Annotated in this window: 90 protein-coding genes and 6 pseudogenes (2 of these 96 cut by a window edge); 49 read left to right on the plus strand and 47 right to left on the minus strand. The window is 62.5% G+C overall.

Annotated elements, in window-relative coordinates:
* From AAFG16_RS13595 to AAFG16_RS13660, 14 genes are all read right to left on the minus strand, one after another.
* Nucleotides 1-448 carry the 5' end (the start) of a sugar ABC transporter substrate-binding protein gene (locus AAFG16_RS13595; RefSeq protein ID WP_283084894.1) on the minus strand. 1,211 nt of this gene lie to the left of the window's left edge, so only the first 448 of its 1,659 coding nucleotides appear in the window; its start codon is at nt 446-448; its stop codon lies off the left edge, out of view.
* 344 nt (nt 449-792) lie between these two features.
* Nucleotides 793-1,245, minus strand: a complete 453-nt coding sequence (locus AAFG16_RS13600; protein WP_283084895.1) for an RbsD/FucU family protein — start codon at nt 1,243-1,245, stop codon at nt 793-795.
* A gap of 121 nt (nt 1,246-1,366) precedes the next feature.
* The gene (locus AAFG16_RS13605; RefSeq protein WP_342739429.1) at nt 1,367-1,864 is read right to left on the minus strand and encodes an amidase family protein; all 498 of its coding nucleotides are present in this window, start codon (nt 1,862-1,864) and stop codon (nt 1,367-1,369) included.
* A 30-nt stretch (nt 1,865-1,894) separates the two neighbouring features.
* Nucleotides 1,895-3,364 (minus strand): xylulokinase, encoded by a 1,470-nt coding sequence (xylB, locus tag AAFG16_RS13610; RefSeq protein WP_342739430.1) that lies wholly within the window; start codon nt 3,362-3,364, stop codon nt 1,895-1,897.
* Between the two features lie 37 nt (nt 3,365-3,401).
* Nucleotides 3,402-4,490, minus strand: a complete 1,089-nt coding sequence (gene ugpC, locus AAFG16_RS13615; protein WP_342739431.1) for a sn-glycerol-3-phosphate ABC transporter ATP-binding protein UgpC — start codon at nt 4,488-4,490, stop codon at nt 3,402-3,404.
* Nucleotides 4,491-4,495: 5 nt separating this feature from the next.
* Nucleotides 4,496-6,097 (minus strand): FGGY-family carbohydrate kinase, encoded by a 1,602-nt coding sequence (locus tag AAFG16_RS13620; protein WP_342739432.1) that lies wholly within the window; start codon nt 6,095-6,097, stop codon nt 4,496-4,498.
* The gene (locus AAFG16_RS13625; RefSeq protein ID WP_342739433.1) at nt 6,094-7,071 is read right to left on the minus strand and encodes a sugar-binding transcriptional regulator; all 978 of its coding nucleotides are present in this window, start codon (nt 7,069-7,071) and stop codon (nt 6,094-6,096) included. The genes AAFG16_RS13620 and AAFG16_RS13625 overlap by 4 nt, the downstream gene beginning before the upstream one ends.
* A 9-nt stretch (nt 7,072-7,080) precedes the next feature.
* Nucleotides 7,081-7,974, minus strand: a complete 894-nt coding sequence (locus AAFG16_RS13630) for a TIM barrel protein (protein ID WP_283084902.1) — start codon at nt 7,972-7,974, stop codon at nt 7,081-7,083.
* A gap of 18 nt (nt 7,975-7,992) precedes the next feature.
* Nucleotides 7,993-8,820: a carbohydrate ABC transporter permease gene (locus AAFG16_RS13635; RefSeq protein WP_342739434.1), complete on the minus strand. Its 828-nt coding sequence runs from the start codon at nt 8,818-8,820 to the stop codon at nt 7,993-7,995.
* Nucleotides 8,817-9,776, minus strand: coding sequence for a sugar ABC transporter permease (locus AAFG16_RS13640; protein WP_342739435.1), 960 nt, complete (start codon nt 9,774-9,776; stop codon nt 8,817-8,819). Before AAFG16_RS13640 ends, AAFG16_RS13635 begins: the two co-directional genes overlap by 4 nt.
* A 4-nt stretch (nt 9,777-9,780) precedes the next feature.
* Nucleotides 9,781-10,332 (minus strand): SIS domain-containing protein, encoded by a 552-nt coding sequence (locus AAFG16_RS13645; protein WP_342739436.1) that lies wholly within the window; start codon nt 10,330-10,332, stop codon nt 9,781-9,783.
* A gap of 97 nt (nt 10,333-10,429) precedes the next feature.
* Entirely contained in the window at nt 10,430-11,782 is a 1,353-nt protein-coding gene (locus AAFG16_RS13650; protein ID WP_283084906.1) for a sugar ABC transporter substrate-binding protein, read from the minus strand.
* A 50-nt stretch (nt 11,783-11,832) separates the two neighbouring features.
* The gene (locus AAFG16_RS13655) at nt 11,833-12,855 is read right to left on the minus strand and encodes an alcohol dehydrogenase catalytic domain-containing protein (RefSeq protein ID WP_342739437.1); all 1,023 of its coding nucleotides are present in this window, start codon (nt 12,853-12,855) and stop codon (nt 11,833-11,835) included.
* A gap of 684 nt (nt 12,856-13,539) precedes the next feature.
* On the minus strand, nt 13,540-14,508 hold the full coding sequence (locus AAFG16_RS13660; protein WP_283084908.1) for a LysR family transcriptional regulator: 969 nt from the start codon (nt 14,506-14,508) through the stop codon (nt 13,540-13,542).
* A gap of 103 nt (nt 14,509-14,611) precedes the next feature.
* Here AAFG16_RS13660 and AAFG16_RS13665 point away from each other — a divergent pair, with 103 nt between their 5' ends.
* The 12 genes from AAFG16_RS13665 to AAFG16_RS13720 all read left to right on the plus strand — a co-directional run bounded on the left by AAFG16_RS13665 (nt 14,612) and on the right by AAFG16_RS13720 (nt 23,947).
* A complete protein-coding gene (locus AAFG16_RS13665; protein ID WP_283084909.1) occupies nt 14,612-15,556 on the plus strand; it encodes a ketopantoate reductase family protein in 945 nt (314 codons plus the stop codon).
* Nucleotides 15,557-15,560: 4 nt separating this feature from the next.
* Nucleotides 15,561-15,947, plus strand: coding sequence for a VOC family protein (locus AAFG16_RS13670; protein ID WP_172785625.1), 387 nt, complete (start codon nt 15,561-15,563; stop codon nt 15,945-15,947).
* A 12-nt stretch (nt 15,948-15,959) separates the two neighbouring features.
* Nucleotides 15,960-16,430 (plus strand): MaoC/PaaZ C-terminal domain-containing protein, encoded by a 471-nt coding sequence (locus AAFG16_RS13675; RefSeq protein ID WP_342739439.1) that lies wholly within the window; start codon nt 15,960-15,962, stop codon nt 16,428-16,430.
* On the plus strand, nt 16,427-17,668 hold the full coding sequence (locus tag AAFG16_RS13680) for a CoA transferase (RefSeq protein ID WP_342739440.1): 1,242 nt from the start codon (nt 16,427-16,429) through the stop codon (nt 17,666-17,668). The genes AAFG16_RS13675 and AAFG16_RS13680 overlap by 4 nt, the downstream gene beginning before the upstream one ends.
* 3 nt (nt 17,669-17,671) lie before the next feature.
* On the plus strand, nt 17,672-18,499 hold the full coding sequence (gene aroE / locus AAFG16_RS13685; protein WP_342739441.1) for a shikimate dehydrogenase: 828 nt from the start codon (nt 17,672-17,674) through the stop codon (nt 18,497-18,499).
* Nucleotides 18,500-18,514: 15 nt separating this feature from the next.
* Nucleotides 18,515-19,369 (plus strand): shikimate dehydrogenase, encoded by an 855-nt coding sequence (locus AAFG16_RS13690; protein WP_342739442.1) that lies wholly within the window; start codon nt 18,515-18,517, stop codon nt 19,367-19,369.
* Between the two features lie 51 nt (nt 19,370-19,420).
* A complete protein-coding gene (locus AAFG16_RS13695) occupies nt 19,421-20,089 on the plus strand; it encodes an amino acid ABC transporter permease (protein ID WP_342739443.1) in 669 nt (222 codons plus the stop codon).
* 9 nt (nt 20,090-20,098) lie between these two features.
* The gene (locus AAFG16_RS13700) at nt 20,099-20,755 is read left to right on the plus strand and encodes an amino acid ABC transporter permease (protein ID WP_135178268.1); all 657 of its coding nucleotides are present in this window, start codon (nt 20,099-20,101) and stop codon (nt 20,753-20,755) included.
* 51 nt (nt 20,756-20,806) lie between these two features.
* Nucleotides 20,807-21,634: a transporter substrate-binding domain-containing protein gene (locus tag AAFG16_RS13705; protein ID WP_342739444.1), complete on the plus strand. Its 828-nt coding sequence runs from the start codon at nt 20,807-20,809 to the stop codon at nt 21,632-21,634.
* A gap of 62 nt (nt 21,635-21,696) precedes the next feature.
* Nucleotides 21,697-22,443 (plus strand): amino acid ABC transporter ATP-binding protein, encoded by a 747-nt coding sequence (locus AAFG16_RS13710; protein WP_342739445.1) that lies wholly within the window; start codon nt 21,697-21,699, stop codon nt 22,441-22,443.
* 13 nt (nt 22,444-22,456) lie between these two features.
* A complete protein-coding gene (gene aroQ, locus AAFG16_RS13715; protein WP_342739446.1) occupies nt 22,457-22,906 on the plus strand; it encodes a type II 3-dehydroquinate dehydratase in 450 nt (149 codons plus the stop codon).
* 6 nt (nt 22,907-22,912) lie between these two features.
* A complete protein-coding gene (locus AAFG16_RS13720) occupies nt 22,913-23,947 on the plus strand; it encodes a Gfo/Idh/MocA family oxidoreductase (RefSeq protein WP_342739447.1) in 1,035 nt (344 codons plus the stop codon).
* Between the two features lie 752 nt (nt 23,948-24,699).
* Here the strand turns inward: AAFG16_RS13720 and fetB are convergent.
* From fetB to AAFG16_RS13735, 3 genes are read right to left on the minus strand one after another with little or no spacing between them, the layout of a single operon-like run.
* Nucleotides 24,700-25,494 carry an iron export ABC transporter permease subunit FetB gene (fetB, locus tag AAFG16_RS13725; RefSeq protein ID WP_342739448.1) on the minus strand — a complete coding sequence of 265 codons (795 nt, stop codon included), beginning with the start codon at nt 25,492-25,494 and terminating at the stop codon, nt 24,700-24,702.
* Entirely contained in the window at nt 25,491-26,087 is a 597-nt protein-coding gene (locus AAFG16_RS13730; RefSeq protein WP_283084920.1) for an ATP-binding cassette domain-containing protein, read from the minus strand. The genes fetB and AAFG16_RS13730 overlap by 4 nt, the downstream gene beginning before the upstream one ends.
* Nucleotides 26,088-26,090: 3 nt before the next feature.
* Nucleotides 26,091-27,125 (minus strand): Cj0069 family protein, encoded by a 1,035-nt coding sequence (locus AAFG16_RS13735; RefSeq protein WP_342739449.1) that lies wholly within the window; start codon nt 27,123-27,125, stop codon nt 26,091-26,093.
* Between the two features lie 332 nt (nt 27,126-27,457).
* Between AAFG16_RS13735 and AAFG16_RS13740 the strand changes: the two are divergent.
* The 5 genes and pseudogenes from AAFG16_RS13740 to AAFG16_RS13760 all read left to right on the plus strand — a co-directional run bounded on the left by AAFG16_RS13740 (nt 27,458) and on the right by AAFG16_RS13760 (nt 30,084).
* A pseudogene (locus AAFG16_RS13740) lies at nt 27,458-28,268 on the plus strand (sulfurtransferase/chromate resistance protein).
* A 67-nt stretch (nt 28,269-28,335) separates the two neighbouring features.
* Nucleotides 28,336-28,569, plus strand: coding sequence for a PepSY domain-containing protein (locus AAFG16_RS13745; RefSeq protein WP_342739451.1), 234 nt, complete (start codon nt 28,336-28,338; stop codon nt 28,567-28,569).
* A 17-nt stretch (nt 28,570-28,586) separates the two neighbouring features.
* A complete protein-coding gene (locus AAFG16_RS13750; RefSeq protein WP_342739452.1) occupies nt 28,587-29,498 on the plus strand; it encodes a DUF1259 domain-containing protein in 912 nt (303 codons plus the stop codon).
* Between the two features lie 20 nt (nt 29,499-29,518).
* A complete protein-coding gene (locus AAFG16_RS13755) occupies nt 29,519-29,698 on the plus strand; it encodes a hypothetical protein (RefSeq protein WP_342739454.1) in 180 nt (59 codons plus the stop codon).
* Nucleotides 29,674-30,084 (plus strand): hypothetical protein, encoded by a 411-nt coding sequence (locus AAFG16_RS13760; protein WP_342739455.1) that lies wholly within the window; start codon nt 29,674-29,676, stop codon nt 30,082-30,084. Before AAFG16_RS13755 ends, AAFG16_RS13760 begins: the two co-directional genes overlap by 25 nt.
* A gap of 77 nt (nt 30,085-30,161) precedes the next feature.
* Here AAFG16_RS13760 and AAFG16_RS13765 read toward each other — a convergent pair whose 3' ends face one another.
* Both AAFG16_RS13765 and AAFG16_RS13770 read right to left on the minus strand, forming a co-directional pair.
* Entirely contained in the window at nt 30,162-30,851 is a 690-nt protein-coding gene (locus AAFG16_RS13765; protein WP_342739456.1) for a glutathione S-transferase family protein, read from the minus strand.
* Between the two features lie 24 nt (nt 30,852-30,875).
* Nucleotides 30,876-31,124 (minus strand): hypothetical protein, encoded by a 249-nt coding sequence (locus AAFG16_RS13770; RefSeq protein WP_342739457.1) that lies wholly within the window; start codon nt 31,122-31,124, stop codon nt 30,876-30,878.
* Nucleotides 31,125-31,243: 119 nt separating this feature from the next.
* Here AAFG16_RS13770 and AAFG16_RS13775 point away from each other — a divergent pair, with 119 nt between their 5' ends.
* From AAFG16_RS13775 to AAFG16_RS13810, 8 genes are all read left to right on the plus strand, one after another.
* Nucleotides 31,244-32,179: a transcriptional regulator GcvA gene (locus AAFG16_RS13775; RefSeq protein WP_342739458.1), complete on the plus strand. Its 936-nt coding sequence runs from the start codon at nt 31,244-31,246 to the stop codon at nt 32,177-32,179.
* 160 nt (nt 32,180-32,339) lie between these two features.
* Complete coding sequence (locus AAFG16_RS13780; RefSeq protein WP_283084928.1) at nt 32,340-32,759, plus strand: hypothetical protein; 420 nt, start codon at nt 32,340-32,342, stop codon at nt 32,757-32,759.
* A 1,404-nt stretch (nt 32,760-34,163) separates the two neighbouring features.
* On the plus strand, nt 34,164-34,910 hold the full coding sequence (locus AAFG16_RS13785; RefSeq protein WP_342739459.1) for an ABC transporter ATP-binding protein: 747 nt from the start codon (nt 34,164-34,166) through the stop codon (nt 34,908-34,910).
* A gap of 85 nt (nt 34,911-34,995) precedes the next feature.
* Complete coding sequence (locus tag AAFG16_RS13790) at nt 34,996-36,279, plus strand: ABC transporter permease subunit (RefSeq protein WP_342739460.1); 1,284 nt, start codon at nt 34,996-34,998, stop codon at nt 36,277-36,279.
* Nucleotides 36,266-36,985 (plus strand): hypothetical protein, encoded by a 720-nt coding sequence (locus AAFG16_RS13795; protein WP_342739461.1) that lies wholly within the window; start codon nt 36,266-36,268, stop codon nt 36,983-36,985. The genes AAFG16_RS13790 and AAFG16_RS13795 overlap by 14 nt, the downstream gene beginning before the upstream one ends.
* Nucleotides 36,986-37,143: 158 nt before the next feature.
* Nucleotides 37,144-39,597 (plus strand): family 16 glycoside hydrolase, encoded by a 2,454-nt coding sequence (locus AAFG16_RS13800; RefSeq protein WP_342739462.1) that lies wholly within the window; start codon nt 37,144-37,146, stop codon nt 39,595-39,597.
* Nucleotides 39,598-39,600: 3 nt separating this feature from the next.
* The gene (locus AAFG16_RS13805; protein WP_342739463.1) at nt 39,601-41,475 is read left to right on the plus strand and encodes an alpha-amylase family glycosyl hydrolase; all 1,875 of its coding nucleotides are present in this window, start codon (nt 39,601-39,603) and stop codon (nt 41,473-41,475) included.
* Between the two features lie 570 nt (nt 41,476-42,045).
* On the plus strand, nt 42,046-45,396 hold the full coding sequence (locus AAFG16_RS13810; protein ID WP_342739464.1) for an AAA family ATPase: 3,351 nt from the start codon (nt 42,046-42,048) through the stop codon (nt 45,394-45,396).
* 749 nt (nt 45,397-46,145) lie between these two features.
* Here AAFG16_RS13810 and AAFG16_RS13815 read toward each other — a convergent pair.
* A complete protein-coding gene (locus AAFG16_RS13815) occupies nt 46,146-46,592 on the minus strand; it encodes a hypothetical protein (RefSeq protein ID WP_342739465.1) in 447 nt (148 codons plus the stop codon).
* A 569-nt stretch (nt 46,593-47,161) separates the two neighbouring features.
* Here AAFG16_RS13815 and AAFG16_RS13820 point away from each other — a divergent pair.
* The gene (locus tag AAFG16_RS13820; RefSeq protein WP_283084936.1) at nt 47,162-47,380 is read left to right on the plus strand and encodes a hypothetical protein; all 219 of its coding nucleotides are present in this window, start codon (nt 47,162-47,164) and stop codon (nt 47,378-47,380) included.
* Between the two features lie 492 nt (nt 47,381-47,872).
* On the opposite strand, the gene AAFG16_RS13825 is transcribed toward AAFG16_RS13820, so the two are convergent.
* Nucleotides 47,873-48,430 carry a cytochrome P460 family protein gene (locus AAFG16_RS13825; RefSeq protein WP_342739467.1) on the minus strand — a complete coding sequence of 186 codons (558 nt, stop codon included), beginning with the start codon at nt 48,428-48,430 and terminating at the stop codon, nt 47,873-47,875.
* Nucleotides 48,431-48,614: 184 nt separating this feature from the next.
* Complete coding sequence (locus AAFG16_RS13830) at nt 48,615-49,439, minus strand: alpha/beta hydrolase (protein ID WP_342739468.1); 825 nt, start codon at nt 49,437-49,439, stop codon at nt 48,615-48,617.
* 212 nt (nt 49,440-49,651) lie between these two features.
* Here AAFG16_RS13830 and AAFG16_RS13835 point away from each other — a divergent pair, with 212 nt between their 5' ends.
* Together AAFG16_RS13835 and AAFG16_RS13840 are read left to right on the plus strand one after the other, a co-directional pair.
* Nucleotides 49,652-52,165: a winged helix-turn-helix domain-containing protein gene (locus tag AAFG16_RS13835; protein WP_342739469.1), complete on the plus strand. Its 2,514-nt coding sequence runs from the start codon at nt 49,652-49,654 to the stop codon at nt 52,163-52,165.
* Nucleotides 52,166-52,182: 17 nt separating this feature from the next.
* Entirely contained in the window at nt 52,183-52,461 is a 279-nt protein-coding gene (locus AAFG16_RS13840; RefSeq protein ID WP_342739470.1) for a hypothetical protein, read from the plus strand.
* A gap of 36 nt (nt 52,462-52,497) precedes the next feature.
* Here AAFG16_RS13840 and AAFG16_RS13845 read toward each other — a convergent pair whose 3' ends face one another.
* The 4 genes from AAFG16_RS13845 to fumC form a co-directional block, all read right to left on the minus strand.
* The gene (locus AAFG16_RS13845; protein WP_342739471.1) at nt 52,498-53,541 is read right to left on the minus strand and encodes an alpha/beta hydrolase; all 1,044 of its coding nucleotides are present in this window, start codon (nt 53,539-53,541) and stop codon (nt 52,498-52,500) included.
* A 201-nt stretch (nt 53,542-53,742) separates the two neighbouring features.
* Nucleotides 53,743-54,474 (minus strand): DUF1275 family protein, encoded by a 732-nt coding sequence (locus AAFG16_RS13850; RefSeq protein ID WP_342739472.1) that lies wholly within the window; start codon nt 54,472-54,474, stop codon nt 53,743-53,745.
* Nucleotides 54,475-54,476: 2 nt separating this feature from the next.
* Nucleotides 54,477-55,730: a threonine/serine exporter family protein gene (locus AAFG16_RS13855; protein ID WP_342739473.1), complete on the minus strand. Its 1,254-nt coding sequence runs from the start codon at nt 55,728-55,730 to the stop codon at nt 54,477-54,479.
* A gap of 78 nt (nt 55,731-55,808) precedes the next feature.
* A complete protein-coding gene (fumC, locus tag AAFG16_RS13860; protein ID WP_283085032.1) occupies nt 55,809-57,233 on the minus strand; it encodes a class II fumarate hydratase in 1,425 nt (474 codons plus the stop codon).
* A 317-nt stretch (nt 57,234-57,550) separates the two neighbouring features.
* Here fumC and AAFG16_RS13865 point away from each other — a divergent pair, with 317 nt between their 5' ends.
* On the plus strand, nt 57,551-59,284 hold the full coding sequence (locus AAFG16_RS13865; RefSeq protein ID WP_342739474.1) for an adenylate/guanylate cyclase domain-containing protein: 1,734 nt from the start codon (nt 57,551-57,553) through the stop codon (nt 59,282-59,284).
* A 157-nt stretch (nt 59,285-59,441) separates the two neighbouring features.
* A pseudogene (locus tag AAFG16_RS13870) lies at nt 59,442-60,025 on the plus strand (cytochrome ubiquinol oxidase subunit I); the annotation flags it as partial.
* Nucleotides 60,026-60,755: 730 nt separating this feature from the next.
* On the opposite strand, the gene AAFG16_RS13875 reads toward AAFG16_RS13870, so the two are convergent.
* From AAFG16_RS13875 to AAFG16_RS13915, 9 genes and pseudogenes are all read right to left on the minus strand, one after another.
* Complete coding sequence (locus AAFG16_RS13875; RefSeq protein ID WP_342739475.1) at nt 60,756-61,364, minus strand: hypothetical protein; 609 nt, start codon at nt 61,362-61,364, stop codon at nt 60,756-60,758.
* Between the two features lie 375 nt (nt 61,365-61,739).
* Nucleotides 61,740-62,519: pseudogene (locus tag AAFG16_RS13880) on the minus strand (3-hydroxybutyrate dehydrogenase); the annotation flags it as partial.
* Nucleotides 62,520-62,569: 50 nt separating this feature from the next.
* Nucleotides 62,570-63,361 (minus strand): acetoacetate decarboxylase, encoded by a 792-nt coding sequence (locus AAFG16_RS13885; RefSeq protein WP_342739476.1) that lies wholly within the window; start codon nt 63,359-63,361, stop codon nt 62,570-62,572.
* A gap of 29 nt (nt 63,362-63,390) precedes the next feature.
* Nucleotides 63,391-64,563, minus strand: a complete 1,173-nt coding sequence (locus tag AAFG16_RS13890; protein ID WP_342739477.1) for a DUF3734 domain-containing protein — start codon at nt 64,561-64,563, stop codon at nt 63,391-63,393.
* A gap of 39 nt (nt 64,564-64,602) precedes the next feature.
* On the minus strand, nt 64,603-65,202 hold the full coding sequence (locus AAFG16_RS13895) for a PepSY domain-containing protein (RefSeq protein WP_342739478.1): 600 nt from the start codon (nt 65,200-65,202) through the stop codon (nt 64,603-64,605).
* Between the two features lie 23 nt (nt 65,203-65,225).
* Nucleotides 65,226-65,507 carry a hypothetical protein gene (locus tag AAFG16_RS13900; RefSeq protein WP_342739479.1) on the minus strand — a complete coding sequence of 94 codons (282 nt, stop codon included), beginning with the start codon at nt 65,505-65,507 and terminating at the stop codon, nt 65,226-65,228.
* Between the two features lie 124 nt (nt 65,508-65,631).
* On the minus strand, nt 65,632-65,784 hold the full coding sequence (locus tag AAFG16_RS13905; protein WP_342739481.1) for a hypothetical protein: 153 nt from the start codon (nt 65,782-65,784) through the stop codon (nt 65,632-65,634).
* 17 nt (nt 65,785-65,801) lie between these two features.
* Nucleotides 65,802-65,957, minus strand: coding sequence for a hypothetical protein (locus AAFG16_RS13910; RefSeq protein WP_342739482.1), 156 nt, complete (start codon nt 65,955-65,957; stop codon nt 65,802-65,804).
* The gene (locus tag AAFG16_RS13915) at nt 65,954-66,154 is read right to left on the minus strand and encodes a hypothetical protein (protein WP_283085042.1); all 201 of its coding nucleotides are present in this window, start codon (nt 66,152-66,154) and stop codon (nt 65,954-65,956) included. The genes AAFG16_RS13910 and AAFG16_RS13915 overlap by 4 nt, the downstream gene beginning before the upstream one ends.
* Before the next feature lie 151 nt (nt 66,155-66,305).
* Here AAFG16_RS13915 and AAFG16_RS13920 point away from each other — a divergent pair, with 151 nt between their 5' ends.
* From AAFG16_RS13920 to AAFG16_RS13930, 3 genes and pseudogenes are all read left to right on the plus strand, one after another.
* The gene (locus AAFG16_RS13920; protein WP_342739483.1) at nt 66,306-66,560 is read left to right on the plus strand and encodes a hypothetical protein; all 255 of its coding nucleotides are present in this window, start codon (nt 66,306-66,308) and stop codon (nt 66,558-66,560) included.
* Nucleotides 66,561-66,639: 79 nt separating this feature from the next.
* On the plus strand, nt 66,640-67,077 hold the full coding sequence (locus AAFG16_RS13925; RefSeq protein WP_342739484.1) for a hypothetical protein: 438 nt from the start codon (nt 66,640-66,642) through the stop codon (nt 67,075-67,077).
* 86 nt (nt 67,078-67,163) lie between these two features.
* Nucleotides 67,164-67,208 (plus strand): annotated as a pseudogene (locus AAFG16_RS13930) (hypothetical protein); the annotation flags it as partial.
* Nucleotides 67,209-67,244: 36 nt separating this feature from the next.
* Here the strand turns inward: AAFG16_RS13930 and AAFG16_RS13935 are convergent.
* Nucleotides 67,245-67,586 carry a hypothetical protein gene (locus AAFG16_RS13935; RefSeq protein WP_342741121.1) on the minus strand — a complete coding sequence of 114 codons (342 nt, stop codon included), beginning with the start codon at nt 67,584-67,586 and terminating at the stop codon, nt 67,245-67,247.
* 91 nt (nt 67,587-67,677) lie between these two features.
* The gene (locus tag AAFG16_RS13940) at nt 67,678-68,328 is read right to left on the minus strand and encodes a TetR/AcrR family transcriptional regulator (protein WP_342739485.1); all 651 of its coding nucleotides are present in this window, start codon (nt 68,326-68,328) and stop codon (nt 67,678-67,680) included.
* 208 nt (nt 68,329-68,536) lie between these two features.
* Here AAFG16_RS13940 and AAFG16_RS13945 point away from each other — a divergent pair, with 208 nt between their 5' ends.
* Genes AAFG16_RS13945 through AAFG16_RS13960 form a run of 4 tightly spaced genes read left to right on the plus strand, consistent with a single transcriptional unit; the run spans nt 68,537 to nt 74,650 of the window.
* Entirely contained in the window at nt 68,537-69,316 is a 780-nt protein-coding gene (locus tag AAFG16_RS13945; RefSeq protein WP_342739486.1) for a sensor histidine kinase, read from the plus strand.
* Nucleotides 69,316-70,431, plus strand: a complete 1,116-nt coding sequence (locus tag AAFG16_RS13950; RefSeq protein ID WP_342740904.1) for an efflux RND transporter periplasmic adaptor subunit — start codon at nt 69,316-69,318, stop codon at nt 70,429-70,431. The genes AAFG16_RS13945 and AAFG16_RS13950 overlap by 1 nt, the downstream gene beginning before the upstream one ends.
* Entirely contained in the window at nt 70,428-71,504 is a 1,077-nt protein-coding gene (locus tag AAFG16_RS13955) for an efflux RND transporter periplasmic adaptor subunit (RefSeq protein WP_342739487.1), read from the plus strand. The genes AAFG16_RS13950 and AAFG16_RS13955 overlap by 4 nt, the downstream gene beginning before the upstream one ends.
* Complete coding sequence (locus AAFG16_RS13960; protein ID WP_342739488.1) at nt 71,501-74,650, plus strand: efflux RND transporter permease subunit; 3,150 nt, start codon at nt 71,501-71,503, stop codon at nt 74,648-74,650. Before AAFG16_RS13955 ends, AAFG16_RS13960 begins: the two co-directional genes overlap by 4 nt.
* 431 nt (nt 74,651-75,081) lie before the next feature.
* Here AAFG16_RS13960 and AAFG16_RS13965 read toward each other — a convergent pair whose 3' ends face one another.
* Nucleotides 75,082-75,654, minus strand: coding sequence for a hypothetical protein (locus tag AAFG16_RS13965; RefSeq protein ID WP_342741122.1), 573 nt, complete (start codon nt 75,652-75,654; stop codon nt 75,082-75,084).
* Here AAFG16_RS13965 and AAFG16_RS13970 point away from each other — a divergent pair.
* Nucleotides 75,624-76,015 (plus strand): annotated as a pseudogene (locus tag AAFG16_RS13970) (SOS response-associated peptidase family protein); the annotation flags it as partial. The gene AAFG16_RS13965 and the pseudogene AAFG16_RS13970 overlap by 31 nt on opposite strands.
* Nucleotides 76,016-77,065: 1,050 nt before the next feature.
* Nucleotides 77,066-77,950: a hypothetical protein gene (locus AAFG16_RS13975; RefSeq protein ID WP_342739489.1), complete on the plus strand. Its 885-nt coding sequence runs from the start codon at nt 77,066-77,068 to the stop codon at nt 77,948-77,950.
* Between the two features lie 30 nt (nt 77,951-77,980).
* Here AAFG16_RS13975 and AAFG16_RS13980 read toward each other — a convergent pair whose 3' ends face one another.
* On the minus strand, nt 77,981-78,718 hold the full coding sequence (locus tag AAFG16_RS13980; protein ID WP_342739490.1) for an outer membrane beta-barrel protein: 738 nt from the start codon (nt 78,716-78,718) through the stop codon (nt 77,981-77,983).
* Between the two features lie 439 nt (nt 78,719-79,157).
* Here AAFG16_RS13980 and AAFG16_RS13985 point away from each other — a divergent pair, with 439 nt between their 5' ends.
* The 5 genes from AAFG16_RS13985 (at nt 79,158) to AAFG16_RS14005 (ending at nt 103,024) form a co-directional block, all read left to right on the plus strand.
* On the plus strand, nt 79,158-96,008 hold the full coding sequence (locus tag AAFG16_RS13985) for a hypothetical protein (protein ID WP_342739491.1): 16,851 nt from the start codon (nt 79,158-79,160) through the stop codon (nt 96,006-96,008).
* Nucleotides 96,009-96,039: 31 nt separating this feature from the next.
* A complete protein-coding gene (locus AAFG16_RS13990) occupies nt 96,040-96,429 on the plus strand; it encodes a hypothetical protein (RefSeq protein WP_283085052.1) in 390 nt (129 codons plus the stop codon).
* A gap of 129 nt (nt 96,430-96,558) precedes the next feature.
* Nucleotides 96,559-97,857 carry an NHLP bacteriocin system secretion protein gene (locus tag AAFG16_RS13995; protein WP_342739492.1) on the plus strand — a complete coding sequence of 433 codons (1,299 nt, stop codon included), beginning with the start codon at nt 96,559-96,561 and terminating at the stop codon, nt 97,855-97,857.
* Entirely contained in the window at nt 97,854-100,097 is a 2,244-nt protein-coding gene (locus AAFG16_RS14000) for an NHLP family bacteriocin export ABC transporter peptidase/permease/ATPase subunit (protein ID WP_342739493.1), read from the plus strand. The genes AAFG16_RS13995 and AAFG16_RS14000 overlap by 4 nt, the downstream gene beginning before the upstream one ends.
* Nucleotides 100,094-103,024, plus strand: coding sequence for an NHLP bacteriocin export ABC transporter permease/ATPase subunit (locus tag AAFG16_RS14005; RefSeq protein ID WP_342739494.1), 2,931 nt, complete (start codon nt 100,094-100,096; stop codon nt 103,022-103,024). Before AAFG16_RS14000 ends, AAFG16_RS14005 begins: the two co-directional genes overlap by 4 nt.
* 671 nt (nt 103,025-103,695) lie before the next feature.
* Here the strand turns inward: AAFG16_RS14005 and AAFG16_RS14010 are convergent.
* Complete coding sequence (locus tag AAFG16_RS14010) at nt 103,696-104,031, minus strand: hypothetical protein (protein WP_342739495.1); 336 nt, start codon at nt 104,029-104,031, stop codon at nt 103,696-103,698.
* A 1,187-nt stretch (nt 104,032-105,218) separates the two neighbouring features.
* Here AAFG16_RS14010 and AAFG16_RS14015 point away from each other — a divergent pair.
* Entirely contained in the window at nt 105,219-105,386 is a 168-nt protein-coding gene (locus AAFG16_RS14015) for a hypothetical protein (RefSeq protein WP_342739496.1), read from the plus strand.
* A gap of 1,113 nt (nt 105,387-106,499) precedes the next feature.
* On the opposite strand, the gene AAFG16_RS14020 is transcribed toward AAFG16_RS14015, so the two are convergent.
* From AAFG16_RS14020 to AAFG16_RS14030, 3 genes are all read right to left on the minus strand, one after another.
* Complete coding sequence (locus AAFG16_RS14020) at nt 106,500-106,907, minus strand: hypothetical protein (RefSeq protein WP_342739497.1); 408 nt, start codon at nt 106,905-106,907, stop codon at nt 106,500-106,502.
* A 78-nt stretch (nt 106,908-106,985) separates the two neighbouring features.
* A complete protein-coding gene (locus AAFG16_RS14025; RefSeq protein WP_342739498.1) occupies nt 106,986-107,477 on the minus strand; it encodes an Hsp20/alpha crystallin family protein in 492 nt (163 codons plus the stop codon).
* 83 nt (nt 107,478-107,560) lie between these two features.
* A complete protein-coding gene (locus tag AAFG16_RS14030; protein WP_342739499.1) occupies nt 107,561-108,022 on the minus strand; it encodes an Hsp20 family protein in 462 nt (153 codons plus the stop codon).
* Between the two features lie 336 nt (nt 108,023-108,358).
* Between AAFG16_RS14030 and AAFG16_RS14035 the strand changes: the two genes are divergently transcribed.
* Together AAFG16_RS14035 and AAFG16_RS14040 are read left to right on the plus strand one after the other, a co-directional pair.
* Entirely contained in the window at nt 108,359-108,580 is a 222-nt protein-coding gene (locus AAFG16_RS14035) for a hypothetical protein (RefSeq protein WP_283086875.1), read from the plus strand.
* A complete protein-coding gene (locus AAFG16_RS14040) occupies nt 108,577-108,756 on the plus strand; it encodes a hypothetical protein (RefSeq protein WP_080134694.1) in 180 nt (59 codons plus the stop codon). Before AAFG16_RS14035 ends, AAFG16_RS14040 begins: the two co-directional genes overlap by 4 nt.
* A 713-nt stretch (nt 108,757-109,469) precedes the next feature.
* Here the strand turns inward: AAFG16_RS14040 and AAFG16_RS14045 are convergent.
* Complete coding sequence (locus AAFG16_RS14045; protein WP_136615051.1) at nt 109,470-109,706, minus strand: hypothetical protein; 237 nt, start codon at nt 109,704-109,706, stop codon at nt 109,470-109,472.
* 1,570 nt (nt 109,707-111,276) lie between these two features.
* On the opposite strand from AAFG16_RS14045, the gene AAFG16_RS14050 reads away from it, so the two are divergent.
* A complete protein-coding gene (locus tag AAFG16_RS14050; RefSeq protein ID WP_342739500.1) occupies nt 111,277-111,429 on the plus strand; it encodes a hypothetical protein in 153 nt (50 codons plus the stop codon).
* 1,567 nt (nt 111,430-112,996) lie between these two features.
* On the opposite strand, the gene AAFG16_RS14055 is transcribed toward AAFG16_RS14050, so the two are convergent.
* From AAFG16_RS14055 to AAFG16_RS14065, 3 genes and pseudogenes are all read right to left on the minus strand, one after another.
* Nucleotides 112,997-113,254 carry a hypothetical protein gene (locus AAFG16_RS14055; RefSeq protein ID WP_283085065.1) on the minus strand — a complete coding sequence of 86 codons (258 nt, stop codon included), beginning with the start codon at nt 113,252-113,254 and terminating at the stop codon, nt 112,997-112,999.
* 415 nt (nt 113,255-113,669) lie between these two features.
* Nucleotides 113,670-113,894, minus strand: a pseudogene (locus AAFG16_RS14060) (esterase); the annotation flags it as partial.
* Between the two features lie 719 nt (nt 113,895-114,613).
* The gene (locus AAFG16_RS14065; protein ID WP_342739501.1) at nt 114,614-115,027 is read right to left on the minus strand and encodes a nuclear transport factor 2 family protein; all 414 of its coding nucleotides are present in this window, start codon (nt 115,025-115,027) and stop codon (nt 114,614-114,616) included.
* A 192-nt stretch (nt 115,028-115,219) separates the two neighbouring features.
* Here AAFG16_RS14065 and AAFG16_RS14070 point away from each other — a divergent pair, with 192 nt between their 5' ends.
* Nucleotides 115,220-115,343, plus strand: the 5' end (the start) of a protein-coding gene (locus tag AAFG16_RS14070; RefSeq protein ID WP_342741123.1) for a hypothetical protein. It continues 140 nt past the right edge of the window; the window shows 124 of its 264 coding nt (coding positions 1-124); its start codon is at nt 115,220-115,222; the stop codon falls past the right edge of the window.

The raw sequence follows: 115,343 nt of genomic DNA on the forward strand, positions 1-115,343 counted from the left end.
TGTCGAAGTCGACAGTGCTGGTCGCGATCGCCTGCTGCAAGCGCGGGTTGTAGTCCGCCTGCGCGAGATCGATCCAGGAGATTTTTGCACCCGTATATGCCTCCCATGGCTTGAGGAAGCCGCGGAAGAGGAGATTGTGCAGGTTCTGATTGTTGAGCCCCATGAAGGAGAGTTCGACGCCCTTGAACTCGCCTTCCTTGATGCTCGCCTTGGTCGGGCCGAGGCAGAGCTCGCCGACTTTCTGCCAGTCGGCGTCCGTCGGCGCGCCCTTGCCGATGCCCGGGATTTGGGTGATCTGCGCGCGCAGATTGGCTTGCGCAAGCGCAAGCTCCGAGAACGTGCCGAGCGCGCCACTCGTGCCCAACGCTGCGGCGCTAGCCGCACCTTTCAGCACAGTACGCCGGTTCGGCTGAATTACGGAATGCCGATCATGATCCTGCTGTTTCACCGCGGTACCCTCCCTTTTGACTTTCTTGACGCGAAGTCTGAATCGCCGGAGCACATCGAGGCAGTTGCGCCCGCGGAGTTCGGTGTCGTCGTGATGGGGGCATAGAGGCCGCGTCAAGTATGCAACGGCTCACTCGAAAGTCAACGAAAGCAAGCGAGTCTGAAGCTCTGTACGATGTCGACGTGAACGACGATGACAGCCGTCGATGATGCCGCGCCGCAAGATGGATGATCAGCCGAGACGACGTGCAGCGTCGAAGGCGTTCGCGGCGAGCGCGAATGGGTTGGTTCCGGACGGCACCGGCGTCATATTATGCCGGACGCATGTGCACCGCCAGAACTCGATCAGGCGTCGGGCGGAATGACGCCCTTCTTGAAGATGAAGCAGCCGTAGAAGCGCCTTTCGCCGGTCTGGATCACACAATAGGATTTCTTGGCGAGTTCATAAAAGGCAAATCGCTCGACCGACCCCATAGGAAACGAGCGTCCTTCCGCTGCATCGATCGCGGCCTGCACTTCGCGCTGCACTTCAGGTATTTCGCCGGGCTGGCCGACGATCTCCATGCGAGACGCCGGCTTGTCGACAAAACTGTCGAGGGGCAGCACCGACAGGATCGCGCGCGCGGCGCGTCCGGCGCTGGCATTGTCGATGCGCAACAGGCGGCCCAGGACGGTCTGGCGGGCGACGGAGTCGGCGGGGAAATTGGTGTCGCAGAGGACGAGATCGTCGCCGTGCCCCATTGACCGCAGGGCATAGAGTACGTCTGCATTGAGAAGAGGGTCGATCGATTTCAGCATGTATCCTCCTTTAGCGCGATCACGACTTCTTCGATTGATTTGGACTATCCGACGTCGCGGCACCGTCGTCTATACCGACGTTGGCAAATGCCCAGCTCGGAGCGTCGTCAGCGATCGGCGGTCAATTGCCGCCGGTGCGCTGGCATGCATTGTCATGGCAGTCAGGTCCTGGCCTTCCGCCAATATTGGTAGACCCGGTCCTAAAAAAACGACGTGGTCCGGGTACAGCGAGCCGCTTGTCCGCAATCGCACAGCTGATGCGGCCGGTGGCGATGCTGTGGCAGAGAGGATTGGCCGGCAGGCGATAGTCCGTGCCTGAGCATATGCTGCGAAGTGCTTGATCATCCACCGCCGAGGGGCGGCGAGGGGCTAGCGAGAGGCGCTCTTCAACCTCATGGACCTGAGCTTCCGCCTCGTCGCAGTCTGCTGCGCCAACCACGAGACCGTGATTGCTGAGGATCAAGACATCGATCGGGTTCAGCGCGATGATCGCTGTCGTTGGCATGTTCTCGACGTCGATATTGTCCTCGATGCCGAATGGCACGCCAAGGAGCGGCAGGGCTTCACCTTCCTCCGTTCGCCGCACAAGGGCATCAGCCTCGGCCAGCGCTTCTTCCAATTGACCGGGAATCTACAGATCGAAGTGAGGCTAGGATTTTCGACGATATAGCTCCCGCACGCGTGCTGCGCGTTCGCGGAGCAGGGCATCGTTGGTGCGGTCGGGCGAAAACGTCGTGCGGATCGTCGGTTTGACGCAGGCCTCTTGCTCGGGCACGCCGGCCGCGATCATTCCCAGCCGCGCGGCACCGAAGGCTGCGCCGAGTTCGGCGCCTTGCGGTAGGTCGAGCGTGAGGCCCGTGGCATCTGCAAGGAGCTGGGCCCAGTAGAGACTGCGCGATCCACCGCCGACCATCATGCAGGAGGTCGGTGCGGCGCCGGCTTCGACGAGCACATCCAGGCAATCGCGCAGGGCAAAGGCGACGCCTTCGATGACGGCATAGACCATTGCCTCGGGACCGTGATCGACCGTTAATCCGCCGAACGCCGCAGTCGCATGAGGATCGTTGTGCGGGGTCCGTTCCCCGGTTAGATAGGGCAGAAACACCGGTGCGTGCGCTCGTCGTCTTGAATCGGAGGCGAAGCGCTCGACGCGCGCAAGAAGTCCCTTGGTATCGCCACCGGCGCCGGTGATCGCGGCGATCCATGACAACGCTGATGCCGCGGAGAGCGCAACGACCATTCCGTGCCAGCGATCAGGCAGTGCGTGGCAAAAGGCATGCAACGTCCGCTCCGGCAATGCGGCCGGACGGTCGGTAACTGCGAAGATGACACCCGACGTCCCGAGCGACAGGAAGCCGTCGCCGGCACGAGCCGCGCCGACGCCGACGGCTGAGCAGGCGTTGTCGCCGCCGCCTCCCGCGATCAGAACATTGCAACCGGCAAGTCCCCAGTCGGCCGCGACCTGAGGCGAGAGACAGGCGGAGACCGCCGAGCCCTCGACGAGGTATGGCATCTGTGCTTCTTTCAGGCCGCAGGCGGCAAGCAGCGTCGCATCCCAACGGCGCTGGGCGACGTTGAGCCAGAGAGTGCCGGCGCTGTCCGACATTTCGGAGGCATATTCGCCGGAGAGACGAAAGCGTACGTAATCCTTCGGCAGGAGGATCTTCGCCGTTTTCGCAAAGATGTCGGGTTCGTGCTTCGCTACCCAAAGCAGCTTCGGGGCCGTGAAGCCCGGCATCGTGGTGTTCAGGGAACGCGTCGTGAAGTCCGCAACCGACTCCAGCAGTTCACTGCATTCGAGCCCGGCTCGACCGTCGTTCCACAAGATGCAGGGGCGCAGGGCCTTGCCGGTCGCGTCGAGCAGTGTCGCGCCATGCTGCTGGCCTGACAGGCCGATGGAGGTAAGCGCGCTCCACTCGCGCGGTGCAGCGGTTCGCACGGTGCCGACGGCGGTCTGTGCGGCGCTCCACCAACTCTCCGGATCCTGCTCGGACCACAGCGGCTGAGGTCGGCTCACGTCGAGCGGTGCAGAGCCCTCGGCGATGAAGTTCTGCCGGGAGTCGATCAGGACCGCCTTGACCGAGGAGGTGCCGATGTCGATACCGAGATGGCTGGTCACGTCAGCATCCTGTGCTTGTATGTGTATGCCTGTCCGATCAGATTGCGATGCCGCTCGCCGCGTCGAACAAGTAGATCTGGCCCGAAGCGAGGCCGACCGGGAGCGCGGCGCCCCGTCCGATCGACGGCCGTCCTTGTGCGAGGATGGTGATCTGCGGCGCATCGGGTGCGGTGGCATAGACCTGGGTATGGCCGCCGAGATTTTCCGAGAAATCGGCAGTGAGATTCAGGATGGGATTCGGCCCGCCGATCACGAGATTGTCCGGCCGCAGTCCGACGGTGACAGGCGTACCTGCAGCGAGCGCGCATTTCGGCGCGCGTCCGATGATCAGGGTTCCTCCGGCGAAGGCGGGATGCGAGACCGAGATCGCGTGGTCGCTCACGGCTGCGACCTTCGCTTCGATGAAATTCATCTTGGGCGAGCCGATGAAGCCGGCGACGAAGCGGTTCGCAGGTCTGTCGTAGAGCTCGCTCGGCGAGCCGACCTGTTCGATCTGGCCCGCGCGCAACACGACGATACGGTCGGCGAGCGTCATCGCCTCGACCTGGTCGTGTGTCACGTAGACCATGGCTACGCCGAGCTCGCGATGCAGCTTGGCGATTTCGACCCGCATCTGCGAGCGCAATTCGGCGTCGAGGTTGGACAGTGGCTCGTCGAACAGGAACAGCTTCGGATGGCGCACAATGGCACGGCCGATCGCAACGCGTTGCCGTTGGCCGCCGGAGAGCTGGCGGGGTTTGCGCGACAGCAGGGGACCTATTTGAAGGATGGACGCGGCTTCGTCCACGCGCGCCTTGATCTTGTCGGCGGGCATCTTCGCCATCTTCAGGCCGAACGCGATGTTGTCGAACACCGTCATGTGCGGATAGAGCGCGTAGGACTGGAACACCATCGAGACTTCGCGATCGGCCGGCGCGAGCCCCGTGACGATCCGGCCGTCGATCGAGACATCGCCCGCTGAAATTTCCTCGAGACCCGCGATCATACGTAGCAGCGTCGATTTTCCGCAGCCCGACGGGCCGACGAAGACGACGAACTCGCCATTCTCGGCCTCGAGACTGACCCCGTGGACCACAGTCAAGGAGCCAAAGCGCTTTACGACGTTGTCGAGCTTAAGGAATGACATGGCGTTCAGATGACTCCGGCGGGCGCAGACGAGCGGCCGGCCAGCCGCCGGCTCTCCGCCTCCATTTCGTTGCGGACTGCGAACAGCTTCAGGTAGGTCGCGTAAGCAAACTCGTTGGCCGTGACCCAGCCTGGATCGGCCTTGTGGATCGTCTGCTCAGGCGCCATGGCGTCAAGCGCGGCGAACAGATCCGGATGAAGCCCTGCCGCGACGGAAGCAACCATGGCGGTTCCGAGCAACACCGGTTCAGGCGAATGCGAGATCACCAGATCAGCGGCGAGCGCATCGCGATAAAGCCGTACCATCAGAGGGTTCTTGGTATGCCCTCCCGAGAGACAGATGCGATCGATCGCATAGCCGTGCGTATTCAGGTGCTCGCGGATGTGCCGGCTCTGCAAAGCGAGCGCGCGGGCCGTTGCGTAATAGTGCTCGAGGAAAGAACGGCGGCTCGTCTCAAGTCCGATGCCGCTGATGAGCGCGCGCACCGTTCCATCGCCATATGGTGCACGATTGCCGAGCCAGTCGGGCACGATATGGCGCCGCGCGCCGAAAGCGGGTCCCTCGAGGTCGAGCAATCCGAGAATATCGCGCGCCGTTTGGGCGTGCAGCTCCGGTGAGGCGCCCCCGGGACTCGCAGGATGATGATTGAGGACAGCGTCCAGCGCTGCGCCCGAGATGCTCATTCCGGCTTCGTGCATCCAGTAATCCGGAAAGACTGCGTGCTTGAAGGGTCCCCAGATCCCGGAGATCTGTCGCTCGTCCTTCGCCCAGCACATGTAGCTGCTCGAGGTGCCGCCGATCAGTGCCAGCGTGCGGTTCATCTTGTCGCGAAAACCTCTGCCGACGACACCGAGCGCGCCGGCTTCCGCATCGATCAGTCCGATCGCCACCGGTGCGCCAGGCGCGATGCCGAGCAATTTCGCGGCTGCGCTGGAAACCGTCCCATGCAGCTCGCCGACACGTCCCGGTGGCTCTGCAAGCTTTCCGAGCCGCGGCAGATCGGGCAGGTCGAGCGTTGCGAGCAGCTCGCGACGCCATGGTTCGGGGTCGCCGGGCAGATAGGGAAATTTGCAAGCAAGCCCGCAGACCGAAAGACGATCGACGCTCGTGACGCGGTGGGCGACCTCGTCCGAAAGATCCGATACCGCGGTCACGCGCGCCCAGGCCTGTGGCGTGTGACGCTTCACCCATAGGATCTTGGGCAGATACATTTCCGGCGAGACGGTGCCTCCGACGTAGTCGAGGTAGCGATCGCCGGATACACCGATTTCCTCGGCCTCGCGCTCGCCGCGGTGGTCCATCCAGCAGACGACGTCCGCGTCGCCCTCGAGCGGTCGGGCCCCATCTGCCCTGAAATAAGTGGAGGAGGTCGCGTCGATCGCGACGCCAGCGACCGCCGCAGCCGCACCCGGCGCTTCTGCGATCGCGGCTCGCGTTGCATGGCACACGGCAGCCCAGATATCGTCCATGCGATAGACGGCGTGGTTTTCCGCAGGTCGTAAGAGCTCGAAGGGATGACTGCGCGCCGCGACAAGCCTGCCCGACGTGTCGAACAGGCCTGCGCGGGCGGAAAGCGTTCCGACGTCGATGGCAAGAAGAAGGCTCATTGCAGCAGTGCCTCCGCCGCGGATTCGTCGGTGACAAGACGGCGTACGTAGCGCGCGTTGAGAATGCCGCGGATCACCTGCGCTTTGGGTAGCCCGCCCGAGGCCAGGATCGAGGTGGGATAAGCCTTCAGCTCGCGCGGATCGAGCGCCATCACGCGTGAATTGAGCGGGTGGTCGACCGGCCGGCCATATTCGTCGAGGAACGTTCCGAGCAGATCCCCCACCGCGCCCGCCTTGCGCAACTCGTCCAGGACCTCGCTGACGATATGCGTCGAGGCCAGCAGCGAACGGGGCGTCAGGTCGCCGCAGGAGACGAGTGCGATGTGGCCTTCGCGCGCCCTGCGCATGACCTCAGCGAGGCCGTAATGCGTCAGCAGGGTCGAGCGGCTCTCGACGGAGGGGAAATAGATCGGGGCTGCCACGTAATAGCATTCGGCACCGATCACGCGGGCGAACTCGGTCGCTACCTCGAATGTGTTGGTGCCGGCGCCGCGAGTCATTCCGCCCATCAGCGCCGTCACCCAGCTACGCGAGAATCGCCGCGGCTTCAGCGCGCGAGACGTGGCGCGCAGCGTGCGACCCCAGCCGACGCCGAGACCGATGCCATCCTCCAGCAGGGGATCGAGCATCGCACCGGCTGCCTCCCCGATGATCTGCTGCAGCGTATCGGGATCCGGCAACGTCGGCACGACCGAAACGTCGTCCAGCGCGAAACGCGCCTTCAATTTTTCCTCCAGGGCTATGCAGTTGGCGAGCGGCAGCTTGATCTCAACGCTGACGAGCCCGTCCTGCCGCGCCTGCCCCAAGATCTTGTTGACCCTCAGTCGTGTCAGCCCGAGCCGGTCTGCGATCTCCTGCTGGGTCATCGCGCCAACATAGTAGTACCAGCAGGCGCGCGCCTGAATCTGCGCTTCGCTCAGATCCGACGCGCCGGACTGCAATTTGGTGGTGTCATCGTTGGCTCCATCAACCACTGCCGCACCTCACGCAAATGCCGGCTTGAGCAGCGCGACGGAACGCTTCATGGCGTCAAGCACGGAAGCGTCGTCGCGCTCAAACGGATAGAATACTTCAAGGAAAGTAGGTGTTGCGGCAAGTCCATGCGCGCGTTGCAGCGCGGCCGTCGCGATCGGATCGACACGACCAGGTTCGGTGAAATCCCAGTGACGGTCATGCTGGAAATCGGTCTGTTGCACATGGACCACGCCGATCTCTGCGCCGAGCGCCGCGAACCAGTCGGCCATGCCGGCGCGATAGCGACCGTAGAGGGGCTCGAAGGTACCATGGCCCCAATCGACACAGAATTTCCAGGGAACCGTCGTGGTCCTGAGGTCCTCGGCCATCTTGAGCGCCTGGTCGACGGTCCAGGGCCATTCCCGACGCATCGGCGTCGGTTCGACATAGAGCTCGGCCATTCCTTCCCCCTTGGCGGCGTCGGCCAGCCGATGCATGCGCGCGATCAGGTCATCGTAATCGGCAGGCGACAGGTTCTCCGCTTCGCGTCCATCGCGACGCGAGGCAACCGCACCGAGCGGCCCGCCAACGCGCGGGATTCTGGCGCGTCCCGCGAAGCGGTAGGCGCGTCGCAGCCAAGCCTCGGCGACATCGCGGACGCGCGGATCCGGATGCAGGAGTTGATTGAACGTGTAATGGGCAAGACCAATGAAGGCGCTATGCACATTGATGCCGAAAGCGTCCGCATGCCTGCGGATGTCGTCGGCGAGCGGCTCGATCAGATCGTCAGGCCAGGTCGGATCGACGAGATCGAACGAGAGCTGTATGAGATCGAGCCCGAGATCCTCGCGGACCACCGGTGCCCACAGCGCGGGCGTGACCCAGCGCTTGACGCAGAATGACAGATTGACACCGAACGTCATGGGACCCGATCTCCCTCGCTACTTTGTCGCGCCCATCGTGAGGCCCCGCACCATGTGGCGGCTCACGAGCAGTGCGAAGACGGTCACGGGTAGAACGATCACCGTGCCCGTCGCCATGATCTTCCCCCAGGGCAGCTCGTAGCCGGACATGAAGTTGGTCGCCACCACGGGCGCCGTCTTGAGCCCCTGGCTCGTGATCAGGACGAGCGCATAAAGAAGTTCGTTCCACGAAAAGATGAAGGCGAAAATCGCGGAAACGGCCACGCCGGGAATACCGAGCGGCAGATAGATGCGCCAGAAAATGTCGAACTGCGAGGCGCCCTCCAGCCGGGCCGACTGCTCCAGATCGGCAGGAATCGAACGGAATTGATCGGTGCAGATCCAGACGACGATCGGCAGATTGAAGGTCAGGTAGATCAATATCAGCACAAGGTGTGTGTTGAGCAGGCCGACCTGCCTGGACAACAGGTAAACGGGCAGCGCGAGCACGATCGGGCTGATCATGCGGTTGGAGATGAACCAGAACCAGAGGTCCGCCTTACCGCGAAATTCGAAGCGCGCCAGCGCGTAGGCTGCCGGCGTGCCTAGGACGACGGACAAGGCTGTGGTCGAACCCGCGACGATCAGGGAGTTCAGGACCGCCGTTGTCACCTTCGTGTCGGCGAAAATGTCCATGTAGTTCGCAAGCGTGGGGTGGAAGAACCACACGGGGGGAGAGGCGAGCAGCTCGGTCTGGTCCTTCAGGCTGGACGTCACCATCCAATAGAAGGGAAACAGCGCGAGAGCGAGCACGATGAGCAGGCCGAGTGCGTGCAGCAGTGCGCCGATCCGTGTTGCTACCATCATTCGATCTCCCGATAGAAGATGCGTATATAAAGGCGGCTCAGCACGATGGTGAAGATCAGCAGCAGGATCGCCTGCGCGGACGCAAGCCCAAGATCGAACACCTTGAAGCCGACCCGCTGGACATAGATCGAGACGAGGTCGGTCGCGGCTCCCGGGCCGCCGCGCGTCATCACGAATACTGTGTCGAACAGCTTCAGGACGTCCGCCGAACGCAAGATCAAGACTGCCGTCAGGCCTGGCAACATGTAGGTAAGCTGGACGTGGCGCAGCAGCGCCCAGTGGCTCTTCGTCTCGAGCCGTGCGGCCTCCTCGATCTCAACCGGCACCATCGACAGACCCGCGAGGAAGATCAGTGCGACGAACGGTGTCCATTGCCACAGGTCCATGATGACGATGGCGACGAAGGCTCCGGTCGGGTTGCCGAGCCAGTCCGATGAGGAGATGCCGACCCAGCCCATGAACTGGTTGGCGACGCCGAAATCGCGATTGAAGATGAGACGGCCGATCAGACCGACAACCGCATATGTCGTCGCGAGCGGAACGACCAGCGAGACGCGCGTGAGCGCGCGCAGCAGGCCCCAGCCCGGCTTGTGCAGCATCAGTGCGATGAGGACGCCAAACAGGATCTGCAGGGGAACGACGCTGAGATAGAACTTCCCGGTCAGCAGGAGGCTGTCCCAGAAGCCCTGGTCGTGCAGTACGGCGAGGTAGTTGTCGAATCCGACGAATGGGAAGCCGTCCAGCTGGTCGGCGCGGCGCGTGATGTTGTAGCGCCTGAACGACGTCAGCACGGCGAATATGGTCGGGTAGATGCCGATCGCAAACAGCGCGAGCACCGCCGGCGCGAGGAAGAACAATGGCGTAAAGCGGCCATAGCCCGGATGATGACGTCGCGTACGATCGCGGGCCACGACAACGGCCGACTGCTCGGACAGGCTTTGCGGCGTTGACGTCAAGACGCTATTCCAGGTTGGTGTGGTTGGCGCGCATCGCCTCTGGGGTAATTCCAAGGCGATCTCGCAGCCTCAGGATCATCACCTCGAACAGAATGTACTGCGCGCCTTCGAAAAGCGAGCCCATGGGCAGAACCGACAGCGAGGGGCCGGTATCGTCGGCCATGGTCTGCGCCGGGATCGGCAGCACGATGTCGGCCATGCGCGGGCATTCCGCGTCCGGTTGCGCCGTGACGATCAGCGTCCGGGCACCGTCGCGGCGCGCAACGCCCATCAGGGCGGCTACGGTCGAGAAATCGCCTGGACCTGCCGATACGATCAGCAGATCGCCTGTCCCGAGCGGCGGGGTTGTCATGTCGCCCACCATCGCCGCCTGGCGGCCGAGATGGAATAGGCGCATGCAGAAACCCTTGATCTGCAGTCCCTCGCGGCCGACGCCGTAGAGCGCGATCCGTCGCGCGCCGGCGATCTCCTCGACGGCCCGCGCGACGGCGGATTCGTCGAGGCGCTCGAACACGCATGCGAGATCGTCGAGCGCTGCCTGATATAGCGTCGTCATGGCTGTCTCTGAAAAAAGGGGACGTCCGCGTCACGCGGACGCCCAGGTTTGCGACGCAACGGCGAGCACAGAGGGAGTGCGCCCGCCGTCGGTTACCCTACTGTCGCAGGGCCTTCTTGCCGTCGTAGTATCCTTCCTTCTTGAGGATGTCTTCCATGCGTCCGCCGATCTGCTTGGCTCCCTCCTCAGTCGAGACCTCGCCGAGCATCATCTTCGAGCCGACTTCGGCGACGATTTCGGAGATCGCCGGCCAGGCCGGGAAGCGCGGGCGGAATTCCGGCACACCCTTCTGCCACGAGGCGACCATCGGCTCGACGAACTTGTACTTCGCCTTGATATCGGGCTGCTCGTAGATCGAGCTGCGGCCCGAGACGCCGCCGGCATCGACATAGGCCCGGGCGATGTCTTCCGACGTCGCCCACTGGATGAAGAGCCAGGACGCCTTCTGCAGCGCCGGGCTGGCCTGCGAGGCGACCGCGAGCGAGAAGCCGCCAAGTGCCGGCAACCGGCCGGCGGGGCCGGCGGGCTCCGGCGCGACGCCGAGGCAATCGCCGAGCTTCGAGGTCTTCGGGTCGGTCAGCGTACCGTAGAACGCGGACCATTCCGTGATCATCGCGACCTGGCCCTGGGCCACGGCGTTGACCGCCTCGTTGTGGTCATAGGAGACGACCCCGGGCGGCATGTACTTCATGAGATCCTGACGAAACTTGAGGCCGGTCTGGCTCTCCTTCGACAGCAGATTCGAATGGAACGTCTTGTCGAGCAGCGAGCCGCCGAACGGCCACAGCACGCGCATGAAGCTGTCGGCCGACTGAGTCTCTCCACGCAAAGACTGCAGCGCGAATCCATATTGCTTCTTCTCGGGATTGGTGAGCTTCGGCGCGTAGGTCTTGTAGAGCTCCTCCCAGGTTGCCGGCGGCTTGTCGAAACCTGCGTCCTTCAGCATGCATTTATTGTAGAAGAGCAAGCCCGAGTAGTTGTCGAACGGCAAGCCATAGACTTGGCCTCCCCAGGAGCCGAAGGCGTCGAGCAGGAGCGGAAAGAAGCCCTTGAGGTTGAGACCGGGGTCGGTGATCGAGGCGTCGCTCGTGAACTTGTCGATCGGCACGATCCAGCCGTTTTCCGCGAACTCGCCCATCCACACGAGGTCGACGAGCGCCATCGTCAGATCGCCCTTCGAAGTGAAGTTGAGCACCTGCTTCTCGCGGCTGTTCTCGTAGGGAACGATCTCGTAATTGACCTTGATGCCGGTCTTCTTCTCGAATTCGGGTAGCAGCTTGATGATCGCGCGATAGCCGGGGCGATCGAGGAAGATCACATTGATCTGGCTACCCTTGTAGGGCTCGGCAGCTTTGTCCAGCGCCCATTCGGCTCGGGCAGGTGCGGGGCCGATGACGGCGCCTGCGGTGAGGGCGAGCACGCTGAGCGTCGCCAGAAACCATTTCTTCATGTCCAATTCCTCCCTTTTTGTCATTTTCGAAGGTGCGTTTCGCGGTCGGTTCAGGGTCCCCTCAGGTCGACGAGAACCTTGACGTAGCCGGGCGCGTTCTCGGCGAGGGCCGTGAATACGCCAGGCGCTTCCTCCAGCCCGACGCGATGGGTGACGATCGACCGCACGTCGATCTTGCCAGCTGCGAGGAATTTGATGGCCAGCGGATAGACGTCCCCCATCCGCCGGGCGAATTTAATCTTCAGGCCGCGGCGGCGGGCGTCCGCGGCGGGCAGGGTGTAGATGTCGCCGTCCGGAATGCCGACCAGCACGATGCGCCCGCCGATGCGGGCCGCAGCCACGGCGTCGCGAAAGCCGAACGGCGAGTTGGTCGCTTCCATCACAAGCGGGCAGCCGCCTTTGGAGAATTCGACGATGTCGGCAACGCTCTCGCCGACATGATCCGCGCCGATCTTCGCAGCCATGGCGCGACGATGGGCGAGCGGGTCGCAAGCGAGAACCTCTCCCGCGCCGGTCGCTTTCAACACCTGGATGATGAGCAGGCCAATCGGGCCACATCCCAGCACGGCAACACGCTCGAGCATGCGCTGCTTGGCAAGTCCGACGGCATGGATCGCGACGCCTAGCGGCTCGAGCATGACAGCGTCGAGTGCGTCAAAGGATTCGGGCAGGGCGACGAGCTGCGAGGTCGGCACCCAGATGCGCTGCGTCATCGCTCCGTCGAATGGTGGCGCGCCGATGAATTCGACATTGGGGCAGAGATTGGGGTGACCTTCGTGGCACCAATCGCAACGGCCGCAGGCCTTGTTCGGGTCGACGGCGACGAGTTGGCCGCGCTTGAAACCAAGCTCTTCGACGTCATCACAAAGATAGCCGCCGAATTCGTGTCCGGGGACGAACGGCTCCGCAATGACAGCCGCGCCGATACCTCCATCCTTGAAATAGTGGAGATCGCTGCCGCAGAAGCCGACCGAGGCGACATCCATCAATATCTCGCCTTCGCGTCCCTCGCGCAAATTGAATGGCGCAATCCGCGCATCGTTTGCGCCGTGGATGAATAGAGCTCGGCTCATCAAAATTTGCCCAGACTGGCTTCCCATTGCGCGCTTTCGTCGGTTCAATATCCATTACATACGTATCTACGAGCATGCAACAGATGAAAGATATAGAAAACATATGTATTAGCGCTCGCAATCCTCCGGAGCCCCTGTCCAAACCGATAGGGCCGGCCGGAAGGGATAAGAATGTCAATGCCTTAGCGATCGCTACAGGCGTGGCCGCTTCGGGCTGTTTGTCGAGAGCGTCATCCCCCGGACGATCGAGCGCGACACGGGTCCGACGCTGCGGATGCAGAAGCCCTGATCAGATCGGGGAGCGAATGGAAAGACACGCGAACACAGGACCGACGTCTTCATTCTCGATGTGGAAGCAATCTCTTCACCGGGCGAAAGATGAGCGACGTGATCTTTCGTTGCGGGGAAGGCGCAAGGTGATTTGAAGATTGGCGACAAGCGAGAGATCGACAGAACCGCGCGGCACTTACGCGCCACTCAGCCGCGACGACAATGTCGTCGACAGCTTAGATATCTTGGAGAACCTGAAGGACTGCGAAAATCGCTCGTCGCCTCGAACCCGCGGCTACGCCCAATTCGCCGAGAATCGCCGCGCTCCATTTCGTAGATGGGGCCGGGCCGCAACACCATCTGCCCAATCAGAATTCTCGGAGACCGCCGCCGCTTCGGTGACCATGCCGTCAGTCAAGTCGGCTTGCGTCTCCGCGGTCGGGCTGAGCGATGCAGGCCGCGGACGTCCTGTTGCTGGAAAAGCTCGGCGCAAACGCCGCGCAACCATTGGCTTGCGGGATCATGATGGAAGCGGGCGTGCCAGTATTGTTTGACTGTAAAACTGGGGATTATTAGCGGGCACGCGAGCACGCGCAGCCCGTAGTAGTGTGCCAGGGTTTCGCCGATGTGGCGCGGCAGCGTGGCGATCAGGTCGGTGGTCCCGATGATCGCGGGCAGACCGAGAAAGCCCGGCAACTCCAGCGCGATGTCCGGCGCCATCCCCTGTTCCTGAGAGGCGTCAGCGAGCAGTTGATGCCCCGTGCCGGACCGAATGAGCACGTGAGCCTCACGCCTGAAATCTCTTAGTGTGATGCGGTTCTTGATGCGAGGATGATGAGCGTTCGCCAAACAGACCCAATCCTGCGGAAACAGGGCCTGTTGGAAATGGCCGGCATCAAGATCCGAGATGTAGCCGAGCGCAAGATCGCCTTCGCCGGACTGAAGCATGCGAGGAGTGTCCAAGCCGATCTGTGCCGCTTCGATCCGAATGCCCGGCGCGACGCGGCGAACATGGGCGAGGATGGCTGGAAGCAGCGTAATATGGCTTGCGTCCGTCATGCAGATGCTGAAGCGCCGTTTGGCGGTGGCTGGATCGAAGTCCGTGCGCAGCTCTGCCAGCCGCCGCAGCATTTCCAGTGCCTGCCTCGCGGTGCCGATGAGCGCCTCGGCCCGAGGCGTCGGTAGCATTCCCTCGGGCGAACGAATGAACAGCGGATCGTCGAGTTCCTGCCGCAGGCGCGCAAGCCATATGGAAACCGTCGGCTGGCTTTGACCCAGTCTCTCGGCCGCCTTGGTGACGCTGCCGGTGGTGAACAGCGCGTCGAACAGCCGCAACAGGCGGGGGTCGAGCAGGTTGGTGTGAGGCAGGTCATGACGCGTCATTGTGATTCATAATAGTCAATATAAGTCCCATAGCATATCGAAATGTTCCGTCGGCTGATATCCGAGCTTCCAACGTCAAAGTTGCGCAGGGAGAAGCGTTCGGATGAGGATCTGCTTTGTCGGAGCGGGGGCTTTGGGCTCGACGATCGGCGGCACGCTGGCGCGGGGCGGGGCAGACGTCTGGCTGATCGACCCATTCCGTGCTCACGTCGAAGCGATCAATGCGCATGGCCTCCGCATGCTGGAGGGCGATGTCGAGAGCATTGCAAAGGTCACCGCGTGCACCTCCGCGGCAGAGGTCGATGGGGTGGCCGACCTCGTGATCGTGCTCGTCAAATCCTACCATACGCGCGACGCGATCCGCGCCGCCGCGCCGATCATCGGCCCGCAGACGGTCGTAATGTCGCTGCAGAACGGTCTTGGCCACGAGGAAATTCTATCGGAGGAAGTCGGCCGTGGCCGGGTGCTGGCAGGCAAGACTTATGTCGGTGGCGTGCTGCTGGGCCCTGGTCATGTTCGCTCTGGCGTCATCGGCAAGGAAACGATCATCGGCGAACTTGATGGGCGCTTGACGGAACGCGCACAGCGGATTTCCGAGACGTTCAATCATGCCGGCATTCTCACGCTGCTCAGCGACAACATCATGGGCACGATGTGGGACAAGTTGTTCATCAACGTCGCCGGAGGCGGAATCACCGCCGTGACCGGGCTGACTTACGGCGGTCTCTATTCGCTGCCGATCCTGGAGGATTGCGCGCTGGCCGCAATTTCGGAGGGTATCGCGGTCGCGCAAGCTGCCGGCGTGAAAATCTCGATTGCCGATCCGCGCCGTGCTTGGACGATGGCGTCCGCTGGACTGCCGCCCGAGTTCAAGACGTCGATGTTGCAGAGCTTGCAGTCCGGCAATCTGACCGAGGTCGATTACATCCACGGCTCCGTCGTGCGCTGGGGCGCCAAGCTCAACGTGCCGACCCCCGTCAATTCCACCCTCGTCGCGTTGGTCAAGGGGCTCGAATACGCCCGCAGCGATTATCCAGGAAAGGCCTGAGACGATGTCGCTACCGCGGGCCTATGTCGAACATGTTGCGATCCGCGTGCCGGACGTTGATCGTCACGTCGGCTTCTTTCGTGAGGTGCTTGGTCTCACTATCCGCGACGAGCAACCCGCCGACGGTGCCCGGCCGCGTCAGGTCTGGGTGCTCGGAAGCGTGCAGCTCATCGAAGACCCCAATTTCGTCGGGCCAGAGGGGCGTCTCGCCCATCTTGGCATCATGGTCGACGATTACGAAGGTGTGCTCGCCCGTGCTGCCGCGTGGGGCGCCAAAGCACTGCCCGCCGGGCCGAACTGGCTCGAGCTGCCGGGCGGGCTCAACGTCGAAATCTTGCAAGCCAGTGCGGGTGCCGTGGAAGCGGCGCTGGCGATCAATCCACGGGCCTAAGGAACACGCGACATGACGGATGCGCGCTACTGGGACGATGCCAAGGTCGGCGACGAATGCGTCACTCCCTCAGTGACGGTTACCGAAACGATGGTGAATGCCTACGCCGAGCTGACGGGCGATTTCACGCCGGTCCATGTCGACGAGGAATACGCGAAAACCACACCATTCGGCACGCGCGTCGCGCACGGGCTGTTTGGTCTGTCGCTGGCTGACGGTTTGAAGACCCGTGCCGACTACCGCTTCCTTCCGGGAATGTCGCTGGGCTGGACGTGGGATTTCAAGCTGCCGATCAAGCTCGGCGACACCGTGCATGTGAAGTTCCGTGTCGGCTCGATGCGCGCCACGAAGCGGGAAGGGTGGGGCATCGTGGTGCTGCCCTCGGAGCTGATCAATCAGCGCGGTGAAGTGGTGCAACTCGGCGAGCATCGGCTGATGATTCCGATGCGCCCGAAGGCCAACTCCGCAGGAGAGCAGGCATGACCGCGCAAGATCTGCCGCTCCAGGATCTGCCGCTCAAAGGCATCCGCGTCATCGACTACAGCCATTTCCTGGCAGGCCCGTTCATGGGCCGCTGCCTCGCCGCGATGGGCGCTGAAGTCATCAAGGTGGAGCGTCCGAAGCAAGGCGATGCGGGCCGCGCCCATGGCTATTTCAAGGACGGACAGTCCGGCTACTTCCTGCAGCAGAACATGGGCAAGCAGGGATTGTGCATCGATCTGCGCGACAAGCGCGGTCTCGACATGATGATGAAGCTGGTCGATACGGCCGACGTCTTCATCGAGAACTACCGCCCCGGCGCGCTCGATCGACTCGGGCTCGGCTACAAGGCGCTGTCGGCGCGTAATCCCAAACTGATCTACTGCTCGGTCTCCGCCTATGGCCACACCGGTCCCTATGCCGACCGCCCGGGCTTCGGCCTGATCGCGGAGGCGATGTCGGGCGCCCTGGCGCAACTCGGCACCCCCGGTGAAGCGCCGCCGTTGCTGCGGATGCCGCTGGCCGACATGTATACCGGCATTCACGGTGTGGCGGCCATCAATGCAGCGCTGGTCGGCCGCGCGTCCTCCGGCCGCGGCCAGCATATCGATCTGGCGCTGTACGACTGCATGGTCTCGATGCACGACTATGCGGTTCAGCGTTACTTCCTCTCCGGCGGGACCGACCTACCGAGGCAGACCGGCAGCGGACAGCCGGATTCTACTGTCTATGGGGTGTTTCCGGCCAAGGACGGCAATCTTGTCATCGCGGCGCAAGTCGATGATGCGTGGCGACGATTGGCGATGTTGATCGGCGGCAGCAGCTTGTCAGTCGACCAACGCTTCACCACGCCTGCCGCGCGTAACGCCCATTATGCCGAAGCGATGGAGATTGTGCGCACCTGGACGCAGTCGCAACCATCTCGGGACGCCTGCCTTGCCGCACTCGACGAAGCAGGTGTGCCGTCCGCTCCCGTGCAGACCATCGAAGAGGTCGTGAAAGATCCACAGATCCATGCGCGCGGCATGTTGGTCGAGCAGGAGCATCCTGTCCTCGGCAAGGTGACGTTGCCGAACCTGCCGTTCCGCTTCTCCGACTGCGACACCACGGTGCGGACTCCAGCCCCGCTGCTCGGCCAGGACAATCGCCGCATTGCAGAGTCGCTGGGACTGTCGGCCGAGCTCGTTGAGGCAATGGTGCGCGACGGTGTCCTCTACAACGAAGCCGCAGCGCAGGAGTGAGCCATGAGCGATCGTTACGCGGTGATTGGAAATCCGATCGGCTTCAGCAAATCACCTCTCATCCATGGCACTTTCGCCAAGATGACGGGACAGGACGTTGTCTATGAGGCGATCGAGGCCCCACTCGATGGCTTCAACGCACGAGTTGATCAATTCCGGGCCGAGGGCGCCAAGGGGCTGAACATCACGGCCCCGTTCAAGCTCGATGCTTTCGCTTACGCAAACGAGCTTTCAGAGAGCGCCGACCGAGCTGGCGCCGCAAACTGCCTGAAGTTCCAGGGCGATCGGATCATTGGCGAGAATTTCGACGGGATCGGCCTCGTGCGGGACATCACCATCAATCTCGGCGTCAAGATGGCCGGCCGGCGCGTCCTGATCCTCGGTGCCGGGGGCGCAGCGCGTGGCGCGCTGCTGCCGTTCCTGCGCCAGGAGCCGTCCGAGTTGGTTCTCGTCAATCGTACCTTATCGAAGGCGGTGGCATTGGCCGAAGAGTTTGCCGGTTGTGGTCCCCTGATCGTCAGCGGCTATGCTGAACTGGCCGATCTTGCCGAAGGCTATGACGTCGTGGTCAACGCGACATCGGCCAGCCTGCGGAGTGAGATGCCGCCGCTTCCAGGCAACGTCTTCCGCGGTGCGGAGCTGGCGTACGAACTCGCCTATGGCAAAGGGCTGACGCCCTTTCTGCAAGCGGCCCGCGCCGAAGGCGTGGCCAAGCTGGCGGACGGCGTCGGCATGCTTGTGGAGCAGGCGGCGGAAGCTTTTGCCTGGTGGCGCGGCGTTCGACCGAGCACGGCTCAGGTCATCGCCGAACTGACGGTCCCCTTGAGCTGACGGGCGATGCCGGGCATGCATCCCAAATCCAGCTTTCTCGTCGGTCTGATCGGCAGCGGCATCGCTGCGTCACGCACTCCGCCTATGCATGAAGCGGCCGCCGACGCCGCCGGCATCCGCTATCTCTACAAGAAGATAGATTTGGCAGAGTTGATGCTCGGCGTGGAGGCGTTGCCGGAATTGCTCACGGCGGCAAGGCGGATGGGCTTTGACGGGTTGAACGTGACCCATCCCTGCAAGCAGGCGATTCTTCCGCTCCTGGATGAGCTTTCGCCTGACGCGGAGGCGCTTGGTGCCGTGAACACCGTGGTGATCAGGAACGGTCGAACGACCGGCCACAACACTGACTGGTTCGGCTTCGCCGAGAACTTTCGTCGCAATATGCAGGGTGCCTCGCTCGGCCAAGTCGTCCAATTCGGTGCAGGCGGCGCAGGATCGGCGGTCGCTTTCGCACTCATGAAGCTCGGCGTGCAGGAATTGACCATTATCGACGTGGACGTAGCCAAGGCGCAGAGTGTGGTCGACGGCTTGTCCCCCCGATTTGTAGAAGGGCGCTTGAGGGTGGGCCAGGATGTCGCGGCCGCCGTTGCTGGCGCAGACGGAATTGTCAACGCGACGCCGATCGGCATGGACAAATATCCTGGGACGCCGCTGCCGACGGCTCTGCTGCGTCCCGATCTGTGGGTCGCTGAGATCGTCTATTTCCCGCTGGAAACCGCACTGCTGCGTGCGGCGCGTGCCCTCGGCTGCCGCACCGTCGATGGCGGAGGCATGGCGATCTTCCAGGGCACCGGAGCATTTCGCCTGTTCACGGGCATCTCACCTGATCCCGACGTCTTCTTCGCCACTTTTGCATCCCCGGGAGGGTGACCTCAGGCCGATGGGCGAGCGGCACGCACAACGCCCGAGAGGAAACGCAAGATGGGCTATACGCTCGATTTCTCGGTGGTTTGGCATGCGATGCCCGCGCTGCTGTGGGGGTGCGTGGGTACGTTGGGCCTGGCGCTGGCCGGAATGACACTCGCAATGATGATCGGAGTCGCCGGCGTCGCGGCACGCGATGCGAAGGCGGCCTGGTTACGCGCTCTCGTGATCGGCTTCGTCGAGATCGTGCGCAATACGCCTTTCCTGGTGCAGATTTTCTTTCTGTTCTTCGCCCTGCCGCTCATCGGGTTGAAGCTCAATCCGACAGCCACGGCCATCATCGCGCTCGGCGTCAATGGCGGCGCCTACGCCATCGAGATCATCCGCGGCGGCGTCCAGTCTATTCATAAGGGACAGGTGGAGGCCGGCTACGCGCTCGGCCTGCACAAAGGACAGGTATTCCGCTTCATCGTGCTCAAGCCCGCGCTTCGCGCGATCTACCCCTCGCTGACGGGGCAGTTCATCATGCTGACGCTGACCTCATCGATCTGCTCGGCGGTATCGGCCTACGAATTGACGTCGGTTGCGCAGCGTATCGAAAGCGACACATTCCGTAGTTTCGAGGTCTATTTCTCCGTCACTTTCCTCTATCTCGCGATCTCCTGGCTGTTGATGCTGGGCTTCGCGGTCGTCTCTCACCGCTTCTTCTCATATCCGACACGCTGAGGGAGCGTCATGACACCGCATTTTGGTCTTGCCGAGTTCGGCTTTCTGCTGCGTGGGCTGCAATGGACGGTGCTGCTCACGCTGGTCGCATTCGCAGGCGGCTGCACGGCGGGGCTCGCCGTCGCGCTGCTCCGCACCTGTGGTCATAAGGGCGTGGAATGGATCACTCGTATTTACATCGGGATATTCCAGGGCACGCCGCTGCTGCTGCAGCTTTTCGTCGTGTACTACGGATTGGCGTTAACCGGGCTCAAGCTCGACGCCTTCGTCGCGGTGGCGATCGGCTTCACCGTGAATGCCTCCGCCTTCCTGGGTGAGATCTGGCGCGGCGCAATCCAGGCCGTGCCGCGCGGGCAGACCGAGGCGGCGATGGCGCTTGGACTGCACTATTCCTCCCGCATGCGCGACATCGTGCTGCCACAGGCAATCCGCATCTCGCTTCCCGCGACCATCGGCTATCTCGTGCAGCTCATCAAGGGCACGTCGCTCGCCGCCATCGTCGGTTTCATCGAACTCGCCCGCGCCGGTCAAATCGTTTCGAACCAGACCTTCCAGCCGTTGCTCGTCTTCGGCGTGGTCGGCGCGATGTATTTCATCCTCTGCTGGCCACTCTCGTGGTGGGGCAGCCGGATGGAGGCCAGGCTCGCTCTGGCCAGTCAAAGGTAGGAGCGGCGCACCTACTCAATCACAAACAGCCATCACCAGGAGGAGATACTCATGTTGTTTTCACCCAACCGTCGCCAGCTCGGGGTTGCACTGCTGGCATTGGCGGCTATTGCCGTCGCTGGAAAATCGCAGGCCGGCACTCTGGAAGACGTGAAGAAGAAGGGCGTCGTCGTCATCGGTATTCAGGGCGACAATCCTCCTTGGGGCTATGTCGATAGCTCGGGAAAGCAGGACGGCATCGATGCCGATATGGGGCGCGCCTTCGCTGACTATCTCGGCGTGAAGGCCGAGTTCGTCCCGCTGGCGGTGGCCAATCGTATTCCGGCGCTGACCACAGGTCGCGTGGACATTCTGTTCGCGACCATGGCTATGCTTCCCGAGCGAGCAAAGGCGGTGCAGTATTCCAAGCCGTATGTCGCCAACGAGATCACGCTTGTTGCTGCCCAGGCGACGGCGATCAACAGCAATGCCGATATGGGCAAGTTTGTTATCGGCGTTCCGAGGTCGTCCACGCAAGACACTCAGGTCACCAATAGCGCTCCCGCGGGCACCGAAATCCGCAGATTTGATGATGATGCGGCCACGATCCAGGCGCTTCTCTCGGGGCAGGTCCAGGCCGTCGGCGCAAACAGCTTCTATCCGCAGCGCCTGAACGCCGCAAACCCCGAACTTGGGTTCGAGCCCAAGCTTCACTTCACTGCGCTGTACAACGGGGCCTGCACCCGCCTCGGCGACAAGGAGTGGAACGAGACTGCCAACAAGTTCATCGACCAGATCAAGTCGAACGGCAAGTTGGCCAGCTTCTACGCCAAATGGATGAAGGCGCCCGTGCCGATCTTCCCGGAGGCGGTTCCCGGCGTTCCCTTCACAGTTCAATAGCCACCTGCGAGCGGCCGACGCACGATCCGCGTTGGCCGCCGTCCGATAGCGGAGCCGAAGCCATGCAGGACAATATCCTGATCGAAATGAAGGGCGTGCAGAAGTGGTACGGCGGGTACCAGGCCCTCCGTGACGTCAATCTCAATGTGCGCAAGGGCGAGAAGATCGTGCTCTGCGGTCCGTCCGGGTCGGGCAAATCGACGTTGATCCGCTGTATCAACCGTCTCGAGGCGATCCAGCAGGGCAGCATCGTGGTGAACGGTCATCGGCTTGACGACAGCATCAAGGCGATCGATGTCGTACGTCAGGACGTCGGCATGGTCTTTCAGAGCTTCAATCTCTTTCCGCATATGACGGTCTTGCAGAACTGCATGCTGGCGCCCATCCGCGCGCGCCGCATCGCCAAGACCGAGGCGGAGGCGATTGCGCCAAAATACCTCGAGCGCGTGCGCATCGGTGACCAGGCCGAGAAATATCCGGCTCAGCTTTCGGGCGGTCAGCAACAGCGCGTCGCGATCGCCCGTGCGCTCTGCATGCAGCCCAAGGTCATGCTGTTCGACGAACCGACCTCAGCTCTCGATCCTGAGATGGTCAAGGAGGTGCTCGACACGATGATCGGCCTCGCCAACGACGGCATGACCATGATTTGCGTCACTCACGAGATGGGTTTTGCCCGCCAGGTTGCCGACCGGGTCATCTTCATGGCTGAAGGGCAGATCATCGAAGAAGGCGCGCCCGACGCTTTCTTCCGCAATCCCCAACACGCCCGCACCAGGCAGTTCCTCGGCGAGATCCTCGCCCATCATTGAACGGAGGTCTTCCATGAGTCGCCTTGTCTACGTCCTCAATGGACCAAATCTCAATTTGCTCGGCAAGCGCCAGCCCCACATCTACGGTCACGAGACGCTTGCGGACGTGGAGCGAGACTGCCGGGCGCTGGCCAAGGAGCTTGGCCTGGAGATTCGCTTTCATCAATCCAACAGGGAATATGAGCTGATCGACTGGATCCACGAGGCGCGTGAGACGGCAGCCGGTATCGTGATGAACCCCGCGGCTTTCACCCATACGTCGGTCGCCATCCTGGATGCTCTGAACACGTTCGAGGGGACAGTGATCGAGGTGCATATTTCCAACGTGCACAAGCGCGAGGAATTCCGCCACCACTCGTTTGTCTCCAAACGAGCTGATGGGGTCATCGCAGGCTTCGGCACCCAGGGTTATCTGCTCGGCTTGCGTCGTGTGGCCAAGCTGCTTGATGGGAAGAAGGAATAGCATCGTATGAGTTCACCAGTCCGCCTGTCGGTGATGGGAGCGGGTCTCATCGGCAAGCGACATATCGAGCACATTCTCGCGCGACCGGAGGCGATGCTGTCGTCGATCGTCGATCCGATGCCGGCGGCTAGAGATTTGGCGGCGTCGCTGAAGGTGGACTGGTTTCCGTCCTTTCAGGACATGCTCTCCGGAAATCGGCCAGAAGGGGTGGTTGTCGCCACCCCCAATCAGATGCATGTGGCCAACGGCATGGATTGTATCGCAGCTCACATCCCGGCGCTCATCGAGAAGCCGTTAGCGGATGATGTTGCCGCAGCACAGGCCCTGGTCGAAGCTGCCGAGCGCGCGGGCGTCCCGCTGCTCACCGGCCATCATCGCCGTCACAATCCGATGATCCAACGCGCCAAGGTGGAGGTCGACAGCGGCCGGCTCGGCCAGATCGTGTCGGTGCATGGCATGTTCTGGCTGATCAAGCCGGACGAGTATTTCGACGTGGCCTGGCGCCGCGAAAAAGGAGCGGGGCCTGTTTTCCTGAATCTCATCCACGATGTCGACCTGCTGCGGTACCTGTGTGGGGATATCGTCGCGGTGCAAGCCGCTCAATCCAATCGGCTGCGTGGAAATGCGGTCGAAGAGACAGCGGTAATCATCCTCCACTTCGCCTCCGGCGCGCTGGGAACGGTCAATGTCTCCGACACCGTCCAGGCGCCCTGGAGCTGGGAATTCACCGCCGGTGAGAACCCAGCCTACACTCATACGCAGGAGACCTGTTACCAGATCGGCGGCACGAAGGCATCGCTAGCCGTTCCGCAGCTGGATCTATGGCATCACCCAAGCAAAGCGAGCTGGTGGGCGCCGATCGAGCGCGAGCGGCTGAGCTACGAGACAGCAGACCCGCTCGGCCTGCAAATAGCCAATTTCTGCGGCGTCATCCGCCGTACGACCGAGCCTGTAGTGACCGGGCGTGAAGGGCTGAAAACCCTTCGCGTGATCGATGCGATCAAACGCGCGGCGGAAACCGGAGATCTCGTGTCGGTTTGATACCGGGAAGCACAGGCATCAATGTCGGGGTATCGAGGTCATAGCGTCAAGAACGACAACATTTGGCGGACTATCAAGGCGCCACTAATAGTAAGTACACGAAGCACTATGATCGTGCGACGAATGCCCACTTTCTAAGCCCAGTGGTACGACCAGTAAGTCATTGATTATTCTCAGCCCCTGGCTGACTCTTAATCAGCGGGTCCCAGGTTCGAGCCCTGGTGCGCCCACCAAAGGAAAAATCTTCTTTTCCAGGACCTTCGCGGGATAACGGCCAAGAACAAAAAGGGGATCGTGCGACGTTTCTCTGATCGGATGTCGCACGGCTGGATTTTCGCGCGACTTTTCCTTTGTTTCCGCATCTTCTCCTTGCTTATGTATCTTCAACCCATTCGATACAGCGCCTAGATTTGATGGTACAGTGCGAGTACTTGCTCGTCGTAGAACAGGATATTAGGGCGAACAAAACGGACAATCTGTTCTGCGCGGCGCCGCAAGGTATGCCTACTGCGGAGCCAGAACCGGATTGTCTGGGACGGGTTTCGATTCGCTCCCCCGCTACGCCGGGCCACGATTTTGTAAGCGAAACGACGATTCTTCTACGCTCTCGTTGCTGGTAACGCCCAGGTGCGAGGCGGCGATATACCTTGGCGGGCGCGCGGCCAAGCCTTACTTGCCGGCTACATTGCCGCAGTTTGAGGTGCGCGCTGAGGACGCGGGCGCCGCCAGCAGTGATCGTGACAGGGAACTCTTTAGCGGGAAATTCGATCGAGACGTAGCCGGTGGCGATGATCGGTCAGCAGGTGTGCGCCACCCAGGACAGCGGCCAGCGTTCCGAGCCCGGTCCCGCCGGCAATCAGGAACATGATCAGCAATTGATATTTTGCCGCATCGACCGGCTCGACGCCCGCGAGAATCTGGCCAGTCATCATCCCCGGCAAGGAAACAAGACCGATCGCCGCCATGCTGTTCATGATCGGCATGAAGCCGCTTCTCAACGCATCCCGTATGACTGGTAGCAGGGCCTGATACCGGGTGCCGCCGAGCGCAAGACAAGCTTCTATGGCGGCTCGTTCGCGCACCAGACTATTTGTCAGCACGTCCAAGCCGAGACTTATGCCGGTCATGGTGTTGCCCAGGATCATGCCCAACAAAGGCAGCGCATAGCGCGGATGATACCAGGGATCCGGGCGTAGCTCCGTCAGGAGCGCGAACATCGTGACGGTACCGGCGGCGAGCAGCGTGCAGCCGGCGCCCAAGCCGTAGCTCCAAATGCCGGGTAGGCGTCGCTTCTGCCGCGCGACGATTTCGCGCGAGGCGAACAGAACCATGATGGAGGCGGCGAGCGCGGTCCAGAGTGGCGACACCGCGGCAAACAGGAACGTCAGCACGTATCCCACTAGCACGAGTTGAAGCACCATCCGCACTGTTGCGATGGCCAGTTGTTTTTCAAGCTTGAGGCGGAGAACAAGCGAGAGAACGCCGTCCATGACGACGAGGAGCGCGGGCAGGGCCAGGTCACCGTACGAAAGCTGGATGTAGGTCACGGCCGATTTTCCTCGATGCCACCATCGGGGCCCATCGCGAATATCCTTGACCCGACGCGGCGGGCTTGAGCGTTGTCGTGGGTGCTCCAGATGACGCTGGTTCCATTCGAAATGCGTTCGGCGATCAAGGATTCCACTGCAGCAGCGGATGCAGAGTCGAGCGCCGAGGTTGGCTCGTCGAGCAGAAGCACCCGCGATCGCAGCATGAGCGCCCGCACCAGCCCCAATCGCTGTCTCTCGCCGGTCGAAAGTCTTTGGATCAGCCAAGGTCCGCAGTCGTCCGGCAGTCCCAAACGTTTGACCAGCGGCAGGGCATCATCCCAGCCGCTAAAGTGATCTTGCACGGTGTCCGACCACCAGCCAGGCTCGGCTGCGAGATAGGTCACTCGTTTTCGCCAGGCGGGGGCGGGCATCGCCTCTCTGAGCGTTCCGTCCAGCTTGACCGTGCCTTCGTTGGGATCGAGATCCGCGATGGAGCGGAGCAGCAAGGTCTTTCCTGCTCCGGAAGGCCCTTGCAGGGCGACGCATTCGCCGTCCTGCAAGTCGAACGACACAGAGATGTGCAGGCGCTTGAGCCCGCGGACCGTCAGCATGCGTCAAAGCTTAAGCTGCAGCCGGTCGGCAACCCGCCTGGCGATCTCCGTCGGCGCCTCGTTCGGGTAGGGATGCACCGAGCTGACATTGATCTCGCCGAGCACGTAGCTGTCGCTCCCATCGGCCTGGACGGGGCCGAGCATGACGTCGGCGTCCCAGATCGCGGGGAGGTCATCTCGCGCGATGTCCAGCAGCGAGGTTAACTGTGGCGTCCACTCGTCCTCCATCAACCGACGCAGCCGCTGGAAGCGGGGGTCTGCGTTCGACGTGTAGAGCCGCGGTCCGGCTTCGGAACGCGCGACCGGCGAGTCGACCAAGGCTTTGACTTTGTGATGGCCGAAGCCGGCGCAGCGATCGCCCGCCATGTAGCAGCGGACCACGCCCTCGCTCAGGCGAGGCTGGAACGGTTGGTCGATCACGCTGCCGTTCTCGAAATACTCGGCGCAGCGACGGAGAAATTCATCCAGCGTCAGTTCCTCGGGCGCGTCCTTGGTCGCGTCCAGCACCTTTATCATGGAGGAGGTCGGCAGCTTCTCGACTTTCCATACGCCTTGGCCGCCGTTGCCTCGGTTGCGTTTGATCACGCGCGGGCCGGTGGCGAGCCGCGCCGGCAACTCGGCGCGCATGGCCGCGGCGGTTTGATAGAGCGCCGTGTCTGATCCCCAGCCCATCGAGCGGGTACGATAGAGGACCTCCTTGGTGCCCATCTTGAGGATGACATCGGGATGGGCGCTCACCCATACGCCCTGCGTGGCGACGTCGCGCAGCAGGGCGTCGAGACCGGCGCGGTTTCGGCCGTCTTGAATCGGGTTAACCCAGACGAGCACGCCGTCCACTGCGAGCAGTTGTTCGCGGACGGCGTCGGCGAAGCGTTCGTCGTAGATTGCGGGGCGCCCATCGACGCCGACGGCGGCGAGCGCCTCGAAGACGTCGACGAAGCGGCCCTTTTTCGAGGTCGCGTCTCGACGCGCGACGGCGTCTCCTCGCGAGAGGATGGCGACGGTACGTCGGGAAGAGGGTTGTTTTTCGGTATCCATGCGCAAGCTCCACGTGTTGCGTGCTGCGCAGAACTTGGACCGAAGTCTCGCCGGGAGTCTGCTTGATCCCGCTCAGGCAGTCTACGTGAGGTCGCGGGGCCCCATCAAGTGGTCATTCTCCGGATGCAAAGTCAGGTGCAGCGCCGAGATCAATTTCGTTCCATTCGATAGCCAAAAATCTTCGTGACGTCGGTCCAGAATTGCTTGGAATCCTTCAGCACACGCGGGTTGACAGCCCCGCCATCTGGGCTTTTATTCGCGCCACGGGGAAATGCGATCTCCCCGCGAGGCGTCATGCCCAAGAATCGCGTCCTGATCACCAAGGGCGCAGCATGTCAGCATCGTACACCTCCATTTCACCGGACAAACTGTTTCGATTGATAGGCACGGCGGCCGCGCCGACGCTCATCGATGTACGCATCGACGAGGACTTCTCTGCTGATCCGCGGCTGATTCCCGGCGCGGTGCGGCGCTCGCACCTCGACGTTCAGGACTGGGCCTCTCGCCTGACGGGCCAGTCCGTTGTCGTGGTCTGTCACAAGGGCAAGAAGCTCAGCGAAGGCACCGCGGCCTGGCTCCGCTGCGGCAAGGTTGCGGCCGAGATTCTCGAAGGTGGCCATCTCGGCTGGAAGCAAGCAAACCATCCGACGGTCCCAGCCAACAAGATCCCGAAGCGCGACGGGCGTGGTCGCACGGTGTGGGTCACGCGAGCACGTCCCAAGATCGATCGCATCGCCTGCCCATGGCTAATCCGTCGTTTCGTCGATCCCACTGCCCAATTCCTGTTCGTCACGCCGGCCGAGGTCGAAGCCGTGGCCGAGCGCTTCGAGGCCACGCCGTTCGACGTCGAGAACGTGTTCTGGAGCCACCGCGGTGAACTCTGCACCTTCGACGTGATGGTCAAGGAGTTCGGCCTGTCGTCGCCCGCGCTAGAGCGGCTCGCGACGATGGTCCGCGCCGCCGACACGGGGCGGCTTGATCTGTCTCCGGAGGCACCGGGCCTCGCTCGGCCTGTCGCGCATGTTCGATGACGACCTTGAGCAGTTGAACGCGGGTTTCCTGCTCTACGACGCGTTCTACCGATGGTGCCGCGATGCGGCCAGGGAGACGCACAACTGGCCGACCAACAAGGCCAGTGCCTGACCGGGCTGACTTACGGCAGGCAAGGCTACGAACGACCTGGGGCAGGGACAAAACCAGGAGAACCAACATGCGAACACGGACAGTCCTTCAGGCAACCATCTTGCTCGCGATAGCGAGCGTTTGGTCACCCGCCCACGCCCTGACCCAGGAGGAGCTCGTCGCAAAGATCCAGGCGGCCGGCTACTCGCAGGTGAGCGATATCAAGTCGACGGCGGAAGGCACGACCGCCAAGGCGATGAAGAACGGCAAGCCGGTGACGCTCGTCGTCGACAGCAGCGGCCAGATCAAAGAGCGAAACTGAGTTCGAGGAGCAGTATGATGAAACGGACAATTCACGCGCTGATCGCGCTCGGCGCATGTATCCTGGCACCTGCTTTCGGCTCTTTCGTTTCGCCGGCGCGTGCGCAGAGCGTCGACTGGCAGAAGGTCGACGAGACGCTGGGGCGGAAGGCTGCCGTCTCGGACGACGTCCACCGCTACGGCTTTCCCCGGACCGATCTGTCCGTGACGCTGGATGGGGTCACGATCAAGCCGGCGCTGGCGCTCGGTGGCTGGGTCGCGTTCAAGCCAGGGCACGGCGGCGCCATGGTCATGGGCGACCTTGTGCTGCTCGAGACCGAGATCAATCCCGTGATGGCGAAGATGATCGCGAGCGGTCTCGAAATCACCGCCGTGCACAATCATCTGCTGCGCGCGAGCCCGGCGACCTTCTACATGCACGTCGCCGGCAACGGCGATCCCGTCAAGCTGGCCTCGGCGATCCACGACGCGCTCGCCGAAAGCAAGACCCCGCTGACGGCCGCAGCACCGTCCAGCCCGCCGCCGGCCGTCGATCTCGACACGGCGAAGCTCGACCAGATCATCGGCGTGAAGGGGCAGGCCAACGGCGGCGTCTATCAGTTCAACGTCAAGCGGCGAGACCCGATCATGCAGGACGGCATGCCGTTGACCCCCGTCGGCCCGATGGGCGTCGCGATCGGTATCAATTTCCAGCCGACCGGCGGCGGGAAGGCGGCCATCACGGGTGACTTCGTGCTGACGGGCGACGAGGTGAACCCGGTCATCCTGGCCCTGCGGACGCACGGCATCGAGGTCACGGCGCTTCACAGCCATATGCTGGATGAGCAGCCGCGGCTCTTCTTCATGCATTTCTGGGCGAACGACGACGCCGTCAAGCTGGCCGAGGGCTTGCGTGCGGCGCTCGACAAGACGGCAAGCACGAAAAGCTGACGCAAAGGGAAGACCGAGCGATGCGCGCGTTCATGATGATGTTCATGGTTGCAGCCGGCGTGCTGGCGAGCATAAACGTCGCGATCGGCCAGACCAGTTGCAAGGTCTGCGCCGATCAGCAGAAGGCCTGCATGAAGAACTATGCGGGGCCGACCTGCAAGTCCGAGTACCAGATGTGCATGAAGTCCTGCAAGAAATGACGCGCCGCGCTGGGCGTGTTGGCATAAGGCGGGTGCTGCTCGGTCTTGCGGTGTTGGCTGGCGGTCTGACGTCCGACCGCGTCGCCGCCGCAGATGCACGCAAGCTCTCAGGCGTGCAGATCAGAGCAAGGCTTGCGGGCATGCAGCTCACAGATGAAGTGCACTATCGCTTCGTCTGCGAGCGTGATGGTACGCTGAGGAGTTATGCGATGGGCACGAAGAAGATCGGGAAATGGTCCATCGAAAAGGATGAGCTATGCCTTTGGCTCGGCGAGCATGATGATGGTTGCTACGCGGTGACGGTGAGGGGCGAGCGTTTGGAATTGATACCATCAGGAATCGGGGGCGCGCTCGACGGGATCGTCCAGCCCGCGGAACACAATTAAGGGGCACGACGGCGAGCCGGCCGGCGGGCTTGCCTCGCCCCTCCGGCGGATAGCTTCCGCGGCAAGGATCTTCGTGATCAATACTTCGGCCGGTGCGAAGTGGCCCATTCGCGCGCGTGTTCGATCGGCAGGCGCTGCACTGCCGCGCGCACCTTTTGCGTTGCCGGCAGATTGTCCATGCGCTCCCGCCAGCGGCAGAATGCTGGGAACTTCGGATACATCGATTGCCCCTCGGCTGTCAGGCTGAACGCGAAGGTGCTCGGCAGCAGGTAGAAATCTGCGATCGACAGTTCGTCGCCCAGCAGGAAGTTCTTGCCATGGGCGAGCTGGCCTTCGGCCACCGCAAGTCCGGTCTCGACCTTGGGCAACGCGTGGGCCACGACCTTCTCGTCGGAGGCAATGCCGAGTTCGGGGAAAACCAGGCGCTCGTGCGTCACGTGGTAAATCATGTAGGGGTAGTAGTAGGAATTGACCGCGCTGATCCACTGGTTCATGCGCGCCCGCGCCTTGATGTCCTTGGGCGTAAGCGACGGGCCGCCGAAGGCTTCGTCGACATAAGCGGCTATCGCGCTCGTCTCGTAGATAGTGAGATCGCCATGTTCGAGGATCGGCACGCGGTTGAACGGGTGCAGCCCCAGATGATCGGGCTTGCCCATGACCGGCTCGAGGTCGTGGAAGCGGTAAGCGACGTCCTTGTGTGTCAGGATCAGTCTGACGATGTTGACGAAGGTGCTGCGTGGAAAGCCGTAGACGATCGGATCAGACATCTTGGTTGTCTCCTGTAATTGGTCTCAGCGCCAGAAGAGCTTTGCGGCCTCTCGCAACACCTCGTCGCGCGTCAGGCCAAGGTCGTTGAGCAGATGCGGGTCGTCGGCGATCTCGCGCAAGGCGATGCGTTGAAAAGGCCGGTCGAGCCAGTCCCACCACCTCGGTCGCCCAACGGGCGCTAGTATTTCTGAGCTGGATTGAGGAAGTGGCGTGGCAGCGTCCGCGGCCCGGACCGGCTGGATCGACGAAATGTCGGTTGACAGGATTGACATCGACGGGCTCCAAATCGCTTGAAATGCTTCTCTGGAGCTGTTCAATAGTATTGCGGGATGCTTCCCCGCAAAGCATCGTTTCTCGTGCTTGCCCTAATTTTTCTCATGAAGTCGGTGCGATGCGCCCACGCCTGCCGCCGCTCAATGCCCTGAAGGCCTTCGAAGCCGCCGCGCGCCACGAGAGTTTTACGCGCGCGGCTGAAGAGCTTTGCGTCACCCAGGGCGCGGTGAGCCATCAGGTGAAGGCGCTGGAAACTGAGCTCGCGGTCAAGCTGTTCAATCGTGAACGTCAGCGCCTGATCATCACCGAAGCGGGGCGCGATTATCTTTCGGTCGTGCGCGATGCGCTCGACCGTATCGCCATCGGCACCGAGCGGTTGTTGCAGCGACAGAATGCCGGCGTGCTCACGGTCTCGACGTCTCCGGATTTTGCCGCCAAATGGCTGGTGCACCGGCTCGGCCATTTTGCCGAGGCGCATACCGGCATCGACCTGCGCGTTTCTGCCACCCTTCACCATGTAGACTTTGCGCGTGAGGAGGTGGACCTCGCGGTCCGCCATGGCGATGGCAGTTGGCCAGGCCTAGATGCAATTAGGCTATCGACGGAGCGGCTCTTTGCCGTATGCAGTCCAAAGCTCTTGTCGAATCGCCGTCGCATCGGGGGCGTCGCTGATATCCTCAAATTTCCCTTGATCCATCTCGACAGCCGATCCGACTGGGGGAATTGGTTGCGTGGTGTCGGTATCGAGGACGCCGGTGTCACACACGGGCCTGTGCTCAATCGTGCGAGCATGGTTATCGATGCCGCGATTAATGGGCAGGGCATCGCGCTCGCTCGAACGACGCTGGCTGCGTGGGATTTGATCAACGGTCGGCTGGCACTCGCATTTCCGGAGTCAACGCCGCTCTCCAAGACCTATTGGATCGTATGCCCGAAGGCCTCTGCAGCGCAGCCAAAGATCGCGACCTTTCGCGACTGGCTGCTCGCGGAGGCCTCAAACGACCTTCGTCAACTCAAATCACTCGTCGGGACATCGAAGACGAAGCCGCGGTGATTACCAAACTGTCGTACCCTGTGTGTTGACGCTCGTTGCGATCTTAAAGGTCGGCGAACTCAGATCCTTTGGCGAGCGGTTGCGGCCGCTCTCACAGGACAGGAACAGAAGCCTCCAATCCTTTGTTTAGACATCGAGGGTCCAGCAAAGGAGAAGGACCATGATCACGAGCAAAATTACCATCTTGGGAGCGGTGCTGGCCTTCAGCACCACCTCAGTCTATGCGGGTCCCTGCGATACTGCGAGCCGCGATGCAGGATCAGGAAACGTCCCGGGCTACACCGGGCAAACTACGGGTTCCACAGCAACGGATTCCAAGGAGCATCCGCCGACATCTTCCATGAGCAAGGCCTCGGAGCATACCGCGACGTCATCGCAAGACGCGCAGCGCCAGATGCAGAACCAGCCTACCGCCGCAGAGCAGTCAACGGCGACCAAGCCTGCACCTTCCGCGCAGCAACCGGATAGGACAGCAGGCACCGTCGAGCAGACCCGTCCCGCGCCTACTGAACAGTCAAAGAAGGCGACGGCGGGCGCGGCGGAGCCCGCACCTTCCGAGAAAAAGGCGACGGACTGCTAGAAGTGCGGGGAGAATCGGAGAGTATCGAGGGCTGGCCGAGCACCTTGGCCCTCGATCAGTCCCGCCGCAGATCGCGCATAAATAACTCAACAAATTTCATGTACTTGAGACAAAAAGGTCGCCTGTATTAATTGTCCGGGCCCGATGCTGGTCACTTCCATCTATAAGACGTCAGCAAACGCGTTCTCGTGATCGTACAGTAAGGCTGTCTGACCTTAATTCATTGAACCGAACGGTAGCCCGTCAGTTAACCTGTATCACCGCTCGACAAGAGAGGCGTCGGTGACTGAGAGACCAATCGCGCTCCCGCCAGAGACGACAGGGAGAGCGCCATGATCGACCACCCTGATTTCCATTCATATTCAATCCAAGCACGCATCTGCCTTGGCGTCGCGATCTTCGGCGCCCTCCTCTTCATTGCAGTGGCGATGACCACCATCTAGCCCGCGCAGTAAGGCCGCCAGAAGACCGCTCGAGAGCCTCGAGTTTAGGTTTTTTCTGGCATCGCTTTCGTCCCGGATGCATACTTGTCACATCACCGCACGGCACCGTTGCTTCGATCGGTGATGAGAACGCCGGTTGCGCTCCCGCCCAAACATAGGGGAAGGAGAGTGCCATGAGACGAAGATCATCCCACACATTTGACGACAATCTGAACGCGGAGAGAGCCCGCATCATAGCGGAACTGGAAAACACACAGCCAGGACCCCAGCGCGATCTTTTGGAAAGCAAACTGCGCCAACTCGAAACCGCTTCTCATGTAGACGGGTGGCTGACGTCGCCGGGCCTGCAACCTCCTGAAGAATAGGCCGCCTCTGTGCAAGGGGTCAGCAGATGCATGAATACCGCGCGTATATCATGGGCCTCGACGGGCATATCGAGCTTAGCGTCGTTCTAATGTGCCAGGACGAAACGGAAGCTAAAAAGCGCGCCAGACGCCTGGCTGACGGGTACGACGTAGAGTTGTGGATTCAAGATCGAAAAGTAGCGGAATTTAAGAGTGAGTAGGACCGCCCTCGATTGGCGGCCTCTCTCGTGCCCGTCAGCCTCCTATGTCGCAGTTGGCCCAGTTCGGACTTCTCCGAACGGAAATTGGCCCGGCCGTTAGCCTCCATCGAACGGAGAAGGAGTCATAGTGTTCTTGCAGTAGCAGCAACGGCAATATCGTTGTCCTTTGCCTTGGTCCCTGCATCTGCCGAGGAGGCCCGCTGATTGCCGCTGCAGAGAGCGGTGATCTCGATCAAGCTGAAGTGAATAAGCCGCCAAGCTCGCAAGCCTGTCTTCTTGCCGGTTCCTAATTGACAAGAAATCTCGCCTTGGCAAAGTCCCGGGCTTGGGGACGGCGATCTCCCCATGAGGCGACATGCCCAAGCATCGCGTCCGGATTTCCGAGAAGGACGCAGCATGTCATCCGTCAACGACGGGTTTTCGCCAGATCGTTCAGCGTCCTTGCTGAGCGTAAGAGACCTGACCAAGCGCTATGGAAGAGACCGCGCCGCCATCGACGGCGTGACGTTCTCTGCTGTCGCCGGCGAAATCCTCGGCATCATCGGCCCAAATGGCGCCGGCAAGACGACGCTCCTGGAAGCCGTTGCCGGACTTCTACCGGTGAATTCAGGCGACGTCTTTTGGTGCGGAGAGCCGTTGCATGCAGGCCGTCGGCGCGACGTCCTGTTCTACCTGCCCGATGGCGTCCGCCCATACCAAGACCAATCGGTCCTGCAGGTCGTGTCATTCGTCGGCAACGTGTTTCGACGGTCAGACGCAGACATCGGCTCGATCATCGAAGCGCTTGGGTTGCAGCCAGTGCTTCGAAAGCGCGTGCACGCTCTGTCAAAGGGCTATGCCCGACGCCTGATGCTGATCATCGGGCTGCTCGCGCCGCATGACCTGCTGCTGATGGACGAACCATTTGACGGATTTGACTTGCGGCAGACGCGCGATGTCATGGGCGTATTGCGCCGCCACACGGCACGCGGACGCACGCTGATACTCTCCATCCATCAGTTGGCGGACGCCGAAAGGGTCTGCGACCGCTTCATCCTGCTCTCGGCAGGGCAGGTGCGCGGGTCCGGAGGACTTGCGGAATTGCGTGGGCAGACGGGACTGCCGAACGGCTCACTGGAGGATATCTTCCTTGCACTCACGTGAGGCATACGTGCGGCCCACCGCACCGATCGCTCCGCTGCTCGCAAAAGAGCTCCGCGAGGTCACGGCCGGTCGAGCGCTTTGGACCATGTTACTGCTGGTTTGTCCGCTCGTCGGGTACAGCTTCGTCCAGGCGGTGTCGCTGTACAGCGAGTCAAGTGCAGCGGCCCTGCAGTCGCCAGTTCTGGCGAGGAGCCTGTCACCGCTCGACGGAATCCTGGTCCCGACATTCGGCTCGTTTTATGTCGCGGTGACGTTGTTGTTTCCTTTCGTAGCGATCCGGGTGCTGGGACAGGAGAAGGAAAGTGGCGCATTGTGCCTACTGGTCCAGTTGCCTTACCGGACCTCGACGCTCGTCGCCGCAAAATTCTGCGCCGCACTGGCAGCCTGGCTCATCGTGAGCATTCCTGCGCTTTCCGCGCTGGCTGCCTGGGCCGTGTTGGGCGGCCATCTGGCTGCGCCAGAGACGCTGAACCTTCTGTTCGGCCATCTACTGTACGGTCTGCTCGCCGGCGCCATTGGCTTGTTTGCCGCGGTCGTCTCCAACAGTTCGGCAACCGCCGCCATCATCGCGCTCGCCGTCACCATCGGATCATGGGTGCTGGACTTCGCGCTCGCTGGCGGCTCTGGTCTGTCGGCCTGGCTTGCGCAATTGTCGCTAACCCAGGCGCTGCGTCCGTTCGAGCAGGGGCTTCTGTCGGCTGGCCTGGTGCTCGGCATAACTACCGCAATTGGTGGGCTCGCCGCGCTCACGATCGTCTGGCTTCCGCCCGGCACGCCGGTGCGAACAAAAGTAATCCGTTCTGGCTTGTGCGTGCTGACGATCGTAGCTGGACTCGCCGCCGCGGCCCAAATCAGGGAGTCCGTGGACGTCAGCCAGGATCGCCGCAACTCCTTTTCGTCCGCAGATGAGCGCTTGCTCGCGACGCTTCGGCGTCCGTTGGTCATAAAGGTCGATCTCGCGGCTGAGGACCCCCGCTATATCGATCTCCGGCGGAACGTTCTTGCGAAGCTCGAGCGCGTCATGCCCGACGTCACCGTCATTCTCGCGAGCGGGCGGTCAAACATCGCCAATTCGGACGCCTATGGTCAGGTTGACTATGCGTACGGTGGTCGAACCGACGTAAGCCGCTCTACCAGCCCGCGTGAAATTCTGCCGCTGTTATACGCGCTCGCGGGCGCGAAGCCACCTGCGCCTAGTCTTGGCGAAGAGTACCCTGGGTATCCATTGGTCGTCAGCGCGGACGCGACGCTGCTGTGGTTTGTCGGGGGATTACCGCTCCTGATTGTGCTCGCCTGGCGACACATTCGCCGGCTCCCCAAAACGAGGGCTCAGCCGTTCATCAAGGAGTCAAGCCATGAGTGTCAGTAACAAAGTCGGAACAGCCATCCTCTTGGCAATCGGTTGTGCGGTGCTGCCCAGCTTGGCCGCAGAGCCAATCAAAATTGACCTCTCGAATGAAACCGTCGGCGGGGAGCCAAAATCACTGGTGCCAGTGGTTGGCTTCTGGAGGATCGAGGAGGAGGGGGGCAAGAAGGTGATCACGGTCGATGGTCGCCAGTGGAAGGAGGGACAATCGTCGGCAGGTATCGCCGACAAGGCACGGGCTCTCTACGGGGAACGCTACGCTGAGTTTCTCGATCGCGTGCAGGCGTACGCCTACTATCCCTACGCCGTCGCGCCAAAGATCGACAACTTCAGCGATGGCGAAATTTCGGTGCGCTTTGAAGGCTTGTCCGGACGCATCGACCAGGGCGCCGGCATCCTCTTCAATCTCAAGCCAAATGGAGACTACCTAACAGTCCGCGCGAACTGCCTGGAGAACAATATCGTGCTGTGGAAGTTCGAGAACGGCAAGCGCTCTTCTGTCAAATGGGTGCGCAATACACCGACGGCGACGCGGCAGTGGCACGACCTCAAGGTTCGCGTGAACGGCACGAAGGTAGAAGGCTATCTCGACGGAAAGCTTTATCTGGAGCACACGTTGGCGCAACCGGTGTCCGGCCGGATCGGGCTTTGGTCGAAGGCCGACAGCCACATGTATTTCGCGGATTACATCGTGGCGGCCGGCAATTGAACAGTACCGAGGCGATATGGATGCAACCGACAATATCCCGTCGCACCCTTTGCTGCGCCAGGGAAAAGTGCAATCTATGAACCAGATCATTTGAGGTTGAAGGAGATCGTGCCTCACTGAGGGTAGGCGAGTTCGAGGATTGCACCAGGAGGCGGGCAATGCCGATCACTACGGAGACGACCTCGTTCACCAAAGACGTTCAGGGCCGCTACCTCTGCAACAACCTCGCGGAGGTTGATGCGTGGAAATCTGCAGGCGGGCGTCCGTTCGATTTCATCATTGTGGGAGGTGGAACGTTCGGCTCGGCAATCGCGGAGCATTTGTGGTTCCGACAAAAACAAACCGGCGGCGGATTGCGGACGCTGATCGTCGACGCCGGGAGGTTCACTGTTCCCGAGCACGTCCAGAACACCGGGATCCAGGGGTTCGCCGACCCCACCAATCCATTCTTCCTGAACGAGAACCTGCCGCAGCCGGAGCAGCCACGCAACGAGGTCTGGGGCATCCCCTGGAAATCGACCATCCCCTTCAAGGGGCTGGCATATACGCTGGGTGGCAGATCGCTTTATTGGGGCGGCTGGTCGCCGCGTCTCCTCGATGAAGAAATGGCGACGTGGCCGCCGACCACCGTGACCGATCTGAACACCCGCTATTTCGACGAGAGTTCCCGGCAGATCGGTGTCGACGAGGCGAACGATTTCATCGCCGGCGAACTACAGAACGCCCTGCGACGTCGGCTTTTCGACAATCTCGCCAGCGTCCCCGGGGTGTTTTCCCTCGACGCGCTGCCGCCTTCGCCACTCTTGAAGCCGGGCGCTGACCCTGCACAGCTACTCGGTCTGACGTCTACCGGCGGACTTTCTCAAAACGACCTGTTGAATTTGTTGAAGCTGGAGGCGCCCCTCGCTGTACAGGCGCGGCCGCCCCATGCGGGATTCTTTCCGCTGAACAAATTCAGCGTCGTTCCGCTCCTCATGAAGGCGGCCCGGACGGCGGCAAGTGACTCCAACGGCAATGACTCAGTCAAGGAGTTCATGGTGCTGCCGGACACGCACGTCCTGACGCTGCGTACGGTTCCGACTGCAGGGGGTACCTGGCGCGTTGCCGGCATCGATACAAGCCGCGGCCCGATCGATCTGGCACCGGGTGGTACCGTCATCATGGCGCTTGGTACGATCGAGAACGCTAGGCTTGCGCTGGCTTCGTTTGACGCAACAGGACTTCCGACCTTGCCGCTCATTGGCAAGAATCTGATCGCGCATCTGCGTTCGAACCTCGTCATCCGCGTGCCTCGCGCGGCGATCTCCGGCCTTTCGCCGACCGTCAACGAACTGCAAACCGCGGCATTGTTCGTGAAGGGGCGAGCGACGCGGCCTAACGGCGATCTGATCGGCCGTTTCCATCTTCAGATTTCAGCGAGCGGTGGCGGCAATGCCGTCGGCGGGGAGGATGAGCTCTACCGCAAGGTTCCCGATGTCGACTTTTACGACCAGCTTCGTACCTCCAACGATACGCACGTGGCTATCGCAATAAGAGGGCTCGGAGAGATGGAGCCCATCGATCCGGCTAACCTTGCTGCCCACCCAAGCCGTGTCGACTTGAGTTCGCGCCCTGACGAGTATGGAATTCGTCGCGCGTCGGTAACGCTCACGACGACCCCTCGGGATCAGGACCTCTGGGGCGCAATGGATGCGGCCATGCAGCAGGTAGCCGCCATTTTTGCCAACGGGCAGCCGATGCAGGTACTCCAGAACAATCAAGACGGTCTCGGGACGACCCATCATGAAGCCGGGACGCTTTGGATGGGGACCGACCCGACCGCGAGCGTCACGGATGGCAACGGACGTTTCCATCACACCGAAAACCTCTATGCGGCGGGCCCGGCGTTGTTCCCGAGCATCGGCTCACCCAACCCGATGCTGACCGGCATCGCGTTGTCGCGCCGCACCGGCGACCTCATCATGACGCCGCCGCCGTTCGCGGCCGATGCGGGCTTCGAGACGCTGTTCGATGGCACCTCGCTCGGTGACTGGACGATGTCGACGATCAGCAACCAGCCGGGGCGCGACGATCCCGGCGCGTTTCGGGTCCGGCGGGGCGTGCTCGAGGGACGAACCGGAACGGATCTGGGCCTGCTCTGGCTCAAGAGACCGACACCGGCCCGCTACGTCTTGCGGCTGCAATGGATGATGACCGCGGCGGACGACAATTCAGGCGTCTTCATCGGCTTTCCGGACCCGCGCAACGAGGGCTACGACAACACCGCCTATGTCGGCGTCAACTTCGGATTCGAGATCCAGATCGACCAATTGGCGCGTCCCGACAACGGACCGATCCACAGGACCGGAGCGGTCTACTCCTTCAAGGGCCCGACTGATGGTCCATTGACCGTCCATCCGGTTGGAGAATGGAACGACTATGAGATCACCGTCGATGGCGCCGACATCACCGTCGCCCTGAATGGACAGACGGTCAACCTCTTCCATTTCGCGGGCGATCCTCAGTCTCCGCGCCGCGGGCTTCCATCGACCGCACAGGACCCGCGCTTCATCGGCCTACAGACGCATACGGGGCGCGTGCTCTTTCGCAACATTCAGTGGAAGGCGCTGTGACCGATGAACCTGATGGCGCTGGGATCATTGGGTGCCGTGGAGACGAACGGCACCGTAACGTTCGGACTCTGGCTCCCTTGGGTCTCGGCGGCCGACGGCAATGTCGTCACGGTGAAGATCATCCATGAAGCAGACCAGTTTCTGCAGGCGATATCGGCTAGGGAGTTTCAGCTCGCGCACAGTGTACGTCCTCCTTACGGGGATTTCTGGTCGGTCACGGTCCCCATCGCTGGGACTCCGCCCGCGGTCCAGGGCTCCGCCTGGGGCAATCCGGGTCGTTACGTCTACCGATACACGATCACGAACCCGAACGTCGGCACGGTCGACTGGATCATCGACCCCTTTGCGCGCGAGTTCGGTGTCGGCAAGCAGTCCGCCTTCACCTTGGGCTACCAGCCCTACGTCTGGAGTGCCGGTGAGGCCCAATGGCGAACGCCGGCGCTGGCGGATCTGATCCTGTATGAAGTGAACATCGCGGAGTTCGGCAACGACCTCGATCGCGCCCGCGGCCTCGTCGCCTATCTCGCTGACCTCGGGATCAATGCCATCGAGATCATGCCGCTTTCCAACGTCGGCAACTCGGTCGACTGGGGCTATCTGCCGATCGGCTACTTCGGGGTCGACGAGCGCTTCGGCAAGCGGTCGGATTTCCAGCAGCTAGTCGACATCTGCCACCAGCATGGAATCGCCGTGATCGTGGACGTCGTCTACGGCCATGCTGGCGTGGATTTCCCGTACTACGATGCCTATACGCGGCTGCAGTACCGCGAGAATCCGTTCATGGGGCCGTTTGCGAAAGACTACTTCAGCAATTTCGGCAAGAGCACGGATTTCAATCGGGAGATCACGCGAGACTACTTCTATACGGCCAATCACCATTGGCTCGACGTGTATCACGTCGACGGCTTCCGTTACGACTGCGTGCCGAACTACTGGGACGGGCCGATGGGCGTGGGCTACGCGAGCCTTGTCTATGAAACGCACCAACTGACCAAGGCGAACATTGCAGCGGGTCGTCCATATTGGAGCCGCTTCGACGCGGGAGCCGGCAAGCCGCTGGCGCTAGTGCAGATGGCCGAGCAGCTCGAAGCCCCTGAGGAAGTGTTGCGATCTACCTATTCCAACAGCACGTGGCAGAATGGCACCTTCGGCGCGGCGCGTGCGGTGGCCCAAGGCGACCGCGGCCAGCTTTCCGACCTCGGCTTGAAGCTCGGGCTGTTCGGCTATCCGGACCGGGAAACTGTCAATGGCGACGACATCCCCAAGACCGCGCTCCAGTACATCGAGAACCACGACCACGAACGATTCCTGTGCAACTTCGGCACCTCCAATCCGGATGAAGCAGGCAATCCGCTGTTTGCGGAAGGCGACCGCAGGCGCTGGTACCTGCTGCAGCCCTATTTGATCTGTTTGCTGATGAGCAAAGGCATTCCGATGCTCTGGCAAGGCGAGGAGTTTGCGGAGAACTATTTTCTGCCCGATTTCGGAATGGGCCGGGTATCGCTGCTGCGACCCATGCGTTGGGATTTTTTCTACGATGAGTCAGGCCGTCCGATCGTGAGCCTGGTGCGCAGGCTGCTGCGCATTCGGCGGCAGAGAGACCACATTCGCCAAGGCACGTACTTCTTCTTCAATGATTGGGACCGGTATCAGCAGTTCGGCATCCTGCTGTTCGCGCGTTACGACGGCGCCAGGTACACCTTGGTCGCCGTCAATTTTGGCGACACCGACCGAACCGTCCCGTTCTGGTTTCCTATCGCAGGCGATTACGCCGAAGAGCTACATGGGGGCGCTCTAGATCTGAACAATGTTCCCGCGCTGCAGCAGGTCTGGCTGAACATTCCCTCGCACTACGGCCGAGTTTGGACGCTGACGTAGGAGCAACGCAAATGTTTGGTAGTCGAGAAAGACTGCCCAACGCTTCGGACGAGAGCTTGGTGAGGGCGTGGCGGAGAGAGGCTCAGCTAACGGCACGGGGCCCGGACGTCCTCTGAGATTGCCGCTGTCTCCAGCACGTTGTCGGCTCCGGATTAAGTTTACGTAGAGGGTGTCACACGCTGGCCGCTTCCTCACGAACAAGGTCACAACGTTAGCTGATGTCCGCTTCTGGGCACGATGCGAATCGTCACTTCGCGTTTGGGTCGTGTGAGGCTGTTGTCAGCCTTTTAAGATTGAAAATGGGCTTGAGTCGCAGAGTGTTAGCCAGTTCATAATTCATGTCGAGCCTGCCGCCTTAAGCTTTCTGAGACAACCGCTCGGGAGGCAACGATGACACCCGATTGGCTTATTTTCCCTGCGACTATCGCCTGTGTCTGCATCCTGATTATTGTGAGTTTGATGGTCCTTGGCGCTTGGTAGGCAGCCGAAAGAGGTATCTTCGAAGACCTCTGAATATTTGCCTTATACCGACGTGGACTCGTATAGGTCAGCAGTTCGATCGGGTGCGGCATGGATTGCCCGAGTTGCGGCAGAGTCAACCCAGAGGGAAGAAAGTTCTGCGGCGGTTGCGGCGCGCCGCTATTCTTCCGCTGCCCTGCTTGTGGGGCGGACAACCCGTCGGGCAAGAAATTCTGCGGCGACTGCGGTGCCCAGCTCGTGCCGACGGTAGTGGCCCGCGCATCGACATCCACCGTGCCACCGCTCACGGAGCGCTCAAGCCTGTCACCCGGGCCATCTTCTTCCGCCGAGCGTCGCCAGCTGACAGTAATGTTCTGTGACCTCGTCGGCTCGACGGCGCTTGCGACAAAGCTCGATCCGGAAGACCTAGGGAAGATAATCGCCGAGTATCGCGACAGCGTCGCAGCGGCCGTCCGCAAGTACGGTGGTACCATTAGCCGCTACATCGGCGATGGCATGCTCATCCTGTTCGGCCATCCTTTAGCGCATGAGGATGATGCAGAACGCGCGGTGCGCGCCGCGCTTGAGATCGCCGCCTCCATGCGCGCGCCGCGAGGCCCACCGGCTTTCGAGCTGCGGGTTCGCCTGGGGCTCGCAACTGGTCTCGTGATGGTCGGCGACCTTATCGGCAGCGAAGCTGCGGAGGCACAGGCGGTCCTTGGCGAGACGCCGAACCTGGCCGCTCGGCTGCAAGCGCTCGCCGAGCCAGATGGGGTGGTCATTGCCGAGGACACGCGGCGGCTCATCGGCGGGCTCTTTGACTACGAGGATCTTGGCTTGGTCACGCTAAAGGGCTTCGTCGCGCCAGTGCAGGCCTGGCGGGTGCTGCATGAGGGAACGGCTGAAAGTCGCTTTGAGGCGCTGCACCCCTCAGTGCTCACCCCACTGGTTGGGCGCGACGATGAACTAGCCTGGCTTGAGCGGAGCTGGCGGCGTGCGAGCACGGGTTCCGGTCAAGTGGTGGTGCTCGCCGGTGAGGCGGGGATCGGCAAGTCGCGCCTCGTCGCGGCTATTCAGGAGCGTATCGAACGCGAACCGCACACCTGCTTGCGCTACTTCTGCTCGCCGCATCATCAGGAGAGTGCGCTCTATCCCTTCATTGCACAACTCCAGCGAGCGGCTTGTTTCGATCGTGAGGACACACCGAGGGCCAAGCTTGACAAGCTCCGAGTGCTGCTATCCCCGGCATTGCCGCCTGACGAGGACGCGGCGATCCTGGCCGAGCTGCTGTCGATCCCGAACGGCGATCTGTACCTGCCGTCTCCCTTAACGCCGCAACAAAGGAAGGAGAGAAGCTTCGCCGCTCTGATTAGACAGCTCGAAGCTCTGGCGCGACGACATCCAACCATGATCGTGTTCGAGGACGTGCAATGGATTGATCCGAGCTCGCGCGAGTTGCTAGACAGGACGGTCGATCGTATCTCGGCCCTGCCGGTCTTGGTGCTTGTCACCCACCGTCCCGACTTTCAGATGGTATGGACCGGGAAGCCGCATGTCGCCTTGTTGGTGCTGAACCGGCTTGACCAGAATGCGGGCGCCGCCTTGATCCGGAGCGTGGCCGGCGTCCGCACGCTGCCGACCGAAATCGTCAATGAAATTTCTGAACGAACAGATGGCATTCCGCTGTTCGTTGAGGAGTTGACCAAAGCGGTGCTTGAAGCGAGCCCCGAGGAGATCCCGCGAGCCATTTCCTTCGCGCCGCTGCCCGGAGTTGCTGTGCCAGCCACGCTGCATGCTTCATTGATGGCGCGCCTTGACCGAATCGGTCTGATAGCAAAGGAGGTGGCGCAAGTCGGCGCAGCCATTGGCCGCGAGTTCTCCTACGATTTGCTTACCGCGATCGCGCAGCGGCGTGACAGCGAGTTGCAGGCGGCGCTCGACCGGCTGATCAGCGCCGGGCTCGTATTTGGGCATGGCGAACCGCCCGACGCGAACTTCTTGTTCAAGCACGCACTCGTGCAGGACGCAGCATACGGCACAATGTTGCGCAGCCAACGCCGCAAACTTCATGCGCGGATCGCGGGCGTGCTCGAGGAGAGGCTCGCTAGAGGCATCCAGGAGCAACCGGAGATCCTTGCTCACCACTGCGGACATGCTGGTCTGATTGAGAAGGCGGTTTCCTATTGGCAAGAGGCCGGTGAGCGTTCCAAGGCTCGATCGGCAATGACAGAAGCGATCGGGCAGATGAGAAGGGCGCTCGACCTGCTTCTCCATCTGCCGGATACCCCCGGGCGCCAGCGCGTCGAAACGGAACTTCAACTCGCGCTCGGCGGGGCACTAATCGCTGTGAAGGGCCATGCGGCCGAAGAAACAGGCAAGGCTTATGCTCGGGCCCGCCACCTCTGCGAGCTGCTGAACGACTGCCCGACCCTGCTCAAGGCGCTCTGGGGCGAGTTCGTGCATTTTCACGTACGGGGTGAAACGGACAGGTCGCATCGTATCGCCGAGACCCTGCTCGACTTCGCCAAACGACAGAAGGATACGGCCATTCTGGTCGCAGGTCATCGCGCAGTCGGTGATAGCTGGCTCCATCGCGGCCACTTGACCTTGGCGCGCGCTCATCTTGAGCAGGGGCTCGCTCTTTACGAACCGGCGCAGCAGCGTTCTCTGACGGCTCTGTTCGCCGAAAATGCCCGCGTGGCAATGCTTTCGTTCTTGTCACTGACATGTGGTCTTCTTGGCTTCGCAGATCAGGCGCGCAATCAGAGCAATGATGCTTTGGCAGAGGCGCGCGAGTCGTCTCACCCGATCAGCCTCGCATTTGCACTTAGCGTCGCGTGCCGGCTGCATTTCGTTCTCGATGATGTGGCCATGGTGGGCCGCCGGGCAGAGGAGCTAATCGCGCTTACCAAGGAGCAGCGCTTTGGCTTCTTTCTCGCGATGGGCACCGCATATCGCGGCTGGACGTTGGTCGAGGCTGGCGACACCGAGGCTGGAGTGGAGTTGCTCCGACGCGGTATTGAAGGATTTCAGGCGTCCGGCGCAGCATGGATTCTGCCGTTCTATCTTGCCCAACTTGCGACAGCGGAGGCAAAAGCAGCGCGGTTCGAAAATGCGCTCGGCCAGTTAAGCGAGGCGTTGGTACTAACCGAAAAATCTGGGGTGCGATGGTTTGAGGCGGAGCTGTTGCGGCGGAGAGGTGAGCTGATCCTGACTGCACGACCGGGCGCCGAGGCCGACGTGGAATCCGATTTTCGCCATGCCATCACAATTGCGCGCCAACAGAACGCGAAGCTTTGGGAACTCCGCTCTGCCCTGAGCTTGGCTCGGCTTTGGTGCAAACAAAACAGGCGCGATGAAGGACGCCGTCTATTGGCGCCGGTCTGTGGCTGGTTCAATGAGGGCTTCGACGTGCGCGACTTGAGGGAAGGCAAGACGCTGCTGGAAGAACTAAGCGTGTAGATGCGTGGCAATTTGATCTCAACTTAGGACACCAATTCTGACCGATTAGGACACCTAGGCTGCTTCGAACGTTACAGCTATCGGACGATCCGAGGTGATCTCGCGATGGACAGCGTAGAGCGCTTTTTTGTCGGCGTGGCCGTTGCGGGCGGGATATCTCTTTGCGCAGCAGTGTTGATGCTTGGTTCTTAGCACTACCGCCCACGAGGAATTGATAATTTCACCAGGTGCTTCTCGCGGCACTTTCTTCAATTCGCGGAGTCGATGCCGTGCTTCTCCGCATTTCCATGTGCTCGACGGCACGGTGGAGTTGCAGGACGCGAGCCAGTCGCTCTTACTGTTGGCTACCGAATGAATGAGAAGACCCAATGGGCGCCCTCATTCTTACTTCGGCGATTGCAGGCCCGGCGAAGCCAGCCACCCTCTCAGGTGAGAAGCCGCCTTAGCCCGTCGAGCTTGGCGAACAATTCGCTCTCTGCTGGGCGGAATGCTTTGGGCCTCTTCCCACAGATCCTGTGCCGCCTCCACGAGCAGTTCTTCCAAAGTGGTATTCTTGAACCGAAGTCTTCTCAGCATTGTGTTGCTCCCTCGAATGCAGGCGGGAGCGCGATCGCTCTCTCGGCCACCGGGCACCAACAGAGGTCAGTCTTTGGCCGGTGATGCTAGGCAACTGTCCACACGGACGAAGGTTGCTAAACTGGATCGCCAAGCAGAAAGCCCCGCTGCTTGGGCGCGTGGTCCCCACCGTGTTACCGCATTTCGAGTTCTTTGATCGCGAGAGCCGATATCTCCGTCGGGTCATGCGCACCGCTTTGCGCGACCTTGATGATCTTCTTCGCGACCATTTCCGTAAGGGGATCGTCGCGATCCTTGACGCAGAGGGCATGGAGCGTTTGCGCGTAAGCTTTAGTGATGCAGCTGACCATCTCCGGCTCAATCGCGGCTTCTTGGATCAATTGGTGAATAATACCCATCTCTAAACCGGAGGCAGGCTCAACTGCCTCCAACTCTTTCGGGATACGGTCCCGGTGCGCTCGGTGGCGGACTTGTAGCTGGCAAAGGTAGCTAGCAAATCGACCGCTAAGTCCATGTGGACATCCGCGGGTTAGCTCGTCGATGATCCGGGTCTGCCGAACAACATGGCGCTCACCGGGTGCAATGTGCTGCTCGACTTCAGCTAAGTGCTGGCGCAGCATGCGAGGATCCATGGTTCCATCTTTGCACGATACGGGAACCGGTCCCACTTAATTCGTCTATCCACCGACGAATTTAGACCCCCGGCGGGTGCTCTACTCGTCTCTAAGTGATCTTGGTGTCCAACTAGTTTGAAGGCTACGGATGCGGACGCCCGTCACAAAGAACGGCCACGTCGGGAGCAACGAGCGGCGTCGCGCGTTGTAGAAGAGGGAAGCTGTGCGCATGGAGCAACGGTGGCAGCCATGGTGGACCTCACTCCGAACCGCGCCCATGGTCCGTCTCCGATTTGGAGCCGGAGCACCGCCGGGCGATCTGCAAAGAGATTGGGGGGCGACTTCGCGGTACCCTCGCGGACGATGCGGCGCCGCTACCACCACAACTGGAGGGTTTGGTAGAGCGGCTTACCGAGTCGGACGGCGGAGCGTCGCCAACCGCCTCAGCGCGCCAAGACGACGCCGCATCCCTGCCGCTCTGGAAGCGTGTCATGAGGCTTTGGCGAGACTTCTGAGAGGGCCACTCAGGATCGGGCCGCGCAACCTTGGTGCAGCCCAAGCGGGAGCAACAGATCATGACTGACGATCAGGTCAATCTCGTCGTTCAGCAGCTTTGCGAACAATTGCACTTGGCGCTCCGATTGAAGGGCAGCGAGGCACATCCACCAAACGCCAAGGATATCGGATTCGATCCTGCCTCTGTAAGAACTGTATTGCTGACCGGCTTGCGTTCGGCAGGTGTCACGATCCACCATGAGGCGGTCGGAGCGAGCGAAGAGCCGCCATGGTCCTAAACGCGAAGCGCGTGACCGCCTTCGCAACGCATTAGCGTTCTACTGCGATGTATCCGATCAACAGATGGCGTCTTTGGATCAGGCCAACTGACTCTTAATCAGCGGGTCCCTGGTGGGCCCATCAAATAAAAATCAATTGCTTGCAGCGATTGAGCACCAGAACGGGCTCTTCGGTTGGACGTTTTCGGCACCCAACTGCACTCAGGGCTGCTCGATCTTGCCAAGTACATCGCCGGTCGTGGATGAGCCTTTCGCGCTGACGCAACTCGTCATCACGATCGCGCAGGTTTTCAATTTGCAAACGAAGCCCGACTTCATGCCAGCCGACAAACGGATGAAATCCTCAGCGTCTAGAGCGATCTTCCGATCAACGGCTGCGTGATCTCGCTAGTGCCGCCATAGCGAGATCGGACGAATCCGTGCGGATGATTCTCAGTCGGAGGATGGCGGATGGCGCAGCGCAGTCAGCCGACCGTCCGTCAATCTGATTACTCACCTCTTTCCGTACTCCATGAATACGTAGTCGCGGTTCTGCACCACCGTGTGGCACGCGAACCCGCACTTCGCGTCGTTTTCCTGCGGCGGTTTGGAGGCTGCGGTAGAGGGCTTAAACATATCGGACGCCGCGTCATAGTCGAACGCGCCCCAGCCCCATCCGCCGCTATCCGCGAATCTCTTGCTGTCCTTCACCATGAAATCAACGTCGTGCTGCGTACCTGGCACGGATGGCTGGCCGGGATACGCCTCTTGTTTTTTCGGCGTCCAATGAATTTTCGCCATTTTCGCGCCGTCCGGGAAAGGCTTGCCATTGCCGGGCACGCCTTCCTTGTAGGCGCTGATCATTGCCGGATTCCCCACGATCACAGCAATGAGGCCTTCGTTCTCACTGATCGCGATCACCGGCCAGTCCTCGTATCCCCTGAACTCTGAGAACGCGAGCCCATTCGGGACTTGCACAGTGTACTTGTCCTGCGCAGAAATCGCGACGCCAGCTGCCAAGACGGCGAGCGACACCGAAATACTTAGACGGATCAGCGTGCTCTTTTTCATTGTCGCATCTCCCTCATTCGATCTAGCGGGGGATAACTCTTTGTCGAAATCGCCTTGTCGTATTGCCTTCTCCGAGGCTCAAGACTGCGCCGACCGTTGGTCAGGTGTTTCCGGCGGACTCAACGGGTCTCCGGATGGCAGGAACGAAGCTGCGAAAAGGTGGCACCTCGGCTCGGCCGTAACGTCAGGACTTGATGAAGGCCAGTAGATCGACGTTGATGGTGGGCGCTTCCGTCGTCGGCATTCCATGCGGAAAGCCCCTGTACGTCTTCAGCGTCCCCTTCTTCAGAAGCTCGGCCGAAAGCGGAGCCGAGTCCGCATACGGGACGATCTGATCGTCGTCCCCGTGCATCACCAGGACGGGGATGGTAATCTTCTTGAGGTCATCGGTGAAATCGGTCTGCGAAAATGCGACGATCCCGTCGTAATGTGCCTTGGCGCCGCCCATCATGCCCTGTCGCCACCAATTGTCGACGACGGCCTGCGAGGTCTTGGCGCCGGGTCGATTGTACCCATAGAACGGGCCCGCCGCGAAATCGCGATAGAATTGTGAACGGTTGCCGGCGACCTGGGCCTGAAGTCCGTCGAAAACCTCCTTCGGAAGGCCGCCCGGATTGGCATCGGTCCTCACCATGAGAGGCGGCACCGACGAGATCATGACAGCCTTTGCGGCTCGCGCTTCCCCATGCCTTGCCAGATAGTGCGCCACCTCGCCGCCGCCGGTGGAATGTCCGATGTGAATTGCATCTTTCAAGTCGAGATGCGCAGTCAGAGCTGCGAGATCGTCGGCATAATGATCCATGTCGTGGCCGTCAGCCGTCTGGCTGGAGCGGCCGTGACCGCGGCGGTCGAGGGCGACGACGCGATAGCCCTGATTGAGGAAGAACAGCATCTGCGTGTCCCAGTCGTCGGCCGACAGCGGCCAACCGTGGCTGAAGACGATCGGCTGGCCCGAGCCCCAATCCTTGTAGAATATGTCGACGCCGTCCTTAGTCTTGATGAAAGGCATGATTTCCTCCCGCAGCGCCTATTGGTTACGCAAACCATGCCGCTGACCTTCGCTCATGAGTAGCGAGATTGCTCGTTGATCCTTGTTAGATGCCGTTGGCAGTTGCGAGTGGCCGCCAACGAGGACCGCGCGGAACTCGGTAGGCGCCGCAAAAGGCTGTGGTGACCGACCTGTCTTTGGTCTAAGGTCCGGGCCGTTCAGGCAACGAAGCCATGATCACACCGTCGGCGCAGGACAGCGAGGTTCTTTCGTTCGGGCCTTTCAGGCTGATCGCGAACGAGAGGCGACTGACGAAAGACGGCGAACCCGTTGAACTGAGTGGTCGTGCGCTCGACATTCTGCTGACGCTGACTTCACAACCGCACAAAATCATCAGCAAATGCGAGTTGATGGCTCACGTGTGGCCCGGTATCACGATCGAAGACAGCACCCTCCGTTTCCATGTCGCGAATTTGCGCAAGGCGCTCGGCGATCAGGATCCGGGCGCTAGATACATTGCGACCGAGCCGGGTCGCGGATACTCCTTCGCGGCTTCGGTTTCGCGGGCGGCCGGCCGGTCAACGCAACAGCAAAGCCTCGAAGGAGGTTTCCGCCACACCAACTTGCCTGATCGCGCCACGGAAATGATCGGCCGGGAAGACGATCTTGAGCGCATGCGCGCCCACCTGTACGCGGGACGTTTCGTTACGATTGTGGGCCCCGGTGGGGTCGGTAAGACGACGCTCGCTGTTGCGCTGGGGCACCGGCTGCTGGAGGGCTTCGCCGGTGCGATTCTTTTCGGCGATCTCAGCATGGTGAGCGACCCGGCGTTGGTGCCGACCGTGATCGCGTCGATGCTGGGATTATCCGTCCGTTCCGATAACGTTACGCCAGCCATAGAGGCCTACCTGCGAAACCAACGGGTGCTGTTGATTCTTGACACCTGTGAACACCTGGTCGGGTCGGTCGCCGAGTTTGCTTCGAGGATCTTTAGGTCCGCGCGACAAGTCCACATCCTGGCAACAAGCCGCGAGGCGCTCCAGGTCGGCGGAGAACATGTGCTTCGGCTCGAACCGCTGAAATGTCCGCCTGATGATGCGGTGCCAAGCGCGGCGGTAGCCCGGACGTTTCCGGCAATCCAGCTCTTCGTCGAGCGCGCCGTGGCGGGCGGCGCCAAGCTCGATTTCACGGACGAAGAGGCGGCGACCGTCACGCGCATGTGCCGCAAGCTCGACGGGGTCGCACTCGCAATCGAACTCGCGGCGCGCCAGGTAGGGGCGTACGGGATTGATCAGATCGCCGCCCTTCTCGACGAACGTTTGACTCTCTTGTGGGAGGGGCCGCGCACCGCTCCCCCGCGTCAGAAGACCTTGCAGGCCACGCTCGACTGGAGCTTCAATCTGTTGTCCGAAGTCGAGCGGACGGTGCTTCGGCGGCTGGCCGTGTTCGTCGGCCATTTCACCCTCGACGCCGCCACGGCCGTCGCCACGAGCGCGAATCTCGACCGAACCTGCGTCTTCAATGCCATCGGGAGCTTGGTGGCCAAGTCTATGCTCGCGGCGAGTCCTATGGTCGGCGTCATGCGCTATCGACTTTTGGATACCACGCGTGCCTACGCTCTCCAGATCCCCATCGGCAAAAGCGATGAAGCCGATCTGGCCGCGCGTCACGCCACCTACTTTCTTCGTTGGCTGGAGCAGAGCAACAGGGAGTGGCCGGCACTATCGACCGGCGCCGAGCGGGTCCCGCATTTTGCCAATCTGGACAATGTCCGCGCCGCTCTCGAGTGGTCGTTCGGTAACCGTGGCAATCCGGAGATCGGGATCAAGTTGGCCGCAGCAACGGTCCCGGCTTTCCTTGCGATGTCTCTTCTCTCCGAATGTCATCGCTGGTCCGAGCGAGCGCTTCTCGCTCTCGATGATACCACGCGGGGCAGTCGTGTGGAGATGCATCTTCAAGCGGGCCTCGGAATTTCGTCGATGTTGACGATGGCGAACGGCGAACATGCGCATATGGCGCTCACGAGAGGTTTGGAGCTTGCGGAGAAGTTTCTCGATCCCGAAAACCAGCTTCGCTTCATCGGCCAGCTCCACCTGCTTCACAGGCGCGTAGGCAATTTCAATCGAATGCTCGCATTTGCGCAACGAAGCGAGGCTGTCGCCACTGTGGTGGCCGATCCCACCGCGATGGCGACAGCGGACGTGCTGCTCGGAGTTTCGCATCATTTGATCGGAAACCAGGCCGACGCGCGCGCGTACGTCGAGGCGGCTCTCGCGAGAGAGCCCGCCCGCGACCGGGTCAAGGCACGTCACTACGGTTTCTATTACGAACGTGCCCGCATCGTGCTGGCGCGCACTCTGTGGCTGCTGGGCTATCCGGATCAGGCGGTGCGGATTGCACGACAGACCGTCGGGGAGCTGGCCGATAGCGAGGCGGTCACCGTCTGCATCGCGCTCATATGGGGAGGGTCCGTGTTCCGCTGGGCCGGCGACTTGACGAGCGCAGATGAATGCATCGATCGCCTCATCTGGTACGCGGACCGGCATTCTTTGACGCCATACCGTGCCGTCGGGGACGGCCTCCATGGCGAGGTGTTGATCCGCGCGATGCGTTGGCGACGCTGGACGCGGAAGGTTACCAGCTCTACGCGACAGAGTTCAACAGCTCGCTGGCCCAGGCCCTTGCGATGGTGGATCGCGATGACGAGGCTTTGTCGATCATCGATAGTGCTATCGCTCAGGCAGTGAGGCACGGCGACCTGGTGATGCCTGAGCTGCAGCGCATCCGCGGAGACCTGTTGGCGAAAACTTCCGATGAGTCCGGAGCAGAACAAGCCTTCTGTCGCGCGAAGGAGCTGGCCGACCGGCAATCGTCATTGTCTTGGCGGTTGCGCGCATCGTGCAGCTTGGCTCGACTGCAATTTCGACAGGGCCGACGGGAGGAGGCTCTGATCGGCCTCGCTGAAACCTATACGCGTTTCAGCGAGGGATTTGGCACCGCCGACCTCAAGGCTGCCGATCTTTTGCTGAAAAGCTTCGTTTAGAACGGGCGAGATCGCGGAGGCGAAATCCGGAACTGGTCAGCTCTCGCCGAGGTCCAGAATCGCATCGACAAAGGCTTGCGGAGCCTCCTGTGGCAGATTGTGTCCGATACCTCCCTTGATCGTTCGGTGCTCGTACTTTCCCAAAAACTTCTTTGCGTAGGCAGCCGGCTCCGGGTGTGGCGCGCCGTTGGCATCGCCTTCCATCGTGATGGTCGGAACCGTAATGACGGGTCCCGGGGCGAGTTTCCTTTCGAGATCCTCGTATTTCGGCTCGCCCTTCGCGAGGTCCATGCGCCATCGATAATTGTGGACGACGATCGCGACATGGTCCGGATTGTCGAAGGACTTCGCGGTCCGCTCGAAAGTGGCGTCGCTGAAATCCCATTTGGGCGAGGCTTGCTGCCAAATCAGCTTGGCGAAGTCATGTCGGTTCTTGTCGTAGCCTTCGCGGCCGCGCTCGGTGGCGAAATAGAATTGGTACCACCACTCCAACTCGGCCTGCGGGGGCAGGGGCATCTTGCCGGATTCCTGGCTCCCGATCAGATAGCCGCTCACTGAGACCATCGCCTTGCAGCGCTCCGGCCAAAGCACAGCGATGACGTTGGCGGTTCGAGCGCCCCAGTCGAAGCCGGCGAGTGTCGCTTTCTCGATCTTCAACGCGTCCATCAAGGAAATAACATCGACCGCGACCGCCGCCGGCTCGCCGTTGCGGACTGTCTCGCCGGAGAGAAAGCGAGTAGGGCCGTATCCCCGGAGATAGGGCACGATTACCCGATATCCATTTGACGCAAGCGCCGGAGCCACGTCGACGAAGCTGTAAATGTCGTACGGCCATCCATGCAGCAGAACGACGGCGGGACCGTTTTCCGGGCCCTCTTCGGCGTAGCCGACGTTGAGGATACCGGCATCGATCTGCCTCAAAGCCGCAAAGGACGTGTTGGCGCCCGCTTTGACTGGGCTTGCCGACCTGTTCCGGCCGGTCTCGGCGCCGTTTGAACCGGCGGGAAGGAAGGTTGCGGCGGCACCCGCGGCGGCAACGTACAGGATCCGACGACGATCAACTTCGAGGTGGTTCGACATGTTCAAACCCCCGTCTTTTTGGACATCACTGAGCTTCGCATCGAAGCCGGTAAAATGCCCGTTGTGTGTTGTTGGCGAACGCTAGCTCTTGTAAGTCCGGCCGCAGTGGTTGCGGCACTGACGGCCGAGCCGATCGGCGCCTGTTGCATCGTCATCCCAGATATCCGAAGGCCCCTCGGGAAGCTCGGCCTTTCCTCCGTGTCACCTGAGCGCGACCAAAAGCGCGGCTAGTGCGGTGGGCAACGACCAGGTCCATTCGCCCATGACGGAGATCGCCGCTGCGGCAATCGCGCATCCGAGCAGAAAGCCGAAGAGAAGATAGATCGATCTTTTCAATCGGCCGTCGTCCGCGCTCATCAGCGGGTGGCCGCGTGACACCGCATCCATGATGGAAAGGACGGTGTTGGCAAGGTTGCCGGTCATGACGGCCGTAGAGATCGCTCGAGGCAATGCCAGGCGAAGCAAGGCGTACTGACACGCCATGGCGGAAACCGCGATGAGGGCGGCGGTGGCGGCGAGGACTCCGTGAGGTTGGCTTGAGGGTTTCGCCACCACGCTGAATGCAAGAACAGCGGCAAGGAGGAGGAATTGTACCCCTAGGAGCAGCCGTACGAGTGGAGGGCCTTTTCGGTTGGAATATTCGGCTATCAGCCAGACCAGCGCCATCGCGACCATGAATACGGGAATCGCCAGTAGTTGCGCTGGGTTCACCGGGCCGCCGCGCACCACGACCGCGCTCCCGACGACGAGATTGCCCGTGATGTGTGCGGTGAAGATATTCCCCAGCATGAAAAAGCCCGTAAGGTCGACCATGCCGGCGATGACGCTCAGTACCGGCGGAAGTCGTTCCTGCATGCGGAGCAAGGTGGCTTCTTCGTCCGGTGTGACGACGGGCACCAGATCCGCTGCGGACTTTCGAGCGAATACCAGCATCTTCAACCCCTTTGAGCTTGGGCGCGCTGGTCGGCGAAGTAGTCGATGATCAGCTTCGGCACGATCAGGCCGAAGCTCATCGCCAGCACGACGGCGACGGCAGTCACCGCGTCGGCGATCGTGCCCCCGACCAGCTCCGAAGTGGCATGGGCCGTGTCGGCGATCTGCGTCAGCCCGCTCATCATCCTGAAGACGTAGACACCGGGTATCATCGAAACCACGGACGCGAAGCCGATCGCTGCGAACGGGAGATGCTGGCGCCGGGAGACAGGCGTGAGCAACGATCCGACCACGAGGCATGCTACGAGCGCCCCCGTCGCCACTCCGAAACCGAGCTCGCTGATCGCAGCCCAGCGAAGGGCATGGGCCAGCGTGCCGATCGCGACCGGCCAAGCCAGCATGTTCAACGGGGTGGAGAAGAATACGCTGTAGCAAGCTACTGCGACGCCAGCCGCGATGACGTCGAACCACAGTGGTACCGCCAGCCCGGGCGGGTCGATCGGCAGCGTTTCATTCGTCAGGGTGAGCCCCAGCAGCAGTCCGGTCGAGATGGCTAGTACGACGAGCCCGGCGTACATCAGCCGGGCCGCGCCGAGGTGAATGCGGCCCCTGATGAGGTCGATCGCGCCGTTGAGAATATGCGGCCCCGGAACCAGCACCATGCAAGGGCACACGACGACGAGACGGAGCGCGGTGCTCAACTGATAGCGCGCCGCCAATCCTCCGATGAGGCCGGCGAGCAACGCTGCGCAGAACGGCTGAACGAAGATGTTTGTGCTGACGCCGCCGAGGGCGCGGCGCAGCAGGCCGCCGGCGCCGGCGCTCGCGAAGATGACGAGCGCAGCAGGCATGTGCTGTATGCCGAAAATGATGGCCAGCGAGACCGCGCCGGCTGCCGCAGCCAGGGCAAAGAGCCACGCGGGTGCCGGCGGCGCTTTGGCGATGACCTCGATGCGCTTGCGCGCCGCTTCCGGCGACAGCCGGTCGGCCTCGATATCCGCCACCGCCTGCATCGCGGAAGCGACGCGATCCATGTCGACCCCGACAGGGTCGGCTGCCGCGTAGGAAATCGACCTGGTCCCGCCGCTCTCCTCATTCAATTGCAATTGGCCCCAGCGCGGCAAGAGCTCTGCCTTGACGCCGAGCTTCTTGCCGAGCCGCTGGATCGCGGCGACGATCTGGTCTGTCGCCTGGCCGTTCACGTAGAGGACCGTCGCGAACGCGAGGATCAGGTTGGAACGCTCCTCACTGGTCATGGCCCTTCTCTTGTCGCTATGCGGGAGATCGGGGACCGCCCGCGACCGGGACGGTCCCCGCCCGAGTACGTCCGTTCTTTAACCGGCGGCCGATGCCGTCGGCGCGGCCGCCACGTAGGGTTTTACCATCTTGGCGGGATCGACCACGCGGTTGAACTCTTCCTCGTTGACGAACCCGAGCTTGAGCGCCGCATCCTTGAGGGTGAGGTCGTTGTCCATCGCATAATGGGCGATCTTCGAGGCCTTATCGTAGCCGATCACGGGCGACAGCGCCGTCACCAGCATCAGGGAGCGGTCGACATACTCCTTGATCTTCTTCACGTTCGGCTTGGTCCCTTCCACGAGGAACTTGCGGAAATTCACGCAACCGTCGCTCAGAATCGTGATCGAGTGCGTGATGTTGAAGATCATCAGCGGCTTATAGACGTTCATCTCAAGATAGCCGCCGGCCCCGCCGAAGCCGACCGCGACGTCGTTCGCCATGGTCTGAACTGCGATCATGGCAAGCGCCTCGCACTGGGTAGGATTGACCTTGCCGGGCATAATCGAGGATCCAGGTTCGTTCTCCGGTATCAACAGCTCGGCAAAGCCCGCCCGCGGCCCACAAGACATCAGACGGATGTCGTTAGCGATCTTGTAGAGCGACACCGCAAGCGTGCGGATCGTGCCGGACAATTGCACCAGCGCGTCATGCGCGCCTTGCACGGTGAATTTGTTCGGCGCGGTCTGGAACGGCAGACCGGTAAGCTTGGCGATTTCGGCGGCGGCCGCTTCGGCAAAGCCGGGAGCCGAATTGATGCCGGTGCCGACGGCCGTGCCGCCGAGCGCCAATCGATAGACCCCTTGCAGGGCCGCTTCGATCCGTTCCAGATCGTCCGAAAGCATGCCGGCGTACCCCGACCATTCCTGGCCCAACGTCAGCGGGGTCGCGTCCTGCATGTGGGTGCGACCGATTTTGACGATGTCGTCCCACTCCCTCGACTTGGCGGCGATCGCGTCGCGCAGCGCCGTCACCGACGGAGTCAGGCGTTGTTTAACGTTCACTGCGGCGGCGATATTCATAGTCGAGGGGAAGGAATCGTTCGACGATTGCGCCATATTGACGTGATCGTTGGGATGGACAGGCCTATGGCTGCCTAGCGCCGTGCCCGCAAGCTGGCTGCACCGGTTGGAGATTACCTCGTTGACGTTCATGTTGAATTGAGTGCCGCTGCCTGTCATCCAGACATGAAGCGGGAACATATCGTGGTGCTGACCGGCCAGGATTTCGTCGCAGGTCTGGACGATCAGTTTGTACCTCGTGTCGTCCAGCCGCCCACTGTCACGATTGGCGATGGCGGCGGCCTTTTTCAGGATCGCATAGCCCGTAATCATCTCGCGGGGGATCAGATCGGTGCCGATGCTGAAATGCTCGAGTGACCGCTGGGTTTGCGCTCCCCATAATTTGTCAGCGGGTACCTCGACGACGCCCAAACTGTCGGTCTCTTTTCTGACTTCGGTCATGCGTTGTTCCTTCCCTTCGGTTACCTCGCTGCTCACGATGTTGCGGACACAAAGATCATGCGCTCGCCGCGTTTGACTGCGGCGATGGCGTGCCTGCGTTTCGCCCCGATGATACGCGCCAAATCCGGATGATTGCCCGTTGTGAGTTGTTTGAGAACGTTGACTCTTGCGAGTATTCGCGGACGGCGTGCACTCAGGAGGGTGGACCTTTGCTGCCCAGCTTGCGTGCCGCCGCTTGAAACTATATTTCTGTTGGCCGCAACGAAGGACTGACGTTCTTTCGTAGTGGCAATTGCGGCGACCGCCGGGAACGACGCATGTTCCGGAGATCCATCAGGCAGAAGATCGCTGGCATCGCCGCTGGATTGATCGTGCTTGCCGTGATCGCTTCACTGTTGTCCATGGTGTTGGCAAGCCGGGTCGGCCATCTGCTCGACGAGCTCACCAACCGCTACATCCCCGCCTATGGGCACCTCGCCCGCGTCAACATTCGCTCGCTAGAGCGCTCGCTTGCGCTCCGGCGCATGGTGATGGCGAAGATGCAGGCGCTGCCGGACGAGGTCGCATACTCGGCTGCGCGCAAGGCCTACGAAGATATCGATCCAGTCCTGATCGGAGAAGCGGCCGCCGCGCGAAAGCTGATCGATTCGATCATTCAGGATCCCGACACGCCATCGAACAAAGCCGAACTGGGCCGCATCGACGACCGGATCGACAACGCCATCAGCGACCTGCGCCGGCGCCTCGTCGAGGAGAACGCGACGCTACTGCGACAAATGAACGACGGCGATACAGCCGGCGTGAAGCAAACGATGGCTCGCACAGACCAGCTACGCGACGAGTTCCATGCCAGGATCGAATCCATCCGGACCGACATGCTGGCGCAAGTCGCAGCCGCCGCCAATAACGTGATGACTGCACAAAATCGCGCAATCGTCATCTCCGCAATCGTCACCGCCATCGCCGGCGTGCTCGGCTTCGTGTTCGCGATGCTCGTCGGCAGCGGCATCACGCGCCCGGTCATGCGGCTCCTGGAGGGCGCGCGCGAGGTCGAGGCCGGCCGGCTCGACGGCAGCATCACCATCACGACGCAAGACGAGATCGGCCAGCTCTCGGCCGCATTCAACCGCATGATCGAGACGTTGCGGCATAACCAGAGGATCCGCGAAACCTTCGGTCGCTACATCAATCCGCGGATCGCGGAGGGACTGCTCGAGCAGCCGGCGATCGCCGCGACGGAGGGGCAGCGCCGGCTCATGACGGTGATGTTCTGCGACATGAAGGGATTTACCAGCCTGAGCGAGGGCGTGACGCCGCGCGGCCTCGTCAAGATCATGAACCTCTATCTCGCGACCATGTCCGAGCCGATAAATGCCCAGGGCGGCATCATCGACAAGTATATCGGCGACGCGATCATGGCCTATTGGGGCGCCCCCTTCGTCGAGGAGGCCGAGCAGGCCGATCTCGCCGCGCTTGCCGCGCTCGACATGATCGGATGCGTCGCCGGTTTGCGGAAGGAGCTGCCCGAGCTCTTGGGGGTGCGCACGATCCCGACTGACTGCGACGTCCGCATCGGGATCGCGACAGGGGAGGCGCTGGTCGGCAGCATCGGGTCGCGGCTCATGATGAGCTACACCGTGCTGGGAGACACGGTGAACCTCGCTTCCCGCCTGGAGGGCGCCAACAAATTCTACGGCTGCCGCTGCCTTATCTCGGAGGCCACCGCCTCCGCTTGCGCCCATGCAATCGAGCTGCGCGAGATCGATCGCCTTGTGGCCGTCGGCCAGACGCAGTCTCAAGCGGTCTTCGAGATCATGGCGAGGAAGGGCGAGTTCACCTCGCAGCAGACCCTGCTGCGGCAGCATTACTCGGAAGGACTTGCCGCCTACCGCGAGCGCCGCTGGGATGATGCGACGCGAGCTTTCGCGGCGGCCCTCGATGCCGTGCCTGGTGATGGCCCGTCGATGACATTGATGGAGCGGGTAGACGCATACACGAAGACTCCGCCGGCGGCGGGTTGGGACGGAGCGTGGCAGATGGACCGTAAGTAGCGTCAAAGGGCGACCTGCGGATTCCTTTCGCCGCAACCGGCCCGGTCTATTTTGCACGATTGATGGAAGCGGTGGCCGAGAGTTTCTCTACGTACGGGGTAACATTACCGGGATTGCGCACGCCGGGATCCCGTAGGGTCGAAGATATAGGTGCGTCATGTTCGAAGGATGGGATGTAGTCGCGCTCGCCCGCGCACAATTCGCATTCACGATGTCGTTCCACATCGTTTTTCCCGCGTTCTCGATCGGGCTTGCGAGTTACCTTGCGGTCCTGGAAGCGCGGTGGCTTTTGACCGGACGCGAAGTCTTCCTCAACCTGTTCAACTACTGGCTCAAAATCTTTGCGGTCGCCTTCGGAATGGGCGTCGTGTCGCGTATCGTGATGGCCTACCAGTTCGGGACCAACTGGTCGGCTTTCGCCGACAAGACCGGCCCTGTGATCGGCCCGCTAATGGCCTATGAGGTGCTTACCGCGCTCTTCCTTGAGGCCGGCTTCCTCGGCGTGATGCTGTTCGGCCTCAAGCTCGTCGGCCCACGGCTGCATTTCCTGGCGACGCTGATGGTCGCGATCGGTACGCTGATCTCGGCGTTCTGGATTCTCTCCTCCAATTCCTGGATGCAGACCCCAACTGGCTATGCGGTGAACGCCGACGGCCAGTTCATTCCGGCCGATTGGTTCAAGGTGATTTTCCGTCCTTTCCATATCGCCTTGTGCACATGGTGCTGGCGGCCTACCTCACCAGATGCGCCGACACCCAGCAATGAAGCGCTCTCCTGGTGGGAGATTTCGCTGTAAGCAATTGATCTGTAATGATCGGATTTTGGCTCAGTTGGGACAATTCTTTTGAGAAATCAATGCCAGCAGCGTGTCTCTTCATCAGCGGGTCCCAGGTTCGAGCCCTGGTGCGCCCACCGAATAAAATCAATCACTTATAGCGATTGGGTATCAGAACGGGATTTTCAGTTGGACGATTTCGACGTCCAACCGACTGAGGTCGGCTCGGTTTTGCCAAGCGCATCCGTCGCTTCCTGGCCCGGCAGGGCACGGTGCAAAAAAGACCGCGCAGGCCCAGCGAGCGGGACCGACCGAACGTCGCAAAGCGACGCCAGAAGTGGCTTAACGACCAGCCCCGCTTGATTCCCAAGCGCCTCGTCTTCATCGATGAGACTTGGGCTTCGAGCAATATGGCCCGCTGCGATCACCAGGGTCGGCTGAGGGAAAAGCAGCAACGCTTCCCTGCTACCGCGGGGCCCGACAACTACGATTTCGAGGGCTTAATGGTAGTAGTTTGAGTGGAAGGTTTGTCTCTGAGAGATGGTGCTCTCTGTCCACTTCGACTGAGCTGAATCACACGAGCCGTCAGCTCACGCCGAAAGTGTCGGACCGCAAAGATGTTCAATGACCTTTGAAGCTCAGGGGCGACTGCCGGGCATGTCTCCCCTGAACCGGCGGCTGTTAACACAGCAACCTTCAGCTCTTCGGACCAGCGTCCCTCAGCGCATTCCAAGCAGCCTGGTTGGCCTTATCGAACGCTTTGCGGGATTCCGCTAGTGCAGCGCTCAGCACTGACCAGGAATCGCTTCCGGCCTGCTTCAGCTTCTGCAGGCGAGCTTCTGCCTCGGAGGCGTCGGCTTTCATCTGCTTTAGGGCGGCGTCGACGTCGCCCGTATGCGACGCGGCCACCTTGCCCGCCGCCTCACGGAACTTGTCCGCGGCCTCGCGCCAGGCCTTTGCCTGTGCGGCGGCGATGTCCTTAAACGTCACCTGCTGCTGCTCGATCTGTTTGCCGGCGCTTTCGAAATAGGTCTTCATCTGTGCCTCGAAGCCGTTCCATTGTTTCTCGAGCTCCGTCCTGCTGCGTACCCATGCCGCTTCGCCGACTTCGACTTGCGTCTTGAGCTGCGCCTGAAATTCGTCGCGGCGCTTCTTCAGATCGCCGATAATCTGCTCGGCTTTGACCTTGGATTCGGCCTTGGCCTCGCCGGCCTTGACCTCGAACGAGGCGAGGGCGGCATCCATCTCGTCGATGCGCTCCTTGGCCCAATTCAGGTAAAAATGCATGCTGCTCTGCTCTGACATGATCGTCTCCATTGGCTAAATTGAATGATCTCCGAGCTCGGCTTTGCTCGTATTGACTTGGGTCAACTGCCTCATCGCTTGCTGCCGCGTCCTCAGGCCGCGAGATAGGGAAAAAGCGCTGCCCTGTCGGCCTTGGTCGTTGGCCGAGTGCGCGGCGGCCCGGAAACAATCGGCGCATAGAAGTCGCTCGGAGCGATCAACTCGGCATCGTGGGGCAGTACATCTGAACTAAAGGTCTCCTCGCGCACGCGCAGGGCGTTGGCCAGCTCGTTTTCTCCCGTAGGATCGAGCTGGAAAGCGCGCCTGGTCTCGTCTCGGTTGGCATCTTTGAGAGAAGGCATGATCCAAAGCTCCGTGGATTGAGCGGCTATACACTGTCCAGCCTCCATCCATCGAGAGGTTGGCTCCCGTGATCTGAGCGGCATCGTCGCTGCACAGGAATAGCGCGAGCGAAGCAACCTGCTCGACGGTGACGAATTCCTTGGTCGGCTGCGCGGCGAGTAGGACATCGCCGATGACCTCGTCCCTCCGCATGCGACGAGCCGCCATCGTGTTTGGAATTTGCCTTTCCACGAGCGGCGTCCAGACGTAGCCGGGGCTGATGCAGTTGCAGGTGATCTTCGAGCGGGCGAGTTCCAGCGCGACCGTTTTGGTAAGGCCCGCGATGCCGTGCTTCGCGGCGACATAGGCCGACTTGAAGGGCGAGGCGACTAAGGAATGTGCCGAGGCCGTGGTGATGATGCGGCCCCAGCCGCGCTTCTTCATGCCTGGTGCCGCCGCGCGGATGGCATGGAAGGCGGCGGACAGGTTGATGGCGATGATCGCATCCCACTTCTCGGCGGGAAAGTCCTCGATCGGCGAAACGTGTTGGATGCCGGCGTTGTTGACCAGGATGTCATCGCTGCCGAACGTCGCTTCGCCGAGAGCGATGAGCTCGGCAACCTCGCTCGGCTTCGTCATGTCCGCGGGCGAGTAGATGGCCCTAACCGCGAAAGCGCGCTCGATCGCAGCGCGTTCATTCTCGATATCGGCGGGCGCGCCCATGCCATTCATTACGACATCGGCGCCGGCCCTGGCGAAGGCCTGGGCGCAGGCGAGGCCAATGCCGCTGGTCGAGCCGGTGACGACAGCCGTCTTACCGTTCAGAATTCCCATCTCGTACACTTTCCTTGTAACATACCAATCAGCGCGGCGCGCATTTTGACTTAGAAGACCAGAGCTCTCTCGCCGGTTCGTATCGAGCCGCGAGCCGGCTGGTGCAGATAGTCGTGCACCACCGTCCCGAGACCGAGCGTGAGGTCGGCGCGGATGTGGACGGCTGAGACGATCTCCAGGACCGGCAGTTCGGCGACCGGCGCCAAGGCGTGTGGCGTCAGGGCCAGGGCCGCCGGTCCGGTCCATGCACCTTTCAGCACGATGTCTTCGAGATGATATTGAACTAGCTCGCAGATGCGTGGGCTGCCGTCGACGTGCGGGATGATCTTGAGCAGGAAGTTCGGCTCGTTGAGCCCAGCCTTGACCTTCGCCAGATCGGCCTCGCGGTGCTTGTAGCCCATTGTCCCCGTGGCGACCCGGAGCGGGCCGTAATCCAGTGTGCCGATCAGCGTGTCGATCTCGGTCCGCAACGTCGGCTGCGCGAGCTTCTTCGGAAAGCCCCACAGCTCGCGTCCGCCCGCAATGGGTCCTTCGTCGTTGAGGAACATGCAATGAGTGTAACTGCCCTTGCGCCCGCGGAGCGAGACGGGGATGACCTGTCCGCTTTCCGTATAGTCGCCAAAGCCGTTGGAATCGGGCATCCGGATGAACTCGTATTTGACGAGTGCCTCTCGCTCGTCGACCTCGAGCGGCCCCGGAACCACTGCCCGGAGCTTGGCCGGATCGGTGCGATAGGTGATGATCAGGTACTCGCGATCGACGAACCGATACGGCCCGGGCGGATAGGCCGGGCTGGTCAGCGGCATGGCGAAAGCACGTTGTTTCACATCAGTCTCGCGCATTTGCGTTATCTCCAGGCGAAGAGGTTCGGTTACTCGCGGCCGTCATGTTCGAGATCGAAGGTGAAGACCCCGTCAGGGCTCGAAGGCCGAGCGAGCACCTCGGGATGGCGCAAGGTGCGCAATGCGTCGTGGTAGCCGGCGCGCCAATGATCCTGCATCGACAGCCGCGAGAACTCGTAGTCCTTGGAATGCCCCTCGTGATTGCGCGCGCGATAGATCAGATGGACGATGCAGTAGACGTTCCGCGAGACCGCCGTACTGAGCAGCTTCACGTTCTCATGCTGACTGAGATCGTCGGGCAGCCTCCCCAGTAGATCCGTGAGTGCGCGCCGCAGGCGCTGCACATGCTTGAACTGGTCGGTGCTGGCGCGCGTGCGGCTCGAATACTGAATTTCCTTGTGCCGCGTGACGACCTCAGCCATGTTGCGGGGAAGCTGACCGCGCGCACTCCAGAGGTCGACCTGGAATGCGAGCATGTCCTGCGGGGCATCCGATTCGATCACCCATTGCAGCGGTGTATTGGAGACGAGACCGCCGTCCCAATAGTGCTCGCCCTCGATCTCCACCGCCGGAAAGCCCGGCGGCAGCGCGCCGCTCGCCATGATGTGCTCGGGCCGGATCGTATGGGTCGTGTTGTCGAAATAGACGAAATTTCCGGTTCGGACGTTGACCGCTCCGGCGCTGAAGCGCGTCAGCCCGGCATTGATACGATCGAAGTCAACCAGGCGCTCCAGCGTGGTCTTGAGCGCGCGCGTGTCATAGATGCTGGTCGCATCGCTGGCTCCGCCGGGCTGCAGCCAGGGCAGGACGGGGCGGGCGGAGAAGAATCCTGTGGCGCCACACGTGGCCGCCAGACCGGCGCTCATCTGGTTGATGAGGTTGCGCGTATTGTCGCTCCGCGTCCAATCCAGGAAAGGATTGCCGGACCAATCCCAGGGCGCGGTCGAGGTGACCTGGGTCCAAAAATCGCGCAGGCGGTCAACACGGGACTCGGGTGGATTGCCGGCGATGATGGCGGCATTGATGGCTCCGATCGAGATGCCAGCAACCCAGTCGGGATGAATGCTGGCTTCGGCCAGGGCTTCATAGACGCCGGCCTGATAGGCGCCGAGCGCACCGCCGCCTTGCAACAGCAGCGCGATGCAGTCGAAAGGAAGCTGCCGTTGTGCGGATGAGAGCTGTGATCGAGGCTGGAAGTTCATGGCGTATGTGCTCTTTGAGTGCTGATGAATATGCTCGTGTTAATGCCGACTCGCGTCTTGCTTTCCGGCATTTGGAGGCTCGAGCAGCACCTCTTTCAAATGGTCCCCGGAGGCGACGACGATCACGAAGTTGAGTTTGCCATCCTGTCGGATCAGTCCGCCGGCCAGCGCGCTGCCGGCCGCCGCTTTCTCGGCGACCTCTACGGCATCCGACAATTCCGGCTTGATCCATTTCAAGGCGACGATGTTGGCGAGGTCTTCCCGATCGAGCTCCTTCAGCGACGACGCCGTCTCTTTGCCCGTGATACTTCCGGTATTTGCGTCGATGGCGTTCTCCCACACGTGCTCATTCCGGATCGTGCGAACGCGGTAGACGGGCGGGCCATCGATCTCGAAGCTGATGTTGGCCGTCTTCGAGCCGTCATGCAGGCGCTCCGCGATCGTCATTGCCCGGCTGAGCGGGATGCGGGTGGTGCGGAACTCTGTGAGCACGCGGCGGATAACTGCCTCTTCGGCCTCGCTTTGCGCAGTGGAGGTTCGGGCGCCCGCACCCGCGGGATTCTGGACATCAGCGACGGCGGCGGTCGCGGTGAGCGTGGCGGACCACATCATCAGGGCAAACAAATGCTGCTTCGACATTGAATTAATCTCGGTCTGGTTGGTCAATCGCCTGCGACGGGCGTGTGAGCGACGACGATCTCCTTGTCGGAGAGCGTGGGCAGCGACTGATTGGTTTCGATCACGACGCGATCCGGCCCCTTCACGTCGGAGTGGATGCGGATCGGAGGCCGCGCAGGATCCGGTTCAGTGAAGCGGCTTGGCAGTTGGGCCGGGAGCATCCAACCGGTCGCCCAAAGCAAGCAGAGCAGGGCGCCTCCGACCGACAAAAAATAGCCGCGCAAGGGAAGGGCGGTGTCGGTCGATCGGCTCGCGCGCATGAGCATGGCGGATCGTCGGCTCATGGCGTGCGGCTCCTGAAAACGGAATCTGTCCGTATCATCGTCAGATGCTCCAGGGACGCGGACGCCGGCGCGCACGTTCGGCATCGAGATAGCCGCGCTCGTCGAGTCATTCGGTCGGACAATAGGCTGCGGCGTTGGGATCAATCGTGAATCCGTCACGCTGGAGCGCTGCCCGTGTTCCGGTCATACCAGTCCACACGACCTCGCCGCTGGTCGGCTCCACTTCCATTCCATCAAAGACTTCGATGAAGTTCAGCATCTCGGGTCAGTCGTCCTTCACGCCGTGTGCGTGAGGCGGTCGATTTCGTCGGGCGCAACGCCCCTGCGCGCGAGTTCGGACTCGATCACGTCGAACACGCATTCGACCGGCGCGATCCAGATGTTGACCCAGTAGATGATGCAGTCGCGGGCGATCAGCAGAGCCGGTGTCATGCGACTGTCCTCCGATCCAGTCGAACGATGCTGGTCTGGCGTGTGGCGAGCGTATGAGCCCACGCGATCATCGCGATCGTGATGCCGAGCAGCAGGCTCAGAGCCACGAGGCACACGGCGACAATCACGTTCAGCGATGCGGCGGCGAGGCCGGGCAACGGATTTTCGCGCATCAACGCGAACAGCACGGTTGACATTCTCCGTCTCCTTAATAAAATACACCGTATAGTTCATATAAATCACGCGCCATGGCCGAAGTCAAGACGAGTGCGTCACAAGCGCGTGTGATCAAGGCGGCGAGGCTCCGCCAGGTTCAACCAGAAGCCTCGAGCAGAGAAGGGATCTGACATGACGAAATTGATGCCGGCGTTGTTCGCAGCGGCTGTGGTAGCGTTTGGCAGCGCAGCAGCTTTTGCCCAGGAGAACCGGGGTACACCGGAGCAGCGGGCGGCCTGCATGCCAGACGCCTTTCGCCTCTGCAGTGCCTACATTCCCGACCCGTCGGGAGTCGAAGCCTGTCTGCGGCTCAGGAAGTCGGATCTGAGCGAAGGTTGTAAAGCGGTCTTCGAGCAGGCATCCACCGGATCGGTCAGGGGCAGATAACGCGCGACGTTGCGGCGTGATGTGACCGGGCGCTGCCCTGAACCACATCTGCGCCGCGACAGGAGACAGGAGCGATCTTATGAGCACGGTGTACATACCGGCCCTGGCTGCCTTCGGCGGCTCTGCGGTCGGCGCGGTCTCGACCATCGTCAGTGGATGGTTTAACGGACGCCGAAGGCGGCGCGAGCTTCATCATGCCCGCTCGTTCTCGAAGCGCGAACAATTGTACCATAGCTTCATCGAGGAGGCGTCACGGCTCTATGCCTACGCCCTGGTCAATGATCAGGCCGAAATCCCGCAACTGGTCAGCCTCTATACGCTGGTCGGACGCATGCGGATCTTGTCGAGCAACGAGGTCGTTCAGGCCGCCGAGAGAGCCGGGCACCTGATCATCGAAACCTATCTCTCGCCAAATCGCACATTCGTCGATCTCCCCAAATTCATCGAGGAAATGGATCCCTTGCGCGATTTCGGAGAGGCCTGCCGCCGCGAGCTGATGAACCTTCCGGCGCAGTGAGAGACGTTATGTGCGAGCAGATTGACGACCGAACGAGGAGCGCCCGCCGCAGGATCGTGCAGGCCGCCATCCATCTCTATGGCGAGATGGGCCACAACAAGACCACCGTCGCCGACATCGCGCGGAGCTTGTCGATGTCCTCAGCCAACGTCTATCGATTCTTTCCCTCAAGACAGGCGATCGAGGAGGCTGTGGTGGAGGAGGTGCTCGAGGAGACGGTCAGTGCGGCGGCTGAGGCGGCCCGTGGCAGTGGGCCAGCGCTGCGGCGCCTTGGCGCAATCCTGAAGGCCATCGCCGACTGCAATGAAGGTCGACCGGCGAAGCATCGACGACTGCAAGACCTGATAACTCTGGCCGTCCGTCAGAACTGGACGGTCGTCCTCACCTATGACGACAGGATCCGAGGCTTGGTGTGCCCGGTCATCGGCAATGGGCAAGCATGTGGGGAACTGCAGGGCGGCAGTCCGATGGCGCTCACCTGCTGCCTGCTGGCAGCCATGGATGTCCATCTCAACCCATCCCGGGGCGGGGCTGCGACGCTGCGGCCAAGCTTCGACGAGATGTTGAGATTTTGTACGGGCGTTTTGCGTCGCCCTGCTCCTACGACCAGTCCGTCTCGCAAGCTGCCAGGAAAAAGCCGACACGCTCGCGCACGAAGCCGGGAAGTTCCTTCTTTAGGTCCTTCTGAGTTTCACCGACGAGCGACCGAAACAGCATCGGTAGCAGAATCAGGTCGAGAAAGATCTGCGCGGTAGCACGGCTTCGCTTGGCGCTGAAAGGGCCCTTCGGGGTGCGAGCGAGCTTCTGCGTGGCGTCGTCCAGCAACTGGGACACTGCGGCCAAGGAGCGATCGCGCGCAGCGTCGTGCACGTTACGGCTCAGTTCGGGGAACCGCTGCGATTCCGCGATGGTCGCGCGCACCATGCCGAGCGATTCCTCGACCACCCTTTCGACAATGGCTGTCCCGAGGCTCATCAACTTGTCTTCGATGGTGCGGCCTTCGGGCGAGAAGCCCTCGAAGTCCGTCAACCCGTCGATGGTGCGGGCCACCACCGCCGCGAACAACGCTTCCTTGCCGGGGAAGTGGGCGTAGATCGTCGGCTTGCTCGCGGGAGCGAGCTCGGAGATGTCGTCGATGCTGGCGCTGCGGTAGCCCTTCTCCAAAAACAGCTGCTGAGCCGCATCGAGAATTCGCTCCTGTGCGTCGCCGGCAAGATCCTTGGGCGGTCTGCCTCGCTTCGTCTTCTTCATTCTTGCATCTCCGAAATCACGAGTCTGTGCGCGTCGCTTTCCCACTTGACATGGCTCGCAAAGAAAGGCAACAAAAAGAAAATATACGGTATAGTTTATTATTTCGTCAGGCTGCACGTTCCCGAGCTTGGCGAGCGCCCCCAAACGATCGGGGTCGCAAAGGTGAAGCGTTCTACCCCGATCGTCCGAGCCCAATGAGGAAAATGTCGTGACTGTTTTGAGCCCAGCCCCGTCCGGCTTTCAGGAGGGCGTGCTGCTACGCGAGCTGAATCGCAGGGTCACCAACGGTGTCGCCTTCGCTATCGACCTGGTCTCCGCCGCCGCCATCCGGGTCGACGGGACGGAAGCCAAGAGCGCGCTCAGCGATGTCGTCGAGCTGCTGCATGGCTACGCCGACGTGCATCGTGTGCTGGCCATGCCCGCGGGCGACACGCTGACCCACGCCGCGACCTACATTCGCAAACTGGGCTGTGGCATGCGCCGGGCACTCCTGGACCGGATGAACATTCAGCTGGCATTCGCGACCCGGTCCCTCGCGCTTGAGCCGGAGCGCTGCTGGCATCTGGGGCTGATCGTCCATGAGCTCGTGATGCACGCGGCAAGACACGCTTGTTTCGACGCCCGGGCCGGGCAGATCAGGATCAAGCTGACGCGTACCGGTGCGCTGGTGAACTGCGTGATCCTGGACAACGGCTCGCGTCCCGCACGGGAAGCTTCCGACCGCGAATTGCGAATTGCCAGGGATATCGCGCGGGCGCTCGGCGGCCGGATCGAGCAGGGTTTCGGCGCCGAATTCACCTCGATTGTCCTCTCGTTTCCGCTGACCGAGCGCGAACGGGGCGCAAACTGGTCCATCGCAACGCGCCAGATGAGGGCTCCGCGCCGCACGAGAGTCCCCGCTTCGAACGTGGCCGCGCTCGGTTCCCGCCGACCTGCCGATGCGCTTGGCAGGCTGTTGACGCTCTCCCTTCCGGTGGACGCGCCATGATGAACCAGCGCTCCAATCGCAATCATCGAGCGCCGCGTGCGACGAAGGTCCTCGTTACAGCGGCCGCGCTCGTCAGCGTCGCGCTGAGCGGCTGCAATGATCACGCGGCGCAGACGACCACACGGGCAACGCTAGTCCGGACCACGATCGTGCAGCCGCGCGACCGGCAAGCCTCCCTCACGTTGACGGGAGAGGTCCAGGCGCGCTTCCGTGCCGATCTTTCGTTCCGCGTCAGCGGACGCGTGGTTGCTCGCACCGTGGACGTCGGCGCTCACGTCAACAAGGGCGACGTCCTCGCCCGCCTGGATCCGGCCGAGCAGGCGGCCGACGTGGATGCTGCGACGGCGGCAGTGGCCTCCGCCGAAGCCCAGCTGCGCGTGGCGAGGGCCACGTTCGAGCGGCAGAAGGCTCTCATCGCAAGCGGCTTCACCACCCGCACCGTTTACGACCAGGCCCAGGAGGGCCTGCGAACCGCGGAGGGCGTGCTGGAAGCAGCGCGGGCGCAACTCGGCACCTCGCAGGATGCGCTTGGCTACACCGTCCTGCGCGCCGAAGCCGACGGTGTCGTGACCGCGCGAAATCTCGAGGTCGGCCAGGTCGTGCCGGCGGCGCAACCCGTGTTCTCGCTTGCACAGGACGGGGAGCGTGATGCCGTCTTCGAGGTCTATGAATCCGCCTTCCTTGGCCAGACCGACAGCGGCCGCGTGACGCTGGCGCTGGTCTCCGATCCCAGCGTGACAGCAGCGGGTGAGGTCAGAGAGATTTCACCTGTTATCGATGCGAAGAGCTCCACGATCCGCGTCAAGGTGTCCATCGAGAATCCGCAGGCCGCGATGACGCTGGGCAGTGCCGTCGCCGGAACGGTGAACGCGAAAGCTCAGAACGAGATCACCTTGCCCTGGAGCGCGCTGATGGCCGCGGGCAGCAAGCCTGCCGTCTGGACCGTCGACCCCAAAACGCAGACGGCGTCGCTGAAGCCGGTCACGGTCGGCGCATACGAGGCCGGTCAGGTGCTGATCAAGGGAGGCCTCGAGCCCGGCGAGCGCGTCGTCGTCGACGGCGGCAAGCTTCTGAGCGTCGGCCAGTCTGTCACTGAAGAGGGAGGTCAGTCATGAAGCGACAGGTCATGATGATCGCTGGCACGCTCGCGGCGGCCTCGTTGCTCACCGGATGTCAGCAGGAGACGAACGCGCCGGAGCCCGTGCGCCCCGTGCTCTCAATGGTGGCCAAGCCGAACAGCGGTGACAGCACGGTTGCCGTCGGCGTCGTCGAGCCGCGCTACAAGACCAACCTTGGCTTTCGCGTCCTCGGACGGCTGACGTCGCGTCCGGTCTACGTTGGCGATATCGTCAGCGAAGGACAAATCATCGGGACGATTGATCCCACCGCACTCGATCTCGCCGTTCGCGCGGCCAAAGCCCAGCTTGCGAAGGCCGAGGCGCAGCTTGCGACAGCCCAGGCCACGGAGGAGCGGCAACGCACGCTCATCACCAGCGATGCAACCACCAGGCAGACGCTCGACAATGCCGAGCAGGCCCGCGCCGGCGCCGAAGCAAGCGTCGCGCAGGAGCAGGCGAGCCTGACCAAGGCGATCGAGCAGCTCGGCTATGCCCAGATCAAGGCCGACTTCGGTGGCGTCGTCACCGCTGTCGGCGCGGAAGTCGGCCAGGTGGTTTCGCCCGGTCAAACCGTGGTGACGGTTGCGCGGCCGGACGTTCGCGAGGCAGTCGTCGATATCGGGGAAGACCTGCCTGTGCCGCTCGAAGTCGGTCTCCCGTTTACCGTCGGCCTGCAGCTCCTCCCCACCGTTCAGGTCGAGGGCAGGATCCGCGAAATCGCGCCGCAAGCAGATGCAGTGACGCGGCTGCGACGTGTCCGGATTGCACTCGACAACCCACCCGAAAGCTTCCGCCTCGGCGCGACCGTCACGGCAAAGCTCGGCAAGGACCAGAGCATGGACTTGCGCCTGCCCGCATCAGCGGTGCTCGCCAAGGATGGCGCCGATTTCGTCTGGGTGGTCGATCAGTCCACCGGCACCGTCTCGCTGCAGAAGATCGATGGGGTCGTCGAACGGGCGGGCATCCGCGTCACCGGTGGGCTTGCCGCCGGCACCCGCGTCGTCACCGCCGGAATCCACAGCCTCAAGCCGGGACAGCACGTCCGCATCGAACAGGATCAAGAGCCATGAAGTCGTTCAACCTTTCCGACTGGGCGCTCGGCCATCGCTCGCTCGTCTGGTATTTCATGATCGCCTTCATGGCGGCCGGCCTGTTTGCCTATCTCCAGCTTGGGCGACAGGAGGACCCTGACTTCACCATCAAGACCATGGTGATCCAGGCGCAGTGGCCGGGCGCCTCGCCCGAGGAGATGACGCGGCAGGTCACCGACCGGATCGAGAAGAAGCTGGAGGAGCTGGAATCGCTCGACTACACCAAGAGCGTAACGGTCGCGGGCCAGACCACCGTCTTCGTCTACTTGCGCGATTCGACCAAGGCAGCGGACGTCAAGCCGACCTGGGTGCGTGTCCGCAACATGATCGCAGACATCAGGGGCGATTTTCCACAAGGCGTGATCGGACCCGGTTTCAACGACCGCTTCGGTGACGTCTTCGGCAACGTCTATGCCTTCACCAGCGACGGCTTGAGCCAGCGACGGCTCCGCGACCAGGTCGAGGATATAAGGGCCAAGGTGCTGACGGTGCCCGATGTCGGCAAGGTCGACATTCTCGGCGCGCAGGATGAGGTGATTTATCTCGAATTTTCTACCCGCAAGATCGCAGCGCTCGGCCTCGACGTCCATGCCATCATGAATTCGCTCCAGGGACAGAACGCGGTGGCGCCTTCCGGTGTGTTCCAGGAGGGGCCGGAGCGGATCAGCGTTCGCGTGAATGGTCAGTTCACCTCCTCGGCGAGCCTGAAGGCGGTCAATCTCCGCATCAACGATCGCTTCTTCCCGCTGACCGATGTTGCGACCATCACGCGCGGCTACGCCGATCCGCCATCAACGCTGTTCAGATACAACGGTCAGCCCGCCATTGCGCTCGCGATCGGCATGAAATCCGGCGCCAATTTGCTCCAGTTCGGCGAGGCGCTGAAGGAGGAGATGACGAGGATTATCGCCGACCTGCCGATTGGCGTCGGCGTGCACCTCGTTGCCGACCAGCCCGTCGTGGTCGAACATGCCGTTTCCGGCTTCACCGAAGCGCTGTTCGAGGCCGTGATCATCGTGCTCGGCATCAGCTTCCTGAGCCTGGGCTTCCGCGCGGGGCTCGTGGTCGCCATCGCTATTCCGCTCGTGCTCGCGATCACCTTCGTCGTGATGGCCTATTGCGGCATCTCGCTGCAACGCATTTCGCTGGGGGCCCTGATCATCGCGCTTGGCCTGCTGGTCGACGACGCCATGATCGCGGTCGAGATGATGGTGGCGCGGCTCGAGATCGGCGACCCGATCGAGAAGGCGGCGACCCACGTCTATACCTCGACCGCGTTCCCGATGCTGACAGGAACGCTGGTCACCGTGGCCGGCTTCATCCCGATTGGGCTCAACAGCAGCAACGCCGGCGAGTTCACCTTCACCTTGTTTGTAGTGATCGCGGTGTCGTTGATCGTCTCCTGGATCGTGGCCGTCTTGTTCACGCCGCTGCTCGGCGTCACCATTTTGCCGGCCAGGATGAAGGGACATCACGAGCGGAAGGGCCGCGTGGCGCAGATGTTCGCGCGCCTCCTCCTGTTCTGCATGCATCATCGCTGGAGCACCGTCGCCGTGACGGCCGGCGCCTTTTTTCTTGCCTTGTTCGGCTTGCAGTTCGTGCAGCAGCAGTTCTTCCCCTCGTCCGACCGTGCCGAGCTGGTGATCGACTGGAACCTGCCGCAGAATGCGTCGATCACCGAGACCAACGCGCAGATGGCTCGCTTCGAGCACGAGCAGTTGCAAGGCAACGATTCGGTCGAGCACTGGTCCACCTACGTCGGCACCGGCGCGCCGCGCTTCGTGCTGTCGTTCGACCTGCAGACCGCCAACACCTGGTTCGGCCAGCAGGTGATCGTGACCAAAGGCGGCATCGCCGCGCGCGACAAGCTCAAGTCGCAGTTCGAGGAGTATTTGAGAAAGACGTTCCCGGGCACCGATACCTATGTCAAGCTGCTCGAGGTCGGCCCTCCCGTCGGCCGCCCGGTGCAATACCGCCTGAGCGGCCCCGACATCGCCGAGGTCCGCGACCTCTCGCAGAAGCTTGCAGGCGTCATTCGCAGCAGTCCTGACCTCGGCAACGTGGTGTTCGACTGGATGGAGCCGGCGCGCGTCGTCAAGGTCGATGTGCTCCAGGACAAGGCGCGCCAGCTCGGCGTGACCTCGGAAGACATCGCCACAACCCTGAACTCGGTGCTCCAGGGCTCTCCGATCACGCAGGTGCGCGACAGCATCTATCTCGTCAATGTCACGGGACGTGCGACCGCGCCGGAACGCGCCTCGATAGACACGCTGCGTGACCTGCAGATGACCGGGCTCGGCGGCCAATCGGTGCCGCTCGGGGCCGTCGCCAATCTGCGCTACGAGCTCGAGCAGCCGACGATCTGGCGGCGCGCGCGGATTCCGACGGTCACGCTGAAGGCCGGCGTCGTCAGCGACGTTCAGCCAAAGACGATCGTCGACCAACTCGCGCCGAGGGTGGCGGAATTTGCAAAGCAGCTGCCCGCGGGCTACTCGATCAAGACCGGCGGCTCAGTGGAAGAGAGCGCCAAGAGCCAGGGGCCGATCATCGCGGTCGTGCCGTTGATGCTGTTCGTCATGGCGACCGTGCTGATGGTACAGCTGCAGAGCTTTTCGCGCCTGTTCCTGGTGTTCGCGGTGGCGCCGCTCGCGCTGATCGGCGTCGTCATGGCCATGCTGCCGAGTGGCGCGCCGCTGGGCTTCGTCGCCATCCTCGGCGTGCTCGCCCTGATCGGCATCCTGGTCCGAAACTCAGTCATCCTGATCGTGCAGATCGAGGATCTCAAGAAGGAAGGCAGGCCCGCCTGGGATGCGGTCGTGGAAGCAACCGAACATCGCATGCGGCCGATCCTGCTCACGGCCGCCGCCGCGAGTCTCGCGCTCATTCCGATCGCGCGCGAGATTTTCTGGGGCCCGATGGCCTATGCCATGATGGGTGGCATCATCGTCGGTACGCTCCTGACGCTGCTGTTCCTGCCGGCGCTCTATGTGGCGTGGTTCCGGATCCATCCGGACTATGGGGATGAATCTCCTTCACAAGAACCCGAAGCCGTTGCGAACGAGGCACTGGCCGAACAGAGGCCCGCTCACCACGCCCCGGCGCCTGTGCTCGAGCCCCAGATCTAGAATGGAGTCGACGATGCTCTCGAAGACGTTATCAACCTTTGCCTGCCGGCCCGCCCCCGGTGGCTCAAGCAGGTCCCCCGCAGCCCGGTCCCTCTGTCGCTGGCCCTGGGCCTCGCTTCGGTCCGAGATCTGGGCCGCGCGCTGATCTCGCCGCGCGAGGTGGGACCCGGGTCAACATCGGCAGTGTCGGGGCTTATCGCTATGGTAGTGCGCACGGATATGGCCGGCTGATACACGGCCGGCTCTTACGCCGGCTCTTGTGGTTGGATTTATCGTTGTAAGCCATTGACCTCTAATGATCGGATTTTGGCTCAGTTGGAAAAATTCTCTCGTAAAATCAATGATACTAGCATGTCTCTTAATCATCGGGTCCCAGGTTCGAGCCCTGGTGCGCCCACCATCCTTAAGAGATTGGCCCGCATGGGCTTTTTTCATTCCTTCGACAGAACAAACCGAGTGTCATGCGACGCTTTTGTTGGTCGCACGCCGTGCGACGTCTCAGATATTTTGGGAATTATCCATCGCACCGAGCGCAGGCGGTCGTAGTTTGCGGGTGGCGGGCAGACGTGGATCGCAGCCTGGCCTTCGGAAGGCGGAAATCGTGGGGGACGGTGATTGCGCGCTACACCGCTCCACCGGATTAACGAAACTCTGCCGCCGTCCGTCCAGCCCTTCATCCCTTCCTTTCGAACCTGCAATTCAAGCCTGTCGATGCCGGAATCGGCACGCGCCCCATTGCGGGCGCGGTTGTGCTTCACGATGGTCTGTTCGCTTCGGTATGAATGTCCAGTGATGTCGCAGATCGTCAGCAAGTCGCAGCCAGCTCGATCGAGCAGCATGACGCAAGTATCACGCAGGTCCTCGTCGTGCTTTTGGTCAAGTTCGCCGGCGCCGTTTACAAACATCAGCGCGGGACTAGGCTTCAGGCGCCATGCTGTTTCATCTCCATTGCTGTCGCGTCCGGTCTGCGCAGCTCGGCGTCGAGAACCGCTGCGTGGTGCCATTCAACTCCTTCAGCGAATTCAACAACGCCGAAGGTGGCGACATCTGGTTCGCGCTCGACGAGACCCGGCCCCTCGCCTGCTTCGCCGGTATCTGGGTCAACGGGACGTCATTGCGAAAGGTCCAAGGAAGGAGAGACCGCCAACGACCTCTATGCGTTCCTCACGACTGAGCCGAACGCCGAAGTCGGCGCCATTCACCCTAAGGCGATGCCGGTGATCCTGACGACCGCGGAAGAGTACGACGTTTGGATGCGAGCGCCTTGGGATGAAGGCTCAGACGCTACGGCGTCCTCTTCCAGACGGCACACTCAAGACAGTGGCCCGGCGTGAAGGAAGATCCCGCACCGGCAACCTAGCCTGACGCATCCGTTTCGAAGCTGCGATTTCGCAGCGTGATCCGACGTGGCGGAGCCACTCCGAGGCTCCGCCGTCCTGAGCGAGGTTATCGCTCGGGAAGACGAGGCAAGCGTCGTTTTCCTCAGGCGTAGCCGCGCTCCTGCGCCTTGGTGAGGTAGCGACGGACTTTGTGCTCGAAGGCGCACCACTCGGCCAGGAGCCTCGATCAGCTCGTGTCCCCACCCCAGACTATCCACCAGCCGGCGCCTCGCCTCGTCGAAAATAGCGACCGGCGCCGCGCCGGGCGAGGTAGGAGGAACGGGTCACGCTGGCGTTACCACCTTTCCCCACACTCCAGTTACTTGGTTGGGGCAAGCGTTTCACCGAGCAGGGTACTTAAACCATCGAACTTCCTCCAAAGGGATTCTTGTCGCCAAAGCGCGATCGCGCGCGAAGCCGCATAAGCATCGACATCAATATCATCACGTCACCCACGCCTTGTGTGTGACGACGCGGATCCGTTCGATCCTCCCGCGGCCGCCGCGGCGGCGTTCGCTGGCATGGAGGTCCGGTCTATAGCCTCGATCAACTCCCGCTTGCTCAGCACCCGTCCGGCATGAGTCGCGGGCAGCCAGAGCATGTCGATGGACGTCGGCCTGAGCCTGATCGTGTCGGCATCCGGGCCGAACGGTTCGGCACGTTTCAGATCGCGTCATTGGCTTTCAGGGAGGAATATGCGCTGCCCGCTTTTTTCTTCTGTTGATCCAGACCCTTAAAGGGGGCCGGTAGCTCCCCGCTGCTCCTGGGATTGTCACTCTCCGCCGGACTTCAGAAAAATTTTGGAGACGTCGGCCCGACTCCATGAGATGCATGAGCGAGCACAATGCCGCGCGCGGGGCGGCGATCGACAGGTTCAGGTTTCGGATCGGAGCCGCCGCGCTGCTCGTTTTTCAAAGTGCGATCGAGAAGGCCGTCACGCGCTGTTGGCGGTCCGTGAACCCGGGGGGGGACGCTTGGGATCTTTTGCGATTGACGGTTTCGGACCGTCCGCCGGGTTGTCCCGACGCCGATGGCGATGACTGCCGACGATATCCTGGCGCATCCGGCGTTGGAGAGCTGCGTTCGCGGCCAGGCTCAAGCGTTGCTGGCGATACACGATGCCAGCCCGCGAACTTCGTCGCCGTTCGCGACCCAGCAGCGCTGGCTGATGAGTCAGGCGATGCTGGCGGCTTATTTTCGCAACGAGGCACAGCAGACCGATTCCGGAATTCTGCCCGCACGACTGGTCGATCCGATCGTCGCCCACGGACTCGCAAGCCGCAACACTGCGTCAGCCTTCGTCAACGAGATGCTGAAATACGGCATCGTGCGCCATGTCACGGGGAACGAAGGCCGGCGCTATCGGCCGATCGAGCCGTCGCCAATGGCCCTTGCAGTGTTGTCGCATTGGCTGGGGGCGCATCTGACGGCGCTGGACGGGCTCGATGGCGGCAACAGGTCGGTCGAACTGCGTGAGCGGCCGGCTCTGCTCGGCGCGATTCAGCCACTCATCGCCGATGGCCTGCTGGCGTCGCGCGCGGTTCGGGAGCCGAACGGAACCTTCTCGCTGTTTACCTGGATCGACGATGGCGGCGTCGTGATGGATCGCCTGATCGTCGGGTGTCAGCAGGATTCGATCGCTCTCTCACGCATTCCGACCGATGTGACGTCGGTTTCGTGGTTGGCGCGGGGACTCAATCTGTCGCGGAGCCAACTCGCCCGCAAATTCGCCACCGCCGAGACGATGGGCAGCCTTGGTTGGTCCGGCGTCCGCGGCAAATCCGCGTTGTGGGTGTCGGCCGAATTCTGGCGCGAATATCACGCCGCGCAAGCGGTGAAGCTCGCCATCATCGACGCGGCTTTCGAAGCCTGTCGTCCGTATTGCGAGGGCGATCAGGCGGGCGGCGTAGCGGCAACCTGATGATGCCGGTCATCGCGAAATTCGCGAGGATCAGCCGTGCCAGAACCGATAGTCAAGACCGAAGCGAATCTGGTCGAACCGCTCGCCGCGCGACCAGCTGAAGGTCTGGGTGCTGCCTCTAAATCCGGCCGTCGATACCGAACTGGTGACGTTGCCGAGATCGACATGAAGCCATTCGGCGCGCGCAAACCAGTTGCCGTCGATATTCCATTCGCCGCCGAGGCCAGCCACCCATCCAGACCGCGTCACCGAACTGCTCGACGTTCCCGCGGTCGCTAAGGGCGACACGCCGCAGCCGCCGACAAGACAGCTTTGCGTGGCCGTTGTATCAACGCGTCCCCAAGCGGCGCCGCCGGTGACGTAGATCAGGAACTTGTCCATGGCGATGGTGCCGAAGCGGCCGCGCACCGTCGAAAGCCAAGCGGTCTTGCTGCTCAGCGAATCCGTGCCGAAGCCGGTATCGCCGCAAACACCCGGCACAATGGTCCCACGGCAGAAGCCGTATTTGGCATTGGTGTAATCGCCATCAGCTTCAATGCCGACAAGCCAGCGCTGGGCGAATTGCCAATTGTAGCCTGCTTGCACGCCACCGAGAAATCCGGTCGCGTCATTCCGATTGGCAGCCGGAAATGCGCGATTAGGGAGTGTATCCGTAAAATTCGACGTTCCCGAATTCGAATTGATGACGCCGCCAATGTTGCCACCGATATAAAAGCCGGTCCAGCTGAGCGCCGGCGGTGCGGCGACCACGGGCGCCTTCACGGCCATGTCAGCCGCAAACGCCGGCGTCGCGACGAGAGCCGCAAGGCCAAGAATACTGAGCGCGATTTTGTTCAATGCCCCCTCCAGAAAAACGTTTCGTCGGCACGGACGAATGAAAGCAATTCGTGGTTGACCCTAGCATCCGAAAATAGCGCACACCACTACTATGTGGAAGCCAGTGGCGTTCGCGGCATTTCAGGAAGCCGACTCAGACGATTCATCCACGCCCGATTCATCCACACCGCGCGGATTTTGCACGGCGCCGATTATTGCCGAGCGTCATTGTGAACACGCGTTCAGCGGCGTTGTGAACGTGCATTCACGACAAGGTCATGCATCTGCTCATTTTTGGGGTTCGCCCCGCGCATGAGGGCCGAACTGCCTTGCGCTCGAGACTGGCCTAAACGATACGTGATTCAGCCGATGGTAATCGGGAGAGGTGGCGGTGAAGACGAAGGGTAAACTCACGAGCAAATCGTCGGACGGCACGACAGCCAACTTCCGCCCCCTGAGCGCAGACGACCTCGATGGCATCGTTGGCGGAAATATCACGCCGCCTCCCGGTCAATTCAATTCGATTGCGGGCTTCGACACATCCCACCTCAATCTCGATGCCAACTCGATGCTCGCCGGCGTCTCTTCTCAGGAGATCGCGCAGGCCGTCGTCAATCACCAGACCACCGAAACGCAGGCGATGCATTTGATCGAGGCGGTTGCGGCCTACGATCAGACTCACGTCACTCAGGGGCTTGCTGCCTTTGCCGGCGCGATCACGCAGATTTCGGGCCACAGCAATGATGGCTATGTGGTCGGCGCCGAGATCGGCCACCAGATCGCCGCGGGGCAGGTGAGTGCCACGCAGGCGATATCGGACATCGCCGGATCAGTTACTGCGGGGCAGTCGACCGGCCATGTGGCGGTCACCATGCTCGCGGGCATGAGCGGACCGGTTTCCGCGAGCGTTCAGGCCGCGGCTGGAACGGAAATCGCGGCGCTGGTGACCGCGGGTAGCCTCACCGCAACACAGGCCGTAACCGACATCGTCAACGCAAATGGTGCGGCCGGTGCGCTGACCCTCGATCAAGTTATCAATGTCCTGAACGATGCAGCCGGCACGCCAGCCATGCACGCCGCGGTGGCGAGCGAGTACAACAGCCTGATGGCGGCCGGTCTGACCACGGGCAACCACATCACCGCCGATATCGGTGCCGCAGCGGCGCAGTCCTATTCTGGGATCAGCCACGATACGACCGCCGACATGAACATGATCATGGTCGCGAAAACCCTGACCATGGATGCGGTGATCGCTGGCGATTATGGCGCTCTGGCGGGTTTCCAGCCGTTGTTGGCCACGATGCAGAACGCCGTCGCCAACGGCAACGAGTCCGTTCTCGACGATGCGGTGGCCAATAGCGTGCTGTCGCTGGTGAATGCCGGCGGCCTCACGCTGACGACGGCCGTTGCCGATCTGGTGCAACAGATCAACAGCCACGTCATCAGCGGCAGTCAAGGTTTCGCGCTGCTGAATTCGCTGGTGAACCTCGCGCCGAACTACTCCAATCTTGCGAACAACGTCGGTAGTCCGCTCTCGGTCGATGCCGTACTCAATCAATTGGCGCCGGCGAGCGCGCAGACGGGGAGTCTTGCCGACGTCGTCGCCGAAGTGAATTCCGGTCGATTGGCCGTGGGGCAGGCCATCGCCGCATTTGGCGGCCTTGCCGCCGGCTCCACGGTCGCGCAGATCATGGCAGGTGCCGACATCGCCGGATTCATCCAGTCCGGCTATATCACCACCAACGCGGCCATTGCTGACATCGTCAGCTCCAACTGGTCCACCACGGAGACGTTCAATTTCCTGCTCGGCATGGCGAGCAGCGGCAACACCGCGATCGCGGGCGCCGCGATTGCAGAAATGCCGAGCGTGAGTTCGCCGTCGCAGGCCGTCGCCGCCATCAATTCCGCCATTGGCCTGACCGCGATCACGTCGACGCAGGCGCTTGGTGTCCTGATCGATCTCGCCAGTTCGACCGGTATGCAAGCGGCTGTCGCCGGTGAAATCGATTCCCTGATCTCGAACCACCAACTCACCACGTCTCAGGTCATGACCGCCATCGGCAGCGCGGTGACCTCATCGATTCTTACCGCGACGGAAGCCCTGACCTTGCTGGCGGACATCGCGGCGCCGGCTTCCACTGCCGTGCAGACCGCCGTCACCACGGAAATTGCGTCCCTTGTCACCGCCGGCAATCTGACCGCCGATCAGGTGGTCACGGCGCTGGCCGGTCTTGTCGCAGGCGGCGGGGCTGCGATGCGGTCATTCGTTGCCACGGAGATCAGCGCGCTTGTCGCGGCGAACCAGATCACGACGGTGCAAGCATTCGCCGACATCGCGGCCGCAGGTGCTTCACATGTTCTGAACGCCGGTCAGACCATTGCCTTGCTGGCGTCTTTGGCTTCCAACTCAACGCCTCTGCAATTCACCTTGGGGTCCGACATCGCCACGATGATCGGGTCGGGCGCGATCACGGCAAGTGCGGCGGTGACCGACATCGCCGGCCTCAACCTGTCGGCTTCGGAGGCATTCAACATACTGCTTGGCCTTGCAACCAACGGCGACACAACGACCGTAAGTGCCGCCACCGCGGGAATGGCGAGCCTGCTCTCGCCAACGCAGCTGGTCAGCGACATCGACGCCGCCATTGCCACGTTCACGATTACCACTTCGCAGGGCGTGGGTCTGCTGATCCGCCTCGCCAGCAGTGCGAACATGATATCGGCGGTCGCCGGCGAAATCGATGCACTGATCGCGAGCAATCAGGTCTCGACCGGCACGGCAATGGCGAGCATCGGCAGCGCCGTGACGTCGTCCGTCCTCACGGCGGCGCAGGCGGTGACCTTGCTGGCCTATGTGGCGGCGCCGGCGTCGACGCCCGTGCAAACCGCCGTGACGGCGGAGATCGCCGCGCTGGTGACGGGCACGACCGTCACGGCGAATCAGGCGGTCAACGCGCTGACGGCGCTCTTCTCCGGCGGCACCACGGCGATGAAGGCCTTCGTGGTCGCGGAGATCAACGCGCTCGTGGGCGCGAACCAGATCACGGCCGTTCAGGCCGTCAGTGACATCGCGGCCGCCGTGACCGCGCATGTCCTGACCGCCGACCAGGCCGTCTCCTTGCTGAACATGCTGTCCAGCGCCGGATCGACCGCCATGCAGGCCGCGGCCGGTGCCGAGATCGCGGCGCTGATCGGCTCGGCCTCGATTTCCACCACCAATGCGGTCGCCGCCATCACACACTCGATCAACGCGAGCAGTGTCGCGTCGATCGAACTCGCGATCGTGCAGCTGATGAACGTCGCGGCGAGCGGCAATGCGTCGGTGCGCGCGGAGATCAACGCCGACATCGCCGCGTTGATTTCGGCGACCTTCCCGGCCGGTACCGCGGTGACCTTCCTCGCGAGCCTCGCTGCGAGCAACAACGCCGCGCTCGACAATGCGGTCGCCGGCGCGATTCTGTCTCTGGTCGGAGGCGGCGCGTTGTCGATCACCTCCGCGATCGCTGACGTGACGCAGGCGGTCAGCACCCAGGCCATCAGCGCCGACCAGGCCGTGGCGCTGTTCGCGTCGATGCTTGGCGCCGTCGGGAGCAACGCCACCAATCAGGCCGCGATCATCACGGCGCTCGGACAACTGGTCTCGGGTTCCTTCACCCTGTCGGCGGTCATGGCGGACATCGTCACGGCCGTGGGTGGTGGTCAGTTGACTGCGGCGCAGGCCATCTCGGCGTTTATCAGCCTGATTGCCGGCGGGTCCATCAACGCGCAGGTCGCCGCCGGCACCGAGATTGCCGCGCTGATCCAGACCGGCGCGATCACCGCCAGCGCTGCAATTACGGCGATCGGTGGCCTCGCCTCGGCCGAAACCTTCAACATCCTGATCGGCATGGCGGTCAGCGGCAATGCCGCGACCACGAGTGCGGCCGTCGCGGACATCAGCACGCTGGTGTCGCCGGGGCAGGCGCGCCTCGACATCATCGCGGTGCTGAACGCGTCCGCCATCACGGCGCCGCAGGCGCTGCCCATTCTCGTAGACCTCTCCGTCATCCCGTCGTCACCCGGCGACGGGTTTTCCTGGCAAACGATGATGTCCCAGGAAATCTCGACATTGCTGAGCGCTAGCCAGGTCTCGGCGACGCAGATCACCGCTGCGGTCGACGGCGCCGTTAGGGCCTCAGCTATCACCGCAGCCGCGGCCGTGAACCTGCTGACCAATCTCGGCTCGTTGGGGTCGACGAGCACGCAGACCGCGATGTCGGCAGAGATCGTCGCGCTGGTCACCGGGGGCAAGATCACGGCCGTGCAGGCGATCACGGGGCTGACCAGCGTCTTCACCGGGTCTGGTGGCAGCGAAGGCGGCAGTGTGGCGTCGTTCACGACGAACTTCGTGTCGCATACCATCGGCGCGCTGGTTGCGGCCGGGCAGGTCTCCAACACGGCCGCGATCAACGACATCGTCGGGCTGATCTCGTCGAGATTCACGCCGGCGACGGCGGTGGTCGTGCTGGCCGGATTTGCGTCGAACAACAGCCTGACGCTCGATAATGCGGTGGCAGCTGCCATCGTGTCCTTGCTGAACGCCCAGACATTCAGCATGACTCAGGCCGCCCGTGGCGTCTCCACCGCGGTGAGCAACGGCGCGATTACCGCCGACCAAAGCATCACCTTGCTGGCGGCGATGCTCGGCATCACCGGCAACGTCAATCCGAATTCGCCGCTCGGCCCGACCGGAATCTATCAGGCGCTCGCGGCGCTGGTTCCCTCGCAGATCACCGCGACGGCGGCCGTGGCGGACATCGTCACGGCGGTCGGCAACGGCCAGCTGACGGCGGTGGAAGCGATCAACGCGTTCGCCTATGTGGCGAGCTCCATCACGGCGCAATTCGCCGCGGGCCAGGACATCGCCGCGATGATCCAGTCCGGGGCCATCACCGCCAGCGCCGCCATTGCGCAGGTCGGCGGCCTCGCCCCGGGCACCATCAGTAGCAACGAAGCATTCTATATCCTCGCCGGCATCGCGCTCAATGGCAGCAGCGCGACCGCAAGCGCCGCCGCCGTCGTCATGGCTGGCCTCGGCGTGCCGGGGCAGGCGACCCAATACATTACCACGGCCGTCAACAGCGCGGCGATCACGGTCCCGCAGGCGGTCAGCATCCTGCTCGAGCTCGCAACCGTCACCGGCATGCAAGCGGCGGTCGGCGCCGAACTCGGCACATTCATCTCGAACAACCAGATCACCACGGCGGTGGTGATGACCGATATCGGCAACGCGGTGGCGTCGTCGATTCTGACAGCGACGCAAGCCGTGAACGTGCTGGCTGATCTCGCGGCGCCGGCCTCATTGGCGGTGCAAAACGCTGCCGCAGCGGAAATCACCGCGCTGGTGAGCGGCGGTTACATCACCGGCAATCAGGCGGCCACGGCGCTGATCGGTCTCCTCACCGGCGGCACAGCGGCGATGCAGGTCTTCGCGCTCACCGCCATCAATGCGCTTATCGCCGCGAACCAGGTCGCCACCACACAGGTGGTGGCCGACGTCGTCGCCGCGGGCGCCGCCAATGCGCTGACCACGGACCAGACGATCTCGTTGCTGGCGTATCTGGCCGAGTCTGGGTCCGCAACGGTGCTGGCCACTGTCGGCGCCGATATCGCCGCGATGGTCACGGCCGGCACCGTGACCGCCACCCAGGCGGTCGCGGACATCTTCGGCACCACCGACACCATCACGCCGGCCAGCATCCTGCCCGCCATCCCGGTGATGATGTTCTCGGCCGCAAGCGGCAATGCGAGCTTGCAGAGTGCTGTCATTGCACAATTGTCGTCGCTGGTCGCGCCGATCACCCAACCCCAGATGGCGACAGCGCTCGGAGCGCTCGCCGCCTACAACAACCCGGCGCTCAATGCGCTTGTCGCCAACACCATCTGGTCCATGGTCGGTGGCGGCGAGTTCGTGTCGTTCAATGTCGCGCTGAGCGCTGCCGTCAACAACAACGCCGCGCTCAACGTCACGCAGCAGGCGGCCCTGTTGCTGGTGCTGGCGGCCGACGTACCCAGCGGCGCGAACAGCACCGTCTACCTCAACACCATTGGCAGCGTCTTCGCCACTCTGACAGCCGCCCACGGGCTCCCGCTCACCCAGGTGACAGCCGATATCACTGCCGCGGTCAATTCCCATCAATTGACCGGCGCTCAGGCGGTTCAGCTATTGGTCGGTGCCGGATCCATCAGCATCGGCGCCCAGATCTTGGTCGGCGGCCAGATCGACGCGCTGATCCAGGCCGGCAGTGTCAGCGCGTCCGATGCCGCCGCGCTCGTCGCCGCGGTCGGCGCTGCGTCCGGCGCTGCCAATGCGTCGTTCGGCGTGCTGATCGGCATGCTGGTCAACGGCAACAGCGCGAACATCGGCGTAGTTGCGCAGGAAATGCTGAGCCTCACTCAGATCCAATTCCCCGCCTCGGCCTTCAACGATATCAACACCGCGATCTACGCCGGCGCCATCACGGCGGATCAGGGCCTTGCGGTGCTGGCGGCGTTCGCCGCTGCCGGCAACGCCTCGACCCAGAGTTCAGTCGGTGCGGAGATTGCCGCGCTGATCGGCAACAACACCATCACGTTCACCGGCGCGATCGCCGACATCAACGCGGCCGTCGCGTCGACGGTGCTGAGTGGCGCCCAGGCGGCCAACATCCTGCTCGGTCTCGCGAGCCAGAGCAGCGTAACGACGCAAGTCGCCATCGGCGCCGAATTCGCCGCGCTGGTCTCGTCGGGCGCTCTGACCGCAAATGCGGCGACGGCCGAAATCGCGGCCGCGGTTCCGTCGATCGTCACGGCCAACCAGTCCTTCAACATCCAGATCGGGATGGCGTCGAGTGGCGACCCGGCGCTGCAGACGACCCTGACGCCCGCGCAGGTCATGACCGACATCAACGGCGCGCTGAGCGCGTCGTCGATCACGGTCACTCAGGCGCTCGCCTTGCTGGCGCAGCTCGCGCGCGGCGGCAGCAGCGCCATGCAGTCGGCGGTGGCGGGCGAGATCAATCTGCTGGTCGGCAACGCGACCATCACGGCGGCGACAGCCGATCAGGCGTTCGCCGTGCTGGCGCAGCTCGCACACGTGGGCAACAGCAGCGTCCAATCGGCCGTGATCAGCGACATCAATCTGATGATCGCGGATTCGGTCATCACCACGTCGCAGGCGATGACTGACATCGCGACGGCGGTGCACGGCGCGTCGCTGACCGGCGATCAGGCGGTGGCGCTGCTGGTGGGCATCGCCGCGCAAAGCTCGCTCAGCGTGCAATTCGCAGCCGGCGGATCGATCGTCGCGCTGATCGCGGCCGGCGCGCTTGCCGCCACCAGTGCAGCGACGGACATCGGCAATGCGGTCGCCGCATCGAGCCTCACGTCCGACCAGGCGGTCGCGATCCTGCTCGGCATGGCGATCGGCACCAATGCGGCCGCGGCCTCGGCGGCGGCGCACGAGCTGGAAATCCTCGTCACGCCCGCGCAGCTCATCACCGACATCAACAACGCGGTGACGGCGTCCCAGCTCACCGCGACCCAGGCCTTGAGCGTGCTGGCCACGCTGGCGGCGACCGGGCCGACCGCGATGCAGACCGCGGCCATTAGCGAGATAAACACCCTGATCGGCGGGCTCACCGTCACGCAGGCGATGACCGAATTGCTCGCCATCGCCGCCAACGGCCCGACCGTGCAGGGCGCGGTGGCGAACGAAATCAACACGCTGATTTCAGGCAACCTCCTCACCGCCGCGCAGGCGGCCGCCGATATCGGCGCCGCGGTGCCGTCGGTGCTGACGGCGGACCAGGCCGTCACGCTGCTGATCAATCTCGCCACCTCGGCGCCGACCGCCGTGCAGACCGCCGTCAGCGCGGAAATCTCCACGCTGATCAGCGGCGGCCATATCACCGCCGACCGGGCGGTCGTCGACTTGGTGGGCGTTGCGGCGACGGGCTCTGCGGCATTGCAGGCGGCTGCCGTCGCCGAAATCAACGCGATGATCGCGGCCGGCCAGATCACAGCGACGCGGGCAATCAGCGATTTCGGTGCTGCCGTCAGCGCAGGCGGTCTCACTGCGGACCAGGCGATCACGCTGATTGCATATCTGGTGGCGCCGGCGTCCGAAGCGATGCTGCAGCAGGCTGGCGCCGTCATTGCGGCTTTCGTCAACAGCGGTCTCACCACCGCCGCGCAAGCCGTCAGCGACGTTACGAGTACGATGTCGCAGGGGGTGACTGCCGCTCAAGCCGTCGCGGTGCTGATCAATGCCGCTGCAGGCGGCAATGCAGGCCTGTACAGCGCGGCTCTCGCCGAAATCGGCACTCTCGCGAGGCAGCCAGACGATGCGGTGTGGGATCTGCTCCCGCAGATCGCTTTCCTTCACCAGGCTGGCCTCGGTCAGACCCAGCTGACGCAAGCGCTTGACCAGATCGCGCAGCAGATCGGTCAACTCATCAGCGTCAACAACCCGAGCGTGTCCGCGGCGATGGCCTATGCCGATCTGCATTTGGCAATCAACGCCGGCGTCATTTCCGTCGGCGACTACTTCGCGATGGCGGCTTATCTTGATGCCAATTACGGCAGCGTCTGGGATCCCGTGCTGACGGCGGGAATCGCAACGCCGACCCAGGGCGCTGATGCCGTCGCAACGCTTGCCTCGCTACTGCCCAGCGCCAACAGCGCTGTGGTGACGGCAATCACCAATGCCGTTCTTCTGATCGTCAATAATCATCAGGTCACCTTCCAGAGCGCGGTCGCCAACATCGTTTCGCATCCGTCGGATCAGGCCGTCGTGGCTCTGACGGCGATGGCGGCGGGTGGCCAGTTCGGGCCGACGGCATTTGGTCAACCGGCCACCATCGGTGGCGTCACCACCAGCGGAATCTGGTCGATTATCCAGAGCGGCCACGTTTCCGCGGCTAGTGCCATGTCGGATGTTGTCACCAGCATGGTGGCCGGGCTGATCTCGGCAGATCAAGCCGCCTATGTCATGATCTACGTGGCAAAGCAGGCCGATGCCTCGACGCAGGTGGCCGTCGGCGCCGGATTGGCCGCGCTGATCGGACAGGCATCGCAGGTTCTGTCCGACCTGGAGAACGGCACCGTCCAGACGTTTGCGGAACTGACGCCCGACCAGATTGTCGCGGTGTTCTCAGGCGCGATCAGCGCGCCGGGCACCAGCGCAACCGTTCAGGCTTCGCTGGCGACCGAGATGGCAGACTTGACTCCCTTCACGTTGAGCGGGCAGCGAGTCGTGACCGACATCGACAATCTCGTCGCCGGCGGCGCATTGACGGCGGCGCAGGCCGCGATCGTCTTCTATCAGCTCGGCGCCAATATCAACGGTGCGACAAACGGGCAGATTGCGTCGCTGCAGACGGCGCTCAACGGCGCGCTGTCGTCGCTTGGCCCGGCCGCGGCCGGTGGTATCGCCACACTCATCTCCGAACACATTATCACTGCGGATCAGGGCGTCGTCCTGATGCTGAGCCTTGTCGGCAACGGCACCGGCTCAAACGGCCTGGTCGCCGGCGAAATAGCGACCCTGGTGCACAACAACGCCACGACCGCCGCGCAGGTGATGACGGACATCATGGCTGCCGTCAGCTCCGGCGGCGCCACCGTCGATCAGGCGGTCACGCTGCTGGCGGTCCTGTCGGTCCAGGGTAATGCGGCGCTGCAATCCGCCGCCGATGCCGAGATTCTCTCGCTCATCACCGGCAATCAGATCCCGGCCGCGCAGGCGATGACAGATATCGGCAACACCATCGCGGCCGGCACGCTGACCGGCGACCAGGCGGTGGCGCTGCTGGCGAGCCTTGCCGGAAGCGGCAACGCGGTGGTGCAGGCCGCGATCGGCAGCGAAATCGCAAGCCTCATCGGCGCCGGCAAGCTGACGGCGAGCCAGGTCAACACCGATCTCGCTGCTGCGATCACCGCCAACGCACTGACCGTCGATCAGGCCGTTGTCGTGGTCGGCAGCGAAGCGCTTGCGGGCAGTGCTGCGGTGCGCACCGCGGCCATCGGCGAGCTCTCGGCACTGGTCAGCGGCAACCAGATCGCCGCCGCCCAGGTCGGCACCGACATTGGCAGCGCGATCGGCACCGGCTTCACCGCCGATCAGGCGGTCGCGCTCCTGGCCAGCATCGCGGCTCAGGGCAATGCGGCTCTGCAGGGCGCCGCCGCGACGGAAATTCTCGCCTTGATCTCCGGCCATCAGGTCACCGCCGCGCAGGCGATGACCGATATCGGCAACGCCATCACCGCCGGCACGCTGACCGGCGACCAGGCCATCGGTGTGTTCGCCCTGCTGGCGAATTCCGGCACCGCGGCCGAACAGGCCGTCATCGGGGCCGAGCTGGCGACGCTGATCGCCGCCGCCACGATCACCGCCACGCAGGCCACGGCCGATATCAACACCGCCATCACCACCAACGCGCTGACGGCCGATCATGCGATTGCCGTGCTCGCTAATCTCGCGGCCGCCAGCAGCGCCACGGTGGCCGGCGTCGCCATGACCGAAATCGCCGCGCTGGTCGGCGCCAACAGGATTTCGGCCGCCGCTGTGGCGACCGACATCGTCGGCACTATCGGTGCGTCTCTCACGGTTGACCAGGCGGTCGCGCTGCTGGCCGGCGTCGGCGGCCAAAGCGGGGCGGCGCTGCAAGCCGCCGCCATCGGCAGCATTCTCACGCTGGTCCAGAACAGCCAGATCACCATCGCGCAGGCGCTCACCGACATCGGCGGCACCGTCGCGGCCGGCACCCTCACGGGCGATCAGGTGGTCGGCCTGCTGGCGGCTCTCGCCAATGCCGGCAGCGCGGCGCAACAGCAGGCAGTTGGTGCCGAAATTGCGGCGCTGATCGCGGCGAACCGCATCACCGCCTCGCGGGCGATGACCGATCTCGACACTGCGATCGGGACGGGTGCGCTCACTGCCGATCGCGGCGTCACCGTGCTGGCCGGCGTCTGGCTTGCCGGCGGCACCGGCGTGCCCGCCACCGCGGTCAGCGAAATCCTGGCGCTGGTCACCGAGAGCAGGCTCAGCGCCGCTCAGGCTGCGACCGATATCGGCGGCATGGTGGGCGGCGTGCTCACCGCCAATCAGGACGTGACGCTGCTGGCGAGCCTGTGGCTGCAGGGCGGCGCGGCGGTTCGGGGCGCCGTCGCCCAGGAGCTGGTCACGCTCATCACCAACGGCAACGTCGCGGCCGCGCAGTTCGGCGCTGCGATCACGGCGGGCGCGCTGACGGCGGATCAGGTTATCGCCCTGATGGCCGTGGTCGCCAGCGACGGCACCACGCAGATTCAGACCGCCATTGGCGCCGGCATTGCGGCGCTGATCGCCGGCAACCAGATTACCGTCACGGCGGCGATCAGCGACATCAACACAGCCATCACCAACGGTGTGCTCACGCCGGACCAGGGCGTCGCGGTTCTGTCCGGCATGTCGGCGAACGGCAGCACGGCAGTGCAGACCGCGGTCGCCGACGAGATCAAGGTCCTGACGGGTTCGGTCATTTCGGCCAGCCAGGCGATGGCCGACATCGCCAATGCGGTCGGCAACGGCATTTCGATCGACCAGGCCATCGCGATGCTGGCGGTGCTGTGGACCGAGAACGACGCAACGCTGCAAGGCGCCGTCGTCAGCGAAATTCTCGCACTGATTTCGGGCGGCCAGATCACCGCCGCGCAGGCGATGACCGATATCGGCAACACGCTCGCTGCCGGCACACTGACCAACGCCCAGGTCACGGCGCTGTTCAGCGCGCTGTCGAGCGCGGGATCGTCGACCGTGCAGACCGCGGTGGCCACCGAGATCGCGAACCTGCAGGGCGTCGCCGGCATCGATGCGCAGGTCACCAGTCACGGCATCACCGCTGCAGCCGCTATTCCGGCGCTCCTGAACCTGCTCGCCGGCGATCCGTCGCAGCAGTCGGCGGTCACGACCGAACTTCTCAAGCTCGCCGGAGAGACGCCCAGCGTTATTCCGTCGATCGCGTCGGACATCGGCGCGGCGATCGGACAGAATTTCAGCGCCGATCAGGCAATCAACCTGCTCATCAGCGTCGGCGTGCAGGGCAACGCGGCGCTGCAAGCCAGCTGCGGCGCGGAGATCGCGTCGCTGATCACGGGCAACCAGGCCAGCATCGCTCAGGTGATGACGGATGTGCTGACCGCGGTCGATTCGCAGTGGGCCGCGGGTCTCGACCCGTTGGCGCGCACGGGAGCCGACATTCGGACCATATCGGCGGATCAGGCGATTGCGCTGCTGACCGTGATCTCGTCGCATTCGGGAGCCGCCGTCCAGGTCGCGGCCGGCGACACGATCTTCGTATTCACGCAGTTGAATTGGATTTCGGCCACACAGGCGGTCGGCGACATCACCGCCGCGGTCACGTCGGGTACGCTCGGCGCCGGACCTGCGGTGGTCATGCTGGCCGCGGGCGCCGAATTCGCCGCCAATATCCTGCAATCGGGCTACTATACGATCTTCAGCAGTAGTATCCCGGCGAACTACGTTGCTCCGACCCAGTCGGTTTTCCTGGGCGGAATCACCACGCTGATTGCCAACAATGCGTTGAGTGCGGCTGCCGCCATGGCGGATGTCGCAATCATCGCGGGCGTCCCAACGCTCGGCTTTGTCGATCAGGCGACCCAGTACTGGATTTATCGCGGCTTCACGACCACCCAGTATCAAGGGCCTGGTTATCTTTACACCTACACCGTCGATAATGTCGGGGTGAATACCACCACCGCGCCCGCCAGCGCCAACCACGTGTTGTCGCTGCTGGTCGGCCTGGCGGAAATCGGCACAACGGCCGTGCAGTCCGCGGCCGGCACCGAAATCTCCACACTGATCGGGCAAAATCAGATCACCGCGACGCAGGCGGCGACTGCCATCGGCGGCGCGATCGGCAACGGGATGACCGCCGACCAGGTCATGGCGATGCTGGCGGGCATCGCCGCCACCGGCAGTTCAACCGCGACCGCGGTCGGCAACGAAATTCTCGCGCTGGTGACCGCCGGCAAGATCACCACCACGCAGGCAATGACCGACATCGACCACGCCGTTGCTAATTCGGCCATGCCGGCCGGCGCCGGACTCGCGGTGCTGAATGCCGTCGCGGCCGGCGGCAATGCCAGCGAGCAGATCGCCGTAATCGGCGAGGTTGGTGCATTGCTCGTCGAAAGCAAGATCACGTTCTCGCAGGCGCTTTCGCTGTTGGCGACCGTCGCGGGCGAAGGCTCGACCGCCGTGCAGTCGGCGGCCGTAAGCGAGATCGCAACGCTGATCGCGGGCCACCAGCTCACCGTGGCGCAGGCTGTCAACGGCATCGGCAACGCCGCCGGCGCCAGCCTCAGCGGCACCCAGGCGGTGAACTTGCTGATGTCGCTTGCGGTGCAAGACACTGCGGCCCAGAGCGCAGTCACGGGGGAATTCCTCGTCCTGCTCAACGCCAACCAGACCACGCCCGGCGAGGTGGCGAACACGATCGTCAATTCGGTTCTCGCGGGAACGATCGTGCCCACACAGGCGCTCACGATGCTGATCGGGCTTGTCGAAGGCGGCGATATCGCGCTCGCGCTCGCTGTCGGCGCTGCGATGAACCGGTGGACTGGCAACAATTCCCTCGCCGCGATCACGTCGGCCATCAACACCCATGCCATGAGCGCCAATCAGGCCGTCGCGATGCTCGTCGCCATGGAGGGGGGCGGCTCGGCGGCGGTCACCAACGGTCTCGTCGCCACCAACGTCATCACGGCTCAACAGGCCGCCACGGCGCTGTTGCTGGTCTGGACGCAAAACGATCCGTCTCAGCACCTGCAAGCAATCGTGTCCGTAGAGCTGACCGCGCTGATGGCCGGGATCGGCTCGGGTGCCCTGATCTCGCCGGCGGCGCTGATGGCGGATATCACGGCGGCCGTCACGTCGAATACGCTGTCCAGCTCACAGGCCGTCATCCTGCTCGGCGCGCTGCTGTGGCAAGCGCCTTCGGCTAGTCTGCCTGCTATCATCACCGAGGTCGGATCGCTGGCCAATCAATTCGGCGCTGCCCAGATCATCTCGCAAATCCAGGCAACGCTGACCTCGAATCAGGCTCTGGCCGTCTTCTCGAATCTCGAAACGTACCCCTGGCGTTTGAACGCCGACGTGGCGAAGTACATGAGCCAGTTGTTGTGCGGCGTTGCCACCGGCAGCGCCGCCAACACGATGCTGACCGGCGCAGCGCTCGCCTCGATGATCGTGCAGCAGCAGCTCTCGTTCTACACGTTCAACATCACGCCGTTGGTCACGAGCGGTGCCTTGACCCAGGCCCAGGGCGTCAATGTGCTCGCGGCGACCATCGCCAACCTCCCGTCATCCGCCATCGAGGCCTCGGGCATCGCCGGGCAGCCGGGCGTCAACGCGATCAGCAATCTCGCCAACTACATCGTCTCGCTGGCGGGTGTCGCGGCGATCGGCGAGATCGACGCCTTTATCGGCGCGTCGTCGGCGTCGATGACGGCCTGTGGTGCGCTCGCCGGTGCGTTCGCCGATCTTCTCACGCGGTTGAACAGCCAGGGTCAGCCCCTCGCCACCGTCGCGCAGATCGTGACGCAGGTGCATAACGACGTCAGCAGCAACGTGCTCGGCGCCGACCAGGCGATCTGGTTGCTCTCGAGCCTCGCGTCGCACGTGACCAGTCCGCTGATCGGCGCCGAAATCGCCACGCTGGTGACCAGCGGCCGCGTCACCGCCGCGCAGGCGATCGGCGATCTCGATGCCGCCGTCACGGGCAATCTGTTGTCCGCCAGCCAGGCGATTGCGGTCCTTGGTGGCATTGCGGCAAACGCGCATGGCAACGCCACGCTGCTGACCGGTGTCGCCAACGAAGTCGCGAGCCTCGAAGGCGCCATCATCGGCACCACGCAATTCCAGGCGGCCATCACTTATACGGCGGGTGAGTTCGTCGCGCTGGCCAGCGGCCAGAAGACCGCGGCGCAGGTGATCTCGGATCTCGAAGCCTACACGCCCGCCAATGTGCCGGCGGATGTGCTGTTGAGCGTCGCGCTGATCGAAAGTCAGGGCGCTGGCCTGACGACGGCTGCCAACGCGCTTGCGACCGAGATCTACAGCCGCATCAACAGCGATGCCGCCGAGAGCGGCCTCGCCCAGCTGGTCTCGGGAGGCATTGTCTCCCTGGCGACGGCCCAACAGATCATCACCGAGGCCTTGACCGCCGCGTGGCCGAATATTCCGACGCCGGTCCTCAACCTGTCGAGCGTGCCGTCGAGCGGTCCCTATTCGGCCAGCGTCACCAGCGGCATCACGGCGCCGATGACCTTGCAGCAGGCGCTCGTCCCCGCGATGGATCTGCTGAACCAGGATCTCATCGCCTATACGGACGCCGCCGCCGTCATCGCCGGAACGATGACCGCCGCGACGGCGATCGCCAACGTCGAAGCCTACAGCGGCGCCTTCCCCTATGTGGTCGACGTGGCGCTGATGCATCTGTCGACGCTGGTGAACGCCGGCGTCGGCCCGGCGCCGAACCTGACGCTTCTGCAGCAGCTAGGCGGTTACACTCCGGCAGATCTCCAGGCCGTCCAGAACGCCTACAACGCCCTCACCGCGGCGAACGCCGCAATTCTGGTGGCGCTGGGCCATCGCATCGGTACCGGCACCACCGAAACCGGCCTGGTGGGCGCGATCACCAGCGGATACCTGCCGTACACCCAGGCGATGGCGCTCCTGAACAACGAATTGACGGCCGCGCTGGTGAAGGCCTCGTCGAGCGAAAACAGCACGCTGCACAGCGTGGCGTATGCCTGGGTCGATATCGTCGCCCACAACATCGCCAACGGCACCGCGGGCGGGACCGAGGCCATCCCGTCAGGCAGCGGCGTCCATACCGTCACCGTCCCCGGCATCCTCTCGATCCACAACGCCGCGCTGGCGGTGCAGAGCCAGATCGAAAGCGGCGGCCTTGCGACCATCCAGTCGTTGCTGACCGGCGTTGCGACCATCAACGCTGTCGAGAGGAATGCGGCCAATTACTCGGTCGAGACCGATCTCGGTGTTCACCTCAGCCAGATGTGGACTGTCCTGATATTGCCCGCCAATGCGAGCATCACGGACGTGGCTGAGGCGGCCCACACAGCGACAGCCTGGTACCAGGCCGCGTGGACCGCGGCGTGGACCAACTTCCCGCTGGCGCGCATCATCGGCGGCGAGATCGCCGGCAATCCGACCAGCGCGCAAGGGTACATGGATCTGCTGTCAAATCTGCTAGTGGCCGGACTACCGGTCGGGCAGGGGCCGCTGATGAACGCCCTGGGGCTCGGCAAAAATGTCCAGTCCATGCAGTCGGCGCTGATCAACCAGATCTTCGGCACCACGGGCGAGATTGTCGATCCCGAGGACATGGCCAACGGCTTCGGCGATGTGCTCAAGGACGCGTGGGAAAAGATCAGCTTCGGCTATGGCAAGGGTCTGACCGGAAGCGGCGCCGGCGAGGCGGGAGAATTCGAGGTGACGCTCGACTCCGGCACGCTCGTCGAGTTCAGCCCGGCCATGACATTCACGATGGTTCAGCTGGCCTCGAACGGCATGGTCGCATTGATGACCATGAATACCGTGGCGAGTGCCCTCAGCTCCAATCCGGTCCTTGCGAATATCTCAGGGCCTCTGGTGGGCGCGCTGAAGCTCGTCGCGAACTCTTGCAACCTGGTTACCAACCTGCTGAACACCACGGCGCTCACCTACATCAATCAGGTCTATTCCATCGGCGCCGACATCGTGAGTATTTTCGGCGACGGCAGCAACACCCAGAAGATCGCATCCGATGGGGCGGCGCTGGGCCAGGCGTTGTTCCAATATTCGGTCGGCTTCCAGTTCCCGGCCGTGCAGAACGTCGCGCAGGATGTCGGCGCCGCGTTCCAGGATCTGTTCACCGGGCATCCGCTCAGCCTCGCCAGCGACGTGCTGTCACTCGGCGGCGACACGATCCAGCTGATCCTGAGCAATCCCTACCTGCAGGCCGCCGCCACCGTGCTCAACACCTACGCCACACAGGTGGAAGACGATCTTGGCCTGAACAAGGTTGCCGACGCGTTCAAGAGCCTGGGCGATTGGCTGTCCGAGGCCAGTGCCCTGCCTCCGAACACCACCGTGCAGCCGCTGGGCCTCAACTCGGCGACGTTCTATCATAGCCTTCAGTCGCTCTTCAGTTGGTGAGGCAAGCGTCAGTTTGGGATCAGGAGCTCACATGTCCGATCAAACCGAAGTGCCGGTGTCCGGCAAGGCCGCCGATCCCGCAGACCCAAAGGGGGCGGAGGCTTTGGGCACGGCGCTGGGCCTCTCCCTCCAGCAACTGGCCGTTGCCAACGACGCGCAGCAGATTGCGATCCTGGCGATGACCGCGGTCCTGGCGCTGTCGCCGGGGACCGCCGCCATCGAGACCGACAAGCTCGGGGCCGTGCTGGCGATCCTGACCAAAGGCCAGCCCAATGGCGACGCCTACCGGGCGCGGATCGCCCAGTATGTCGGCCTGATGGTCAATGTCGCCCGCAAGCTGCCTGCGATGGTGGACGAGGCGAAAAAGGCAGCCGCTCAGGCGCCAGCGGGCGCCACCGAGAGCCCGCGAAAGGATAACTAAGGGCGTGGGTCGGGCAGCCGCCGCGGAATTCACCATCCGCGGCAAAAGGCTGAGGCGCCGCAAGGCCATTGGTGTAAATATGGCAGGCCGCCCGGTCAGGACGGGCGCGGCCAGGCGTAGCGAACGGGCATGGCGAACGAGGGCATTTTTCGCGAAGCAGCACTTGAGAGGTTGTCGGCGCCGGAGCGGCTCGACCAGGGGCTCCGTATTGTCGGACGTCCGACCTGGGTCGCGCTGCTGGCGCTGGCGGGTCTCGTCGTCGGCGGCCTGATCTGGAGCATCGTCCTGACGGTGCCGGTCACGGTGCCGGGCCAGGGCATTTTGCTGTCGCCGGGCGGCCTGCTCGACGTCACCGCCGACAATCCGGGGCGCCTGCTGAGCTTCAGCGTGGCGGTCGGCGACAAGATCAAGGCCGGTACGGCGGTGGCCCGGCTCGATCAGCCGGAGATTCGCGAAGATCTGATCAACGCGGAAGCCGAATACCGCGACGCGGTCGGCGAACGCGACCAGATCGTGAAATTCCAGGAGCGCCGCGGACCGCCGCTCGCCGCCTCGATCGCACAGCGCCGGCAGGGCTACAAGGACGATATCGCGTTTCTTGAAAAGCAGCTTGGCTGGCTCGACGAGATCGCCAAGGGCGACGCCGTGCTGATGGACAAGCAGATCCTCACACGCAAGAGCGCGCTCGAGACTCGCGTCGAGATCGGCAAGGCGGAGACGCAGCGCGCGCAGGCCCAGGACGGCATTCGCAACCTCGATTTCGAGGCCACCAAGGCACAGACCGACGACGAGCGCGAGCGCCTCAATGCCGACCTGAAGGTCGCGGCCGCCGAGCGCAAGATCCGCACGTTGCGCGAGAAGCTCGACCGCCAGAGCGTGGTGCTGAGCCCGTACGACGGCACTGTCATCGAACTCAAGGTCAATCCGGGCGAAATCGTCGATCGCAACGCCGCTTTGTTCTCGCTGATTCCCGACAAGGTCGCCGAGACGCTGCCGAAGGATGTCAGAGATCCGATCGGGCCGCTCTATGCGGTTGTCTATGTGCCGTCGAACGACGGCAAGAAGGTCCGCCCCGGCATGAACGTGCGCCTGTCGCCCTCGACGGTGCGGCGGGAAGAGTTCGGCTTCATCGAAGGCCGCGTCCGCGCCGTGGCGGAGGTGCCGGCGACTGCGGAAGGCATGTACCGCACGCTGAAGAACCGGCAGCTCGGCCAGTCGCTCGCCAAGGACGGCGCCCCTTACGAAGTCGTGGTGGATCTGTTCGCCGCCAGGGACACGCCGAGCGGCTATCGCTGGTCGTCGTCGCGCGGCCCCGATCTCAGCATCAATGCCGGCACGACGGTCGGCAGCGACATCGAGACCATGTCGTTGCCGCTCCTGAGCCTGTTGATCCCGCCGCTGCGGCAGGTCCTGGGAAGCGGTTCGTGAGGGTGTTGCTTGCGCTGAAAACCAAAATCGCCGAGGCGACGTCGCGCGCGGCGCTGCTGTTTGCCGGCACGTGGCGGCCAACACTGCGGGCACGCATCGGCGACACTTCGGCGCACAGGACACCTACGATCCTTCAATACGAGGCAGCCGAATGCGGCGTCGCGTGTCTCGCCATCCTGCTCGGTTATTTCGGCCGGTGGGTCCCGATCGAGGAGTTGCGTGAGGTCGCCGGCGTCAACCGGGACGGGACCAATGCAAAAAATCTGCTGCTGACCGCAGAGCGCTACGGACTCGAGGGTGGCGGCTACACGGTCGGTCCAGACGATCTGACCGACGACGTTCTGCCATGCATCGTGTTTTGGGAATTCAATCATTTCGTCGTGGTGGAGCGCCGCACCAGCGAGAAAGTCTGGATCAACGATCCGGCGACCGGTCCCTGTGTTCTCACGACCCAGGATTTCGATCGGGCGTTCACCGGGGTGATACTCGCCCTGAAGCCGGGTCCCGACTTTGCTCCGGGGGGTGAAGCGCCTGACCTGGTGCGCAGCATCCGCCAGACCCTGCCGGGCTTCAAGGCGCCGATCCTGGCCGCCGTGCTCGCCGGCTTCCTGCTGGTGGTGCCGGGTCTGATCATCCCCGGCCTGCAGCGCGCCTTCGTCGACTATTACATGATCGCCGGATTGTCGCGCTGGCTGTGGTGGCTGGTCGGCGGCATCGCCGCGATCGCGCTGGCGAAGGGATTGCTGACCTTCCTGCAACAGCGCACGCTGGCGCGGTTCCAGGTCAAGCTCGGCGTCGATACCAGTGGTCGGGTGTTGTGGCACATCCTTCGCTTGCCGATGGCTTTCTTCGCCCAGCGCAACAGCGGCGAAATCACCAACCGCCTCATGGTCAGCGACCGCCTGACCGGCCTGCTTTCGGGCAATATCGCGGTGACGTTCATCGGCCTGCTGTCGATCGTGATCTACGCGCTCGTCATGCTGGCCTACAACGTGCCGCTGGCGCTGGTGGTGATCGCATTCGCGGTTCTCAACCTGGCGCTGCTGGTCTGGTTGTCGCGCCGGCTGTCGGACGCCAGCCGGCGGATGCTGCAGGATGAAGCCCGCATGCAATCCACCATGATCCACGGCTTCGCCAATCTTGATACTTACCGGGCGAGCGGCGCCGAAAACCTGTTCTTCCGGCGCTGGGCCGGCGAGCACGCCAAAGTCGTCAGCGCCGAGCAGGCCATGGCGTTCTGGCAGCGGCTGCTGGCCGGCCTGCCGATCCTGCTCGGCACGATCGCAGGTGCCTGCATCGTCTTCATCGGCGGCGTGGGCGTGATGCAAGGGACCATCAGCATCGGCATGCTGGTGGCGTTCCAGGCGCTGATGGCCAATTTCAACGCGCCCGTCACCAGCGTGATGGGACTGACCGCGCAATTGCAGCAGGCGCGGGGTCATATCGACCGGCTCGGCGATGTCGGCCGGCAGCGCGTCGATCCAATTCTCGAGGCCCCTGATGAATCGGGCGTAATCCCGGCGCTGCATGGCGCCCTGGATATCCAGGGCCTGACCTTCGGTTACACGACCGTGACGGCGCCGTTCCTGCGCGACATTTCGCTGAAAGTGCCGGCCGGCGGTCGCGTCGCCATCACGGGCGCCACCGGCAGCGGAAAGTCCACGCTCGCCCGGCTGATGGTTGGACTGATGACACCGCGCGACGGTGTGATCCGGATCGATGGCATCGATCTCGCCCGGCTGTCGGCGCCGGTGTTGCGCTCGGCGGTGGCCTATGTGGACCAGACCACCACGCTGTTCGGCGGTACGGTGCGCGAAAATCTGACCATGTGGGATCTGACCATCAGCGAGGATCGCGTGGTGGCGGCGGCCCGGGACGCGATGGTGCACGAAATGATCGCGTCGCGTCCGATGGCCTACGAGACCCGCGTCGATGACAATGGCCGCAATTTCAGTGCGGGCGAACGTCAGCGCCTTGCCATCGCCCGGGCGCTCGCGGTCGATCCGGTGCTTATCGTGTTCGACGAAGCGATGAGTTCGCTGGATTCCATCGCCGAACAGGGAATCATCGACAACATCCGCCGCCGTGGCTGCACTTGCATCCTGATCTCGCACCGCATTTCGACCCTGCGAGATTGCGACGAAATCATCGTTCTGGACGAGGGCCGCATTGTCGAGCGCGGCCGCCACACCGCCCTGATGGCGGCGCATCGCCATTACCAGAAGCAGGTCGAGGTATGATGGCGCCCCGCCCGCCCGTGCTCACCCTGGCGTCGAGTGACGGAATGCTGGCCGCGCCGTTCGCGGCCGCGCCCAGCATCAATCTCGAGCCCGGTGAGGCTCTGGCGCTCAGCGAAACCCAGCAAGGCCACATCATCGCCGCCGGACGGGTCGAGATCTATCTCGTCGTGAAGAGCGGCGACGAGTTGTCGGGACGCATGTTCCTGTGCGAACTCGGCGGCGGCGAGTACATCGCACCGATCGTGGTGGCAGACGATCTATTGGTGACCGCGGTAGCGGTCGAGACCAGCGCGATCGCCGCCATCCGCACCGACACGCTGGCGGTCCAGGCCAAAGGCTCCGAGCAGCAACACAACGCGGTGGCCGCATCCATCGACGGGTGGCTTAGTCATCTCAGCGCCGCCGTGAGCCGTATGGTCGGCCCGGCGCCGCTCGATATCGTCACGTTCGCGCCCGGTGAACAGGCGAAGGCCGCCGGCGAAGCCGCGCTCATGACCCGTGGCGGCGTGGTCTGGTTGACGGCATTGGGCGCCGACCTGTCATGCTGTGGCGGCGTGCCGGTCGCCGGCATAAATCGCCGGCAGGTGGCGGCGGTGGCCGGCGGCATCTGGATCTCGCCGGCGCGGCCCTGCGAGGTTCATGCGGTCGGCACAGCCGATATCCTTCGCCTGTCGGAATGGCAGCGCCTGCTGGAGTTTACCCACGCCACTTTGTTCTCGCTGGTCCGGCGCGCGCACGACACCCGTCAGGACGCGTTGCGCGAGGCGGTCCAAGGCCGGATGGCGCGTACCACGCGCACGGTTAATCGCGCCTTCACGCGGTTCGACGCGGTGCTGGGCAAGGTCGCGCCGCAAGCCGCCGCCGAGCCTGTCGGCGACGAGCCGTTCGTCGCGCCGTTCGTCACCATTGCGAGCAAGCTCGGGCTCGACTTCACCAACCGGCAGCGCGAACAGCTGTCGCGGGCGAGCAATGTCGACGACGCGGCGCGCGCGGTGCGGTTGCGCAACCGCCAGGTGGTGCTGAGCAGCGACTGGTTGCAGCAGGATCTCGGCCCGCTGATCGGTTTCCTCGATGACGCGCGGCACCCGGTGGCGCTGATCCCGACCGACGCGAAGCGCTGGGTGATGATCGAGGCGGAGCACGCCAGGCCGACGCCAGTCGACGCCACGCTGGCGGCCCGGCTGGCGCCGCAGGCGCACATGCTCTATCCGCCGTTCCCGGATCGGCCGATCGGGTTTCGGCAATTCATCGGTTTCGGCTGGCTGCGCAACCGGTGGGATGCGGCGCTCGCTGTCTCCATGGCGCTGGCCTCCGCGCTGCTCGGCCTCGCGACGCCGATGGCGATGCAACTGGCGTTCGATCGCTTCATTCCGGGCCACCAGACGCTGTCGCTGTTAACTCTCGGCATGGGCCTCGTGCTGGCCGCGTTCATCGCCGCCGGCTTTCGTTTCGTGTTCGACATCGCAAGCCTGCGGCTCGACGGGCGCGGGGCGGGCGCCTTGCAGGCCGCCTTCATGGACCGGCTTTTGCGGCTGCCCGACAGCGCGCTGCGCATGAGCCCCGGCAATATCGCGAGTCGCTTCGTCGCGGCGGATCAATTGCGGCGCGGCGCCTATTCGCTGATGCTCGGCTCGATTTCAGCGCTGCTCTTTTTCGTCAGCAACATCGGCCTGATGTTCTACTACTCGCCCGCGGCGGCGGGCGCGGCGATCGGGCTGTTCGCCCTGATCGCCGCGATTGCGGCGTTCTGCGGCTATCATCAGCTCGATGCGCTGCAGCGCGGGGAGGAGATCCTCTCCGATATCTACGGCATCGTGTTCCAGCTCGTGCATGGCATCACGACTCTGCGTGCCACCGGATCCGAGCAGCGCGGCTTTGCGCGCTGGGCCATGGACTTCGCCGAGCTGCGCTCCCGCATGTACCGGGCGCGGACCTTCGGCACCCTGTTCGAAACCGCGCTTGTGGCCTTCGAGCTGCTGGCGCTGGCGGTCATCCTGTTGATCCTGTCGCAGCTGTCGCGCGACGAACTCTCGACCGGCGCGTTCGTGTCCTTCATCGCCGCGTATGGCGCCTACATGGGCGCCTCGCTGCAACTGGCGCGCAGCGTCGTTGCCGCCTGGAATTCGCAACCCTCCTGGGGGCGTGTGGCGCCCTTGCTGCGCGCTGCGCCTGATGTCGCCGGATCGAAGCGCGATCCGGGCGTGCTGGCCGGGAACATCGATGTCACCAACGTCTATTTCCGTTACGGCCCCGATGCGCCGTTCGCGCTCCAGGGCGTCTCGCTGTCGCTGGCACCGGGCGAGCACGTCGCGCTAGTCGGCCCCTCGGGATCCGGCAAGTCGACCCTGATGCGGCTGCTGCTCGGGTTTGAGATGCCGGCGAGCGGCACCGTGCAATATGACCGGCAGGATCTGCGCTATCTCGACATCGAAATGGTGCGGCGGCAGATTGGCGGCGTGTTGCAGAACACCGCGCTGTTTCCCGGCACGCTCTATGAAAACATCATGGGCACCCACGAGGGCACGCTCGACCAGGCGTGGGAGGCTGCGCGACAGGCCAATATCGACCAGGACATCAACGCCATGCCGATGGGCATGCATACGATCGTGACCGAAGCCGCGGCTGCTTTCTCCGGCGGCCAGATCCAGCGTTTAGCGGTCGCCCGCGCACTGGTCGGCAAGCCGCGGATTTTGTTGCTCGACGAGGCCATGAGCGCGGTCGACAACGTGACGCAGGCCCGCCTAACCGAAAGCCTGCACCGGCTGGCGGTGACACGCCTCGTCATCGCGCATCGTCTCACCACCGTGAAGAGCGCCGACCGCATCATCGTTCTCGACCGCGGTAAAGTGGTGCAAACCGGCCGTTACGACGAGCTGATGGCGGTCAAGGGCTTGTTCGCCGATCTGGTCGCGCGGCAGCTTGTTTGAAATTCAACACGGCTTCCTGCCTGCAGGATATTCGGCGGTCGCACATGCAAATGATGAATCGTTGGCCTGGTTGGTGTGGTGACAAAGGAATGGTGGGCCCGGCAGGACTCGAAGCTGCAACCAGACCGTTATGAGCGACGGGATGTCCAGCAGCCTCGTTGGTGTTTTCGCATGCGCGGGTCACGCGATGTCGCGGACCAGTGACCTGAATCCCCGACTGATCGGACGCATCCGGCAACGTGACGCGTTGCCACGCGCCTACCCATACAACGCCGCTCCAGATCTTCGCAGAGGCTTCGGCAGGTTGGCGATCTCGGCCAGCGGGCGGACGCTGCCGATCGGCCAAGGTGAGGGGCCGGCAAGTCGTGCCAGGCTATGGTAGTGCAATATGCACGGCACCACCGAACGTCACGACATCATCCGTCGCCTGTTTGGCGCCACTTTCAAAAGTGCGTGGGAAACCTGCCCAGCAGGCGTGGCATGTTTTCCTGTTATGAATTTCTCGTCGAGCGTGTGGCAAGTGCGGTGACCGCGAGTTCGATTGGAAGCCGGATCGGCAAATTGGCGCGCATGGCTATGCGCGAATCTACTGAGATCAACCTGCCAGCTAGGCGTCACTCCTCAAATTTCTTCAGTAGCTCGATGGCATCCATTCCAAAATTGTAAGCGAGCTAGATCGACAGAAGGCCAATGGCGCCGGTGGTCCCGAGAGCGATTGCGAATTCGAGGATCGGAACCGAGGCAAACGTCGCGGTGAGCGCCGTCAGGGGCACAAAGTATCCGCCGAACATAAAGCCCGCGGCAAGGCTGTTGTAGTAAGAAGCGTGTATCTTGCGAGGCTCGTGTCGTGCCGTCTTGGTCGGCGCAGTTGGGCTCCAGTTCATTTTGCTCATCCTGCCACCCCTTGCTTTCGGATTGGCGGTACCTGCTGTTTTCCAAGCCTTTAGCCTGAGGCGTTCATCGTGCATTGCGCGTTTTAGGCGCAGAGCGATCTCGCTCTTGATCAAGCCCACTCATCCTGCCTTCCTACCGTCGGTCTGTCGATCGTGAGTACCCCGAGTGGCGCCGTGCGACGAACGCCGATTTTAGCCCCTATAAGCGCAGTCGTGCGACGACTAAATAATTGAAACAGCTGACATGACGGCTGACTCTTAATCAGCGGGTCCCAGGTTCGAGCCCTGGTGCGCCCACCATATAAATCAAGACCTTAGCGAGAGAAACCGTTTGAGACGGCCGAACTAAAACGGTTTTTCAAACGGTGTTTTTGGCCGTCTCAAAGGCGAAGTTGATGACGAGCTGCGGGCCGGACTATGCGAACCGGGTAGCTATCTCACGCACTCTTCGGACCTGCAGGCTCACGGCCACAGCACGGTGGTCAGTTCAGCGTGCTGTGGCTCCGGCACCCGCACGTAAGTTCAGCTCAAGCAAACGGCGTGTTGATCTTCTCGATATGGATCCGGCCGTCTTGTACTGGCTCAACCTGGCCGGCGAGCTCGAGAAGCTAGCGCGCGACAGTTTCAGGACGGCGTTTGGGGCGGCCGTCGACTTGTTTCACAAGGAGAACCTTCCGGCACTTGGTTCATTTCCTCGTAGGCAGTTTTGGTCGCGGAGAAAATGCCATGGAAGGCTTTCTAGCTGCGGTTAGCGTCGCCGCCGTTTTTTAATTGCTGTTCCGATTTCTAAAATTTCGATCACAGCAGGAACAACGCGACGGCCGGTGGCACGCGGACAGAAACAAAATGCGCCGATGGTTCAATGGATCGTGGCAGTATCGCGAGATGAACGCCGAAGATCTTAAAGACCAAAATGAGTGGCAAGATCGCGAGAGCATCTGAGCGGAACATCAATAAGGTGAGCCACTCGCATCTCGGATCCAAAGGCACTGGGGTCCAGGCGCGAGAAGGCGCCGGCGAAAGCGCAGGCGGCCCTGTACGCGGCGGGACAGATGGACACGTTTTGGTACGAGGCTGAGAAGCAGCTTCTTGCCGCAGCTTCCGCATTGGTATCCATCGGCGACGTGATGGCGCGGCAGTCCTTGCCCAAAAAATCAGCGCGACACGGTCGTCCTTCTTAGCGACACTCAAGGTCGCGCCAAGCGGCGAGCGAGGCCGGTATGGCAAAGGTTGTCCTGATAAGTCCAAGGGCCTGCCCATGCTGCGATACCGTGCTTGATGGGATCAGGCCGATCGATAGCATGCCTGACCTTGAGACAGTGTCGATAAACTTCACCGACTGCGACTGCTGCGGCCATTTCATGATGGTGGACCGCAATCTCACGCTCCGCGAACTGACGACAGAGGAGTTCCGCGAAGTGACCAATCATCCCACCGTCGTCGCCGAATGGCGGCGATGGGTGAACTGAGCGCGGGCCGCGGAATGTCCACCCCGGTTCGACGAGACCAGTTTAGGATTGCGCCCAAGGGTATTGTCCACCTGCCAACGGGGGCTGCGTATACTCCGCATCCGGGGGCGCCATACGTTGGAACCATAAATCCAAATCAACTTGGAAACGTACTCCCGAATGGTGAGGACTATCGGCCACATGAAGTGAAGGCGATGATGGAGCAGTTGTGGGCAGAATACGTCACCGCGAATTCCCGTCTCTTCGAAGTGGACGATTAGAAGGGGCCGCGCCGCAGCATTGAGGGGCGCTCATCGGTGCGCCAGTTAACAATTACAATGCTTCTTCCCGGCTCATCGCCGCCTCTCCTCTTATTCGAGGGCGTCCAAGAACGCCACAAGCGCTCGCTTCCCGGCGTACTCGGCGGCCATCTATGATTGAAAGCCAGTTGCGCCAAACCTGCCCCCCATCGGAGCGCTGCGCCTGCGCAATTCCCACCGACAAGGGTGCGGGCGCTCTCCTGTGTCGACGACATCAATGTAAAAATCAGGCGTCGTTGCCATCGAGTTAGAATATATCGTAGCGCGTCAAAGGGGAGCTGCCTGCCTCGAAAACGGGCAACCGTGTGGTGTTCGGCGCGGAGGTATTGCGCTAAGAAGCGTTTATCGGCCCGCGCCGGGCGCGACCCCGGGCTGGTCCGAAAACAAAGCGTTGGCCGGTTGTTATTTTCAGGCGCATAAATGGGACATGTCCGAGTCTCATCACCGAACCTGCCAGTGCGGAGCTGTCTACAGCCGCACCGAGGCGATGGCCCCTTCGCGGGAAATCGCGAGCTTCGACTGCTCGGTTTGCGGCGCGACTATGGAATCGTGGAACACCGCTTGGGTACCTACATATCGGTTGATAGCTGGCCCTGTTCGACTGCCTACAAACAGCAACTAGCAACAACGCGTCCGCGTTAGCCAATGATGGCGGAGTCGTTCGGCAATTCGTTCACCATTGTTGAGGTGGCCTCAGACGACGCGCCACCGACGAAGCAGACGTGGCTCGCGTTAGCCAAGCCTCGCCAGGCGCTGACGCTGGTACTCGCCGCCGTCCCCGAAGGCTGGACGGCGCAAGTTGTTCCAGTGGTCCTTACGGAAAGCCAACAAAGGTCATTCGAGGAACTAGACCTCCTTCCGGGCGACATTTACAGGATCGATCCAGAGTAACTCCGTCATCGCTGGCGCCTTCGACATCCAAGGTCAGGCGATCGTTGACGGCGAGGTCGTCGTTATCGCCGAAGCGTGTCCGATCAGAACCACCGTCGACCCGCCGCAGCGCGGCGAGGATGTCGGCGAGCCGGATGGCGCGGCTCATGCCAAGTACCTTGCGCAAGGCGGGACTCGACTGCGAACATATCGGACGCCCAGGACGATAGGATGACCGTTTCTCCGGCGCGGCGAGCCCCGGATCGTTCAGGACATCTTGCGGAGACGCATAGTGCGCCGCCGGATGGAAGAGGGAATTGAGATTGCCTGCGTTCGTGCCGGCTTTGGTCATGGATGCCTCCTTTTACGCTCCTTCCTCGGAGGGTCTTCGGTGAGTTCGGGCGGCGGCGACCGCCGCCCGTGATGGTCTTTACTGCGACTTGATCGCGATGCGCTTGACGCCCGCGCGCGGATTTTCGGATTTTGGTACCGAGATCGTTAGGACGCCGTCCTTAAACGAGGCCTCGGCCTTGTCCTCCTCGACGTCCTCGAGGGCTATCTGCCGCTCGAAGGAGCCGTAGTAACGCTCTGTGAAGTATCTGCCTTCCTCCTTGCGCTCGCTCTTTTTCTCGCCGCGGATGGTCAGCATCCCGTTTGCGATTTCGATCTGAACATCCTTTTCCGTCATGCCCGGGAGCTCGGCCGAGATCGTCAGCCCCTTGTCGGTCTCGCCGAGCTCGATCTTGGGCCAACTGAATTGCCCCTCCATGAGCGGCGAGAGGCTTTCGCCCCCGAAGCCGCGGAAGACGTCGTCGAAGAGCCGGTTCATTTCGCGGTGAAGCGTCATGATCGGATCGCGGGTGCCGCGCGGCGGCGCGACCTCCTGGTTTCTGGACCAGGGAATGAGATCACGAACTGCCATGGTTTTTCTCCTTCGTTGCATGAGCCAGGGAGCGCGGCCGGGGCTTTCGCGCGCCGCGCTCCGCCGTCGAACCTTGGCCGGCGTCAGGCCGCCTTCTTCTGTAAGATCTGCGAGACGGCAGAGGCCCCGCTTCCGATCTGGATCCGCCGTGGCTTCATGGCTTCCGGCACCTCGCGGACCAGATCGATGATCAGTAGTCCATCGCGGAAGCAGGCATCCTTCACCTGGACGTAGTCGGCCAGGTTGAACACGCGCCGGAACGGTCGCGCGGCGATGCCCTGGTACAGGTACTCGCCGGCTGCCTTCTCGGGCTTCCTGCCCTCGATGGTCAGCGCGTTCTGCTCGGCGGTCACGGCGATGTCGTCGGCACCAAACCCGGCGACGGCGAGCGAGAGCCGGTAGTGGTCCTCACTGGTGCGCTCGATGTTGTACGGGGGATAGTGGTCTTCGCTCGGGCGGCTCAGCGTGCTGTCGACGAGGTCGGCCAAGTGGTCGAAGCCGATGGTGGAGCGCCACAGGGGCGCGAAGTCGAAAGTGGTCCTCATGTCCAAGTCCTCCAAAGAGCAAGCTGGATACAAGGAGCGCAAGGCAGGGTCAGAGCGGATCTGGTACCCGGCCGGCGCCCGCGCCGGACCCATAAAGGCGCCCGGCACACCGCTCTCGCGACGAAAAACGACTTAGAAAAACGCAAGGGCGATTCAAGGGGGCCGCCGAATTTTTTTTGAGCTCGCGGATTGGTTAACACGCCACGGCTCAAGTGTGGCGCACTGCACCACTACAATCTTGACAGGGTTTTCGCGCCGAATATTTTTTCGCCGGGAATTCGCTTTCCCATTTCTCGAACCGCAAAAGGGCTTGGAAGACCGTCAGGAGTGGCGATGATGATCGACGAAGATATTGCCCGCATTCGTGCGCACCGCAACAACATCCACCGCTATCGGAGACTTCTGAAGACACGGCTCTCCGACCTCGAGCGCCAGTTCATCGAACGGCGTCTCTCCGAAGAGAGCTCGGCGCTGGAGGCGTTGACGTCCGAAACCTTCCCTATCGCGCTCACCATGCCTAGCCCGGACTTCCCTGCGAACGCGGGGGCGGCGTCATGACCGACGTCAAGGACCTGCTGATCCGCGGCAGCGAGAAGGTCATCGCCCACTATCGGCTGCTGCTTGCCAGCGCGAAAACCGAGAAGGAGCGCGAACTCTACCTGAGCCGAATCGAGCGCGAGCAGCGGCTCTTGGACCAGCTCCAAGGCAGCTTACCGGGACGGATCGCGGCATGAACACTCGAACCGGCGAAGAGAACTATGCGGGATTCGATTTCGTATTGAAGCGGCGCGGACGCGGTAGAAGGAAGTGGGCCGTCTGCACAGCTGGAGGCGACGTCGTGATGTCCGGCTCGGAGTGCAGCCGCGCTGCCGCGAGGTACCAGGCGGAGCGCGCGCTGTTTCTCCTGCTCGGCGCGAGCGCGTCGCGGGTGCTGTCCGTAGGAGAGGCGCGGACCACAGACTTTGCCGCGGCGCTCGTGCTAGGAACCTTCAACGTCGCCGGCCGGTTGTCCGCCTCTCGACCCTTGCCGCGGAGGCTATCTTGGAAAGCACGATTATCGGAGATTTTGCGACCCGCCGTGAAGCCGAACTAGCCGTGGAGCATGTCTTCAGGAATGCGGTGTGGCGCGCGGCGACGTCTTCATTCAGCCAGCGGGCGGCGCGAACTCGGCCGGAGCACGCGCGGCGGGTGCGGACGCCAAGGTCGCCCCAGAACAGGATGGAAGACAGAAGCTGGAGGGCGTGATTGAGGTGTCGGTTGGTTTTTCATGGCGACGATCCGCAGAAAATCGCCGATGCGCTGACAGGAGCCGGAGCCAACACAGTGCGCACCAAGTAGGGCGATACGGCTGCGCCCGTGAAGCTGCATAGCCGCGGGGTCGTTGCCCTACAGCTAACGACCGTAGTGGCGCGAACACCAGGATGGGAGAGGGCGTCAGCGCCTTGCCTCAACTGAACAAAGCATGAGCAAGAATGGCGAAGTAGGCGACGATCAGGAAAAAAGCCATCGTCTGGAGCTCTTTTGCGCGCAGCTCGGCGGCTTGATAACTCAATGGCTTTTGCCGACGCTCAGCAGATACAGTCCGCGACAGGCGTAAGGGCCACACCAGATGCTTATCTCCTTTGCGCACCACCGAGCTCGCCGGAAATCCCTGTCGCGTCATCCTTCCAAGCCAGTCGGCCACGGTTTGAGCACTCGTACACAGAGACCCGGCGACCATCGCGAGAGTCGCGGATAACGGATCTAAGGGCCGTGACGATGTGGCAATCTTCGCAATTGGGAGGCCGATCAAAAAACGTCGCCTCAAAGGTTGCTTGTTGCTCGCGCATGTGATTCGTCTCCGTCCCAGATGGGATCAGATCGCGAGTCCGCTATCAACATCATGGATTATGCCGAGACGGTCGGGTAGCATCTGGTTCGTCAAGATCCCCACTTCAATTTGCGCCGAATCACACCGCAACAGAAGCTGTGGCGCAACGGCAGCGCGCCGGCATATGTTGGGGATGGCTTCTGTCGGCCTCTTTGCGGTCGCGAGCCAGGCGTGCACCGTCAATCGCGTGTCCAACGTTCATAGATGGCGGTAGGGAACAGGCCACGCCCCGGAGCACCAACCGTAACCTGCCGAAGTCCGCGGACCTATTGGTCATTAAAGAAGAGCTGATGAGTGGTCGCAGGATCGTTGTTGCTGCTTCGGCCGGGCCGCGCCTGAGTGGTCGGATCGGTATCGTTGTTGGCCAAGGGGCGACCGCGACTCAGGTCAAGGTGCTCCTCGACGGAACCAAGCGCTTCGTGACATTGCACGCGCGCTACGTTGACTTACTCAAAACGCGTTCTTAGTCAGAGCTGCTAAGCTACGGGCGGGCCGCAATCACTGGGGTGGTGCTCTAGCAGGTGCGAGCCCATGATGAAACAGACGGCAAGGAAAGCGCCGCCGGCCCGATTGCGGTCGCACCGCTGGTGCCAGTGGGCGGTCCAAGCGCATCATTGCAACGTGGTTCTATTAGCCGCGAAGAGCAACGCAGCCTGAAAGACCGGTCCTGACGCTGTTCTGACCTCGATGGCAACATCTGGCCGGAGCGCTTGTCCTGGAGCTTCCTCCGCAAAATCGCGCGCCAATTTCGCCAGGGTGTCTAGAGCCTCTGCCTCAGCATCTGCTTGCGAAGGCAATTCCACGCCTTGCTCATCGGGGCAGAAGTCCCACCCGTTCCTGACGTCGAAGAAATATCGCGCCACCATAGCACTCCAAAAAAGTGAGCGCCGAGAGCCGTCTTCCAGGGCTTGAAGGTATTAACCCCGCAATCTGCCAAAGTAGCGGCGATGACCGCGTCCTGTAAGTGCCTAAAAGAGGTAGAACTGGAATCGATGACGGCCTGTCCGTGTGTGTCAGAACTTGGCTAGCCTTGCGCGGAGCCGACCCCCGTCAACTCGGAGGCGAGACTTTCGCGGCGCCAATATGCATCGGAAAGTGGACGACGGCCCCGACCAGGCAGGGACATGCTGCTGAAGGAGTAGGCCGGGGCGTCGACTGGAGGTGCTTGGTCGGTTGCACCAAGCGGAGGTGAGGCACTATCAGACCGACGGGTGCTCTGTCCGCTTTCGCACTGTTCCCGCCAGGAACATCTGTTGGGCGCTCGAATGTTGTGGCGATTCACATAGGCAAATGCAGGGAATAGTTGACGACGGCGTATTTGGTAGGCGTCGGTGGCTGAGAGACCGAGAGCGCCGTCACCTGCACGAGCGAAAGGGGCCCCGTCATGGCCGACATCAACGCTACTCGCGAGCAGATACACGGACTGCCTTCCGAGATCGCAGAGGAGTGCGCTCGCATTCGGCAGTTGACGGTGAAAGCGGCCGAAAACCCTCAAGTTACCAAAGCCAAATACCTTCCTGGGCCGCAAGACATATGAGCCGTTCCCCGATGAGCCCAAAGAATAAGGCCGCCTCAGTTGGCGGCCTCTTTCATCGTATGAGCTGCTTCGCGCTTGAGCCGCACATAGGTCCCGCTCTCGTGCAGCTCGAGCCAGCCGCGATCGGCGCGGGCCTTTCAACTTTGCCCTGTCTTGTGCGTTACCCTTGCACCATGGCCGTGACAGACGCAGAACTCTTCCGCAAGGAAGCCGAGGATTGCCTCCACCTGGCGGAGAAGGCGATCAGCGCCTTAGACAAGGAAGAGTGGCAGCGCTTGGCCGCCGAGTGGCTTAAGCTCGCACAGGAAGCCGAGAGTCGTGGAGGTCGATGGTTTCGCACCTGATATGTACGGCATCACGAAGTGCGACCTCTAGTCGTTGCCGGATCGACTAGTGATTGTTCGACGGTGCCAGCGCACGCAGGCTCGCCAGTTCACGTGGTCGTTCATCCCTATTGCCGGATCTCGTATCGCTCGCAGCGAGGATCGCCGCGTTTCACCAGAGTGATCTCTTGGAAGTTGTATTTTGGTTCACAGTGCAATAGCCCATATTCCGACAAATACGGGTATGGTGCGCGCCAACAAAGATTCACGCCCGCCGGAACCTCTTGTGGATACCCGCGTATCGTGTAGGTGCAGACCTCGCGGAGGCTAGGATCTGCCCTTCCGGACGTCTCGGCTCTGCCTTGAGCTGCCTCTTGTGCATGAGCCTGGAATAGCGAAGCCAATGCGAAGAATACCACCAAAAAGGCGCGCATTTTGTTTCCCCTTGGTTTGCGCCCTCAAATTGCGACCACCAAGTTCATCATACGCTCCCGCCCCGTTTGAGCCGCCAGGGCGCCCCGATACTGCACGCGAGAACGGCCCCGGCGCGCGAGGCTGGCGGACACGCCGGGGTCGTTCGTCCCCGTGCGCTCCGCCGCGCGCAAAGCCACTGTACAGGGAAGGAGCGGCAAAGTGAGTTGCGCTCCGGGAGTAACCCATGAGGCCATCTCAATGGCCTTGACGGCGGACTCATCGTCGGAGTCTGATCTGCGGCCATGGGGCAGCACCGGAACGACATCGACGAGCTCCCGCCCATGGAGCGGCTCTGCCAGCGGCCGGCCTCGAGAGCGACGTGATGGCCGCAATGACAATAAACTAAGACGTCGCGCAGTTCCATTTCGCGCATCTCGCCGAAGGTGATCTTGAGCGGCCGACCATCGGCGTGGGTTGGAGTGTGGCGTCGAACAGGGCGAGGCATTACCTATCAAAGCGGCATCGTGAGTATCTCGCAAATTATCGATTCCTAGCGGCTCTGAAGGCTCGCGAGCTACTGCCGGTCGTGGGTGTGGAAAAGCAAACGTGACGCAGAGGGCGCGATCAAGAGCGCCGCTTATATCCAAAGGGATACAGACCCGATTGTCGAATCACCCTAGACCTCGGCATGCCTCGGCGGCGCCCCATTACTGTCGAGGTCTCCAACAGCGGCTCCGGCGGGTTGTGCTGGGGCCGTTTTTTTTGACCTGCAAGCTACTGTCACTGGCTATTTCGCTTGGTGGCAAGCTGCGGGTTGTTTCCAGCGGCTGCTACTGAAGGACTTTGGGCAGCACGACTATGACCTCAATCAGCTGTTTCAAGATCTCCGTAGCTAAGTCAGCAATCACCAAAGCGAAGTCATCCTCAATCTCCGAAGCGGTGCTTTCGTCCTTTGCATAGACGTACAAGAGCGGTCCGTCGACTTCAGCGAATCTGACGCCAGCGAACACGCGATAGAAAACAGTCGCGCCTATTACACCGGCTAGCTTTGCCTGTATCGCGTAATCCTGAGTATTGGTGAGATCCATAGCGCGGAGATAAACTCACTTCGCGCGAAAACAAGTCATAAAAAATATTTCAGCAACCTATTGCGAGAGTTAGCGGAGACCCTTGTTGTCTGCGGGCGCGGTTCTCATCCGCTTGCTGTTGGAGCGGACGCCATCGCGGTTGGCGGTCCGAATGCGCAGTGATAGCGCAAGGACCATTTGCGCCTAGAGGAGGGAGCAATGTGCAACGCATATCGGACCGGAGAGCGCCGACCGCGGTCGAGCGTGAAGCTCCAAAGGTGTTTCGAGATTCAGGCGCCAGCATGCCGGCCTCGCAGTATGAGCGCGACCAACAGACATTCCATGCAAACCGGGAGCGCCTGAAGGCGGAGCGGCTGGCTCGCGAGGCGGCCGTCAAGCACAAGCCCAAGACCGGATCGTTGCGTCCTAGGGGACGCTAGTAATTTTGTCTCCGCTGCAGCGAATGTTCGAGAAAGAAACGCAGCATCTCCCTTGTCGCATCCGGTCCGTCTGGATCGGTGTAGGAGCCGGCGGGGCCGCCTCCCGATCATGCGTGTCCGGCTCCGTGGATTTCCCAGTGTTCGAGGATTACGCGCCCGCGCGCGTCGGTGTGGACCGTGCGGGTGTAGGCGTGCCCTCCAGGTATCCGCCCGCGATGCACCTTGGCCTTCGTGCGGAATCCGCCAATCGCCTGTCGGACGATCTGAGCCGCGGAGAGGCGAGCCGATCAGGAGGAGGCGTGGTACGAACAGACGCACCGTCTCCGCCGGACTTCCGATGAACTGTCCCAGTTCCGCAATCTGCGTCCACGATTTTCCGGACTGGACCGCTTTCCGGCCCAGGGCTTGCGTGTTTGGCCCGGCCGTTACAAAGTATGCAATCTTGGAATGAGCACAATCTAGTTTGCATCCTAATCAGAGGCAGGACGCAATGGTGAGTGAAAGGCCGAGGGCAGGCAGATTTCTTGTTCGAATGGGCGGAGCCGGCTGGATGGTTTACGATCGAGAGCGCAGAGGTCCAGCACTGATCGGCACCGAGTGGGCAGCCAATTTAACCAGAGAGCAGGCGGAAATAGTGCACCGCACTCTCTCCGGTACTTCGGGAGAAGCTGAAAGGCGTTCGACTTGAACGATCCGGGCCGGAACGGCCCCAAGCCCGTCTCTGGGGCTGGTGAGGGACGAGTCGGGGCCGCCCGCGCACGCTAACCCCACGCATGCGCTGGCAGTAATCTCGGCCCGAGATTTCAATTCGTCTGTACGAAATGAGCCGGATTGCAGATTAAATTCGAGGCGGTCGGCTTATAGATGAAAGACGGCTCCGGTTGACCCGGGGGGGACCCGGAGCCGTCCTGCCAACCCTTCATGCCAGCCCGCGTGAAGGCTAATGTGCAGGGAAATTTTCGACGCCTTGCGTCGTTCCTACTACCTTTGGCGGTGTCTTAGCCTCGATTTTGGAGGAACTGGAGCAGCCCTGCTGTAGCGGGCCGCAATTCAGGGTCTTTATTTTCCCGACATCATTAAAGGCCAAGGCGACCTTCACTATGTTTTTCTCGGTGATGTAGGTGATCATTGCCCCACCGGGCGAGGGCTGAAGATCGTCCAGGTCGGCAGCGCGGTATTCCTGCAGACGAGCAGCCCAGTAGGCTCGCAGGCCCTCTCGGCCAGTGATAACCACGCCTGCACAATCGCAGAACACCACAGCATCTTCGGCATACATTTCCATTATTGCTTCGATATCGCCCGCCCGGTAGGCATCAAGCCAATCGACGGCAGCGGCCATAGGATCGAAATACATACAAGCACCTCCGTGCCAGAATTTGGCCTAGAAGCACCCCGCTAGGTCTTTGGCCAATCGACTGTGAATTTTTGCTGTTTCGGTTCTGCCAAGCCCATATGCCGCATGCCATAGGGCGTTACCTTGTCCACTGACGTTCGGTGTCGCCGTCGAGACAAAGCTAGCAAGCTGGCTCGTCAGCCGGTCTTTAGCTTGCGCCAGCAGACGAACGTCGGTGCCACTCTCGTGGAGTTCGAGCCAGCCCTGCTCGATCGGGTACTTGATGCCCGCGCCGAACTCCGGTCCACTAGCCTTGAACGTGTAGAGAAACGGCGCA

The organism is Bradyrhizobium sp. B117 (genome assembly GCF_038969555.1).
Classification (GTDB): domain Bacteria; phylum Pseudomonadota; class Alphaproteobacteria; order Rhizobiales; family Xanthobacteraceae; genus Bradyrhizobium.

Coding starts and splice junctions, on each gene's coding strand:
- AAFG16_RS13600 (WP_283084895.1), bottom strand. CDS start 1,245: ATGCTGAAATCGATCGACCCTCTTCTCAATGCAGACGTACTCTATGCC.
- ugpC (WP_342739431.1), bottom strand. CDS start 4,490: ATGTCATTCCTTAAGCTCGACAACGTCGTAAAGCGCTTTGGCTCCTTG.
- AAFG16_RS13620 (WP_342739432.1), bottom strand. CDS start 6,097: ATGAGCCTTCTTCTTGCCATCGACGTCGGAACGCTTTCCGCCCGCGCA.
- AAFG16_RS13630 (WP_283084902.1), bottom strand. CDS start 7,974: ATGACGTTCGGTGTCAATCTGTCATTCTGCGTCAAGCGCTGGGTCACG.
- AAFG16_RS13635 (WP_342739434.1), bottom strand. CDS start 8,820: ATGATGGTAGCAACACGGATCGGCGCACTGCTGCACGCACTCGGCCTG.
- AAFG16_RS13645 (WP_342739436.1), bottom strand. CDS start 10,332: ATGACGACGCTATATCAGGCAGCGCTCGACGATCTCGCATGCGTGTTC.
- AAFG16_RS13650 (WP_283084906.1), bottom strand. CDS start 11,782: ATGAAGAAATGGTTTCTGGCGACGCTCAGCGTGCTCGCCCTCACCGCA.
- AAFG16_RS13655 (WP_342739437.1), bottom strand. CDS start 12,855: ATGAGCCGAGCTCTATTCATCCACGGCGCAAACGATGCGCGGATTGCG.
- AAFG16_RS13660 (WP_283084908.1), bottom strand. CDS start 14,508: ATGACGCGTCATGACCTGCCTCACACCAACCTGCTCGACCCCCGCCTG.
- AAFG16_RS13665 (WP_283084909.1), top strand. CDS start 14,612: ATGAGGATCTGCTTTGTCGGAGCGGGGGCTTTGGGCTCGACGATCGGC.
- AAFG16_RS13670 (WP_172785625.1), top strand. CDS start 15,561: ATGTCGCTACCGCGGGCCTATGTCGAACATGTTGCGATCCGCGTGCCG.
- AAFG16_RS13675 (WP_342739439.1), top strand. CDS start 15,960: ATGACGGATGCGCGCTACTGGGACGATGCCAAGGTCGGCGACGAATGC.
- AAFG16_RS13680 (WP_342739440.1), top strand. CDS start 16,427: ATGACCGCGCAAGATCTGCCGCTCCAGGATCTGCCGCTCAAAGGCATC.
- aroE (WP_342739441.1), top strand. CDS start 17,672: ATGAGCGATCGTTACGCGGTGATTGGAAATCCGATCGGCTTCAGCAAA.
- AAFG16_RS13690 (WP_342739442.1), top strand. CDS start 18,515: ATGCATCCCAAATCCAGCTTTCTCGTCGGTCTGATCGGCAGCGGCATC.
- AAFG16_RS13695 (WP_342739443.1), top strand. CDS start 19,421: ATGGGCTATACGCTCGATTTCTCGGTGGTTTGGCATGCGATGCCCGCG.
- AAFG16_RS13700 (WP_135178268.1), top strand. CDS start 20,099: ATGACACCGCATTTTGGTCTTGCCGAGTTCGGCTTTCTGCTGCGTGGG.
- AAFG16_RS13705 (WP_342739444.1), top strand. CDS start 20,807: ATGTTGTTTTCACCCAACCGTCGCCAGCTCGGGGTTGCACTGCTGGCA.
- AAFG16_RS13710 (WP_342739445.1), top strand. CDS start 21,697: ATGCAGGACAATATCCTGATCGAAATGAAGGGCGTGCAGAAGTGGTAC.
- aroQ (WP_342739446.1), top strand. CDS start 22,457: ATGAGTCGCCTTGTCTACGTCCTCAATGGACCAAATCTCAATTTGCTC.
- AAFG16_RS13720 (WP_342739447.1), top strand. CDS start 22,913: ATGAGTTCACCAGTCCGCCTGTCGGTGATGGGAGCGGGTCTCATCGGC.
- AAFG16_RS13730 (WP_283084920.1), bottom strand. CDS start 26,087: ATGCTGACGGTCCGCGGGCTCAAGCGCCTGCACATCTCTGTGTCGTTC.
- AAFG16_RS13735 (WP_342739449.1), bottom strand. CDS start 27,125: ATGGATACCGAAAAACAACCCTCTTCCCGACGTACCGTCGCCATCCTC.
- AAFG16_RS13745 (WP_342739451.1), top strand. CDS start 28,336: ATGCGAACACGGACAGTCCTTCAGGCAACCATCTTGCTCGCGATAGCG.
- AAFG16_RS13750 (WP_342739452.1), top strand. CDS start 28,587: ATGAAACGGACAATTCACGCGCTGATCGCGCTCGGCGCATGTATCCTG.
- AAFG16_RS13755 (WP_342739454.1), top strand. CDS start 29,519: ATGCGCGCGTTCATGATGATGTTCATGGTTGCAGCCGGCGTGCTGGCG.
- AAFG16_RS13765 (WP_342739456.1), bottom strand. CDS start 30,851: ATGTCTGATCCGATCGTCTACGGCTTTCCACGCAGCACCTTCGTCAAC.
- AAFG16_RS13770 (WP_342739457.1), bottom strand. CDS start 31,124: ATGTCAATCCTGTCAACCGACATTTCGTCGATCCAGCCGGTCCGGGCC.
- AAFG16_RS13775 (WP_342739458.1), top strand. CDS start 31,244: ATGCGCCCACGCCTGCCGCCGCTCAATGCCCTGAAGGCCTTCGAAGCC.
- AAFG16_RS13780 (WP_283084928.1), top strand. CDS start 32,340: ATGATCACGAGCAAAATTACCATCTTGGGAGCGGTGCTGGCCTTCAGC.
- AAFG16_RS13785 (WP_342739459.1), top strand. CDS start 34,164: ATGTCATCCGTCAACGACGGGTTTTCGCCAGATCGTTCAGCGTCCTTG.
- AAFG16_RS13790 (WP_342739460.1), top strand. CDS start 34,996: ATGTTACTGCTGGTTTGTCCGCTCGTCGGGTACAGCTTCGTCCAGGCG.
- AAFG16_RS13795 (WP_342739461.1), top strand. CDS start 36,266: ATGAGTGTCAGTAACAAAGTCGGAACAGCCATCCTCTTGGCAATCGGT.
- AAFG16_RS13800 (WP_342739462.1), top strand. CDS start 37,144: ATGCCGATCACTACGGAGACGACCTCGTTCACCAAAGACGTTCAGGGC.
- AAFG16_RS13805 (WP_342739463.1), top strand. CDS start 39,601: ATGAACCTGATGGCGCTGGGATCATTGGGTGCCGTGGAGACGAACGGC.
- AAFG16_RS13810 (WP_342739464.1), top strand. CDS start 42,046: ATGGATTGCCCGAGTTGCGGCAGAGTCAACCCAGAGGGAAGAAAGTTC.
- AAFG16_RS13815 (WP_342739465.1), bottom strand. CDS start 46,592: ATGCTGCGCCAGCACTTAGCTGAAGTCGAGCAGCACATTGCACCCGGT.
- AAFG16_RS13820 (WP_283084936.1), top strand. CDS start 47,162: ATGACTGACGATCAGGTCAATCTCGTCGTTCAGCAGCTTTGCGAACAA.
- AAFG16_RS13825 (WP_342739467.1), bottom strand. CDS start 48,430: ATGAAAAAGAGCACGCTGATCCGTCTAAGTATTTCGGTGTCGCTCGCC.
- AAFG16_RS13830 (WP_342739468.1), bottom strand. CDS start 49,439: ATGCCTTTCATCAAGACTAAGGACGGCGTCGACATATTCTACAAGGAT.
- AAFG16_RS13835 (WP_342739469.1), top strand. CDS start 49,652: ATGATCACACCGTCGGCGCAGGACAGCGAGGTTCTTTCGTTCGGGCCT.
- AAFG16_RS13840 (WP_342739470.1), top strand. CDS start 52,183: ATGCCTGAGCTGCAGCGCATCCGCGGAGACCTGTTGGCGAAAACTTCC.
- AAFG16_RS13845 (WP_342739471.1), bottom strand. CDS start 53,541: ATGTCGAACCACCTCGAAGTTGATCGTCGTCGGATCCTGTACGTTGCC.
- AAFG16_RS13850 (WP_342739472.1), bottom strand. CDS start 54,474: ATGCTGGTATTCGCTCGAAAGTCCGCAGCGGATCTGGTGCCCGTCGTC.
- AAFG16_RS13855 (WP_342739473.1), bottom strand. CDS start 55,730: ATGACCAGTGAGGAGCGTTCCAACCTGATCCTCGCGTTCGCGACGGTC.
- fumC (WP_283085032.1), bottom strand. CDS start 57,233: ATGACCGAAGTCAGAAAAGAGACCGACAGTTTGGGCGTCGTCGAGGTA.
- AAFG16_RS13865 (WP_342739474.1), top strand. CDS start 57,551: ATGTTCCGGAGATCCATCAGGCAGAAGATCGCTGGCATCGCCGCTGGA.
- AAFG16_RS13875 (WP_342739475.1), bottom strand. CDS start 61,364: ATGTCAGAGCAGAGCAGCATGCATTTTTACCTGAATTGGGCCAAGGAG.
- AAFG16_RS13885 (WP_342739476.1), bottom strand. CDS start 63,361: ATGCGCGAGACTGATGTGAAACAACGTGCTTTCGCCATGCCGCTGACC.
- AAFG16_RS13890 (WP_342739477.1), bottom strand. CDS start 64,563: ATGAACTTCCAGCCTCGATCACAGCTCTCATCCGCACAACGGCAGCTT.
- AAFG16_RS13895 (WP_342739478.1), bottom strand. CDS start 65,202: ATGTCGAAGCAGCATTTGTTTGCCCTGATGATGTGGTCCGCCACGCTC.
- AAFG16_RS13900 (WP_342739479.1), bottom strand. CDS start 65,507: ATGCTCATGCGCGCGAGCCGATCGACCGACACCGCCCTTCCCTTGCGC.
- AAFG16_RS13905 (WP_342739481.1), bottom strand. CDS start 65,784: ATGCTGAACTTCATCGAAGTCTTTGATGGAATGGAAGTGGAGCCGACC.
- AAFG16_RS13910 (WP_342739482.1), bottom strand. CDS start 65,957: ATGACACCGGCTCTGCTGATCGCCCGCGACTGCATCATCTACTGGGTC.
- AAFG16_RS13915 (WP_283085042.1), bottom strand. CDS start 66,154: ATGTCAACCGTGCTGTTCGCGTTGATGCGCGAAAATCCGTTGCCCGGC.
- AAFG16_RS13920 (WP_342739483.1), top strand. CDS start 66,306: ATGACGAAATTGATGCCGGCGTTGTTCGCAGCGGCTGTGGTAGCGTTT.
- AAFG16_RS13925 (WP_342739484.1), top strand. CDS start 66,640: ATGAGCACGGTGTACATACCGGCCCTGGCTGCCTTCGGCGGCTCTGCG.
- AAFG16_RS13935 (WP_342741121.1), bottom strand. CDS start 67,586: ATGGACATCCATGGCTGCCAGCAGGCAGCAGGTGAGCGCCATCGGACT.
- AAFG16_RS13940 (WP_342739485.1), bottom strand. CDS start 68,328: ATGAAGAAGACGAAGCGAGGCAGACCGCCCAAGGATCTTGCCGGCGAC.
- AAFG16_RS13950 (WP_342740904.1), top strand. CDS start 69,316: ATGAACCAGCGCTCCAATCGCAATCATCGAGCGCCGCGTGCGACGAAG.
- AAFG16_RS13955 (WP_342739487.1), top strand. CDS start 70,428: ATGAAGCGACAGGTCATGATGATCGCTGGCACGCTCGCGGCGGCCTCG.
- AAFG16_RS13960 (WP_342739488.1), top strand. CDS start 71,501: ATGAAGTCGTTCAACCTTTCCGACTGGGCGCTCGGCCATCGCTCGCTC.
- AAFG16_RS13965 (WP_342741122.1), bottom strand. CDS start 75,654: ATGGCACCACGCAGCGGTTCTCGACGCCGAGCTGCGCAGACCGGACGC.
- AAFG16_RS13975 (WP_342739489.1), top strand. CDS start 77,066: ATGACTGCCGACGATATCCTGGCGCATCCGGCGTTGGAGAGCTGCGTT.
- AAFG16_RS13980 (WP_342739490.1), bottom strand. CDS start 78,718: ATGGCCGTGAAGGCGCCCGTGGTCGCCGCACCGCCGGCGCTCAGCTGG.
- AAFG16_RS13990 (WP_283085052.1), top strand. CDS start 96,040: ATGTCCGATCAAACCGAAGTGCCGGTGTCCGGCAAGGCCGCCGATCCC.
- AAFG16_RS13995 (WP_342739492.1), top strand. CDS start 96,559: ATGGCGAACGAGGGCATTTTTCGCGAAGCAGCACTTGAGAGGTTGTCG.
- AAFG16_RS14005 (WP_342739494.1), top strand. CDS start 100,094: ATGATGGCGCCCCGCCCGCCCGTGCTCACCCTGGCGTCGAGTGACGGA.
- AAFG16_RS14015 (WP_342739496.1), top strand. CDS start 105,219: ATGCCTGACCTTGAGACAGTGTCGATAAACTTCACCGACTGCGACTGC.
- AAFG16_RS14020 (WP_342739497.1), bottom strand. CDS start 106,907: ATGACCAAAGCCGGCACGAACGCAGGCAATCTCAATTCCCTCTTCCAT.
- AAFG16_RS14025 (WP_342739498.1), bottom strand. CDS start 107,477: ATGGCAGTTCGTGATCTCATTCCCTGGTCCAGAAACCAGGAGGTCGCG.
- AAFG16_RS14030 (WP_342739499.1), bottom strand. CDS start 108,022: ATGAGGACCACTTTCGACTTCGCGCCCCTGTGGCGCTCCACCATCGGC.
- AAFG16_RS14035 (WP_283086875.1), top strand. CDS start 108,359: ATGATCGACGAAGATATTGCCCGCATTCGTGCGCACCGCAACAACATC.
- AAFG16_RS14040 (WP_080134694.1), top strand. CDS start 108,577: ATGACCGACGTCAAGGACCTGCTGATCCGCGGCAGCGAGAAGGTCATC.
- AAFG16_RS14050 (WP_342739500.1), top strand. CDS start 111,277: ATGGCCGACATCAACGCTACTCGCGAGCAGATACACGGACTGCCTTCC.
- AAFG16_RS14055 (WP_283085065.1), bottom strand. CDS start 113,254: ATGGATCTCACCAATACTCAGGATTACGCGATACAGGCAAAGCTAGCC.
- AAFG16_RS14065 (WP_342739501.1), bottom strand. CDS start 115,027: ATGTATTTCGATCCTATGGCCGCTGCCGTCGATTGGCTTGATGCCTAC.